Consider the following 112199-nt stretch of genomic DNA (forward strand, 5'->3'; position numbering starts at 1 on the left):
GCCAGCCATGATTGGCGCCGCCCAGGCTGTCGAAAGGACGAAGTTCGATCATCTTGTGTCTCCTGCGGGCGGTGCATCCATGATGGGGCCGCCCTGTCGAAGACCCAATTAGCGCTTGAACGCATTTCCGTTCAGATGGATAAAATCCATCGAAACGTTCCAGGAAATCGAACAGTGAACAATCCCGGCACCCCGACCTTCGACCAGCTGCGCATCTTCCTCACCATCGTCGACACTGGCAGCTTCGCCGCCGCCGGGCGCAAGCTCAATCGCGCCGTGTCGGTCATCAGCTATGGCATCGCCAATCTGGAGGCGCAGCTGGGCGTGCTGCTGTTCGAGCGTGAAGGCACGCGCAAGCCGCAGCTCACCGTCGCCGGCCGCGCGCTGCTGGCCGAGGCGCGCAGCATCGCCCATGGCATGGACGGGCTGCGCGCCAAGGTGAAGGGCCTGCTCGACGGGCTGGAGGCGGAGGTCAATCTGGCCGTCGACGTGATGTTGCCGGCCGAGCGGCTGGGCAAGGTGCTCCGCGCCTTTGCCAAGGAATTTCCCACGGTGCAGCTGCGCCTCCATGCCGAGGCGCTGGGCGCGATCGTGGCGATGGTGCTGGACCGGGGCGCGGTGATCGGCATTTCCGGGCCGCTGTCGGCCGGGGTCGAGGGGATTGAGAGCATGTCCGCCGGACTGGTGCCGATGGTCCCGGTGGCCGCGCCCGACCATCCGCTCGGCCGGATGGAGGCGATCGCGCCGGGTGCCGGTCGCGACTATACCCAGTTGGTGCTGACCGACCGGTCGCGCTTTACCGAAGGCCGCGATTTCTCGGTCGCCAGCCCCAAGACCTGGCGCCTTGCCGATCTGGGCGCGAAGCATGCGCTGCTGCGCGAAGGCATTGGCTGGGGCAATATGCCGCTGCCGATGATCGAGGCGGATCTGGTCGCGGGCACATTGGTGCGGCTCGCCATGCCCGATCATCCCGGCGGCACCTATCGCTTCTCGGGCATCTGGCGCCGCGACACCCCGCCCGGCCCGGCCGCATCCTGGCTGATCGAGCAGTTCGTCGCGCTGGGCGCCGACGATCGCGAAGCGGCCGGGATGAGCGACGTCTAGGCGTCCGCCAAAGACCGCGTCATCCCGACGATACGACGCTTCCCCTTGATGAATCATGTTTTTCTGGCACACCCCAAGGAGATTGCGGCGGGGTCCGACAAGATGGCGACCATGTATCGCCGACCGGGCTCACGCCGACAATGACAGGTGGGGGACAATAGAGTGAGTGCGGGTCGCGCATGAACAAGGTCAAGGAGGCGCCTGCCACGGTCGGCGCGCGCCAATATCGTGCTTTTCTGAGCTACAGCCATGCCGACGAGCGCGCGGCGGGAAAACTGCATCATTGGCTGGAAACCTACCGGATGCCCAGGCGACTGGTCGGCATACAGGCCGGCCGGGCGGCGGTCCCGCGCCGGCTGACCCCGATCTTTCGCGATCGCGCCGAATTGCCGGCCGCTTCCAGCCTCGACGAACAGGTGCGCCTGGCCCTGTCCCAGTCGGACGCCCTGCTGGTGCTATGCTCGCCAGCGGCGAAGGCCTCGCGCTGGGTCAATGCGGAAATCGCGCTGTTCCGCGAACTTCATCCCGACCGGCCGATCATCGCCGCGCTGGTCGCGGGTGAGCCGGCCGACAGCTTTCCCGCCGCGCTGATCGCGCGCGATGCCGATGGCATAGAGCGTGAACCGATCGCCGCCGATTTTCGCGCCGACAGCGACGGCCCCAAACTGGCCCGGTTGAAGATCGTCGCCGGCCTGACCGGCGTACCGCTTGACCAGATCATCCAGCGCGACGCCCAGCGCCAGTTGCGCCGTGTGATAGCCGTCACATTTGTTGCGCTTTTTCTTGTCCTATTGATGGCGGCAATGCTGGTCTTTGTCGCGCGGGCAAGGAGCGAGGCAGAAAGCCAGCGCCAGCAGGCAGAGGGACTGATCGAATTCATGCTGACCGATCTGCGGGAAAAGCTGGAGGGCGTTGGCCGGCTCGACGTGCTGCAGACGGTGAACAAGCGTGCGCTCGCTTATTATGCCGACCAGCCCGACCTGGAAACATTGCCGGGCGATTCGCTCGAACGGCGCGCCCGTATCCTGCAGGCCATGGGCGAGGATGATTTCAAACGCGGCGACACGCCCGAAGCCATCGCCCAGTTTCGCGAGGCCTATCGCGTCACTTCAACCCTGCTGGCCGCCGCACCGAACGATCCGCAACGCCTGTTCGCCCATGCCCAGAGCGAATTCTGGCTCGGCTATGTCGATTTTATCCGCGATCGGAACGACGCCGCCCTGACACGCTTCCAATCCTATCAGGCGCTGGCCGAAAGGCTGGTGCAGTTGCGTCCGGCGAACGACGCCTATTGGCGGGAACTGGGCTATGCGCAGGGCAATATCTGCACCATCGCCCTCGCCAGGAAGAATCCCGACAGAACATTGCAAAGCTGCAAGGGCGCGCTCGACACCATGATGCGGGTCCAGCGCCTGGCGCCCGGCGATCCGGCGATCGCCGCGGACCTCGCCAATCGCCATGCCTGGATGGCGGACGCGCTGCGCCTGCAGGGGGATGACCGGGCGGCACTGGTGCAGCGCGAAAAGCAGGACGCGATCCTGCGGTCGCTGCTCCGGCGCGATCCGAAAAATGCCGGTTATCTGCAGGACTGGATGCTCGCGCGCTATTCCATGTCGAACCTGCTCTATGATCTGGGTGAAACCGATCGCGCCAAGGCGTTGCGCGCCGAGGCCCGCGCCGACGTCGCCGACCTGGTGGCGCGCGATCCGGCGAACAAGGACTGGCAGGTCTGGCAGGGCAAGCTGGCCAAACCATTGACGAAGGGGAGCAAATAAGATGTCGACGCTGAATTATACCCAATATGGCCTGGCGCCATTGATCGAGGTCGAACTGGAAGATGGCGTCGCGCCGCTGCAGTTCAACGTCGCGCTAAGGGGTGAGAAGGGTTGGGTTTCGCTGCGCTATGAACAGCCCGGCGTCACCGATCATGACTATATCGCCATCACCGAAAATTCGATCGTGGAAATCAACCTGATCGGCGATCAGCTGTTCTTCTCGAAAAATTACGACGCCATCACGACCGAGGAGCCGCTCTCTTCCTTTTACGGCGGCTTGATCTATGATGATTATCACGCCGATCAGGACCGCTACAAGACCGTCCGGTTCCAGGCACGCTACAACCAGGGCGGCAAATATGGCACGCGGCACGGCTTCAACATCAATATCGACCTGCTGCAAAATCCCAGTGCCACCGAACCCAAATGGATCCCGCTGTCGATCGACCCTGACATCAAGAATCCACCGCCCAAGGAAGACTGAGCGCGGCGACGGGGTGGTGGCGACATGATCCTTCCGATCCTTGCGCAGATCCGCAGGGTCGCACGCAGCGGCGACACCGTTCGCGCCTGGACAATGTTCGGCGCGGCGGGCTTGCTGCCGTCACGCGACAGGGATGCGCTGACCCTCAAGGGCCGGCTGCTCAAGGATCGGGCGCTGCGCAGCGAGGGCGCCGAACGCGCCGCGCTGCTGGACGAGGCGCGACAGGCCTATCTCCAGGCGGCCAGCGACTGCCGCGCCACCTATCCGCTCATCAATGCCGCCACCCTCGCCTTTCTGAACGATCACCCCGCCGACGCGGCCGACCTCGCCCGCCAGGTGCTGACACTGCTCGACAGCGGCGATCATGTGCAGGAGACGCGCTACTGGCTGGCGGCGACAGCGGCCGAAGCCCATCTGCTGCTGGGTGACGAGGCCGCAGCGCAGGCCGCCCTGACACAGGCCATGACGGCCGCGCCGGATGCCTGGGAAGATCATGCCGCAACCCTGCGGCAATTCCACGAGATATTGACCAGGCAGGGGCGCTCGACCGCAATCCTCGATCCGCTGCGCCCGCCACCCAGCCTCTATTTCAGCGGCATCATCGGCCTGCCGGACAATGAGGAGGAAGCGCGCGGCAAGATCGAGGCGGCACTCGACCAGATTGCGCCGGGTGCCGCCTTCGGGGCGCTCGCCGCGGGCGCCGATATCCTGATCGCCGAATGCGCCCTTTTCCGGGGCATCCAGTTGCACATCGTCCTGCCGACAAGTCTCGACGTCTTTCGGCAAAGCTCGGTCGGCCGGTTCGGTGACCATTGGCTCGCCCGCTTCGATCGGCTGATCGACATGGCCGACAGCCTGGACGCGCCCGACGCCATCACCAGCCTGTCCAACGCGGCGATCGACAAGGGGTGCGAGATCGCCATGGGACTGGCGCTGCGCCGTGCCGACGCCTTTGCGACACAGGCCATCGCACTGCATATCGGTCGCGCCTCGGATCAGCCTGCCCCTGCCTATCGGCTGTGGCAGTCACGCACATTGCCCGTGCGCAAGATCATCCTCGAACAATCAATGCCTCCCTCTGGCGATGCGCTGCCCATGGCCGCCAACAAGGCTGTGCTGGCATCGACGACGCGCCTCGCGCCAACCATGCGCGAAAGCGCCAATGGCCTGCATTTCGAGGCATTCGACGATATGGCCACCGCCATGCTCCAGGCCAGCCTGATCCTGAAGGACTGGCCGGACCATGGGCTGGCGCTGGAATATCAAACGGTCATGCCGAACGATCCGATCGATGGCGAGGACTGCCTGGCGCTGCTCCTGGCGCCAGCCGCACCGGCCGGTAGCATCTGCATGCCCTGGCCACAGGCCGCCGCCATGGCGCTGCAAGGCCCCGGATATCGGTTCGAGATTGCCGGTGAAGTGATGACCCGCCAGGGCGATTGCCCGGTCGGCCATTATTATCCGCCGTCCAGCTGACGGCGCGCGCCTTCAGACGACCATGTCCGCCAGCATGCGCGGCGCATGGATCTGCATCTGACCATCTTCCCGACTGACGATGCCGCGCCGAATCAGCACGGCGATCGCGCGGGACGCGGTCTCGCGGGTCGTATTCGCGCTCAGCGCCAGGGTGGTGACCTGCGGCGCGGGCACGATATGATCGCGACCATCGGCCAGCGCGAGCAATTCGCTATAGACCCGCCCGGCCGCGCTATAGGTGGACCGGGTCGCCATTCTATCCAGCGCCCGATCGAGCTGGCGCGCCAGCAGCCAGGCCATGCCCGCGCCGATCTGCGCATCGCCCGCCACCAGCGCGGCCAGCGATTGTGCCTCCGCGCGCAACAGGCGGCTTTCGACCAGCACCTCTATCTCGGCCCGGTGCGTCGTGGGCGCTGGATAGGCGCCGAAAAACTCCCCCGGCCCATGACGCGCCAATTGCTGGCGCTGGCCGTCGATGCCAAAGGTCTGCACCGCCACGCAGCCGTCGACGATCAGCCAGCAATGGTGCGACGCTTCCCCTTGCCGGGCCAATATCTGCTTGGCGCCGACCTGCTGCGGAACCAGCACGCGGCGCAGCAGCTCCGCCGCCTTCCGATCACATCGGAAAACCGCTGCCAGCACCTCGACCTGTTCCTCGACCTGCAATCCTTCACTCCTCGGTGACGATCGATCGTTCCGTTACCGGCATAGCCTATGCGCTCCGGATGAACAGGAGGGCAGGATGATTCTCGGAAAATATGTGATCTGCATCACGGCCATGCCGAGGAGATTTCCCTATGGAATCAGCGCGACCCGAAGGAGGCCCCGGTGGGGCAACCTTTTCTTGGCCCGGAGCTTCATATGGCTTCGGGCCTTTTTTTTCGCAATCTCCATGCGGTTCGGCCATCAACCACAAGAGGGGGCGCCGCGCGTGGAAACCAAATGCCGGTGCGTGAACCGATCGGCAATATATGCTGCTGGATGGTCCCTGACAGGGAAAGGTTCGCTCTCAGAGCGATGCACCACCTTGTCATGAAGGTGGTGACCCCTACGGGAATCGAACCCGTGTTTCAGCCGTGAAAGGGCCGCGTCCTAACCGCTAGACGAAGGGGCCGTTCGTTGTCGCCGCCGTGGCAGCGCTGCGAAGCGAAGGCGCAATTAGGCGGGACCGGCGAAAGGGTCAACCCCCTAACGCCAAGAAAATTGCAATCTTTCTCAATCTGCCCACGCGGCGTCCTCCAGATGCAGCTCTGCGGCGGGTCGGCTGCCCCAGTCATCGATCTTCGCACGGCCCGCGACCCACAGGCGACGGTCACGCGGCGCACCCAGAATCGCCTGACCCAGTTCCGACTCGGCCTGACGGAAGGCGATCGTCTTGATCGACCGCCCATCATCGCCCGCCATGATCGCCCGCAAATGGCCATTGCCGACCACATCGGCGCGAATCACGCGCATCGGCCCGGCAGCAATCAACGGAGCGGGCCAGCCTGCGCCATAGGGGCCGCCCGCCTCGATCGCGGCGACGAAGTCGGGATTGACCCCGGCCGGCGCCAGCACCGCGTCGATCAGCAGCGCCCGTTCGTCCCGCGCACGCGCGACGGCGGCCGACAGGCGATCGTCCAGGAACTCGGCCAGCGCATCGACCTTGTCGGCCATCACGGTCAGCCCCGCCGCCATCGCATGGCCGCCGCCCGCGACCAGCAGGCCGCTATCCTTGGCCGCCAGCACCGCCGCGCCCAGATCGACGCCGGAAATGGAGCGGCCCGACCCCTTGCCCACGCCATCCTCGTCCAGCGCGACGACGATGGCGGGACGGCCGGCCCGTTCCTTGAGCCGCCCGGCGACGATGCCGATGACGCCGGGATGCCAGCCGGGCCCGGCGACCAGCGCCACGGCGCGATTGTCCTGCGTGGCCAGTAATTCCTCCGCCTGTTCCTGCACGATCGATTCGATCGCGCGCCGCTCCTCGTTCAACCGATCCAGTTCGGCGGCGATTCGTGCGGCCTCGGCCGGATCTTCGGTGGTGAGCAGTCGCACCCCCAGATCCGCCTTGCCGACGCGCCCGCCGGCATTGATGCGCGGCCCGAGCGCGAAGCCCAGATCATGGCAGAGCGGCGCACGATTGAGACGGCTGGCGTCCATCAGCGCGGCAAGGCCGATATTGCGCCGCTTGGCCATGACCTTGAGCCCCTGCGCCACGAAGGCGCGGTTGAGCCCCTTGAGCTGCGCGACGTCGGCGACGGTGCCGAGCGCGACGATGTCGAGCAATTCCATGATCGCCGGTTCCGGCCGGGTCGCGAACCAGCCGCGCGCGCGCAGCGTCCGCAGCAAGGCCGCGCCCAGCAGGAAGGCCATGCCGACGGCGGCGAGATGGCCATGGACGGCCGCGGCATCATTTTCGTCCAGCCGGTTGGGATTGACCAGGGCCAGCGCCACCGGCAGCGCCGCCGCGCATTTATGATGGTCGACGACGACGACATCGACCCCGGCGGCCTTCGCCATGTCGAGCGCCTCGAACGCCTGCGCGCCGCAATCGACGGTGACGATCAGTTGCGCGCCGTCCCCCGCAAGCCGCACCAGCGCCTCACCCGACGGGCCATAGCCCTCCATCAGCCGGTCGGGGATATAAGGCCGGGCATCCAGGCCAATGTCACGCAGCAACCGGATTAGCAGCGCCGCGCTGGTCGCGCCGTCGACGTCATAATCGCCGAAGATGCGCACATCCTCGCCGCGCTGGACCGCATCGGCCAGTCGCTCGGCCGCCGCATCCATGTCGCGGAACAGGCTGGGGTCGGGCATGAAATGGCGGATGGTGGGATTGCGATGCGCCTCCACCCCGTCGGGCGGACAGCCGCGCGCCAGCAGCAGCTGCGCCACCAGATCGTCGGGCTGATAGCCGGGCGAACGCGCGTCCGCTCCCAGGCCGCGCCAGCGCCAGGGCTGGCCAGTGATCGAACGAGTGATGTTGAGCGCAAATGTCATGATGCGGCTCTAGACCGGCGGGGGCACCGATGGAAGCGCCGCGCCGCCGGGCGAAATCGTCACGCAGGCGGAACCGTTGCAAGTCATTGGGCGTATTGCCTGTTTGCCGGACATATGGGATGCCCGGTGCGAAAGGGGCATCGCAGACAGATGAAGAAGCGGCAGGCGAGATATGTTCGGCATGCGCTGGGCATGATCATGGCAGCCGCCTCTCCCCTGCCCCTGATGGCGCAGACGGTTCCGGCCAGCGCCCCCAGCACCACAGCGCCCGCCGACGAAGAACCGATCCTGCCCGACGACGAGTTCAACGCGCGCCTGCCCGGCGCCGGCAGCGTCGATAACAAGGCCAGCAATAGCGGGACCGACAGCAAGGCCCCCTTGCCCTCGATCGACGACTGGCTGGACCAGCAGATGCCGGCGCAGGGCAGTGCCCAGGGCAGCGCGCCGGCCAGTGGCACGGCGCCCGCGACCGGCGCGGAACTGCCCCCCGCCACCGAGCCGCCGGTCGAAACCGAACTGGCCCAGCCGCTGCCCGCGCTCGACAGCGTGACCGTGCCCGAAAATGTCGCCGATGATGACAGCGACGAAAAGACGCCCGAGGTCCGCTACGCGACCCAGCTCGACGGTTTCGGCAAGACCGGTCTGGAGGATGAATTCCGCGCCGCATCCGCCCTGGTCGACGGCAAGGGCAAGGCCGAGACCGCATCGATGGTGCAGCAGCGCGCCCAGGCCGACGAGCAACTGGCGGTGCGGCTGTTCCATTCGGAGGGCTATTATGATGCCACCGCCCTGGCCTCGCTCGACCAGCAGCAGGATGGCACGCTGAAGGCGATCCTGTCGGTAACGCCGGGCAAGCGCTACAAGATCAACGAGATCGTCATCCATGCGCCCGAGACCATCCCGCCCGGCCTGATCCGCGACAGCCTGACGTTGAAGACCGGCGACTATATCGTCGCCACCGCGGTCGAGGCGGCGGAGGCCAATGTCGCGCTCAAGCTGCCGGAGCATGGTTATGCCTTCGCCAGGATCGGCGACCGCGACATCTTGCTCGATCCCGCGACCGTGACCGGCGACTATACGCTGCCGGTCGAGCCGGGCCCGCGCGGCACATTCCGTACCATCACCACCAGCGGCGAGAAGCAGGCGTTCGGCGCCGATCATATGGCGGTGATCGCTCGCTTCGACAAAGGCGACCTCTATGACAGCCGCAAGGTCGACGATCTGCGCAAGGCGCTGGTCGCGACCGGCCTGTTCGCCAGCGTCGCCGTCGATCCGGTCCAGACCGGCGAGCCCGGCCCGGATGGCACCGAATATGTCGACCTGCATGTCGATCAGGAAGCCGGCCCGGCCCGGCGGCTGGCCGGCGAACTGGGCTATGGCACCGGACAGGGTTTCCGCGCCGAAGGCAGCTGGACCCATCGCAACCTGTTCCCGCCCGAAGGCGCCCTGATCGCCAGCGTCATCGCCGGCACCCAGGAACAGGGCGTATCGGGCACCTTCCGCCGGTCCAATGCGGGCAAGCGCGACAAGACCTTCCAGGCCGGCGCCGGCGTCAACCATCAGAAATATGATGCCTATGAAGCCTTTACTCTGGGCCTCAACGCCAGCTGGTCGCGCCAGTCGACACCGATCTTCCAGAAGCGCTGGACCTATACCTATGGCGGCGAAATCCTGCTTTCGAACGAAAATACCACGATCGACGAAAGCGGCGAAAACAAGCGGCTGACCTATTTCATCGGCGCGCTGCCGGTGCAGGTCGGCTATGACCGCTCCAACGACCTGCTCAACCCCACCAGCGGCTTCCGCGCCAATCTGCGCATATCGCCCGAAGCGTCCCTGCAGGGCAATGTCTCGCCCTATGTCCGCGCCAGCTTCGACCTGGCCGGCTATTATCCGATTTCCGACAGTTTCGTGCTGGCGGCGCGGACCAAGATCGGCACGATCAACGGCGTCGCCCGCGACGATGTCGCCCCTTCGCGGCGCATCTATGCCGGCGGTGGCGGGTCGGTGCGCGGCTATGGCTATCAGGAACTGGGGCCAAAGGACGCGAACAATGATCCGATCGGCGGCCGATCGGTCAATGAATTTGCGGTCGAGGGCCGCTATCGCTTCGGCAATTACGGCGTCGTCGCCTTCGTCGATGCGGGCCAGGTCTATGAAAGCCAGATCCCGCAATTTTCGGACATCCGCTATGGCGTGGGCCTGGGCGGACGTTTCTACACCAATTTCGGACCCTTCCGCGCAGATATAGCCATGCCGATCAACCGCCAGCCCGGCGAATCCAAATTCGCCCTCTACATCGGTATCGGACAGGCCTTCTGATGGCGGAAAATACCCCTCCCCCCGCGCCCGAAGCGACCGAGACCGTGGTGATCCGCCAGGGCCGCCCGCTGTGGCAGAAGATCGCCATCGGGCTTGCCGGCCTGATCGTCGGGCTGGTGGTGCTGGTCGCGGGCCTGCTGCTGTTCCTCGATACCCAGCCGGGCAAGAGTTTCCTCATCAAGCAGATCGCCGCGCTCAAGATGGAATCGGGCATGGGGATCGAGGTCGGCCGGATCGAGGGATCGATCTATAGCGACATGACCATCCATGACCTGATCCTGCGCGACCCCAAGGGCGTGTTCGCGGTCAGCCCCAGGGTGCATGTCGTCTGGCGCCCGTTCCGTTACCTCCAGAACCATATCTCGGTCCAGAATCTGGAAAGCCCGCTGGTGGTGCTGGCGCGCAGCCCGCAATTCAACCAGACCCCGACCGATCCCAATGCGCCGATCCTGCCCGACCTCGACATCGACGTCGACCGGATGCGGCTCGACCGTTTCTTGCTCGCCAAGCCAGTGATCGGCCAGAAGCGCGAGATCGCGATCGAAAGCGTCGTCCATGTCGCCGATGGCCGTGCCCAGCTGTCCGCCAATGCGGTGGTCGACAGCGGCGACCGGCTGCAGGCGAAGCTGGACGCGGTGCCGTCACAGAATCGCCTGGCGATGAGCGGCACGCTGACCGCACCCAAGGGCGGCGTGATCGCGACGATGAGCGGCCTGCCCGACGGCATGACCGCCTCGCTCGACGGCAAGGGCACCTGGCAGACCTGGAACGGCAGGCTGATCGCCACCACGCCCAGGGGCGAACTGGCCAATATCGCGCTTGCCGCCCGCGACGGCAGCTTCACCGCCAAGGGGCCGCTGCGCCCCGGCCTCGTCTATGGCGACATTGCCGACCGGCTGACGCGGCCGCAGCTCGACGTCGATCTGTTCGCCGGCCTCAACGAACGGCGCGTCAACCTCAAGGGATCGCTGCGCTCCCCCGCCATGTCGGCCGATGCGCAGGGTCTGGTGGACCTGGGCAAAAGCACATTCAGCGCGCTCAAGATCAATGCCGCGCTGCTGCAGCCGGGCGCCTTCATGGACAAGGTGAAGGGCAAGGATGTCCGCGCCTCGATCATCCTCGACGGGCCGATGGCGACGCCGTTCATCGATTATGACATCAGCGCCACATCCCTCGCCTTCGACGCCACCGGCATCGAGAATCTGAAGGCCAGCGGCCGCGCCGTGATCGATGCCGATCGCATCCGCATCCCGGTCAATGCGACGGCCAAGCGCGTCACCGGCCTCAATGCCGCCGCCGGCGGGCTGATGACCAATTTGCGGGTGAAGGGTGACTTTGCCTATGCCGGCGGCAAGCTGATCAGCGACAATCTCAAGCTCGACAGTGACAAGATCGACGCCACCGCCATCATCCTCGCCGATCTCGACAACGCCATCTATCGCGGCGCGCTCAAGGGCCGGGTCAATGATTATCGGATCGACGGCGTCGGCATCGTCAACCTCAACACCGACGTCAAGCTGATCCCCGGTCCCAAGGGCGGCTTCGGCCTGTCGGGCATGTTCGGCGTGCGCACCGCGCGCTGGGAAAATGCCTCGGTCCGCGACTTCCTGGGCGGCAATGCGGTGATGTCCGGCCGGATCGGCATGACGCCGGAGGGCAGGTTCACCCTGGCGGGGCTCAAGGGCGCCGCGCCCAATTTCCAGATCAAGTCCGGTTCGGGCAGCTATGACACCAACGGCCAACTCGCCTTCGACACCGAAGCCTATTCGAAACAATATGGCCCGCTGTTCCTGACCGTGCGCGGCACGGCGGACCGGCCGCAGGCGGTGCTGCGCGCGCCGCGTCCCAATGTCGGGGTGCAGCTGACCGATGTCGTCGCCAAGCTGAATGGCGAACCGGCCGGCTATCGCCTCGATGCCACCGGCGGATCGCCCTATGGCCCCTTCTTCGCCAATGTCCTGATCCGCACCGCGCAAGGCCCGCTGACGATCGACGTGACCAAGGCGCGCTTCGCCGGGGTCGACATGAACGGCCGCATCCAGCAGTCCAATGCTGGCCCCTTCACCGGCCAGCTGGCGATGAACGGGTCGGGCATCACCGGCGCGGTGAAGCTCAATGCCGTGGGCAAGCTGCAGGGCGTCGACGTCAACGCCACCGCCAGCAATGCCAAGCTGCCGGGCGAGGCCGACATCGTCATCGGCCGCGCGGTCGTCACCGCCTCCATGCTGCTGAGCGACCAGCCCAAGGCGATCGCCGACGTGCAGATGGCCAACGCCGCCTATGGCGACTATGTCGTGCGCAAGGCGCGGGCGAAGCTTGATTATCAGGGCGGGCGGGGCAAGGCCCAGCTGGTCGCCGACGGCTCCAGCGGCGTGCCCTTCTCGGTCGCGGTCAATGCCGCGCTGCGCCCCGACCTCTATGCCGTCGCGTTGCAGGGCAAGGCCAGCAATGTCGATTTCCGCCTGAACCAGCCGGCAATCATCCGCGCGGAAAAGACCGGCTATCGGCTTGAACCGGTCAGCCTGGTGCTGCCGCAGGGCAAGGTCGATCTGGCCGGCCATTTCGGCACGGACACGGCGCTGCAGGCCCGATTCAAGGATTTCGACCTCGCCATCGCCAATGTCGCCAATCCGGGCCTGGGCATCGGCGGCAAGGCGACGGGCATGGTCGATTACAGCCAGAGCGGCACCGCCTTCCCGACCGCGACCACGCGCCTGGCGATCAGCGATTTCCGCCGGTCGAGCCTGGCCGCCGTGTCCGACGCGGTGTCGATGAATGTCGAGGGCAAGCTGTCCGCCGCCGGCGGCGACATGCGCGGTCTCATCCGCAAGGGCAACAGCACGATCGGCCGCTTCGTCGCCACCATGGCTCCGCCGGGACCGGGCGCCAACTGGTCGGAACAGCTGATGGCTGCACCGCTGGGCGGCGGCATCCGCTATGCCGGCCCGGCCGACGTGCTCTTCTCCTTCGCCGGCCTTGCCGATCAGCGGCTGAGCGGCGGCATCGCGGTCGCGGCCGATTTCGGCGGCCGGCTGACCGCGCCGCAGCTCAACGGCCTGGTCCGCGCCAATGCGCTGACCTATGACAATACGAGCTTCGGCACCCGCGTCACCCAGATGAAGCTCGACGGCCGCTTCACCAACGACCGACTCGACATTCGCGACTTTTCCGGCCGCGCCGGCAACGGCACGGTCCAGGCCAGCGGCACCGTGGGCCTGGCCGCCGACAGCGGCTTCCCGATGAACATCGCGGTCAAGATGGATCATGCCCGCCTCGCCCGCAGCGAAGCGATCACCAGCGTGGTCAGCGGCACCCTCGCTATCACCAACAGCGCGGAAAATGGCGGCCTGATCAAGGGCGACCTGTCGCTGCCCGAGACCCGCTATCGCGTCGCCTGGCAGGGCGGCACCGAGATTCGCGAATTGCAGGGCGTCCGCCGCAAGGGTGAGGGCCAGGATGTGCTGGCGCAGCGCATCGCCGACCGCAAGGCCGCCGCGGCATCGCCGACCAACTGGAAACTCGACATCCGCCTGCGCGCCGACAACCAGATCTATGTGACCGGCATGGGCCTCGATTCCGAATGGAAGACCGACATGCGCGTCACCGGCACCGCGACCAAGCCGCGCGTCAGCGGCAAGATCGAGGTGATCCGCGGCCGCTACAGCTTCTCGGGTCATCAGTTCGACCTGGATCAGGGCGTCATCACCTTCAATGGCGACATGATGAACCCGACGCTGGCGATCAAGGCGCTGACCGAGATTGACGATGTCAGCGCCGGCATCGCCGTCGCCGGCACCGCGCAGCAGCCGGACATCACATTCGTGTCGACGCCGACGCTGCCGCAGGACGAGATTCTCTCGCGCATCCTGTTCGGTGAAAATGTCGCCAATCTGTCCGCCACCCAGGCGATCCAACTGGCAGCGGCGCTCAACGGCCTGCGCGGCGGCAGTGGCGGGCTCAACCCGATGGGCAAGCTGCAGGGCGCATCGGGCCTCGACCGGATCGGCATCGTCGGCGGTGACGAGGATACCGGGCGCGGCACGTCGCTCGCCGTCGGCCAGCATATCTCCAACAATATCTATGTGGAGGTGGTGACGGACTCGAAGGGCTTCACCGCCACCCAGCTGGAAGTCGCCCTGTCGAAGACGCTAAGCATCCTGTCGAAGACCGGCACCAATGCGGGATCTTCCGCCGCACTTCGTTATTCCAGGGACTATTGATCCGGCGCCAGGGTGGCGCCGCCATAACAGGAGAATATGTGCCCTTCGCCCCGTCGCTCTGCCGCCCGATCATCTGTGCCGTCGTCCTCTCCGCAGCGCCGGCCGCGCTGGCGGAAACCCCGCGCGAGCTGCTGACCACGGCGGCCTTCCAGACCAGCGACAAGGCGCGGGCGCTGAGCCTCATCGGCCAGGCCATCAGCGCCGCCGACCGCATATTGATGACCGCCCCCAATGATCATGAGGCGGTGCTGCAACGCGCGGTCGCGATCGGCTATCGCGCCAAGCTGACCCGCAGCCGAGCCGATGCACGCAGCTCGCTTTCCGCGTTCGAGGCGCTGGCCGCGCGCAACCCGCGCGATGCCGAGGCACAGATGGTGATCGCCGGCTGGCATCTCGACGCGATCGACCAGCTTGGCAGCTTCATCGCCCGCACCGTGCTGGGCGCCAAGGAACAGGTGGGTGAGGCAGCCCTCGGCAAGGCGGTCGCCTTGGGCGGCAACCGCGCCTTCTACTCGGGCCTGGCCGCATTGATGCGCATCCGCGCCGATCATAATGATGTCGCCGGCGCGCTGGCGCTGGCCGAACGGGCGACCAATGCCCCTGCCCCCGCCCCGCTCGACCAGTTGATGAAGCGCAATGCCGCCGCCATCCTGCCCGCGCTGCGCGCCGGCAATGGCAAGGCCGCCGCCGCCCAGGCACGCAAGCTGCTGCCGTTCGGCAAGCTGCCGGAATAGCGCGACAGCGGCCTGCAGCATCGGCAGGATGACATCTTGCCGAATCTCTCCTGAAGGATGGCCATGCGTCTCGCGATCGAAGCGACCCTCGACTATGAATTTTCCGGGCCGACCGACGTATTGATGGCCGTCGAGGCCGCCGCCATGGCCGACCAGCGCATCGTCGAACAATCGCACATCATCGACAATGCCGGGCCGCTGACCAATTTGATGGGCGGCAGCGCGATCGGCCGACGCACCTGGACACGCAGCGGCACCGGCCGGATGCTGAGCCGCTACAAGGCGCTGGTCGATGTCGATCGGCCCGCGCCCGATCTTTTCTCGCTCGCCCGCTCGCCCTTGCCCAGCCTGCCGCAGGATGTGCTGCCCTTCATCTGGCCCAGCCGCTATTGCGAGGCGGACCGGTTCGTCAGCTTCGTCTGCGGCCATTTCGAGGGGCTGGACGGCGGCCCGCTGGTGCAGGCGCTGGTCGGCTGGGTGCATGACAATCTGCAATATGTACCGGGCAGTTCGGACATCACCACCACCGCTGCCGATACCTTCGTCGCCCAGCGTGGCGTGTGCCGCGACTTCGCGCACCTCACCGCCGCGCTGATCCGCGCGCGCGACATTCCTGCCCGGCTGGTGTCGGTCTATGCCGCCGATCTCGACCCGCCCGATTTCCATGCGGTGGTGGAGGTATGGCTGGACGGCGCCTGGCATATGGTCGACGCCACCGGTCTCGCCCCGATCGAGGGCATGGTCCGCATCGCCGTCGGCCGCGACGCCACCGACATCGCCTTCATGACCATCTTCGGCAGCGCCCAGATGAACGAACAGGCGATCCATGTGACGCGGGTGGAAAAACCCGGGGACGTTACGGCCCCTTGACCCCGGCCCTGCCGCCCGCCTAGCCTATACTCAGACAAATTGAGGAAGGGGATGGCATGGGTGTGCAGCTTTCGGGACGGGCTTGGATGCGGACGCGGCGGGCGCTGCTGGCGGCGACGGCGGGCCTGCTCGCCGGCCTTGCCGGCGCATCGGCCCCGGCGGCTGCGCCCGGCAACGGCGCCGTCCTGACCGTCGACACCGGCAAGACCGGCGCCACCATCGATCCCAATATCTATGGCCAGTTCGTCGAGCATCTGGGCCGTGGCGTCTATGAAGGCATATGGGTCGGGCCGGACAGCCCCATCCCCAATGTGCGCGGCATCCGCAGCGACGTGGTCGCCGCGCTGCGCCAGGTGAAGGTGCCGGTGATCCGCTGGCCGGGCGGCTGCTTTGCCGATGGCTATCATTGGCGCGACGGCATCGGCCCGGCCGCGCAGCGCCCCGCCGGCATCAACGCCGCCTGGGACAAGTCGGCCGAAACCAATGCGTTCGGCACGCATGAATATATGGATTTCCTGGACCAGATCGGCGCCAAGGCCTTCGTGTCGGTCAATGTCGGTTCGGGCAGCGTGCGCGAGGCGGACGACTGGATGCGCTACATGACCGCGCCGGCCGACAGCCAGCCGGGCAAGGAACGCGCCGCCAATGGCCATGCCGCGCCCTGGGCCGTGCCCTTCATCGGCGTCGGCAATGAAAGCTGGGGCTGTGGCGGCAACATGACCGCCGACACCTATGCCACCGCCTTCCGCCATTATGCCGCCTTCCTGCGCGCCTATTCGGGCGAGCGGGCGAAGCTGATCGCGGTGGGCGCGGATACCGACGATTATGAATGGACCGAAAAGGTCATGGCGCAGGCGATGAAATGGCGCCCCAATCCCACGCCGCTCGCCTACAATACCGAACGCCCGCTGATGTGGGGCCTGTCGCTCCATTTCTACAGCTTCGCCGGCAATGACTGGCGCAACAAGGGGCGCAATATCGGCTTTGGCACCGACCAATGGGCCTCCGCGCTGGCCCGCGCCCATCTGACCGACGAACTGATCCGCCGCCATGCCGCGATCATGGACCGCTATGATCCCAAGAAGCAGGTGGCGATCGCCGTCGACGAATGGGGCGCCTGGTTCGACAGCGAGAAGGACGCGCCTTCGCAGCTCTACCTCGAAAGCACGCTGCGCGACGCGGTGATCGCGGGGATGAGCCTCAACATCTTCAACAATCATGCCGACCGGGTGCGCATGGCCAATGTCGCGCAGATGGTGAATGTGATCCAGTCGCTGGTGCTGACCCAGGGCGCCAAGATGGTGGTGACGCCGACCTGGCATGTGTTCGACCTCTACAAGGTCCATCAGAATGCGACGATGATCCCGGTCGATGTGCAGGCGCCCGACTATGTCGAGGGCGCGGTGCGGCTGCCGGGGCTCAGCGTGTCGGCGTCGAAGGATGCGGCGGGCGCGCTGCACCTCAGCATCGTCAATCTCGACCCCGCCGCCGCCCGGCCGGTGCGCATCGACCTGAAAGGGGGCGCCTGGCGCAAGGCCAGCGCCCGGACGCTGACCGCCGCGACCATCGACACCCGCATCCGCTTTGAGGGCGCCGATCCCTTCGTGCCAGGCCCGCTGCCGGCACGGCTGACGCAGGGGCAGGTGGCGCTGACCCTGCCGTCCAAGTCGGTGACATTGGTGACGGTGGAGTAAGGGCGCCTAGCCCCTTACTCCACCTCCGGAGCCTTACCCCTCCGCTGCCTTCAACCGTGCGGCCGCATCGTCGAACGCCGCCCAGCTGATCTGGGCCAGGCTGGCGCCGATGCTGCAACGGCGCACGCCCAGCGCCGCCAGCGCGGCGATGCCGGCCGCGTCATAGTCATGGATGACGACATTGACCGGCCTGGGCGCGACCGCCGCGACCAGTTCGGCGACGGCGCCATGGTCCAGCAGAAAGGGCACGAACAGGCAGTCGGCGCCCGCCTCCGCATAGGCGACGGCGCGGGCGATGCTCTCGCTCGGCGCCATGCCGGGCACGCGGAAATTCTCGCTGCGCCCGACCAGCATCAGCGCCGGATCGATCCGGTCGATCGCCTCGCGCGCGGCCGCGATCCGCTCCACCGCCAGCGGCAGGTCATAGAGCGCGCTGCCCGACCAGTCCTCGATCGACAGGGCCGCAATGCCGGTCTGCGCCGCCAGCGTCACATTGGCGGCGACATCCTCGGGCACATCGGCAAAACCATTCTCGAAATCGGCATTGACCGGCAGGTCGGTCGCCGCGACCAGCATCTCCAGATGCGCCAGCACCGCGTCGCGGCCCAATTCGCCATCATCCTTGCCCGCCGCCCAGGCCGCGCCGGCACTGGTCGAAGCGATCGCGCGAAAACCCTTCTTCGCCAGCCGCACCGCGCTGCCCGCGTCCCAGGCATTGGGCAGCAGGAAAAAGCCATCCTGGTGCAGGGCACGGAAATCGGCGCGTTTGCGGGCGGTGTCGGTCATCGGGAAATCCTTCTTTGTCCTCTGGATTGGCAAGCGGATTGACTCGGGCAGCCAATGAAGTGAAATAAGAACATATCAGGAACAAATGCAATGAGCGAGTCGATCAAAAGTCTCGCCGCGCTGAAGCGGCATATCGCGGCGCTGGACCGGACGCCAGCGCCGACGGCCGGCTGTGCCCGGCTTGCGACCGGCCATGCCGGGCTGGACGCGGCGCTCGACGGCGGCCTCCTGCGCGGACGCGTGCATGAACTGTTCGGCGCGGCGGAGGAGGAAGGGGCGGCGGCCGGCCTGGCGCTGATCCTCGCCCGGCTGGCGGCGGATGACGCACCTCTGCTCTGGCTGCGCACCACGGCATCGGCCAGGGCGGGCGGATCGCCCTATGGCCCCGGCCTCGCCGCGCTGGGGCTAAACCCGGCCCGGCTGCTGATCGGGCTGATGGCCGATGAGGCGATGCTGCTGCGCGCCGCGGTGGAGGGGCTGCGTTGCCCCGCCCTCGGCGCGCTGCTGATCGAATTGCGCGGGCGCGCCCCGCTGCTGGACCTCACCGCCAGTCGACGACTGGCGCTGGCGGCCGAACAATCGGGCGTCACCGCCTTCCTGCTGCGGGTCGGCGGCAATCCGGTGCCCAGCGCCGCGGAAACCCGCTGGCAGGTGGCGGCCGCCCCATCCGATCCGCTGCCCGGCAATGCGCCGGGGCACAGCGCCTTCGCCCTCAGCCTGCTGCGGCGACGGGCGGGGCCGGACGGGCTGGCCTGGCGGCTGATATGGGATGGCGAAAAGGGGGCTTTTGGAGACGGACGGCATGAACGCCATGAGCATGGACAGGACGGACAGCAGGGCGGCGCGCCGCTATCTGGCGCTCTGGTTCCCCTTCCTGCCGATCGATCGGCTGCGGATCGCGCGGCCTGACCTCTGGGCCGCGCAGGGCGATGCGCCCGCGGTGGTGGTGGAAAATGTCCGCGGCGCGATGCGGCTCGCGACGCTGGATGCCGATGCGCTGGCGGCGGGCCTCGCCCCCGGCATGACGCTGGCCGATGCGCGCGCCCGCGAGCCGGAGCTGCGCGTGTTCGAGGCCGATCCCCATGGCGACCAGGACTGGCTGGAGCGCCTGTGCGACGGTTGCGCCCGCTACACCCCCAATGCCGCGCTCGATTCCGGCCATGGCCTGATGCTCGACATCAGCGGTTGCGCCCATCTGTGGGATGGCGAGGCGGAACTGGCGCAGGCTGCGACCGACCGGCTGGAACGGCATGGCATGCGCGTGCGCCACGCCATCGCCGCATCGCCCGAGGCCGCCCATGCACTCGCCCGCTTCCCCGCCGCCCCAGCACCGGACGAGGATGCGGCGGTGCGCCGCCTGCCGGTCGAGGCGCTGGAGCTGGAGGCGGAAAGCGCGGTGGCGCTGCGCCGGGCGGGACTGCGCACCGTCGGCGATCTCGCCGCGCGCCCGGCCGCCGCGCTTGCCGCCCGCTTCGGCGAGGAGGCTGTCGATGCGCTCCATGCGCTGCTGGGCCTGGGCCATCGCCCACTTGCCCCGCGCCGTCCGCGCCCCGCGATCCGGGTCGAACGGCGCTTTGCCGAACCGATGGGCAGCAGCGCCCATGCGATCAAGGTCGTGGCGGAGATGGCGGCGGAAGCGGGCGAACAATTGGCCGAGCGCGGCCAGGGCGGTCGCCGGTTCGAGGCGGTCTTCTTCCGCAGCGATGGCCTCGCCTTCCCGATCCGGGTCGAAACCAGCCTGCCGATCCGCGACGCGCCGGCGATCATGCGGCTGTTCCAGGAACGGATCGACAGCCTGTCCGACCCGCTCGACCCTGGCTTCGGCTTCGACATGCTGCGCCTCACCGTGCCACGCGCCGATCCGATGGCGCCGACCCAGCTCGCGCTCGAAGGGGGCGAGGCCCGCAAGAGCGAGGGGGTGGAGGCGCTGGTCGATCGCCTGTCGATCCGTGCCGGGCGCGCCCGCATCCAGCGGCTGGAGCCGCGCGACAGCCATATTCCCGAACAGGCGCAGCTGGCACTGCCGGCGGTCGAGCATCGCGCACCCGAAGGCTGGGCGCCGGTCGGCGAGCCCGACGACCCGCCGATGCGCCCGCTCCATCTGTTCGATCCGCCCCAGCCGATCGATGTGATCGCGGAAGTACCCGACGGCCCGCCCCATCGTTTCCGCTGGCGCCGCACCCTGCACGAAATCACCCGGTTTGAGGGGCCGGAACGGATCGCGCCGCAATGGTGGCAGGCCAGGGACGGCGCGATCGAGGGCGAAAGCACCGGCCGCACCCGCGACTATTACCGGGTCGAGGATGCGCGCGGCCGCCGCTACTGGATCTTCCGCCACGGCCTCTATGGCGCAGAGACGGTCCATCCCGGCTGGTATATCCACGGCCTGTTCGCATGAGCGGCCGGCGCCAACCGCCCGATCCCGCCAAACCCCGATCGATCGACCGGCGCGAATTGAACGCGATCGAAGCAGCCCGAGAAAAAACCAAACCCGCCCCGCCGCGCCCGGCACCGGCCGAGCCCCCCTTCGCCGAGCTGGTCGCTGCCACCAATTTCTCCTTCCTGCGCGGCGCCTCCCACGCCAGCGACATGGTGGAACGCGCCATGGAATTGGGCCTCACCGGCATCGGCATTGCCGACCGCAACAGCGTCGCCGGCGTGGTCCGCGCCCATGTCGCCCTCAAAAAGGCCCCGGAAAAGGCGCGCGCCGCCCTGATGAAGGCCAGGGAAGAGGCCGGTCTGCCGCTCATGCTCAGCCCGGAAGAGGAACAGGGCTGCGAGAGCGACCTGCGCCTGGTGGTCGGCGCCCGGCTGGTGTTCGTCGACGGCACGCCCGACATCGTCGCCTATCCGCGTACCCGGCGCGGCTGGGGCGAACTCACCAAATTGCTGACGGTCGGCAATCTCCGCTCGATCAAGGGCGACTGCATCCTGCGCTATGAGGATCTGACCGGTCATCTCGACGAATTGCAGCTGATCGTCCTGCCCTATGCCAGCGCGACCGAGCAGCAGGCCCATTCCCATCCGGTCGACTATGAATTTGCCGATCGGCCGCCCGGCGAGGCGATCCGCCAGAAGCATCTGAGCCTGGTGCCGCCGCCGCGCCCGACCGAACTGGAAGCCCTGTTGCTGCGCCTCCATCGCCTGGCCCCTGGTCGCATCTGGCTGGGCGCCGCGCTGCGCCGCGACGGGCGCGATGCGCGGCGGCTGGCCGGTTTCACCGATCTGGCGGCGCGGACCGGCGTTCCGCTGCTGGCAACGATGGATGCGCTTTACGCCAGTCCCGAACAGCGGCCGCTGCAGGATGTGCTGAGCTGCATTCGCGAGGGCACGACTATCGCCAGGGCGGGCAGGAAGCTGGAGGCCAATGCCGAGCGCCATATCCATGCCCCGGCCGAGATCGCCCATCTGTTCCGCACCTGTCCGCAGGCGGTGGCCGAAACGATCCGCTTCCTCTCCACCATCCGCTTCACCCTGGACCAGCTGCGCTACGAATATCCGCACGAGCCGGTGCCGGAGGGCTGGAGCGCGCAGCAATGGCTGGAGGAACTGACCGTCAGCGCCGCCCATGCCCGCTACGGCCCGGTCATCCCCCACAAGGTGCGCACGCTGATGGACGAGGAGTTCAAGCTGATCAGCGAGCGCAACTATGCCTATTATTTCCTGACCGTACACGACATCGTCGCCTTCGCGCGCAGCAAGGGCATATTGTGCCAGGGGCGCGGGTCGGCGGCCAATTCGATGGTCTGCTTCCTGCTGGGCGTGACCTCGGTCGACCCGCAACAGCATGACCTGCTCTTTTCCCGCTTCGTGTCGGAGGAGCGGGACGAGCCACCCGACATCGACGTCGATTTCGAACATGAGCGGCGCGAGGAAGTGATGCAATATATCTATGAGCGCTATGGCCGCCATCGCGCGGGCATCGCCGCGACCGTCATCCATTATCGCTCGCGCAGCGCCGTGCGCGAAGTGGCCAAGGTGCTGGGCCTCAGCGAAGATGTCGCGACCCGCCTCTCCAGCACCGTCTGGGGCAGCTATTCGGGCGATGTCGGCGACCAGCGCATCGTCGAGGCCGGCTTCGCGCTCGACAACCCGCAAATCATGCAGCTCCGTGCGCTGATCGGCCAGTTGCTGGACGCCCCCTTCCCCCGTCACCTGTCCCAGCATGTCGGCGGCTTCGTGCTGACCCAGAATCGGCTCGACGAGACGGTGCCGCTCCATCATGCGGCGATGGCCGACCGCAGCTTCATCGAATGGGACAAGGATGACATCGACGCGCTCGGCCTGATGAAGGTCGACATATTGGCGCTCGGGATGCTGACCTGCATTCGCAAGGCGTTCGATCTGATGCGCGACCAGGGGCTGGGCGACCATCGCCTGACCGTAGACCTCAATTCCAGCGATCCGGCCGTCTATGACATGCTCTGCAAGGGCGAGAGCATCGGCGTGTTCCAGGTCGAAAGCCGGGCGCAGATCAACATGCTGCCGCGCCTCAGGCCGCGCACCCTCTATGACCTGACCGTGCAGGTGGCGATCGTGCGGCCCGGCCCGATCGAGGGCGACATGGTCCATCCCTATCTGCGCCGCCGCTGTGGCGAGGAAAAGGTGACCTATCCCTCGCCCAGCCCGCAACATGGCCCGGCGGATGAACTCAAGAGCCTGCTCGGCAAGACCTATGGCGTCCCCCTGTTCCAGGAACAGGCGATGAAACTCGCCATTACGGCCGCCGAATTTGAACCTTCCGAAGCCAACCAGCTGCGTCGCGCGATGGCGACCTTTCGCAATGTCGGCACCATCCATCATTTCCGCGAGAAGATGATCAACGGCATGACCGCGCGCGGTTATGAGGCGGAGTTCGCCGCGCGCTGCTTCAAGCAGATCGAAGGGTTCGGCAGCTATGGCTTTCCCGAAAGCCATGCCCTGTCCTTCGCCCGGCTGGTCTATGTCTCGGCCTGGATCAAATGCCACCAGCCCGCCATCTTCGCCTGCGCCCTGCTCAATTCCCAGCCGATGGGCTTCTATGCCCCGGCCCAGCTGGTCCGCGACGCGCGCGAGCATGGCGTCGCCATCCATGATGTCGACGTCAATATGAGCGGCTGGGACAATGGCCTGGAACCGCTGTTGCGCAGCCGCCGCGCGGACAAGGGCGAAGGCACCGGCCGGGCGCTGGCGCTGCGCCTTGGCCTGCGCCAGGTCGACGGTTTCCGTGAACAATGGGCAGCGCAGATGGTGGCGGCACGGGCGGAGAGCGGCCTCTTCACCAGTATCGAGGATATGGCCCGGCGCGCCGGCCTGCCCGCGCGGGCGCTGCGGCTGCTGGCCGATGCCGATGCCTGCCGCTCGCTGGGGCAGGACCGGCGCACCGCTTTATGGGAGGCGCGGCGCACCCCGTCGGACGAACTGCCGCTGTTCGCCGCCGCCCGCCGGCATGATCGCGCCGCGCGTGAACTGGGGGAGGAGGCGGATGCGATGCTGCCCGCCATGCCGCTCGCCGAACAGGTGATGGACGATTATGCGGTGACCCGCCTCTCGCTCAAGGGCCATCCGATGCAGTTCCTGCGCCCGGTGTTCGCGGCCGAAGGCGTGCTGAGCTGCGCCCAGACCAGCGCGGCGAAGAATGGCGCGCGCGTCCGCACCGCCGGCGTGGTGCTGGTGCGCCAGCGGCCGGGCAAGGGCAATGCCGTCTTCATCACCATCGAGGATGAGACCGGCATCACCAATATCCTGCTCTGGGCGCGCCTGTTCGAGCTGCAGCGCCGCCCGGTCATGGCCAGCCGGCTGATGCTGGTCGAGGGCGAGGTGCAGCGCAGCAAGGAGGGCGTCGTTCATCTGATGGCCAGCCGCATCCATGACCGCACCGCCGACCTCAACCGATTGTCGCAATCCGAACCGCCGATACAGGCCGCCCCTGCCGCCCGTCACCCCCGCGACGTGCGCATCCTGCCCAAATCGCGCGACTTCCATTGAGATTGCAGGGACGGCTAGCGGCCATTCACTGTCGTCGGCTTGCTCGATCGTCGGTCAGAAAAGCGGACCTCGCCGGTTCCGTCATCCCGGACTTGATCCGGGATCCATTCAGCGCTCCCCATCCGCCATAGCGCAGAATGGATCCTGACTTTCGTCAGGATGACCCCGGCTAGAACTTGCAAGAAACGACCAGTTGCGGACATTCCGTCGATCTGAAAAATTTTAAGAAGTGCTAGGCAGTATCGCTGACGCGCTGCTCGGCTGTGAGAAGCGTCAGAAAGGTCGACATGCAGGTTCTTAGGATTTTAGGCGTTTGGTTGGTCGCACTGAGCCTTACGAGTATCGTATTTGGCGGTGCCAAAGGATTTCTCTTCGTTTTCCTAATCTACGGCATGTTTATGACTCTGCCAGCCTTCGCAGTTCTTGCGATAACCCTGACGATTGAAGGCGTCCTTGTTCGCCGGAATCACCCGTTGATGGCTATGGCGCTAGGACCGGTCATCGGGCTTGTCATTCCGATTGTGCTTTTCGTAATTGCTCCGAATAAGAACAACGCGCTTTCAGCCGCAAGTATGCTTGTTTGGATCACCTTGGGCACCGGGCTATTGTGGACCTTAAGCTATCTATGGGTTTCTCGTCGCTCTCGATTTCGGCAGGCGGAAGAAAAGTCCGATTGACGACGGCTCCACGGCACATGCGCGCCCAAAGCTGACGGTCCCCTTCCCACCCATACTACACCACCGGGGTCAGCAGCGCCTCTCCGGCAAACCAGGCGTCCAGATTGGCGACCACCAGGTCGGCCATCGCCTTGCGGGTGTGGACGGTGGCGCTGCCCTGATGGGGTTGCAGCACGACATGGTCCATCGCGAACAGCGCTTCGGGCACATGCGGTTCGTGCGCGAACACGTCCAGCCCCGCGCCGGCGATGCGCCGGTCGGCCAGCCGGTCGACCATCGCCGCCTCGTCGATCACGCCGCCCCGGCTGATATTGACGATCACGCCGTCCGGCCCGAGCGCGTCCAGCATCGCGCCGTCGACCAGCTTGGCCGCTTCCGGCCCGCCCGACGTGGCGACGATGATCACATCGCTCTGGCGCGCAAAGTCGATCGCGTCGGCGACATAGCGATAGGCGGTGTCGGCCGCCGGCTTGCGGTTATGATAGAGGATCTCGCCCGCCACCGGCTCCAGCCGCTTTGCGATCGCCCGGCCGATCCGGCCGAGCCCCAATATGCCGATGGTCGCGCCGGTCACCCGACCCGCCAGCGCCGGCTTCTCGCCCCGCGCCCAGCCGCCCGATCGCACCAGCTGGTCATTGGCCGCGATGTTGCGCACCGTCGCATAGAGAAGGCCGACGGCCAGGTCCGCGACATCGTCGGTCAGCACATCGGGCGTGTTGGTGACGCGGACGCCCTTGGCGCGGGCATGGTCGACATCGACCTTGTCATAACCGACCGAGAATAGCCCGATCATCTCCAGCTTCGGCAGCGCGTCCATGATGGTGGCGGGCGCCCCGACCGATCCGAAGCTGACCAGCGCGCGCGCCTCCAGCACCTCGGCCGGCAGCGCGGACATATCCGCGTCCGCCGTCACATTATGGACGGTGAAGCGCTGCTCCAGCTGGTCGGTCAGATAGGGATAGAGCGGGCCATAGGCGACGATGGTCGGACGGGTCTGATCGGTCATGCCCTCCATCTAGGCACGGAGCAGGCCGATCGCCACCCCGCCCCGCCAATTGACAGCCTCTTTCCCTCGTCTTAGCCCGATGTCATGGCCAGCGTTTCCCCTGACACACGTTTCGGCCTGCGCCGCCAGGCCCGCCTTCCCGGCCCGCTGCCGCTGTCGAGCGGCGCCAGCCTGTCCCCGGTCGACATCGCCTATGAAAGCTATGGGCAGATGAATGCGGACAAATCCAACGTCATCCTGATCTGCCACGCGCTGACCGGCGACCAATATGTCGCGTCGGATCATCCGGTCACCGGCAAGCCCGGCTGGTGGTGGCGGATGGTGGGCGAGGGCAAGCCGGTCGATCCGGCGCGCCATTTCATCATCTGCTCCAACGTCATCGGCAGCTGCATGGGATCGTCCGGCCCCGCCAGCATCGATCCGGCGCTGGGCGATCCCTATGCGATGCGCTTCCCGGTGCTGACCATCGCCGACATGGTGCGGGCGCAGGCCATGCTGCTCGACCATCTGGGCGTCGATCGGCTGGCGGCGGTGATCGGCGGGTCGATGGGCGGCATGCAGGCGCTGACCTGGCCCACCCTCTTCCCCGACCGGGTCGAACGCTGCGTCGTCATCGCCTCGACCGCGCGGCACAGCGCGCAGAATATCGCCTTTCACGAAGTCGGGCGCCAGGCGATCATGGCCGATCCGCTCTGGCGCGGCGGCGACTATTATGCCGATGGCAAGGTGCCGAGCGCCGGCCTCGCCGTCGCCCGCATGGCGGCGCATATCACCTATCTCTCCGAAGCGGGCCTGACCGAGAAATTCGGCCGCCGGCTACAGGGCCGTGACGCCAAGACCTTCGGCTTCGACGCGGACTTCCAGGTGGAGTCCTATCTGCGGCATCAGGGATTGAGCTTCGTCGAACGGTTCGACGCCAATAGCTATCTCTACATCACCCGCGCCATGGACTATTATGACATAGCCGAGGATCATGGCGGATCGCTGGCCAAAGCATTCACCGCGACGCGGGCGCGCTTCTGCCTCGTCAGCTTCGACACCGACTGGCTCTATCCCACCGCCGAATCCCGCGCGATCGTCCATGCGCTCAACGCCTCGGGCGCGCAGGCCAGCTTCGTCGAACTGTCCAGCCCCTTCGGCCACGACGCCTTCCTGCTCGAAAGCCCGGAATTGAACCGGGTGGTCGACGGCTTCCTGCGCGGTGGCCGGGCATGAGCGATCTCCTCCGCCCCGATCTTGCGCTGATCGCCCGCACCGTGCGGCCGGGCACGCGGGTGCTGGACGTCGGCTGTGGCGACGGCGCACTGATGGCGGCGCTGCGCGACACCAGCCAGGTCGATGCCCGCGGGCTGGAGATTGACGGCTCCAATGTCGCCGCTGCGGTCGGCCGTGGCCTGTCGGTGGTGCAGGGCGACGCCGACACCGACCTTGCCTATTATCCCGACGCCAGTTTCGACTATGCGATCCTCAGCCAGACGCTGCAGACGACCCGGCGTCCCGACCTGGTGGTGGAGGAATTGCTGCGCATCGGCCGTCAGGCCTTCGTCTCCTTCCCCAATTTCGCCCATTGGCGCGGCCGCCTGTCGCTGCTGTGGGGCGGGCGCATGCCGGTGACGCGGCTATTGCCCGACACCTGGTATGACACGCTCAACATCCATCATGTGACGGTGGATGATTTCCGCGCGCTGGTGAAGGATCGCGGCTGGACCATCGATGGCCAGTGGTTCCTGAAAGGCGACCGGGAAACCACCCATGCGAACGCCAATCTGTTCGCCGAACATGCAGTGTTCCTGCTGCGCAGATAGCCGATCGTCAGGCCGGCACCGCTTCCACGAAGGGCGCGATCACAGCCCGCGCCCGTGCGACATAATCAGCCTTCTCGCCCACCGGCGCGACATAATGGAGCGCCGCTTCCGCATCCGCCATCGATCCGCCCCGCGCGATCATCCAGGCCGCCAGATAGGGCGCCGACAGGCAGCCGCCCGCCGTCGCGACATTCTCATGCGCAATGAAGGGCGCGTCGATCACCCGCACCCCCGCCTCCACCACCCAGGGCTTGGTGGTCAGGTCGGTGCAGGCCGGCAGGTCGCCGACCAGGCCCAGCTTCGCCAGCAGCAGCGTCCCCGAACATTGCGCCCCGATCAGCTGGCGCGCCGGGTCGAGCGCGATCCGGCCCAGCATCGCGGCATCGGTCGCAATCTCGCGCGTGCGGATGCCGCTGCCGATCAGCACCGCGTCCGCTTGCGCCGCAAAGTCCAGCGGCCGCTGCCGCTGCACCCTCACCCCGTTCATCGACGTCACCGTCTCGTCGGGCGCGGTGATATAGGCGGCCCAGCCCTGCGGCTTCATCCGGTTGAGGATGGCGGCGGCGATGAAACTGTCCAGTTCGTTGAATCCCTCGAACGTCAGTATCGCAATCTGCATGGGCCATCCTCCTGTGCCGTCACCCGCCTGCCATAGCCCCTTGCCCGCCCGCGCCCATGACCAGTTTGCAGGCCATGGCCCGGCCAGATATCGCCACCGCGCCCGCCCCGCCCCTTTACGCCGCCGCCCCCGCCGGGCCATGGTCCGCGCACAAGAGGAGAGGCGATGGACCGGGATTATGGCCGCTGGGATTATATCATCCTGGGCGCGGGCAGCGCGGGATGCGTGCTGGCCAACCGGCTGAGCGCCGATCCGCGCAACCGCGTGCTGCTGCTGGAGGCCGGCGGCAAGGACGACTGGCTGTGGATAAAGATCCCGGTCGGCTATCTTTATTGCATGGGCAATCCGCGCACCGACTGGTGCCTGAAGACCGAGGCGGAGGCCGGCCTTGGCGCCCGCGCCATCGCCTATCCGCGCGGCCGGGTGATCGGCGGCAGCAGTTCGATCAACGGCATGATCTACATGCGCGGCCAGGCGGCCGATTATGATGGCTGGCGCCAGGCCGGCAATATCGGCTGGGGCTGGGACGATGTCCTGCCCTATTTCCTGCGGGCGGAGGATCATCAGGACGGGGCGAGCGCGACCCATGGCGCGGGCGGCGAGATTCGGGTCGAGCGGCAAAGGCTGCGCTGGGATCTGCTCGACCGCTTCCGCCAGGCCGCCAGCCAATATGGCGTGCCCGAAACCGCCGACTTCACCGGCGGCGACAATCTGGGATCGGGCTATTTTCAGGTGACGCAGCGGCGCGGCCGGCGCTGGAGCGCGGCCGACGCCTTCCTGCGCCCGGCGATGAACCGCCCCAATCTGCGCATCGTCACCGGCGCGACGATCGACCGGGTGACGATCGCGCAGGGCCGCGCCACCGGCGTGCGCTTCCTGCTGGATGGCGACGCCTGCACCGCGCAGGCCGATGGCGAAGTCATCCTGTCGGCCGGGTCGATCGGCAGCCCCGCCATCCTCCAGCGATCGGGCATCGGCGACGGCGCCCGACTGGCCGCACTCGGCATCGACGTGCTGGCCGACCGGCCGGGCGTCGGCGAAAATCTGCAGGATCATCTCCAGATACGCTGCGCCTATCGGGTGAACGGCATCGCCACCCTCAACGGCCGAGCCGGATCATGGCTGGGCAAGGCGTGGATGGGCCTGCACTATCTCGCCAGCCGCTCCGGGCCACTGTCGATGGCGCCCAGCCAGCTCGGCATGTTCGTCAAATCCGATCCGCGCCATGCCACCGCCAATCTCGAATATCATGTCCAGCCCTTGAGCCTGGCCGCGTTCGGCGGTGCGCTCGACGCCTTTCCCGCCTTCACCGCCAGCGTCTGCAACCTGCGCCCGCACAGCCGGGGCGATGTGTGGATCCATTCCGCCGATCCGCTCGCCCCGCCCGCCATACGGCCCAATTATCTGTCGGCGGCGGAAGACCGCCAGGTCGCGGTCGAGGCGGTGCGCGTCACCCGCGCGATCGTCGGCCAGCCGGCCCTCGCCCCCTATGCGCCGCAGGAGTTCCGCCCCGGCCCGGAGCGGCAGGATGACGCCGCCCTGCTCGAAGGGATCGGCGCGATCGCCAGCAGCATCTTCCATCCGGTCGGCACCGCCGCCATGGGCAGCGGTCCGCGCGCGGTGGTCGACCCGCAATTGCGCGTCCATGGCCTTGCCGGGCTGCGCGTCATCGACGCCTCGGTGATGCCGACGATCACGTCGGGCAACACCAATGCCCCGACCATGATGATCGCGGAAAAGGGGGCGGAGATGATCCTCGCCGCCGCCCGATCTTGAGTCAGCGCCCGGTCGCCGACGCGCCCGTGCGATAGCCCGGCTGGGCCGGCTCGCCGAACGCCGCCAGGATCGTGTCGAATCGGCGGGCCAGGTCGTCGCGATATTCGGGATGGGTGATGATATAGGGCTGGTCCTGCTCGACCGCGCGCACCACCGCCCGGCCCAGCCAGATCGGCTCCATCATGTTGGCGCGAATCTGCGCCAGCCGCGCCGGGTCCATCGCGCCCGGCCCGACCGTGTCGGATTGTGACATGCGGCTGCGGGTCAGGCCGGGAAACAAAGTGGAGACGCCGACGCCATGGGGCGCCAATTCCTGCCGCAGCGAATCCGACAGGCCCAGCACGCCGAACTTGCTGGCCGAATAGGCGGCGAACAGGCCGAAGGGGTTGAGCCCGTTCATCGACGATGTGTTGACGATATGCCCCGCGCCCCGGTCGACCATCGCCCGCGCGAAACAGGCGATACCATTATAGACCCCGGTCAGGTTGACCGCGACCAGCCGGTCGAAATCGGCCGGATCCATGTCGATCAGTGGCGCGAAGCCCGACGCGATTCCGGCATTGTTGCAGAGGATATCCACAGGCCCGAAGCGCGCTTCAGCCGCCGCTTTCGCCTGCGCCCAGCTGTCGCGGCTGGTGACGTCGATCGGCAGCGCCATGGCTTCGGTCCCCGCCGGCAGCTTCGCCGCCTCCGCCTCGGCAAAACCCGCATCGATATCGGCCAGGATGATGCGCCCGCCCTGCTCGGCAAAGGCCTGCGCCATCCCTGCGCCAATGCCGCCGCCACCCCCGGTGATGAATATCGTCCTGCCTGCGATCTGCATCCTGCTCTCCTTTTATATTTACGACAATAGTGTCGCAAATTAAGACCGGCAGGGAAAGGGGCTATTGGCCCCGGCTGCAACTGCGCGTTTCCCCTTCCGCCGCCAGCTTCTTGTCCAGCATCCCGACGGCGCGGTCGGCATAGCGACGGCAGGCGGTCGGATCGATGAAGGCATTGGGCACGCGCTTCGCCCGCAGGCGCGCCAGCTTCGCCGGGTCGGCCGGATCGGGATGAGCGGTGATCAACAGGTCGCAGTCCATAGCGCCCACTTTGGCAAAGGTCGCGCGAAAGGCATCGACCACCGGCCGGTGCGCCGGATCGGAAAACGCATAGCCGTCGGCCGCGATCGGATTGAGGCTGGAGCCGAAGATCATGGTCGCGCATTGCCGCCCCTCGCAGCTTTTCCAGCGCCAGCTCATGCTGCCCATCGTGTGGCCCGGTGTCGCGACGGCGGTGATGACCGTGTCGCCCAGCCGGATCTCCTCGCCATCCTTGACCGCGCGCAGCCGGCGGACGGCGGGGAAATGCTCCAGCCAGGCGGCCTGCGGATCGGCCGGATCGATGCCGCCCGTGCGCAGCACGGCCGCTGCCGGTGCGCTCGCCACCACCGTCGCGCCACTGTCGCGGGCCAGCGCGGCCAGCCCGCCGGCATGGTCGAAATGCGGTTCGGTGCTCAGGATCAGCTTCACGTCGCGGATCGAAAAGCCCAGCGCCCTGATGTTCGCCTCCACGTCGCGCACCGCCTGCGGCACCGCGCCGTCGATCAGGATCAGTCCGGCACTCGTCCTGATGAGCGCGACATTGAGGCCGCCGAACCCGACCAAATAGGTCTGGCCATGCAGCCGGATCGGTGCCTGCGGGGCCAGCCAGCGCTTGGACGAAGCGAGCGCGATCGGCCGCAGCAACGGATCATCCGCCGCCTTCGTCCAGGCCGGCCCGCCCAGAAACATCGCAGCCATGCTGATACCTACGCCCATCCAGTTGCGCATCGCCCTACCCCTATATGCTTGGTGATGGGCAGAGATTGCGGGAGATATGGGCTTGCGACAAAGCATCAATTCTCGACACAGTCATTAGCTGATCTTATGCATCAGCCATGGATCGCGCCCAATTGCCGCTCAATGCCCTGCGCGCCTTCGAGGCGGCCGCCCGGCATCTCAGCTTCACCCGTGCCGGCCTTGAACTCTGCGTCAGCCAGGGTGCGGTCAGCCAGCAGGTCGCGCAGCTTGAGGCGCGGATCGGCGCGCCGCTGTTCCGCCGCCTGCCACGCGGCCTCGCTCTGACCGACGAGGGGCTGGCGCTGCTCCCGGTGCTGGCCGATGCGTTCGACCGGGTCGGCGGCACGCTGGAGCGAATCGAGGGCGGTCGGCTGCATGAAGTGCTGACGCTGGGCGTGGTCGGCACCTTTGCCGGCGGCTGGCTGTTGCCGCGCCTCGCCGATTTCGCCCGTGCCTGCCCCCATGTCGACCTGCGGCTGATGACCAACAATAACCGGGTCGATCTGGCCGGCGAGGGGCTGGACCTGGCGATCCGCTTTGGCGAGGGCGCCTGGCACGGCACCCATGCCCAACCGATCCTGCGCGCGCCGCTTGCTCCGCTCTGCACGCCCGCCCTCGCCGCCCGCCTGGCCGATCCCGCCGCGCTCGCGCGCGAGCCGCTGCTGCGCTCCTACCGCGCCGACGAATGGCCGCGCTGGTTCGCCGCCGCCGGTGCGCCCTGCCCGCCGCTGCGCGGGCCGATGTTCGACACCTCGCTGCTGATGGTGGAGGCGGCGCGGGCCGGCCTTGGTGTTGCGCTCGCCCCGGTCGCGATGTTCGCCGCCGATCTGCAGGCCGGGCAGCTGGTCCAGCCTTTTCCTGAGAGCGTCGATGTCGGCGGCTATTGGCTTACCCGCCTGCTGTCCCGGCCCGACAGCCCCGCCATGGCTGCCTTCCGCGCCTGGCTGGCGGATGCTGTCCTACAGGGCTGATCGCCCCTATAATGGGGGCGGCCGGCGTAAGGATATTGCGGAGGTTGGAAATTCCATGTCAAAATGTGCGGGAAATATGGGAAGTTAAGCGATCGAAATCCTATTGCGGATAGCTGATCGCCATCACCTCATATTCCTTTTCCCCGGCAGGCAGATGCACCCGGCGCAGGTCGCCGATGGCCGCCCCGCGCAGCGCACGGGCGATCGGCGATCCCCAGCCGATCCGGCCGGCGTCCACATCGGTCTCGTCATTGCCGACGATCGTCACGGTGCGATGATGATCATCCTCGTCGGCGATGGTGACGGTCGCGCCGAAATAGACCCGGCCCTTGTCGGGCTGCTGGCGCGGGTCGACGACCTTGGCATCCTTCATCTTCTTCGACAGGCGCTTCAACTGGCCGTCAATCTCGCGCATCCGCTTGCGGCCATAGAGATAGTCGCCATTTTCGCTGCGGTCGCCATTGCCCGCGGCCCAGCTCACCACCTCGACGATGCGCGGCCGCTCGACGCCCAGCAGATGGTCATATTCCGCGCGCAGCTTCGCAAAGCCCTCGGGGCTGATATAATTGGGATAGGGACCGCTCATGCCGCCCCTTATCCACAGCCTTGGCCGACGCGCAAACCGGAAAGATCAGCCCGGTGTCTGCTTGCCCAGATAGCGGCTCAGCACCGCATTGCTGCCCTTGAACTTGGCGCGTTCCGGATTCATCGCTTCATAGACGACGGCATTTTCCAGCACCCGCTGCACATAGTTGCGCGTCTCGAAGATCGGGATCTGCTCGATCCAGCGCAGCATGTCGGCACCCGGCAGGCGCGGGTCGCCATTGGCCTTGACCCAGCGATTCACATTGCCCGGCCCGGCATTATAGGCGGCCACGGCCAGCGGATAGCTGCCGCCATAATAGTCCAGCATGCGCTGGAAATAGCCCGACCCCAGCATGATGTTGTAGCTGGGATCATTGAGCGAGCCTGCGTCATAGCTCAGGCCCAGCTTGCCCGCCTGCTCCCGCGCCGTCCCCGGCATCAGCTGCATCAGGCCGCGCGCGCCGGCATGGCTGACGATCTGCTTGTCGAACTGGCTTTCCTGTCGCGCGATCGCATGGACCATGGTCCAGTTATATTGCGCCGTCGGCGGCACCGGCACGCGCGGAAAGGCGCTGGCGCCATAGCCGGTCAGGCCGTTGGACACCGCCCGGCGGCCGACCATCACGCCCATGTCCGGGCGGCCCAGATTCTGCGCCAGCTCGGCGGCCAGGAAATGATCGCCATCGCTGTCCGCACCATTGGCAATGGCGCGGACGAATTTGCTCTGGTCCTCCCAATAGCCCATCTGGCCCAGCGCCTTGGCGGCACGCACCACCGACCGGTTGTTGAACTCGCTGCGTTCGGCGGCCGAGATCGAGACCACCCGTTCGGGCGGCGGCGGTACCGGCCGGCCCAGCCGCTCCAGCGCCAGCTGGCCATAATATTGGTCGGGGAATTGCGCCGACTGGTTGAAATAGCTGTTGGCGCTAGCGGCATCGCCCGCCTGCAGCGCCGCGCGCCCGGCCCAATAATAGCCCTTGGCCTGGACCTGGGGTGACTTGCCGCCGGTCGCATAGCGGCGGAACATCGCCACCGCATCGGTCGGCCGGTTGAGATTGTAGAAGGCGGTCGTGCCCGCCAGCCAGGCAAGGCTGGTATAATCGTCACGCTCGCCGATCGGCCGGGTCGATACGTCCGTGCCCGGCGCATAGGCGTCGTCCAGCTGGCTGGCGATGCCATAGGCAAAGCTCCACTGGCTGTCGTTCGCCGACGACCGTGCCTGGGTCAGCAGCGTCTCATACCATTTTTCGGCATTGCCCGGGCGGAAGGTCAGCGGCTGGCGATTGGCCAGATATTGGCGCCCGGCGATCCAGTTGCCGCTGTTGAGCAACCAGGTCGCCTTGTCGGCGATGAAGCCCGCATCGCTCGCCCCGCCGGCCGGCTCGGCCGTCTGCATCTTGATCGCGGCGTCCGGCGATTTCTGGCGAAAGGCGATGCGCGCATCATAGATCGCCCGCCGCGCCGGGCTGACATAGGCCAGCATCCGCATCGCGCCGATCGTGTCATTGCTCCACAGCAGTATGTCGGCGCGCTGGTCATGGTCGGCCACGGTAAAGCCCGATCCGAACAGCGACAAAAGCCGCGCCTCGTCGGTCGGGCTCAGCGTGCCGGTGATCCAGGCGGTGCGCGCGGCCACCCGCGCCTCGTCCATCCGGCCGGTCTGCATCAGCGCCACGGCATTGCGGGCATGGCCGGTCGCGGTGCGCGCCGGGAAGCGGGCGAAGAAGGCAATCACCTGGCGCGGATCAAAGCTGTCGGGATTGATCCCGGTCTCGGCCAGACGCCGCATCCGGTCCTCGCCCGGCCAGCCGGGATTGGCCATGATGAAGCTGGCATAGGTGGAAAAGCCCAGGCCATCGCTCTGCTGCAAGGCGCGCCACTGGCTGATCGTGCCGGCGATCGAGGGATCGGACGGCATGCCGACGCGGCTGGCCGCCTGGTTCCAGGCGCTGGGCTGAGTCGAGCCCGGCTGGCCCGGCAGGGGCTGCACCATCGCCTGGGCATAGACGGTGGGGGTTTCGGTCTGGGCGCCGGCACCGGCGGTTGCGAGCAATAAAGCAATGACAGGCATGCGGATCAGGTAACTTTCGACAGTTCCGGGCTTCGGCATGCTGGACATAATCGCTATTGCATCCTTATCAGGCCCTGAATGACGCGCTATAGCGCGCCGCTTGCCCGATCATGCCCCGGTCGCCCGGAGAATTGAAGGAGTTTAATGATGTTTTCCGGGTCGATTCCAGCCCTGGTGACCACTTTCCGCGACGGAGCGGTGGACGAGGCCGCCTTCCGCGCCCTGGTCGACTGGCAGATCGAGGAAGGGTCGAGCGCGCTGGTCCCCTGCGGCACCACCGGCGAAAGCGCGACCATGACGGTCGAAGAGCATAATCGCGTCATCGCCATCTGCGTCGACCAGGCGGCCGGCCGCGTGCCGGTGATCGCCGGCTGCGGATCGAACGACACCCGCATCGCGCTGGAACATATGTATGCAGCGCAGGCCGCCGGCGCCGACGCGGCGCTGGTCGTCGCGCCCTACTACAACAAGCCGAATCAGGACGGCGTCTACCAGCATTTCGCCTATCTGGCACAGCGCTGCGACCTGCCGATCGTCCTCTACAACGTCCCCACCCGCACCATCACCGACATCGGCGTGCCGGTGATGCACCGGCTGAGCCAGGAATATCAGTCGATCGTCGGGGTGAAGGACGCCACCGGGAATCTGGGGCGGGTCACCGCGCAGCGCCTCGCCTGCGGCCCGGACTTCTGCCAGCTTTCGGGAAATGACGAAACCGCACTCGGCTTCAACGCGATGGGCGGCCGGGGCTGTATTTCGGTCACCGCCAATGTCGCCCCGCGCCTGGTCGCCGATTTCCAGGCGGCCTGCGCCGCGCAGGATTGGGATGGTGCCCTGGCGCTGCAGGATCGTCTCTATCCCCTGCATGATGCCCTGTTCAGCGATTCTTCACCCGGCCCTGTCAAATATGCGCTTACCCGCGTGCGGCCCGACATGCCCGGCGAGCTTCGGCTGCCGATTACCTGGCCGTCGGAATCGAGCCGCGCCGCGGTCGATCGCGCGCTGGAGATCGCCGGTCTGGTTTGACGCGCCGGCGTCCCTATATGATGAATTGAGTTAAGTAGCAGACTATGGCCCGCCCCCGCCCCGCAACCTTCGACAAGAAGAAGATCGTCGCCGAGAACCGGCGCGCCCGTTTCGATTATTTCATCGAGGACGTGTTCGAAGCCGGCATCGCGCTGCAGGGCACGGAGGTGAAGGCCCTGCGCGGCGGCGAGGGCAATATCGCCGAAAGCTATGCCGAGGTGAAGGGCAGCCAGGTCTTCCTGGTGAACAGCAACATCCCCGAATATAGCCATGGCAACCGCGAAAATCACGAGCCCAAGCGGGTGCGCAAGCTGCTGCTGCACGAGCGTGAGATCGAGAAGATGCACAGCGCCGTGTCGCGCAAGGGCATGACGCTGGTGCCGCTGATGGTCTATTTCAACAGCCAGGGCCGGGCCAAGGTCGAACTGGCGCTGGCCAAGGGCAAGCAGAATCACGACAAGCGCGACACGATCAAGGAACGCGACTGGAAGCGCGACCAGCAGCGCATCATGAAGGCGCATAGCTGATCCATGGACAATCGCTTCTCCCGCTGGTGGCACGCCAACGCGCCAACCCGTGAATCGCTGGAGAAGAGCCGCGTCCTTGCCCCCGTCGCCCATCGCGTGCTGGAACCCTCGCTGTGGCGCTTCACCCGTCGGTCGGTGCCGCGCGGCGTCGCGCTCGGCCTGTTCGTCGGCATCTTCTTGCTGATCCCCGGCGTGCAGATCGCTGGCGCCGCGATCTTCGCCCTGCCCTTCCGCGCCAATATCCCGGTGGCGGCGGCGATGACCTTCCTGTCCAACCCGGCCACCACGCCGCTGATCCTGATGGCGTCGGTATGGCTCGGCAACTGGATGCTCGGCCGCAGCGCCGACGCCTCGGGCTTCATGGCGCTGGTCGATGGCCATGCCTCGATCGGCCAATGGTGCGCCTGGCTCTTTTCCGAAGCCGCCCCGGCCATGCTGCTCGGCCTGTTCCTCATCTCGCTCGCCAGCGCGGTGCTCGGCTATGTCGGCGCCGACTGGTTCTGGCGCCGCCGCATGGGCCGCAAGTGGCAGGCGCGCAAATTGAGGATTGGCAAGCGCAATGAAAGCAGCGCATTGGAAGAGATCGCTCGGATCTGATCCGTGGCATCATGGTTCCATTGTAAGGGCTTAAGGGGACGGCGCCGATGGTCGCGCGGGTAAACAGGGATGATGAGGCGTGGATGGGACAAGCCCCGTCGCGCAGCTTCGTGCCCCTGCTCGCGCTCGCCGCAGCCGCTTCCGCCGCGATCGTCCTCTATGCCATTGGCGACTGGGCGCTGGCCGCCGGCTTCGCCGCCACGGTCATCACCATCGCCGCGCTGCTCGCCTGGTATCGCCGCCTCTATCCCCCGCCGCTGTCCGCCAGTGATGCCGTGCCCGACTGGACCGTGGCGCGCGCCGCTGCCGACGCCTCCAGCATGGCGATCGCCGTCACCGACCGCGCCGGCCGGCTGGTCTGCGCCAGCGACCTGTTCGGCGAATGGTTCCCCGGCTATCCCTCGCCTCCGGCCGTCAATGCCGATGCCTCGCTGATCGAGAGCCTGACCGCCGCCGCCCGCGCCGCCTGGCGCGATGGCGAGGCCAAGGTGGAGGCGATCGCCCATGCGACCCTGCGCCTCGACGTCGACATCACCCGCACCGGCCGGTCGGAGGATTATCTGCTCTGGCGCTTCACCCCGATGCGCCAGCCCAGCGCGCTCGACGATGTCCATCGCGTCCTGACGGGCGAGGCCGGGCGGCAACTGGGCGAAGCCGGCATCATGGCGGTGATGATCGGCGGCGAGGGCCGCATCCGCGCCGCCAACGGTGCCTTCCTGCTGCGCGCCGCCGGGCGGATCGACGCCAATATCACCGGCCGCGACTTCGCCGCCCATATGCGGGTCGATGACAAGGGCCGGCTGTTCCTGGCGCGGGAGGAAAGCGGCGGCCTGCCGCTGCGCCTGCTGCAGGTGCCGCTGCGCCGCGCCACCCAGCCGGGCGGCATCCAGAATGGGGCGCAGGACGGCCCGATGCTGCTGCTGCTGATCGACGAACCGGTCGGCGGCGGCGGCACCTCAGCCCTTTCCTATATCGAAACCCTGCTCTCGCTGCTGCCCTTCGGCCTCGCCATGGCCGATCGCGACGGCCGGGTGCTGTTCGTCAACAAGGCGTTCGCCCGCGCCGCCGGCATCAAGGATGCCGAAACGCCCAGCTATCCCGGCGACCTTGTCGTGCGCGAGGATCAGGCGGCGGTGGCCGACGCGGTGCGCCGCTTTGCCGTCGGCCCGCAAATGTCGGGCGACATCGCCGTGCGCATGCGCGAACAGCCCGAGGAACCGATCGCGCTCAGCCTTGCCGGCGTGCGCGGCCTGGGCGAGGCCGCCGTGCTGCTCAGCCTCAAGGACAATAGCGAGGAATCGAAGCTCAAGCGCCAGGTCGCGCAGGCGACCAAGATGCAGGCGATCGGCCAGCTGGCGGGCGGCGTCGCCCATGACTTCAACAATATCCTGACCGCCATCATCGGCCATTGCGACCTGATGCTGATGCGCCATACGCCGGGCGACAGCGACTATGACGACATCACCCAGATCAAGTCGAACAGCAATCGCGCCGCCGGCCTCACCCGCCAGCTGCTCGCCTTCTCGCGCCAGCAGACACTGCGCCCGCAGATATTGCAGCTGCCCGACATCGTAGCCGACGTTTCCAACCTGCTGAAGCGCCTGCTCGGCGAGAATGTGAAGCTCGACGTCAGCCATGGCCGCAACCTCGGCGCGGTGCGCGCCGACCCCGGCCAGCTGGAACAGGTGATCGTCAACCTGGCAGTCAATGCCCGCGACGCCATGCCCGAAGGCGGCACGCTCAATATCCAGACCTATGGCGTGCCCGCCAACCGCGTGCGCGAGATGCGGCAGCAAATTCTGCCGATCAGCGACTATACCGCGCTGCGCGTATCCGACACGGGCCTGGGCATCCCGCCCGACATCTTGTCCAAGATCTTCGAACCCTTCTTCACCACCAAGGAATTGGGCAAGGGCACCGGTCTTGGTCTGTCCACCGTCTACGGCATCGTCAAACAGTCGGGCGGCTATATCTTCGCCGAATCCGAACTGGGCCGGGGCGCCAGTTTCGTCATCTATCTGCCGGTCTATGCCGGCGGCGACATCGAACAGGCCAAGCCCAAGACGCCGATCAAGCGCAGCGAAACCTGGGGCACCGGCACCGTGTTGCTGGTCGAGGATGAGGATATGGTCCGCGCCGTGGCCGAACGCGCCCTCACCCGCCAGGGCTACAAGGTGCTGACCGCCAGCGACGGCGAACAGGGGCTGGAAGTGCTGGGCGGCGGCGAGAAGATCGACCTGCTGATCTCCGACGTGGTGATGCCCAATATGGATGGCCCGGCGATGGTGGCGCAGGCGCGGCGCAGCTTCCCCGACCTCCCCGTGCTGTTCATGTCCGGCTATGCCGAGGAGCAACTACGCAAGTCGATCGACATCGCCAATGTAGCCTTCCTGCCCAAGCCCTTTTCCGTCAACCAGTTGGCCGAAGCGGCGCGCGACGCGCTGGCGATGCGACCGGCGGCGGAATGAACTTGCCCGCCGGCAAACGATTATGCTGGGCATCGCCTGCCCCTTTGGCTAGCGATGGGAAGCAAGAACAAGGGACAAGGGCGCATGGCTGACGGCAAGTCCATCCTCATCGTCGAGGATGAAGCAATGATCGGCATGATGCTGGAAGATTATCTCGACGCGCTCGGCTATCGCCTCCACGCGACCGCCGCGTCGGTGGACGAGGCGTGCGCCCTGGCGCGCGAGGGCGGGTTCGACGCCGCCCTGCTCGACTGCAATCTCCAGGGTGAAAAAAGCTGGCCGGTCGCCGACATATTGGCGCAGCAGTCGATTCCCTTCCTGTTCGCCACCGGCGGCATGGCGGATGATCTGCCGCAGGGCCATGCCGATCGGCCGACGCTGGCCAAGCCCTTCACCATCGGTGCCGTGGAGCGCGCGCTGGAGAAGATTCTCGCCGACTGAATAGGCAGGATAGGAAATTTCCGTTCCCCTCTTGTTCCACAGGAACAAACAGGATACATCATTGGCAGGCGCCGAGTGACTCGACGCGATCCGCTTGACAGGGGATAGGCCGATGACCGCTATGCTCTCACTCATCGATTCCAAGAAGACAGGCACAATGGACAGACAGAAAGCATTGGAGGCGGCGCTCGCCCAGATTGATCGCGCCTTCGGCAAGGGCAGCGCGATGAAGCTCGGCAGCCGCGAGAAGATCGAGATTGAATCGATCTCGACCGGCTCGCTCGGCCTCGACATCGCGCTCGGCATCGGCGGCCTGCCCAAGGGCCGCATCATCGAGATTTACGGCCCCGAAAGCTCGGGCAAGACCACGCTGACGCTGCATGCGATCGCCGAAGCCCAGAAGGCCGGCGGCACCGCCGCCTTCGTCGACGCGGAACATGCGCTCGACCCCATCTATGCCAAGAAGCTGGGCGTCGACATTGACGAACTGATCGTGTCGCAGCCCGACACCGGCGAACAGGCGCTGGAAATCGTCGACACGCTGGTCCGCTCCAACGCCATCGACATCCTCGTCGTCGATTCGGTCGCCGCGCTGGTGCCGCGCGCCGAGATCGAGGGCGAGATGGGCGACAGCCATGTCGGCCTGCAGGCGCGCCTCATGAGCCAGGCGCTGCGCAAGCTGACAGGGTCGATCGCCCGCTCCAAGTGCATGGTGATCTTCATCAACCAGGTGCGCATGAAGATCGGCGTGATGTACGGCAATCCGGAAACCACCACCGGCGGCAACGCGCTCAAATTCTACGCCTCGGTCCGTCTCGACATCCGTCGCACCGGACAGATCAAGGATCGCGACGATATCGTCGGCAACGCGACCCGCGTGAAGGTGGTGAAGAACAAGGTCGCCCCGCCCTTCAAGCAGGTCGAATTCGACATCATGTATGGCGAGGGCATTTCCAAGATCGGCGAGATGCTCGACATCGGCGTCAAGGCCGGGCTGGTCGAGAAGTCGGGCTCCTGGTTCTCCTATGACTCGGTCCGCATCGGCCAGGGGCGCGAAAACGCCAAGACCTTCCTCAAGGAAAATCCCGAAATGGCAGACCGCCTGGAAAAGGCGATCCGCGGCAAGACCGAGGAAGTCGCCGAAGGGATGATGGCCGGACCCGAAGCGGGGGATGACGACTAAGCAGGACGACCGCGCCCGACCGGATCAACCGGGCGCCTGATCCTGCCTTTCGTCCACCTCTGGCTTCACGCTCTGAAAAGGCCCGTTGCGCGAAGGCGCGGCGGGCCTTTTACCTGTCGTGCGCGCGACAGGGCTGTCGCCATACAGGCGCAACGGAGGGGAAGAGGGGAAAGACCGCTATTCGTGCGGCCGCAGGGCGCGGTTGAGCGAATCCAGCACTTCGGCGATCGGTTCGGTCACGGTGACGCTGCGGCCTTCGCCAAAGCGGATGCGGGTGCCGTCGGTCACGGATGAGACGAAGGTCACCTGGGTAGGGTTGACCGCGGTTTCGGTGCGATCGACGCCGACGAACATGACGAGCATGATCTTCTCTCCCATTTTCGGCCCGTGCCGGACCCATTGGGTGCAAGACTAGCTGCTTTTTGCGCCGTTACCAGAGGCTTTGTGCGGTTCAGCCTGCCTGGATCGCCTGCAGGAACCGGCTCGCCCGATCGTCCAGCCGGTGCGCGACCGTCGCCAATTGCCCGGCCGCGACGCCGATGTCATGGGCACCCGCCGCCGCCGCGCTTGCATTGTCGCTGATCTGGCGCGCGCTCTGGCGGATATGGTCGCTCGACGATCCGGCTTCCGACAGGCTCGCGGCGATCGATCGGCTGAAGGCACCATGACGCGCCACCGCCGAAAAGACCGATGCCGACACCTCGTTCGCGGTCGCCATCGCCGCGTCCATGTGCAGATGCCCCTGCGCCACCGTCTCCACCGCCAGCCGGACATGGCCGATACGCTCGCCGATCTCGGCCGCCGCCTCGCGCGTCTGGCTCGCCAGCGTCTTCACCTCGCGCGCCACCACGGCAAAGCCCTGTCCCGCCTCGCCCGCCCGTGCCGCCTCGATGCTGGCATTGAGCGCCAGCATGCTGGTCGCCCGCGCAATATCGTCGATCAGGGTGATGACCGCGCCGATCCCGTCCGCCTCGACCCGCAGCGCCGCCGTCTGCTCGGCGCCGACCTGCGTCTGCGCCACCGCCGCGCGGATCGCCTCGCCCGCCGCGCGCACCTGGCTTTCCATCGCCTGAAACAGCCCACCCAGTTCCTGCCCGCCGCTGGCGATGCCGTGCAGGCTGTCGGCCGTCTGTTCCGCCGCAACCGCCATGCCGGCCGCCGCCTCGCCATTGCCCGATGCCCGCTCCACCGCCTGCGCCGCCCGCGCCGACAGCATGTCGGCCATGCCGACCAGATCGGCGATCAGCGCCTCGACATCCGCGCGAAATGCGCCGCTCTCGCGCGTCACATGTTCCAGCCGCCGGGTGCGGGCCAGCGCATCGCGCGTATCCCGCTCCGCCGCCAGCCGCAGCAGCAGCGGACCGCCGACCACGCCGGCATAATGGCCGCCCTGCGTCACGATCAGCCCCTCGCAATCGCTCCCCTGCGCCGCATAAAGGTCGATCAGCCGTTCGATGCTGGCGCTCTGCTCCACCGTCGCACACGGCCGCACATGCTCGTCCAGCCGCCCGCCAAAGCTCGGATTGCGCAGCAGCGCATGCCCGAAGGGGTTGAACAGGATGCGTCGCATGTCGCGCTCATAAATGGCCCCCACCGGCCGATCGGCGGCGTCCACCACCGGCAGCAGCCGCAGCGCCGCATCATCCTGGAAACGGTCGACCGCCTGGCTGAGCGGCTGGCCCAGCCGGACTGCGGCGCAGCCTTGGGCAAAGGGCAAGGCGGTGCCGGCGGCAACATGCGGCTCCGGGTCGGGCCGATCAAGCATCTGGGGCGCGTACATGGCGCCCGGCCTAGAAGAAAAGGGTAAATGACCGCTTAGTATTTGATGACGATTTTGTTACAAATCATTGTTTTTGCGTAATTATTTTGCCGGCTTATAGCCAAATGCCTCCCGCGCCAGCTTGACCACCTCGGGATCGGGCGCCGGAAAATCCATCGGCACCAGTTTCTCCAGTCGCTCCGCGACATAGGTCAGCGCCGCGATTCGTCCGGCCTTGCGATTATTATTGTCGATCACCTTCCAGGGTGCCTGCTTGGTGTCGGTCTTCTCGAACATGTCGTGCATCGCATCCCAATATTCGGCCCGCCTGGCCCGGTTGCGATAATCGTCGGCACCGGTCTTCCACCGCTTCCACGGCGTATCCAGCCGCTGCGCCAGTTGCTCGTCCTGCGTCTCCTGGGTGATGTGGACGAACAGCTTGACGATGTTGGTGCCGGTCTCGATCTGCTGCGCCTCGAACGCGTTGATATCCTTGTAGCCGCGCTTCCATTCCGCCTTGGTGGCATATTTTTCCACCCGCTCGACCAACACCCGGCCGTACCAGCTGCGGTCGAACAGGCCGATATTCTGGCTGGCGGGCAGCCGAGTCCAGAAACGCCAGAGGAAATGATGGTCCAGTTCCTCGCGCGTCGGCGCGGCGATCGGGTGGACCTGATAATAACGCGGATCCCAGTCCGCGGTCATCCGCTTGATGATGCCGCCCTTGCCCGCGCCGTCCCAGCCTTCCAGCATGATGACGGTCCGGCGGCGATGCAGGATATGGGCGACCTGGATCTTCGACAGGCGATGCTGCAGCGCCAGCAGTTCGGCGGCATAATCGCCCTTATACTTCGCCCCGGTCTCATAGTCCGACAGATTGATCGTCATGCGCCGCTCTCCTGCAAGGGGACCGCCGATTAGATCGAAGCCCGGTCCGAAGGGCAAGAGCGGTTTCAGCGCAGCACGGCATCGGTGTCGACCAGCCGCACATCGTGCATCATGTCGAGATAGGCCTGGAGATAGAATTTGTGCGACGCGCCGACGATCACCAGCATGCGCTGTCCCGGCGCCGCCGCGAACACATCGCGGATATTGGCCGCCATGCGCAGGTTGCGCACCTCCCAATAGCCGGCATAGCCGCGCCCGAACCGCTCGGGCGAAGGCTCCTTGAGCGCCGCGCCGAAATCGCTGTCATAGATGGTCTGCGCCTGTTCCGGTGCATTATAGGCGCGATAGAGCGCCAGCACGCCCGCGCCCGTTTTGATGCCGGATTGCAACGCGGCGTCGGCCGCCTTGCGGCGCGCCGTCGCCGCGTTGTCCCACGCCTTCATGATTGCGGCGCCCGCCGCCTTTTCCTCCTCGGCATTGCGGTAGGGCCGGTCGGCGCTGTGGTCGTCCATCGGTTCCAGCCGCTCCAGCCCCAGTCGGGCAGCGAGCGGCGCGGCGATCAGAAATTCCTCATTGCGGCGCTGGCGCAGCGTTTCCAGCCGCGCCACCAGCACAGTATCCAGGCCATCACCCGCATGACGGTCTGCGCCGTCCAGTCGCAGCCATTGCACCAGCGCCGATCCCTGATCCTCCGCCGCCAGGAACAAGGCCGCCATATGGCGCCGGTCCGATGCCGTCGGCCGCTCCGGCCAGGCGGCCAGACGCCGCTCGACCTCGGCCGTGGCGGCCGGCACGTCCAGCCCGGTCGCCTGGCGCGCCGGCGTCGCGTCCCAGCAATAGGTTTCCACCGTCTCCGCATAGCGGAACGGCGCGCGGCGCAACGCATCGCATTGCAGGCCAGACAGGGACTCGACCGCGATTGATTGCGGCTTCCACGCCGCCAGCCGGTCGATCAGCGGCCCCAGCGCCTTTGCATCGAAATCCTTTGGCCAGCCCGACAGATGGGGCGTACCCAGCACCATCACCTCATTGGGCGGCCCGGCAACCGCCTTCAAAGCGCGCGGATCGAAACCGGGACCAGCCGCCTGCACCGCCACCGCCGCAAGCCCCGCTGCCACTATCGCCATGATCGTCCGCATCATCCGCCACGCTCCCTTGCCGCCACGTGTGTTATCATAACAATACAGCAAGGCAAGACGGCAAAGAAAAAGGCCCCCGCCAGATGGCGGGAGCCCTGTTCCTTCCAGCCGATGGAAAGGCTTATGCCTTCGCCTGCGGCTCCACCACGCGGACATGCAGTTCGCGCAGCTGCTTGAACTCGGCAGCGCTGGGCGCCCCCATCAGCAGGTCTTCGGCGCGCTGGTTCATCGGGAACAGCGTGATCTCGCGCAGATTCTGCGCGCCGCACAGCAGCATCACGATACGGTCGACACCGGCGGCCATGCCACCATGGGGCGGCGCGCCATATTGGAACGCGCGATAAAGACCACCGAAGCGCTCTTCCACGTCCGCCTGGCTGAGGCCCACCAGCTCGAACGCCTTGACCATCGCCTCAGGCGACTGGTTACGGATCGAGCCCGACGCGATCTCATAGCCGTTGCAGACCATGTCATACTGATAGGCCTTGAGGCTCAGCGGATCCTGGTTGTTGAGCGCGTCCAGCCCGCCCTGCGGCATCGAGAAGGGGTTGTGGGCGAAGTCGACCTTCTTCTCGTCCTCGTCATATTCATAGAAGGGGAAGTCGACGATCCAGCACAGGTCGAACCGGTCCTTGTCGATCAGGTCGAGCGTCTCGCCGACGCGGATGCGCGCCAGGCCCGCCAGCTTGGCTGCCTGCGACTCCTTGCCCGCGGCGAAGAACACGCCGTCGTTCGGGCCAAGACCCAGCGCCGCGATCAGCTTGGCGGTCGCTTCCTCGCCATGATTCTTGGCGATCGGGCCGCCGGGCACGCCATCCTTGATGTTGATATAGCCAAGGCCCGAATAGCCTTCGCCGCGCGCCCAGTTGTTCATGTCGTCGAAGAATTTGCGGCTGCCCGCGCCCGCGCCCGGTGCGGGGATCGCGCGGATGACATTGCCGCTCTCGACCAGGCTGGCGAAGATGCCGAAGCCCGAGCCGTGGAAATGCTCGGTCACGTCCTGGATGATGATCGGGTTGCGCAGGTCCGGCTTGTCGCTGCCATATTTCAGCATCGCTTCGGCGTGCGGAATGCGGGGGAAGCTGCCGGCCGGGGTGACCGGCTTGCCCTGGGCAAATTCCTCGAACACCGACGCGATGACCGGCTCCATCGTGTTCCAGACATCTTCCTGGGTGACGAAGCTCATTTCCAGGTCGAGCTGGTAGAATTCGCCCGGCAGGCGGTCGGCGCGCGGATCCTCGTCGCGGAAGCAGGGCGCGATCTGGAAATAGCGGTCGAAACCGGCAACCATCAGCAGCTGCTTATATTGCTGCGGCGCCTGCGGCAGGGCGTAGAACTTGCCGGCATGGATGCGGCTGGGCACCAGGAAGTCGCGCGCGCCTTCGGGCGAGGACGCGGTCAAGATCGGCGTCGAATATTCGGTGAAGCCGGCATCTTCCATGCGGCGACGCATGTCGCGGATGATCTTGGTGCGGGTGACGATATTGGCGTGCAGCGTCTCGCGGCGCAGATCCAGGAAGCGATAGCGCAGGCGGATATCCTCGGGATATTCCTGCTCGCCCGCCACCGGCAGCGGCAGTTCGGCCGCGGTCGACAGCACGGTCACCTTATCGGCCACGACCTCGATCGTGCCGGTCGCCATCTTGGGGTTGGTCGCTTCCGGGCCGCGCGCGACGACCGTGCCGTCGATCGTCACGACCGATTCCGCCCGCAGGCCGTCCAGAATGCGCAGCGGCTCGCTGTCCGCCTTGGCGACGATCTGGGTCAGGCCATAATGGTCGCGCAGGTCGATGAAGAGAACGCCGCCATGATCGCGCTTGCGATGCACCCAGCCGGACAGGCGCACATTCGCGCCGACATCGGCTTCACGAAGGGCGCCGCAATTGTGGGTGCGATAGGCGTGCATGGCGTTTCGATCTTTCAAATTCGTTTTACGGAAATGACAAATTGTTGCGGCCCGGCTATGGGCTTGCCTTGTCGACTATCGACCAGCCCGCAGGACGCGGGCCAGCCCATAATAAGATCGAAGACCATATGCAAATTCATCCGCTGATTACCGACAGCAAGACGCTTTCCGATTTCTGCGCCCGCATGGCCAAATCCCCCTATGTCGCGGTGGATACCGAGTTCATGCGCGAGAATAGCTACTGGCCCGAACTCTGCCTGGTCCAGGTCGCCGACTCCAACGAGGCTGCCGCGATCGATCCCAAGGCGCCGGGTATCGACCTTACGCCCCTGCTCGACCTGCTGGTCAATAATGAGGACGTACTCAAGGTCTTCCATGCCGGCGGCCAGGACATCGAGATCGTCCATAATCTGACCGGCAAGACGCCGCATCCGATGTTCGACACCCAGATCGCCGCCATGGCGCTCGGCCTTGGCGAACAGATTGGCTATGGCAACCTCGTCGACGCCTGGCTCGGCGTGCAGCTCGACAAGGGCGCGCGTTTCACCGACTGGGCGCGTCGCCCGCTCGACAAGCGCCAGATCGACTATGCGATCGGCGACGTCACCTATCTGATCGAAATCTTCCCCAAGATGCTGGAAGAACTGCGCAAGACCGGACGTGGCGACTGGCTCGACCAGGAAATGGAGCGGATCAGCGATCCGTCCAACTATGAGAATGATCCGTCCGAAGCCTGGAAGCGCGTCCGCATCGCCAGCCGCAAGGCCGATGTGCTGGGTCGCCTCAAGGCGCTGGCCGCCTGGCGCGAGAAGGAAGCGCAGGACAAGAATCTGCCGCGCGGCCGCATCGTCAAGGACGAGACGCTGGCCGACATCGCCAGCCACCCGCCGCGCGCGCAGGAGGACCTGGGCAAGGTGCGCGGCCTGTCCGCCACCTGGAAGAGCAACGACATTGGCGGCCGGCTGATGGCAGCGCTGGGCTCGCACAAGCCGCTCGGCAAGGATGAGATGCCCGAGCGCGATCCCAAGCGGCCGGGCCTGGGCAAGGATGGCGCGCTGGTCGCCGACCTGTTGAAGCTGTTGCTCAAGATTCGCTCGCGCGACATCAATGTCGCCCCGCGCCTGCTCGCCCGCACCGATGATATCGAGGCGCTGGCCGCCGGCGTGCGCGACGATCTCGCGATCCTGGAGGGCTGGCGCTATGACCAGTTCGGCCGGGACGCGGTGGACCTGGTCGAAGGACGCCTGGCCTTTGCGGTCAAGAATGGCCGGCTCAAGATGACGCGGACCGAATAAGGAGACGGACGATGCGGATGGCGATGCCCATGCCGATGATGGCGACGATGTTCCTGCCCCTGGCCGCCTGTGCCGCGACCGGCAGCGAAGGCCCCGACTCCGCATCGCCGCCAGCCATGGCGCAAGGGCCGTGCAGGAATGACGGGCTCGACCGCTTCACCGGCCAGAGGGCAACGGCCGATCTGGGGGCGGAACTGCTCAAGGCGTCTGGCGCGAAGACGCTGCGCTGGGGCGGCCCCAATATGGCCATGACCATGGACTTCCGCCCCGACCGGCTGACCGTCAGCTATGACGATCAGATGGTCGTCATCAGCGCCAGCTGCGGCTGACCTGCGCCCGCCTCATTCGGCGGCGCGCGGCAACTCCACCACTGTGCTCCCATCGAGCGCGGTGATCAGCACCACCGCCCCCTCCGCGCCATAGGCGCCGTGCAGGGCGACGATGGAGGCCTTCACCGCCACCGCCTCGCCGCGATTGCTCAGCAGCATGGTCTGCACGCATTGCGCGCCCTGCCCCTGCATCGCCCGCTCCAGCGCCTGGCGGAATGCCGCGCGGCCATGGGTCAGCACCAGGTCGGTCAGCTGCACGCCCATCACCCGTTCGCGCGGCAGGCTCAGCATATCGGTGAAGGGCACATCGACCGCGTCGATGGTGCCGCGCACCGACAGGCGGACATAGCCGACATCGCCATGGGCGGTCATCGCCTCGATGATCGCGGCCTTGGCATCGGCCAGCCGATGGCGGCGCACATCCTCGGTAATGTCGCGGAACATGATGACGGTTGACCTTCCAAGGGGAAAACTCTGCAGCCGCAGCCATGCGCCGTCGGCAAAGGGAGAGGGAATATCGGCTGCGCTCGGCTCGCCGCCGCTCACGGTGCGGCGCACATGCACTTCCATCAGGCTACCGCTGATCGACGGCAGGACGACGTCCAGCTTGGGGCCGACCATCTGTCCCACCGGCTTGCGACAGATGGCGCTGGCGACCCGGTTGACGAAGTCGACGCGCATGTCCTGGTCGCAGATGATCACCGCCTGATCGACCCAGTCGGCCAGCGCGAACAATTTCTCCTCGGCGCTTTCCTGACCGGCGCTGCCCGACTGGGCTTTCAGCGCCCGGAATTCGTTGACGCCCAGCAGCACATGAGTCGCCCGGCCATGATGGGTGATGTAAAGCGGCGTGCGTGTCGCCATGTCGCGACATTCGGAAAAGCCGCGGACCAGGTCGGCCGCGGTGACGACCGGACTTTCGGCCGGATAACCACCCTCTCCCTCCATTCCATCACTCCCTACTGGGTTCAGATGGCGCGTAACGCGCTGGGTCATGTCCCTTGATGCCATAATTATCGGCCCTCCATCAATCGGACAAAAACAGAAGCAACATGCCTTCCTCGGGACGGGACGGCTTCAAGAGGGAATGACGGGCATTTCCGCATCCTGTTTCCTTTGCTCAGGCCGGAAACGCGTGTTTCCGGTCCATCTGCGTGCCCATGGCCATCACGACCAGCACCGGCACCGCCCAGATTGTCGACATGGCGTAGAAGAATTTGGTGAGGTAGGCGGGCGACACGATCACTGCGACCTGAACCGCCGCCACATTCAGCTGGAAGGCGGCGACGATGATCGGCCAGCGCCGGCTGCTCAGCATCGAAATGATGATCTTGAACAGCAGCGAGGCGCATTCGATCGCCAGGATCGTACGGATCAGCACCGCCTCCGGCCGGATGGTCAGGACCGCCGTCTGGGCCAGGATGAACCCTGCCCAGACGCCGACGATGCTCCAGCGCCCGGTCGCGCCGCCATAACGCACCACGAAGATCGAGGTCGCGATCAGCGCGATCGTGTAGGCGAGGAAGATCTGCACGATCCTGCCTTCCGGTCCGGTCGCGTCAGGCGACCAGGCGCAGGGCGTCAGCCTGCTTTTCTTCCAGCGCGCTCCACGGGCTGTAGCAGCCGTCGGCGCGTTCGGCCTGGTTGGTCTTCATGCGGATCTTGGTCGCTTCCAGATGGGCGCCCAGCAGCTGCTCGCGGCTCTGCATCATCGTGTCGATGCAGCCATGGAAGCGCTTGAACAGCTTCTGTCCCTGTTCGGGGGCCAGGCCGATGGTGCGGGCGGTATCGATCATGTCGGCGCTCATCCGCAGCGTATGGGCCAGGACATCGTCCAGCTTCACATAGGCATCGCGGACCTGGCCGCTCAGGTTGAAGAAGGTGTCGTCCGACATGTGCATTTCGCTCTTGGCGGCGCGCTCGGCGCGGCGGGCATTGGACATGGCAAGGCTCCCTTTTCAGGCCAGCGCTCGCTGGCCCATCAGATGGTTGGATTGTTGGAGACCGTCAGCCGAACAGATGATTGAGCCAATATCCCATCGTGATCAGCGCGGCCAGGGAACCCCCTGCCCATAACGCGACCCGGAAGATGGTCGTCAGGATCTGCCATCGATTCAGCCCATGCGGTTCCCCTCCCATGGTTGCCAGAATCCGGTTACCCAATTGGCGCAAACGACCCTTTTCCTGCCGCTCTGCACCAGCCGGGATGTCGCCGGTCCGGGTCGGCCTGCTTGGTGCCGACGCCTCCTTCTCACCCGCCATCACCGGTTCAACAAGCGGCTCCGGCTTTAATTCAAATTGCTTGAATTGCGCGTTTTTCTCGGCCTCTACCAATATCCGGGCGGCTTCGCGCCGATCCTTGGCGCCCAGCGCCACGGTCGCGCGATAGACATATTGGTCGACCGTACCGGGGGTCAGCGATGTGCGCTGCGCGATCTGCTTGGAGGTATAGCCCTGTGCCACCAGCCGCAGGCATGCCCGCTGATTATCGTCCAGACTGGCAACCGCATTCGACATTCCAACCCCTCTGATCGCCCACAGGGAATCATGCCCCGGAACGGATGTAAACTTCTTCTATGATCAATTTTTTATGATGACGGCCAAGCCGTTGATTTATATCAGATACACTTCATCCATATCGGTGAGACGAAAAAGGCGACGCCTGCGGGCATCGCCTGTTTCCGTTACGGAATCCAGTCATGACATGACTCGATCCGCAATAGCTGCAATGGGGAACCCGGATAGCGCCCCGAAAGGCGCCGTCTACAGTTCCAGGCCGATCAGCGTGCCGCTGCCGATCCGGTCGACATAGCGCTTGCCATCGACCTCCAGCCAGTCCGGCGTCACTTCCAGCCGGCGCCCGTTGATCGTGGTACGCAGATGCTCGACCGCAAGCCGGTTGCGCGCAACGATACGCAAAACGCACAATCCGTCCCCCCGCGCCGCCATCATCGAATAGCGGTCGCCGCGCAACAGGAAATGCCAGCTGCCGTCATGCGGCTTCCATTCATTGCCATCGATCACCTGCATCGGCGTGCCGTCGGCCGCGCCCAGCCTGACGCTGATCCGCGTCGCCCCCATGGATCGGCGCGGCGGCGCGAAGATCAGGATCGGCTCGCCATCCAGGGTGATGGGAATCGGCGTATCGCGCAGCATCCGCGATCCACCGACGATGAGTTGTGGCAATTCGTTGGAGAAGGGCAGGCGATCGCGCGCGAAGTGGCGCTGGCGCACCACCGGATTGGCATGGAAGCTGTGGACCTGATTCGCGGTCAGCCGCCCTTCCTCCACCAGCCCGTGACAGGTCGGGCAGAGCAGCGTCGCCCCCGGCCCGTCTGGCAGCCCCAGATATCGATAGATGGTCACTCCGCAGCGCACGCAGGCAAAGCCGCAGGACTGCCGAATCTCGGCCCGCTGATCGGCCGTCAATTCCGGCAACAGCGGCATTACGCGCAAACCCACCATCAAGGCGCCCCCTTTTTCCCGCCGTCCGCCTGATGCGGATCGACGTTGCTTGTTCCTGGCGTCCTCGTGCGGGTGGAAAGCTCTGCCGGCCCCTGGGCTCCTATTGGTTAAAATAAATGCGCCCAAGTCAAGGGCCTAGACATTATGTTCGACAAGAAAATGGCGGATTTCGTGCGCTTTCCGTGCGCGCCACCCCTGCCCGACCGCTCAGCGCTGGGGCAGCAGGTCCAGGTTCCGGGCTGCCGCAATCGCCCGAATCCGTCCCGGTCGCGGCATGTTGCGGATCGCGATTTCCGCTACGTCACCGGCGCTGAACAGCTCGACATTGCCGACGTCGAACAGCCGCTGGCCGAAGGTCTGGGTGATGCGCACGCTGCGGATGCTGGACAGCGCCACCTCGGTCCGCTGCTTGGCCAGCAAGCCACGCTCCAGCAGAACCTCGCGCTCGCTCAGCGCCAGCCGCTCACCCTTGTGCATCACCCACCACACGCCGATCGCCAATATGCCGACCACCGAAACCAGCAGCAGCAGGAACAGGAAAGGATGCGCCCGGACCATCGCCGGATGCTCGTCATACAGCCATGCTTCGCTCACGCCGCCTCCTTCGTCTGGCTTCCGCGGTTTTTCACCATGCCCCCGGCGCGGCGTCAAGGCGCCGTCCGACGCCCCTTGCGCGACCACCATGGTTAACCAAAAATTTCCCAATATTTACTAGCGATAGCCCCCGATTGGGGATGAATCATGGCCTATAGCCTGCATGATATTGGTGACGAAGACCGGGACCGGTCGGACCATTGGCTGAATGACAAGCAGGATCAGCGCCGCGCCATCGTGCCGCTGCGCCTCATCCTCATCGCCCTGTTGATGGGGGCGCTGCTGCTGGTCCTGATGCGCCATGTGCTGCCCGCGTCGACGACGGCTTCGGCGCCATCCGTCGACGCGCCCGCCACCATATCCACCCGTTTTGCCGCATGTGACGATCTGGACGGCCAGGCCTGTGTCCTCGCCACCGACGCCTATGCCTATCAGGGCCGTCGCTACCATCTCGCCGACATCAGCGCGCCGCGACTCGAAGGCGCAGCCTGCCCGCAGGAAGCCGCCCTTGCCCGCGCCGGCCGCACCGCGTTGCAGGGCATGCTGAACGGCGGCAGCTTCGAAGCCCATGCCGATACCGCCGACAGTGATCCGACCGCCCGCATCCTGCTCCGTGACGGTGTCTCGCTGGGCCAGCTCCTCATTCTCAAACGCTATGCCCGCCCTTGGTCGGCCGAGCCGATTGACTGGTGCGCGGCCGGCTAAGACCGCTATCCCGCAAGGAGGCAAACGCGGGACGTTCCAGATTGGGATCGACAGCGCCCGTATCCGCCATTTGCGCATTGCGCGTTAACCAAGAAAATATCCCATTCGTTGCTCCATCATTGCTATGAAGCATCATGGTCGAAACGAAGCCGAAACGGACAAGGCTGACGGAGCTGGACGCGTTGCGCGGAATCGGCGCCTTGTGCGTGCTGGTCTTCCATTATTCGACCCGCTTCCATGAGCTGTTCCCGCAGGCCAGCCATGTGCCCTTCAGCTTCCCCGGCGGCAATTACCGCGTGCTGCTGTTCTTCACCATTTCGGGCTTTGCGATCTTCTTCACGCTGGACCGGATCGGCACGGTCGCCGACTTCATCGTCAACCGCTTCGCCCGCCTCTATCCCGCCTATCTGGTGGCGATGCTGGTGACGCTGTCGATCGAATATCTGGCCCAGGCGACCCAGTTGCTGGTCGGCCCCTTTGCGATTCTCGCCAATCTGACGATGCTCCAGGGCTTTGCCTTCATTCCCGAAGTGGACGGCGCCTATTGGACGCTGACGGTGGAGATCGCCTTCTATTTCTGCATGGTCTCGATCTGGAAATGGATCGGCCTGCGGCATCTGGAACCGACGCTGGTGGCCTGGCTGATCCTGCGCTGGGTGATGCAGCTCTGGCCCGACATCGTGCCCGAACGGGTCGTGATGCTGCTGGTGCTGCGCTACACGCCCTTCTTCATCATCGGCATGCTGGCCTACCGCATCTGGGCTGGGCAACGCAGCTGGCAGCAGCAGGCCCCCTATGCCGCGCTGGCCCTGCTATCGATCGCGACCATGGAAACATGGGATGTGGCGATTGTCGGCTTGGTGCTGATGGCGACCTTCGCAGCGCTGATCCGCAACCATCTGCGCTTCCTGGCGATCCGGCCGCTCGTCTGGATGGGCGGGATCAGCTACAGTTTCTACCTGATCCACCAGCATGTCGGCTTCGTCGTCATGCTGGAAATCGCCAGGGCCGGCTATAGTCCCTGGATCGGCTTTGCCGCTGCCTTCCTCGTCGCGCTGACGCTCGGCACGCTGATCAACCGCCTGGTCGAGCGACCGGCGGGAGAGATCATCCTGCGCTGGTGGAAGAAGCGGCGACGGGCGCCCGGTCCGCTTGCGGAGATTGCGCCGAGCGGATGAGGGCGCTGCCGCAGCGGCAACGCCCCCTTGCCATCAGGGCTGCGCGACCGGCGCGGCTGCCGCCGCATTTTCGGGCAGACCGCCCAGCTGCGTCACCAGTTTCGTATAGGCGTCGAGATAGGCGAGCACGATCACCTGACCGATCTCGGTATTCTGATAGCCGCCGCCGCCTGCACCGGCAAAACCGCCCCACCAGCTCGACCCGCCGCTCGCGTTGAAGCTCAGGTCCGACTTGCGGGCATAGCCTTCGGTCAACGCCTCTTCCTCGGTGGTGCGGGCATTGACGACCGAAAGGGTGACATTGGCCTCGCTCTTCTTGACGTTGATGCCACCGGCGATCCGGCCCCAGGTGCTGCCACCCATGAAGCCGCCGAGCACGCCGCCCAGCGAATTGCCGCCGCTGTTGCGGTTGGAGGAGACGATATCCGGCTCCAGGAAATAATCCGCCGCCTTCACCTGGCCACGGCCCAGATTGCTGTTCGCCTGCAATTCGCCATTGTCAGCCATGGCGCGTTCCATATTGCGGCTCGCCATCGACCGGCCTCGATTGACGAGGCCGAAGCAGCCCGACTGCTGCACGAAGATCTTCAGGATCGCCTCGGGGCTGCCCAGATTGAGTTCGCGCCACCACTGATTGTCGGGCTCGACGATTGCGACGGTGCCAAGGCGGCGGGTGCAGCGCGGGATTTCCGCCTGCTTTCGCGACTGTTCCTGACGGGCCGACGAACCCTTTTCGGCAGCCATCGCCATCGGCGCAGCCGAACCAAGGCAGACCGCAGCCGCAGTCAGCATCTTCAATACACGCATTTTCAAAAACCCCGTTTCCTGTCTGGTCGAGAGAAATTGGTGCGCCCCGGATATTTTTCCGGAACGTAACACAGGCGCAAGGGGCTTCCAAGCAAAGGGGGTTAATGACGATGCTTGTCATCGCACGGCAATTTCGCATGCCGTGCACAGCGTGATCCTGCTGACAGCGCCCGCAACTGCTGCTATCGGGCGCCGATGACCGACCTGTCCCATATCCGAAACTTTTCGATCATTGCGCATATCGACCATGGCAAGTCGACGCTGGCCGATCGCCTGATCCAGCGCACCGGCGGCCTGACGGACCGTGAGATGAGCGCGCAAGTCCTTGATAACATGGACATCGAGAAGGAGCGCGGGATCACCATCAAGGCGCAGACCGTGCGCCTCGACTATACGGCCAAGAATGGCGAGACCTATGAGCTCAACCTCATGGACACGCCGGGCCATGTCGACTTCGCCTATGAAGTGTCGCGGTCGCTGGCCGCGTGCGAGGGCGCGTTGCTGATCGTCGACGCCGCGCAGGGCGTGGAAGCACAGACGCTGGCCAACGTCTATCAGTCGATCGAGCATGATCATGAGATCGTGCCGGTGCTGAACAAGATCGACCTCCCCGCCGCCGAGCCGGAGAAGGTCCGCGCGGAAATCGAGGAAGTGATCGGCCTCGACGCGTCGGAAGCGGTGCTGGCCAGCGCCAAGTCGGGCATCGGCATCGACGATATCCTGGAAGCCATCGTCACCAAGATCCCGCCGCCCAAGGGCGATCGCAATGCGCCGCTGGAGGCGATGCTGGTCGATAGCTGGTATGACCCCTATCTGGGCGTCGTCATCCTGGTGCGCGTCGTCAACGGCGTCATCAAGAAGGGCCAGGCGATCAAGTTCATGATCGGCGGCACCGAACATCTGATCGACCGCGTCGGCTGCATGCGCCCCAAGATCGAGGCGCTGCCCGAACTGGCCGCCGGCGAGATCGGCTTCATCACCGCGCAGATCAAGGAAATCGCCCAGACCCGCGTCGGCGACACGATCACGACCGTGAAGAATGGCGCCGCCAAGCCGCTGCCGGGCTTCAAGGAAGTGCAGCCGGTGGTGTTCTGTGGCCTGTTCCCGGTCGATGCCAATGATTTCGAGAAATTGCGTGAGTCGATCTCGAAGCTGCGCCTCAATGACGCCAGCTTCTCGTTCGAGATGGAAACCTCGGCCGCGCTCGGCTTCGGCTTCCGCTGCGGCTTCCTGGGCCTCCTTCACCTGGAAATCATCCAGGAGCGGCTGAGCCGCGAATATGATCTGGACCTGATCACCACGGCGCCGTCGGTCGTCTATGACATGCACATGAAGGATGGTCGCACCCTTCACCTGCACAACCCGGCCGACATGCCCGATCCCAATCATATCGAGATGATCGAGGAGCCGTGGATCGAGGCGGTGATCTACTGCCCCGACGAATATCTGGGATCGATCCTGAAGCTTTGCCAGGACCGTCGCGGCATCCAGAAGAACCTCACCTATGTCGGCGGCCGCGCCCAGGTGACCTATGAACTGCCGCTCAACGAAGTGGTGTTCGACTTCTATGATCGCCTGAAGAGCATCAGCCGCGGCTATGCCAGCTTCGACTATCACCAGATCGGCACGCGCGAGGGCGACCTCGTCAAGATGAGCATCCTCGTCAACAACGAGCCGGTCGATGCGCTGTCGATGATCGTCCACCGTTCGGCGGCCGAAGCGCGCGGCCGCCATATGTGCGAGCGCCTCAAGGATCTGATCCCCCGCCACCTGTTCAAGATCCCGATCCAGGCGGCGATCGGCGGCAAGGTGATCGCGCGCGAGACGATCGCGGCGATGCGCAAGGACGTCACGGCGAAATGCTATGGCGGCGACATCACCCGCAAGAAGAAGCTGCTGGAGAAGCAGAAGGAAGGCAAGAAGCGGATGCGCGAATATGGCAGCGTCCAGATTCCGCAGGAAGCCTTCATCGCCGCCCTGCGCATGGGCGACGAGAATTAAGCATCATCCATCGGGGTGGAGGCCATCGGGCTTCCACCCCGATTTGCTATTGCCTGCCGGCGCAGTCGCGCTTCAGCCCTTGCTGTCGGCCGACCGCTTATACCCGTCGAGCTGCTCCACCAGCACCTTGTCGACGATCGGCGCAATCGGCGCCAGGCCACGGCGCATATAACCGCCCACCGAATAGGTCAGCGTCACCCGGCTACCGCCCGGCGCGGGCGCGATGGCGAAGTCCAGCACGCCGGTCACCGCTTCGCTCTGGAGCGGCCCCAGAGCCCCGCTCAGCCGCAATCGCTGGCCCGGCGCGGCATAGATGACCCGCGCATGTTCGATACTGCCAAAGGCCCCCTTTCCGTTCTTGTCAGGAAGGGTCTCGCAGAAGCAGCCTCCGGCCTTCGCCGCCAGCACCATGTTGCGCGCATCGCCGCTATACGTATGTGCGCTGTTCCACCAGCGCCCCGGCTCTGCCAGCAGAGCATAGGCCGCGTCGGGCGCCATAGCCACGTCCACGCTCGCCTGCACGACAAAGCCGGCATCGCTGCTGGCAACCACCCCACCCTGTCCGGGCGCGGCCGCCAGCGCCTGTCAGTATCGATCTGATTGGATAGGCCATGTCCCCTCCCCGCCTTGTCGTCGGGGAGGGAGAATAGCTCAGGCCGGAACGCCGTCCAAGATGGCGACGATCGCGCCGCTGACATCGTTCATGTCGGCCATGCCGTCGACGCGGCTGACGATGCCGCGCGCTTCGTAGATCGGCAGGATCGGTGCGGTCTTGGCGCGATACTCGGCCATGCGGGTACGCACGGTTTCCTCATTGTCGTCGGGACGACGCTTGAACTCATGCCCGCCGCACTTGTCGCACGTACCCTCGACCTTGGGCTGCTTGAAGACATCATGATAGCCTTCGCCGCAGGTCGCGCAGGTGAAGCGACCGGTAATGCGCTCGACCAGCGCATCCTCGTCCACTTCCAGCTCGATCACATGATCGAGCGTGCGGCCGCGATCGGCCAGGATGGTGTCGAGCGAATGGGCCTGGGCCTCGGTCCGCGGATAGCCGTCGAAGATCACGCCGGTATCGGCCGCCAGCGCATCAAGCGCTTCGCCGATGATGCCCGAGACGACCTCGTCCGGCACCAGCGAACCCGATTCCATCAGCGCCTTGGCCTGAAGGCCGACCGGAGTCCCCGCCTTCACCGCAGCCCGCAGCATGTCGCCGGTCGACAGCTGAACCATGCCACGGCTGTCGACGAGCCGCGTGGCCTGGGTGCCCTTGCCGGCACCCGGAGGACCAAGCAGAATGATATTCATTGCGCGCATTCTCCCCTTGTACTTGCGCTTGCCTGTCTGCGCCCCCTTAGCGCAGACGGCCCTTCAGCTTCGCCTTCTTGATCAGATCCCCATATTGATGGGCAAGCAGATGGCTCTGGATCTGGGTCACGGTATCGACCGTAACATTGACGACGATCAGCAGGCTAGTCCCACCAAGGTAGAAGGGAATTCCCGCCCGGGCGATGGCAAATTCCGGCACCAGACAGATGAAGGCCAGGTAGGCGGCGCCGATCACGGTGATCCGGGTCAGGACATAATCGAGATAATTCTCGGTATTCTTGCCCGGACGGATGCCCGGAATGAAGCCGCCATTGCGCTTCAGATTGTCGGCCGTCTCTTCCGGATTGAACACCACGGCGGTGTAGAAGAAGCAGAAGAAGACGATCCCCAGCCCATAAAGGCCCATGTAGAAGGGGCTGCCGTGCGACAGATACTGGTTGATCGTCAGCACGATGCTGCTCCAGCGGCTGTCATCGTCCGCCTTCACGCCCATGAACTGCGAGATGGTCAGCGGCAGCAGCAGCAGCGAGCTGGCGAAGATCGGCGGGATCACGCCCGCGGTGTTGACCTTCAGCGGCAGGTGGCTGCGATCGGCCTGCATCAGGCCCTGGCGCGTCTGGCGCTTGGGATACTGGATCAGCACCCGGCGCTGCGCCCGTTCCATGAAGCAGATGAAGGCAATCAGACCAAAGCCCAGCACGACGACCAGGAAGATGACCAGGCCCGAGATCGAGCCTTCGCTGCCCGACTTGAACAGGTTGCTCAGCGTCACCGGCAGCTGCGCGACGATACCGGCCATGATGATCAGGCTGGTGCCGTTGCCGATACCGCGCGAAGTGATCTGCTCACCCAGCCACAGCAGGAACATGGTGCCGCCGATCAGCGAGATGATCGCCGAGACGACGAACAGCATGCCGGGGTCCACGACCACGCCCTGCGCCTGCCAGTTGGCGGCGGCGGCATAGCCCTGCACGGCGGTCAGGCCGACGGTGCCATAGCGAGTATACTGGTTCAGCTTCTTGCGGCCGCTCTCGCCTTCCTTCTTGATCGCCGCGAGCTGCGGCGAGAGGGAGGCGGCCAACTGCACCACGATCGACGCGGTGATATAGGGCATGATGCCGAGCGTGATGAGGCTCGCGCGCGACAATGCACCACCCGAGAAGGTGTTGAAGATGTCGAGGATGCCACCGGCCGACTTCTGCGACCAGGCCGCGAGCGCGGTGGGATCGATACCCGGCAGCGGCACGAAGCTGAGGAAGCGGAAGACGATCAGCGCGCCGAGGGTAAACCACAGGCGCTTCTTGAGGTCGGTCGCCTGGCTGAACTTCGCGAGGCTGAGATTGGATGCGAGCTGGTCGGCTCTCGATGCCATTGTGGCTGCCCTTCAAATCATTCTTGCCGGAGCCGTCGGGCTCCGTGGCGGAATCGCTACCCCCTTAGCGGGGCGGGAAGACCATGTCGAACGGGAGTTGCCGCCGTTGCGACGAACATATGCTCCCCCCGATACACATAGCCCCGCCAACCCATATCGGGCAGCGGGGCCGTGCTTGCAAGTCTCGGGCGAGACTTAGGCCTTGGCGGCCTTCTTGGCGGCAAGGGCGGTGCCCTTCTTCGCCTTGGCCTTCTCGGCTGCCGGGACGACTTCGATCACGTCCAGCTTGCCACCGGCCTTGGCGACCGCTTCGACGGCGCTCTTCGAGGCACCGGCGACGAGGAAGCTGACCTTGGCGGTCAGTTCGCCCTTGGCGAGAACCCGGACGCCATCCTTGCCACCACGGGCCAGGTTGGCTGCCTTCAGCGCAGCATGGTCGATGACGGCAGCGGCGTCCAGCTTGCCGGCATCGATCGCGGCCTGCACTTCACCCAGGTTCACGATCGCATAATCGTTGGCGAAGATGTTGTTGAAGCCGCGCTTAGGGATGCGCATGTGGAGCGGCATCTGGCCACCCTCGAAGCCGTTGATGCTGACGCCCGAGCGTGCCTTGGCACCCTTCTGGCCGCGACCGGCGGTCTTGCCCTTGCCCGAGCCGATACCGCGGCCGACGCGCATACGACCCTTGCGGGCACCGGCATTGTCGTTGATTTCGTTCAGTTTCATGTTCGCACTCGCTTTCGCTTTTGTCGCGCTGATCCCGTGCGGGATCATCTAAAGGAAGCGCCCGTTAGCGCTTCCGCTAAAAAAACGAAAGAGGGGTTCCCCCCTCTTTCGCTTCATTTCGTCGGATCGAAAGGGCTTAGCCTTCGACCACTTCCACCATGTGGGGGAGCTTCTTGATCGCACCGCGGACTTCCGCCGTGTCTTGCAGCTCGACCACGCGGTGCATCTTGCCAAGGCCCAGGCCGATCAGAATCTTCTTCTGGCTTTCGGGGCGACGGATCGGCGAACCGATCTGCTTGATCTTGATCTTCGCCATGTCAGTTACTCCGCAATCGCTTCGGCATCAGCCTGCGCGACTTCGGCCGAGGCACCACCGCGACGCAGAAGGTCAGCGACCTTCTTACCACGACGCTGCGCCACCGACTTGGGGCTGGTCTGCTCGCCCAGCGCCGCGAAGGTCGCACGGATCATGTTGTAGGGGTTCGAGGTGCCGTTCGACTTGGTCACGACGTCAGCGACGCCGAGGCTTTCGAACACGGCGCGCATCGGACCGCCGGCGATGATGCCGGTACCGGCCGGAGCCGAACGGACAGTCACCTTGCCAGCACCGAAGTGGCCGAGGCCGTCATGGTGCAGGGTGCGGCCTTCCTTCAGCGGAACGCGAACCATGGCCTTCTTGGCCGAAGCGGTCGCCTTGCTGATGGCTTCAGGCACTTCGCGCGCCTTGCCATGACCGAAACCGGCGCGGCCCTTGCCGTCGCCGACGACGACCAGAGCAGCGAAACCGAAGCGCTTACCGCCCTTGACGGTCTTCGAGACGCGGTTGATGTGAACCAGCTTCTCGATCAGCTCTTCGCCCTGTTCCTCGTCACGGTTGCCGCCACGGCGGTCGTCGCGACGGCCACGGCCGCCACGCTCGCCACGGTTGCGGTCACCGCCACGGCCACGGCCACGGCCGGGACCACGACCTTCGGTCTGAGCCTCGGCACCCTCGACGGGCGCGACGACTTCGTTGGTGTTTTCGTCAGCCATGATCAGAACTCCAGCCCGCCTTCACGGGCGGCATCGGCCAGCGCCTTGACGCGGCCATGGAACAGGAAGCCACCGCGGTCGAACACGACCTTGGTGACGCCGGCCGCCGTAGCAGCGGCAGCGACGCGCTTGCCGACATCGGCAGCGGCTTCGGAAGAGGCGCCGGTCTTGCCCAGAGCCTTCGAGCCAACATCCTTGTCCAGGGTCGAAGCGGCGGCGACGGTGGTACCGGCGACGTCGTCGATGATCTGGGCGTAGATGTGACGGCCCGAACGATGGACGCTGAGGCGCGGGCGGGTGCCCGAAACAGCCTTGAGCGCGGTGCGAACGCGGCGACGACGCCGCGCGAAGAGGGAAAGCTTAGCCATCTTACTTCTTCTTCCCTTCCTTGCGGAAGATGAATTCGCCGGCGTACTTGATACCCTTGCCCTTATAGGGTTCGGGCTTGCGCCAGCGGCGGATCTCGGCGGCGACCTGGCCTACCTGCTGCTTGTCGATGCCGCTGATCTCGACCGTGGTGTTATCCGGGGTCTTGATCTCGATGCCTTCCGGGATCTCGAAATCGACGTCGTGGCTGTAGCCGAGCTGCAACTTCAGGGTCTTGCCCTGCGAGTTCGCACGGTAGCCGACACCGGTGATCAGCAGCTTCTTCGAGAAGCCCTGGGTCACGCCGGTGATCAGGTTCTGGATCAGGGTACGCTGCATGCCCCAGAAAGCGCGCGCGCGCTTGCCGTTGTTGGCGGGCTTTACAGCGATGCTGCCTTCTTCGACGGTGTAGGTCACTTCGTCGGCCAGCGGCATGGCGAGGGTGCCCTTGGGCCCCTTCACCGACAGCTGACCGTCAGCGATCGACGCGGTCACGCCCGCAGGCACGGTGACCGGCTTCTTGCCAGTGCGGCTCATCAGAACACCTCCGCCAGCACTTCGCCGCCGACATTCTGTTCACGCGCTTCGGCGTCGGACAGAACGCCCTTGGGCGTCGAGACAATGGTGATGCCCAGGCCGTTGCGGATCACCGGCAGTTCCTTGGAACCGGAATAGACGCGGCGACCAGGCTTGGACACGCGGGCAACATGCTTGATCGCAGGCTGGCCCTCGAAATACTTCAGCTCGATGCGCAGGCCGGGGTGATTGCCGAGGGTTTCCTCGGAATAACCACGGATATAGCCTTCGCGCTGCAGCACGTCGAGCACGCGGGCACGGAGCTTGCTGGCGGGGGACACAACGCTGTCCTTCTTCGCCTGCTGCCCGTTACGGATGCGGGTGAGCATATCACCCAGGGGATCGGTCAATGCCATCTCAAATGATCCTTACCAGCTCGACTTGGTGACGCCGGGGATCAGGCCCTTGTTGGCCAGATCACGCAGCTGCACGCGGCAGAGACGGAATTTGCGGTAGTAAGCGCGCGGGCGGCCCGTCAGTTCGCAGCGGTTGCGAATGCGGGTCGGGTTGCCGTTGCGGGGGACTTCCGCCATCTTCAGACGCGCAATCAGACGCTCGGTGTCGTCGAGAGCGGTATCGGCTGCGATCGCCTTGAGCTTCGCATAGCGGCCGGCATACTTCTTCACCAGCTTCTTGCGGCGCTCGTTCTTGTTGATCGAACTCAGTTTCGCCATGACTTAAGTTCTCTTCCTTAGCTTAAGCGTTGGGAGAGAAGCGGGGCCTGTTAGGCCGCCTGCTTCTCTTCAATCGGGAAGGGGAAGCCGAAGAGGCGCAGCAGTTCGCGCGCTTCGTCGTCAGTCTTCGCCGTGGTGGTCACGATGATGTCCATGCCACGCACCTTGTCGATGCGGTCATAGTTGATCTCGGGGAAGATGATCTGCTCCTTGATGCCGAAGGCATAGTTGCCACGGCCGTCGAAGCTCTTCGGGTTGAGACCACGGAAGTCGCGCACGCGCGGCAGGGCAATGTTGATCAGGCGATCAAGGAATTCATACATGCGCTCGCGGCGCAGCGTGACCTTGGCACCGATCGGCATGCCTTCACGCAGCTTGAACTGCGCGATCGACTTCTTCGCCTTGGTGATGACCGGCTTCTGGCCGGCGATCAGTTCCATTTCCTCGGCGGCCGAAGTGACCTTCTTCTTGTCCTGCGTGGCTTCACCGACGCCCATGTTGAGCGTGATCTTCTCGATCTTCGGGATTTCCATCACATTCTTGTAGCCGAACTTCTCGACCATCGCCTTCACGATGGCGTCGTCGTAGATCGACTTCGAGCGCGGAATATACTTGTCGGCCATTACAGCACCTCACCGGACTTGACGGCGACGCGGACCTTCTTGCCGTCGCGGTCCTCGAAACGGACGCGGGTCGGCTTGCCATCCTTGTCGGCGACAGCGACGTTCGAAATGTGCATCGGGGCCGGCTTGCGGTCGATGCCACCCTGCGGGTTCGACTGGTCGGGCTTGCGATGCTTCGCATGCACGTTGATGCCTTCGACCAGGACCTTGTCGTCCTTGGGCATCACCTGGAGGACGGCGCCGGTACGGCCCTTGTCCTTGCCAGCCAGGACGACGACCTTGTCGCCCTTCTTGATCTTAGCAGCGCTCATTACAGCACCTCGGGAGCGAGCGAGATGATCTTCATGTGCTTCTTGGCGCGCAGTTCGCGAACGACCGGGCCAAAGATACGGGTGCCGATCGGCTCCTCGTTCTTGTTGATAAGCACAGCGGCATTGCCGTCGAAGCGAATCACGCTGCCATCAGCGCGACGCACGTCCTTGGCGGTGCGCACGATGACGGCGCGATGCACGTCACCCTTCTTCACCTTACCGCGCGGAGCAGCTTCCTTGACGGAGACGACAATGATGTCGCCCACGCCGGCGAAACGCCGCTTCGAGCCGCCCAGCACCTTGATGCACTGGACGCGCTTGGCGCCGCTGTTGTCCGCGACGTCAAGATTGGATTGCATCTGGATCATGGATCCGGTTCCTTCTTATTTGGCCTACCGGGACTATCCCGGCGGTTCCGAATTTCGTGAGTCGACCCGGTGAATCGAAATGCACGAAGCGCGGGCCTGTACCTCCTCCCGAAGGAAAAGGCCAGCCCCGCGTCCGAACTTTTTCGACTCTAGAGTCGGTGACTGCCCTTAGGCCGCCGATTCCGGCGACTTGTGGGTGTCCACACGCTCGATGACCTTCCAGGTCTTGAGCTTGGAAATCGGAGCGGTCTCTTCGATACGGACCGTTTCGCCTTCCTTGTAGACATTGCCCTCGTCATGGGCATGGTACTTCTTCGACCGGCGGATGATCTTGCCGTAGAGCGCATGCTTAACCTTGCGCTCCACGCGAACCACCACCGTCTTGTCGGTCTTGTCGGAAACCACCGTTCCCGTCAGCACGCGCTTGGGCATCGTGTGTTTCCTTTACTTCGCGGCCGAGCGCGAACGCTCGGTCTGCAGGGTCTTGATCTGCGCGATCGAACGACGGACTTCACGAACGCGGCTGGGCTTTTCCAGCTGGTTGGTGGCCGCCTGGAAACGCAGATTGAACTGCTCGCGCTTCAGGTTGTTCAGCTCGGTCGACAGCTCGTCGTCCGACTTGGTCTTGAGGTCTGCAACGTTGGCCACAGCTTAACCCTCCAGGTGCGAGGTGTCGCCGAGGCGGGCAACGACCTTCGTCTTGATGGGCAGCTTCATCGCGGCGCGCGAGAAGGCCTCTGCTGCGAGCGGACCGGGAACGCCGTCCAGTTCGAACAGGATACGGCCGGGAGCGACGCGAGCCGCCCAATATTCGACCGAACCCTTGCCCTTGCCCTGGCGGACTTCAGCCGGCTTCTTGGTGACCGGAACGTCGGGGAACACGCGGATCCACAGACGACCCTGACGGCGCAGGTGGCGCTGGATCGCGCGGCGAGCCGCTTCGATCTGGCGCGCGGTGATCCGCTCGGGCTCCAGAGCCTTGAGACCATAGGCGCCGAAGTTCAGCGCAGTGCCGCCCTTCGCATCGCCCTTGATCCGACCCTTGAAGGTCTTGCGGAACTTCATCTTCTTCGGTTGCAGCATGACGCTATTACCTTCTTATTCTCAGCGCGCCGGGCGCACGCCGGAGGTCTGAGCCTCCAGCATCAGCCGGTCGGTAGCCATCGGATCATGGCCGAGGATCTCGCCCTTGAAGATCCAGACCTTGATGCCGCAAACGCCATAGGCGGTGTGCGCCGTGGCTTCGGCATAGTCGACGTTCGCACGCAGGGTGTGCAGCGGAACGCGGCCTTCACGATACCATTCGACACGCGCGATCTCCGCGCCGCCCAGACGGCCGCCGCAGGTGATCTTGATGCCTTCGGCGCCCAGACGGAGAGCCGACTGCACCGCACGCTTCATGGCGCGACGGAAGGCAACGCGGCGTTCCAGCTGGTCGGCGATGCCCTGTGCGACGAGCTTCGAATCGATTTCCGGCTTGCGGATCTCGACGATGTTCAGCGACACGTCCGACGAGGTGAAGGCACCCAGCTTCTTGCGAAGCTTTTCGATGTCTGCACCCTTCTTGCCGATGATGACACCGGGACGGGCAGCGTAGATCGACACGCGGCACAGCTTGGCCGGACGCTCGATCACGACCTTCGAGATCGCAGCCTGCGGCAGGTTCTTCATGATGTACTGGCGGATCTTGAGATCTTCCAGCAGCAGGCGACCATAGTCGGCGCCTTCGGCGAACCAGCGGCTGTCCCAGGTACGGTTGATCTGCAGACGCAGACCGATCGGGTTGCTCTTGTGACCCATGTGCTTACGCCTCCGCTTCTTCGCCAGCTTCACGCACGACGATGCGCACGCGGCTGAAGGGCTTGAGGATCCGGGTCGACTTGCCGCGGCCGCGAGCGTGGAAGCGCTTCAGGGTGAAGCTCTTGCCCACCGATGCTTCCGCGACGACCAGGGCGTCGACGTCCAGATTGTGGTTGTTTTCCGCATTGGCGATGGCCGAAGCCAGCACCTTGCGCACATCGACAGCCATCGCCTTCTTCGAGAAGGCGAGGATGTTGAGCGCGTCCTCGACCTTGCGGCCGCGGATCAGCGTGGCGACCAGGTTCAGCTTCTGGGCCGAACCACGGATCTGCGTGCCGACGGCGAGCGCTTCATTGTCGGCGACGCGACGGGGAGCCTTTTCCTTGCTCATTAGCGCTTGCCCTTCTTGTCGGCAGCGTGACCGGGGAAGAAGCGGGTCGGAGCGAATTCGCCCAGCTTGTGACCCACCATATCCTCGTTCACGAGAACCGGAACATGCTTGCGGCCGTTATAGACGTTGAACGTCAGGCCAACGAACTGCGGCAGGATGGTCGAACGGCGCGACCAGGTCTTGATCGGACCCGAGCGGCCATTGCTTTCCTGCGCGACTTCCGCCTTCTTCAGAAGGCTGAGGTCCACGAACGGACCTTTCCAGACGGAACGAGCCATCTCGCTTACCTCTTCTTCTTCGCGTGGCGGCTACGGATGATGAACTTGTCCGTTGCCTTGTTGTGACGGGTGCGCGCACCCTTGGTCGGCTTGCCCCACGGGGTGACCGGGTGACGGCCGCCCGAGGTCCGGCCTTCACCACCACCATGCGGGTGATCGACCGGGTTCTTCGCAACACCGCGCGTCAGAGGACGGATGCCGTTCCAACGGTTGCGGCCAGCCTTGGCAAGGTTGGTGTTGCCATTGTCGGGGTTCGACACGGCGCCAACGGTGCCCATGCAGTCCGAACGGATGTAGCGCTGCTCACCCGACGACAGACGCACCATGACCATGCCACGGTCGCGACCGACCAGCTGGGCATAGGTGCCTGCCGAACGGCAGAGCTGCGCGCCCTTGCCCGGCTTCATCTCGATGTTGTGGATGATCGTGCCGACCGGCATCTGACCCAGTTCCATCGCATTGCCCGGCTTCACGTCGGTCTTCTTGCCCGCGATGACCTTGTCACCGGGCGCCAGACGCTGCGGCGCAATGATGTACGCCTGCGTGCCGTCGGGATAGTTGACCAGCGCGATGAAGGCGGTGCGGTTGGGGTCATATTCCAGACGCTCGACCGTACCTTCAACGTCCCACAGGCGACGCTTGAAGTCGATGATACGATAGCGCTGCTTGTGACCGCCACCGATACCACGCGAAGTGACATGGCCCTTGTTGTTACGACCACCGGTCTTGCGCTTGCCTTCGGTCAGCGCCTTGACGGGCTTGCCCTTGTGCAGGCTCGACTTGTCGACGAGGATCAGGCCGCGCTGGGCCGGGCTCGTCGGATTATAGTGCTTGAGTGCCATCTATCTCGCCTCAAATACCGGTGGTGACGTCGATGGACTGACCTTCGGCCAGCGTGACGATCGCCTTCTTCACGTCGTTGCGCTTGTAGGGCTTGCCCTTCCAGCGCTTGACCTTGCCCTTCTGCACCAGCGTGTTGACCGCCTTGACGGTCACGCCGAACAGCGCCTCGACGGCAGCCTTGATTTCAGGCTTCGATGCGTCGTTGGCGACCTGGAAAACAACGGCGTTGTTTTCCGAGAGAAGGGTCGACTTCTCGGTGATGACCGGCGCGACAACGACGTCGAAGTGACGGTTGTCCACGGTCGCGGCTTCTTTCTTAGCCATTGAAACGGGCCTCCAGCTTTTCGACCGCGGCGCGGGTGAGCACCAGCGAGTCGGCCTTCAGGATGTCGTAGACGTTGGCACCAACGGCCGGCAGCAGGTTGACGCCGACGATGTTGGCCGAAGCCTTGGCGAAGCTGACGTTCACGGCGTCGCCGTCGATGAACAGAACCTTGTTCAGGTTCAGCTTGGCCAGGTTGGCGACCAGCGCCTTGGTCTTGCCTTCGGCAACGTCGAGATTGTCGAGAATGATCAGCGAACCATCCTTGACCTTCGACGACAGCGCCATCTTCAGACCCAGCGCGCGAACCTTCTTGTTCAGCGAGGGGTTGAAGTCGCGAACGCGGGCACCGTGAGCCTTACCACCGCCGATGAAGACGGGAGCGCGGCGATCGCCGTGACGAGCGGTACCGCCGCCCTTCTGGCGACCGAACTTCTTGCCGGTGCGGGCGACATCCGAACGCTCGCGCGTGCCGCGGGCAGTGCCACGACGCTTTTCGAGCTGCCAGGTGACGACGCGGTGCAGAATGTCGGCGCGGGGCTCGAGGCCGAAAACGGCATCGTTGAGCTCCAGCTCACCGGCAGCTGCGGCGTCGAGGGTCTGTACATTGACCTTCATGGTTTAGCCCTCCTGGCCTTCGGTCGCTTCGGGAGCGGCCGCTTCCGCGGGCGTCTCGGCCGGCGCGGCATTGCTGTTTGCAGCCTGCTTCAGGCTGGCGGGATAGGGCGCGTCGGCGTGACGGGGAACCTTCACGGCGTCGCTGACGGTCAGCCAGGTGCCCTTGGCGCCCGGAACCGAACCCTTGACGAACAGCAGACCACGCTCGACGTCCGTGCGGACGATCTCGAGATTCTGCTGGGTCCGCTCACGATCACCCATGTGACCGGCCATCTTCTTGTTCTTGAAGACGCGGCCCGGATCCTGACGGTTACCGGTCGAACCATGCGCACGGTGGCTGATCGACACGCCGTGGGTGGCGCGCATACCGCCGAAGCCCCAGCGCTTCATAGCACCGGCAAAGCCCTTACCCTGGGTGTGACCGGCAACGTCGACCAGCTGGCCAGCGACGAAGTGGTCAGCGGCGATTTCAGCGCCGACGTCGAGGAGCGCATCCTCGGCGACGCGGAATTCGACCAGACGCGCCTTGGGTTCAACTTCCGCCTTGGCGAAGTGACCGCGCTGCGGCTTGGCGACATTCTTGGCCTTGGCAACGCCAGCGCCCAGCTGAAGGGCGACATAACCGTCGCGCTCGACTTCCTTACGTGCGACGACCTGCGTACCCTCAAGGCTGAGGACCGTGACGGGGACGTGACGTCCGTCGTCCTGGAACAGGCGGGTCATCCCGACTTTCTTAGCGATCACGCCAGTGCGCATCACTGATTACTCCCATAGAGGCCCGCCATAGCAGCGGGCGTATCCAACGAAAAAACCGCTCAGCATCTCTGCTTCGCGGCCCAACCCAATGTATAGATCACCCCGTCCGGGTTGGATGCCGATCCCTCTCGGGAAAGGCGACGGGGGACCAGGACCACGCGCCTTGGCCGGTTCACCGGCGGGCCGTGCGGTATCCCTTGTGTCGTTTGAGCTTCCGCCTCTCCAGAGAAGAGGAACAGAATACCCGATACCCCGCCTACCTTGCGGAAGGCGGGGACTTGCCGACCTTAGGCCAGCTTGATTTCGACGTTCACGCCGGCAGCCAGGTCCAGCTTCATCAGCGCGTCGACCGTCTGCGGCGTCGGCTGCACAATGTCAAGCATACGCTTGTAGGTGCGGACTTCGAACTGCTCGCGCGACTTCTTGTCGATGTGCGGACCACGGTTGACCGTGAACTTTTCGATGCGCGTCGGAAGAGGAATCGGACCGCGAATGAGGGCGCCGGTGCGGCGGGCGGTTTCGGCGATGTCGCCGGTCGCCTGATCGAGCACGCGATGATCGAACGCCTTGAGGCGAATGCGGATGTTGCTGTCCATTGTTCCTGTACCGATGCGAAAGAGCCAATAACCAGCGCATTTTCATGAATCAGCCGGAGCAGCCGTTGATTTACAAAAACACGCCAACAAAAAAATATCCGCCCCGTTTTGCCCTTCTAGCTCATTCGAGCCGGAGAAAGGCGATCCGGGGCGGGTAAAAAACTTCAGCGGCGCGAATCGGGCGATTCGCGCCGCTGCGGTCCTATATTACTTCGAGATCGTGCCGACAACCCCTGCGCCGACGGTACGACCGCCTTCACGGATTGCGAAGCGCAGACCCGAGTCCATGGCGATCGGAGCGATCAGCTTGACGCCGAGCTTCACGTTGTCGCCAGGCATGACCATCTCGGTGCCCTCGGGGAGGATCACTTCGCCGGTCACGTCGGTGGTGCGGAAGTAGAACTGCGGACGATAGTTCGCGAAGAACGGGGTGTGACGGCCGCCTTCTTCCTTCGACAGCACGTAGACTTCGGCGTCGAATTCGGTGTGCGGGGTGACCGAGCCGGGCTTGGCCAGAACCTGACCACGCTCAACTTCTTCACGGCCCACGCCACGGATCAGCGCACCGATGTTGTCGCCGGCCTGGCCCTGGTCGAGCAGCTTGCGGAACATTTCGACGCCGGTGACGGTGGTCTTCTTGGTGGGCTTGATGCCGACGATTTCGACTTCTTCACCAACCTTGACGATGCCGGTTTCGACGCGGCCGGTCACGACGGTACCACGACCCGAGATCGAGAACACGTCTTCGATCGGCATCAGGAAGGGCTTGTCGACCGGACGGTCGGGCTGCGGGATCCAGCTGTCGACAGCAGCCATCAGCTTCAGAACGGCGTCGTGGCCGATTTCCGGGGTCTTGTCCTGCAGGGCAGCGACAGCCGAACCGGCGATGACGGGGATGTTGTCGCCGTCGAAGTCGTACGAGCTCAGCAGCTCGCGGATTTCCAGCTCGACCAGCTCGAGGATTTCGGCGTCGTCGACCAGGTCGACCTTGTTCATGAACACGACGAGCTGCGGCACGCCGACCTGCTTGGCGAGCAGGATGTGCTCACGGGTCTGCGGCATCGGGCCGTCGGTGGCCGAAACGACCAGGATCGCGCCGTCCATCTGGGCGGCACCGGTGATCATGTTCTTGACGTAGTCAGCGTGACCCGGGCAGTCGACGTGCGCGTAGTGACGGGCTTCGGTCTCATACTCGACGTGGGCGGTCGAGATGGTGATGCCGCGCTCGCGCTCTTCGGGAGCCTTGTCGATGTTGTCGTACGAGGTGAAGGTCGCACCGCCGGTTTCGGCGAGAACCTTGGTGATCGCCGCGGTCAGCGAGGTCTTACCATGGTCAACGTGACCGATGGTGCCGATGTTGCAGTGCGGCTTATTCCGCTCAAACTTAGCCTTAGCCATTTTATCCTACCTTCTAATCAAAATCAGCTTGGGTCTGACCGCTCGGCCGCGCCTCGCGAAGGCGCGTCCATAGCAGCATATTCACAGATTACCAGCCCCTATCCGAGCCGATTGCACGGCCCGGACAGGGAAACTCGTCAGGCCATCTTCGCCTTGACTTCGTCCGCAACATTCTGCGGCACTTCGTCATAGTGCGAGAAGATCATCGAGTAGTTCGCGCGGCCCTGGGTGAAGGAACGCAGCGAGTTCACATAGCCGAACATGTTGGCCAGCGGGACCATCGCCTCGACCACCTGCGCGTTGCCGCGCGTATCGGTGCCCTGGATCTGGCCACGACGGCTGTTCATGTCGCCGATGACGTCGCCCAGATATTCTTCCGGGGTCACGACTTCGACCTTCATGACCGGCTCGAGCAGGGTGATGCCCGACTTCTGCGCCGCTTCGCGCATCGCGGCGCGGCCGGTGATTTCGAACGCCAGCGCCGACGAGTCGACGTCATGGTACGCACCGTCATAGAGCAGCACTTCGAAGTCGATGATCGGGAAGCCGATCAGCGAACCGGTGGCAGCGGTTTCACGCATGCCCTTTTCGATCGCGGGGATATATTCCTTGGGAATGTTACCGCCCTTGATCTCGTCCTTGAAGACGAAGCCCGAACCACGCTCGCCGGGGGTCAGCTTGACCTTGATACGGCCGAACTGACCGGTACCGCCCGACTGCTTCTTGTGGGTGTAATCGACGTCGACGGCCTTCTTGAGATACTCGCGATAGGCCACCTGCGGCGCACCGACATTCGCCTCGACCTTGAACTCGCGCTTCATGCGGTCGACCAGGATTTCGAGGTGAAGTTCGCCCATGCCCTTGATGATGGTCTGGCCCGATTCGTGATCGGTCGAGACGCGGAACGAGGGATCTTCGGCGGCCAGGCGGTTGAGGGCAACGCCCATCTTTTCCTGGTCGGCCTTGGTCTTGGGTTCCACCGACAGTTCGATGACCGGCTCGGGGAATTCCATCCGCTCCAGGATGATCGGCTGGCGCTCGGCGCACAGCGTATCACCGGTGGTGGTTTCCTTCATGCCGGCCAGCGCGACGATGTCGCCGGCATAGGCGGTGTCGATGTCTTCACGGCTGTTCGCATGCATGAGGAGCATACGGCCGATCTTTTCCTTCTTGTCCTTCACCGAGTTCAGGTAGGTGCCCTTGGTCAGGGTACCCGAATAGATGCGCAGGAAGGTCAGCGAGCCGACGAACGGGTCGTTCATGATCTTGAACGCCAGGCCCGAGAAGGGCGCGTCGTCCGAGGTCGGACGGCTGTCGGGGGTTTCGCCGTCCATCTTGACGCCCTGGACGTCCTCGATGTCGAGCGGGCTCGGCAGATAGTCGACGACGGCGTCGAGCAGCGGCTGAACGCCCTTGTTCTTGAACGCCGAACCGCACAGCACCGGCACGAAGGCGTGACCCAGCGTACCCTTGCGGATCAGCTTCTTGAGGGTCGCGGTGTCGGGCAGATTGCCTTCCAGATAGGCTTCCATCGCGGCATCGTCCTGCTCGACGGCAAGTTCGATCAGCTTTTCGCGATATTCGGCAGCCTTGTCGGCGAGGTCGGCCGGAATTTCTTCATAGTAGAATTCGGCGCCCAGGCTCTCATCCTTCCAGATGATCGCGCGGTTTTCGACCAGGTCGACCAGGCCCTTGAAGTCCGACTCTGCGCCGATGGGCAGATACAGGACGGCCGGGGTCGCGCCCAGACGGTCGATGATCGTCTGCACGCAATAATAGAAGTCGGCACCGGTGCGGTCGAGCTTGTTGATGAAGCACATCCGCGGAACCTTGTACTTGTCCGCCTGGCGCCACACGGTTTCCGACTGCGGCTCAACGCCGGCAACGCCGTCGAACGCGGCAACCGCACCGTCGAGCACGCGCAGCGAGCGTTCGACTTCGATGGTGAAGTCGACGTGGCCGGGGGTGTCGATGATGTTCAGGCGGTGGTCGTTCCAGATGCAGGTCGTTGCAGCCGAGGTGATGGTGATACCACGCTCCTGCTCCTGCTCCATCCAGTCCATGGTCGCGGCGCCGTCATGGACTTCGCCGATCTTGTAGGACTTGCCGGTGTAGTAAAGGATACGCTCGGTCGTGGTGGTCTTGCCGGCGTCGATATGCGCCATGATACCGAAATTGCGATAGCGTTCGAGCGGATGGCTGCGGGCCATGATGCTTCTCCGTTGCCGGCGCGCCGGCGGTTGGGGATTCGTTAATTCTGCGCGTGGCCCCTAAACCAATCCGTTCGCCATGGGTAGCCACCCACGGCGAACGGACCGATTTTGGAAACCAAATAACAAGGCGGGCACATAAGCGCCCGCCCTGCTGTTACCAGCGGTAGTGCGAGAAGGCGCGGTTCGCTTCCGCCATGCGGTGCGTATCTTCGCGCTTCTTGACGGCATTGCCGCGGTTGTTGGCAGCATCCAGCAGCTCACCCGACAGACGGGCGGCCATGGTGGTTTCGCTGCGGTTGCGCGAAGCCGTGATCAGCCAGCGGATCGCCAGCGCCTGAGCGCGCTCGGGGCGCACTTCGACGGGGACCTGGTAGGTCGCACCGCCGACGCGGCGGCTGCGGACTTCGATGCCGGGCTTCACATTGTTCAGCGCGTCATGGAACATGCCGATCGGGTCCTTCTTGGACTTCGCTTCGACAGTGTCGAGCGCACCGTAAACGATGGACTCGGCGACGGCCTTCTTGCCGTCCTGCATGATGCTGTTCATGAACTTCGACAGCACGATATCACCGAACTTGGGATCCGGCAGGATAACGCGCTTTTCGGGGCGACGACGACGTGACATATTACTGTTCTCCCCTTACTTCGGACGCTTGGCGCCGTACTTCGAACGGCTCTGCTTGCGATCCTTGACGCCCTGGGTATCCAGAACGCCGCGAAGAACGTGATAGCGCACGCCCGGAAGATCTCGCACACGGCCGCCACGGATCAGCACGACGCTGTGTTCCTGGAGGTTGTGGCCTTCACCCGGGATGTAGGTGATGACTTCGCGCTGGTTGACCAGACGCACCTTCGCCACCTTACGGAGAGCCGAGTTCGGCTTCTTCGGGGTCGTCGTGTAGACGCGGGTGCAAACGCCACGCTTCTGCGGGTTCGCATCCATCGCAGGGACCTTGGACTTGGTCTTCTGCAGTTCGCGGCCCTTGCGGACCAGCTGGTTGATTGTTGGCATGAAGCCCTTCACCTTTTCAGTTACTTTACCAGACGCCACCTGCGTTCCCCGCCGCGTGGAACCAATGACTCCAAACAGCAAAGGCCCCGACGGAAACAATCCGCCCGGAGCCGCAAGGACAGCCGATAATGTTCAGCTCTAGTGCTTGCCCCGGCAAGCGCGGGAAGAACGAGTCTTCCAGACGCAGAACGCGGGGCAGCGGCCCTATAGCGATGGGGGACGGAAGGGTCAAGCGCAGGACCGGAACGGCCATGGCGACACACCTGCCCACATAGTGAATGACATTTTAGTATTTTGCTAACATGCTGCAGATTATGGGATCTTTCCCCGCAGCCCCCATATCCAGATGGACCAGTCGTGATTGCACTTTCCCGCATTAGCGGCGAATTCCACAGCCCGGAACGCGAGGCCGCCTTCCAGGCCGATCGACTGCCCGAATCGCGGCGCCACGCCCATCTGCTCTTCGCCTTGTCGGCGCTGCTCAACACCCTCTTCCTGCTGAGCGACTGGCGCTTTGCCGGCACGGCCCATTTCTGGGTCGCGGTGCCCGCCCGCCTGGTCGTGGTCTTCTGGTCGCTCGTCAGCCTGGGCCTGTGCCGCTACATGCACAGCTTCAAGGCGGTCGAACGCATCTGTTTCGTCTGGCAATGCATCACCGCCATCGGCGTCGCCTTCCTCGTCTCCTCGCGCAGCGACATCGCCATCTTCGTCCTGGTGATGCTGCCGCTCGTCTTCTATCTGGTGGTGCCGACCAGCTTCCGCGGCAATGTCGGCGGCGGCCTGGGCTGCGGCGTCGCGCTGCTGATCGGCTATCTGGCCCCCGCCCCTCTGTCGCCGACCATGCCCGGCATGATCATGGCGGTGCTGATGCTTCATTGCGGCATGTGGATCGCGATCGCCCGCACCAACCGGCTGCAGCGGCTGGAATGGACCGCCAGCCAGGATGCGCAGGCCGCCCGCGTCGCGCTCGCCGCCAATGGCGAAGCGCTCGAACGACTGTTCATGACCGTGCCCTTGCCGCTGATCGTCATCCGCGACGACGGCACGGTCCTGCGCATGAACGATTCCGCCACACGCAATCTGGGCACCGCGGACGATGTCGCGCGACTGGCGCTGATCGTCGACCATGCCCCGCCGCTGCGCCTGCTCGACCGGCTGACGCGGGGCGACAGCATCGACAATGACGAATGCTGCCTCGCCAATGACGAAGGCATCATCCGCGATGTCCTGCTGGGCGCCCGCCCGATCCTGCTCGCCGGCGAACAATGTATCCTCGCCAGCATCGTCGACATCACCGACCGCAAGCAGGCCGAACGCCATCTTGCCCATCTGGCGATGACCGACGCCCTCACCGGCCTCGCCAACCGATCCCATTTCATGGCCAGCCTGATGCAGGCGGCCCAGTCGACCGAACGATCCGGCGGCCAGATGGCGGTCGTGCTGATCGACGTCGACGAGTTCAAGCGGATCAACGACAGCGCCGGCCATGACGCCGGCGACGCCCTGCTGTGCGCCGTGGCCGAACGGCTGCGCGACTCGGTGCGCCCCGCCGACATGATCGCCCGCATGGGCGGCGACGAGTTCGCCGTTATCCTCACCCGCCTGCGCGGCCTGGCCGATCTCGACACCATCCTCAGCCGCATGATCGCGCGCCTGCACATGCCGCTGCGCCATGGCGGGCGGGACATTGATTGCCGCGTGAGCATGGGCGTGGCCCTCTACCCCGACCATGCCGGCGACATGATCGACCTGATGAAGCATGCCGACATCGCCCTGTATGAGGCGAAGAATAGCGGACGCGGTCGCGCCTGCCTGTTCGAGCCCGGCCTGCTGGAAAGCTGGCAGACCGAGGCGCGGATGCTGGAACGGGCACGCGATGCGCTCGCCCATGCCCAGCCCGTGCCCTGGTATCAGCCCAAGGTCGACCTGCAGGACGGCCGCGTCATCGGCTTCGAGGCGCTGCTGCGCTGCGTCCGTCCGGACGGCACGCTGATGATGCCCGACCAGATATTGGCCGCCTTCGAACATCCCGAGCTGGGCCGCAAGATCACCGAGCGGATGATCGATCAGGTGCTGGCCGATTGCCGGGCCTGGACCAGCGCCGGCATCGATTTCGGCCATGTCGCCGTCAATGTCCCCGGCGTCGAACTGCATGACCGCGCCTTCCCCGACCGGTTGCTCGCCCGCCTCGCCCATGCCGATGTCGAACCGCGCCGGATCGAGCTGGAAGTCACCGAATCCGTCTTCCTCGGCCGCAATGTCGATGTGGTGGAACGCAATCTTCAGCGCCTCAGCCAGGCGGGCATGGCCATCGCCCTCGACGATTTCGGCACCGGCTACGCCTCGCTGTCCCACCTCAAGCAGTTTCCGATCGACGTCATCAAGATCGACAAGGGCTTCGTGCGCGACCTGGAAACCGACCCGGATGATGCCGCCATCGTGCGCACCGTGCTCAACCTCGCCTACAGCCTGGGCGTGAAGACCGTCGCCGAAGGCGTCGAAACGATTGAACAACTGGAATATTTGCGATCAGGTGGTTGCCATTATGGCCAGGGCTATTATTGGAGCGCTGCCGTTCCGGCATCGCAATTACCCAGCTTTCTTGAGCCCTCCCGCTTCGCCCGTCGAAGCTGAAGCGCATCGCGAAAAATATTTTCAAAGCCAGGGAACCAAATGGGACGAAGATCATTTCGTCCCGGTTTAGCTTCGACTCGTCACGAGTCCGCGGCTGCGGATTCGCGCGTCCGATCTTCTTTTGCTACCGGCCCGACTCACCGAAATAAATAGTTACGGGGTCGCAATTGTCGCAGCGCAAGAAGAAGGGGGTCGCCACCCTCTGGGCCAGGCTCAGTGCCTTGTGCCCGGAGCGGGAAATCTTCCTGCGCTCGGGCGGCCAGGTAAAGTTCATCCGCATTTCCAAGCGCGCCCAGTTGCTGGCGCTCGGCATACTGTCGACCGGCCTGGTCGGCTGGGGCGCGGTTACCGTATCGATGCTCGCCAGCAGCGCCGCCGTCGCCCATGACCGCGCGATGCTGGACGCCAAGGGCGCGGCCGTGGCCAGCAAGGCACGCAAGGTCGACGGCTATCGCAAGTCGGTGAACGACCTCGCCCATGACCTGGAAGCGCGCCAGGATTTCATCGACGATCTCTACAAGACCCATTTCGGCGAGCCCGGCGACGCCGCGGCCAATGCCCCGGTCGGCAAGGCGGACGCCGCCACCGAAAAGGGCGGCCAGGGCAAGCTCGACGCCAAGATCAGCATGGCGCCCGAAGCCGCGCCGCTGATGCAGGTCGATGCCCGCCAGCGCCGTTTCGCCGCCCTGCTGACCAGCGCCGTCGAAGCCCGTACGCAGAAGGCCGCCGCCGCGATCCGCAGCTTCGGCCTCAATCCCGACGCGCTCGCTCGCAATGCGGCCCGCGCCCAGGGCGGCCCGTTCGTGCCCTGGCATGGCGATGAAGATGCGATGCCGGCCGAGCTGGAAAAGCTCGCCACCGCGCTTTCCCGCATGGAATTTCTGGAAACCAGCCTGCTGCGCATCCCGTCGGGCCAGCCGACCGGCACGCCGATGCTCAGCAGTTCCTATGGCTATCGCCGCGACCCGTTCAACGGCCACGCCGCCTTCCATGCCGGGCTCGACTTTCCCGGCCGCTATGGCCAGCCGATCCTGGCCGCCGCCCCCGGCAAGGTCAGCTATGTCGGCCAGCGCAGCGGCTATGGCAATGTCGTGGAAGTCACCCATGGCAATGGCATCATGACCCGCTACGCCCACCTGTCCGGCTTCAACGCCCGTGTCGGCCAGCAGGTCGCGCGCGGCGATCAGATCGCCCGTATGGGCTCCACCGGCCGCTCGACCGGCACGCATCTTCATTTCGAGGTGCGCGTCAACGGTGATCCCATCAATCCCCGCCGTTTCCTCGAGGCCCGCAAAGATGTTCTCCAAGTCCAGCAAATCGCCACGGCCCGTCTCGCCGATGTCGGCAACCGGGGCTAAGCACACCCCCTTCTCGCTGATCGGCAGCGACGTGACGATCACCGGCAATCTCGCCGCGACCGTCGACCTGCATGTCGATGGCGTGATCGACGGCGACATTCGTTGCGCCGCGCTGGTCCAGGGCCCCGACAGCCGCATCATCGGCCATGTCACCGCGCAGAGCGCGCGCCTTGCGGGCCTCGTCGACGGATCGATCAGCGCCGAGGAACTGGTGGTCGAAAGCACCGCCCGCATCACCGGCGACGTGACCTATGAGCGGATCACGATCGAGGCCGGTAGCCGGGTCGAGGGTCGCTTTGCGCACAAGGATAATGGCCCGGTCGCGGCCGCCGACCTCAAGCTCATCACCAGCGACAGCGCAGCCTGATCCTTGCTCGATCGATCCTGCTACTAGCTGGAGTTTCCACTACGCGTGGGAGGTGATCGAGACGCCGGAAGCACGACATGATATTTTACCCCAAGATGCAGTTGTCACACCTTCGAGAGATTGGATGGCGCCTGTGGGATCCTATTGGTTTGAAAAATCGCGACGGCACGTGGAATGATGCATGTGCCGACGAATATGACAGCTACTTGCTCCGTGCCGCCGGCATGATGTCGCAAGGCCATTCACGGGCCGAAGTCAGCGCATATCTTGTTCGGATCGCTTCAGATCATATGGGCCTTTCATATGTGAATGAGGCAACGGCAGTATCCGTATCGGACGCAATAGCGAACTACCTGCTCTCACTTCCTGACGGTCCGACGGTCATTGGCTAATTGACCGGCGCGCGCCGGCGATAGCTGAGCGCCTCGGCCACATGCACCCGGCCGACCTGCTCCGCACCGGCCAGGTCGGCGATCGTCCGCGCCACCCGCAACACCCGCGTATAGCCGCGCGCCGACAGCTTCATCGCGGCGGCGGCCTGCGCCAGCAATTGCCGCCCGGCCTCGTCCGGCCCGGCCACATCCTCCAGCCGCTCGCCATCCACCTCGGCATTGGTCCGCACCTTGCTGCCGGCATAGCGCCGGGTCTGCAGCGTGCGCGCCGCCGCGACGCGCGCTGCCACCTCCGCCGATCCCTCGGCTGGCGGCGGCAGCACCAGGTCGGCCGCCGTCACCGCCTGCACCTCGACATGCAGGTCGATGCGGTCGAGCAGCGGCCCGGATACCTTCGCCTGATAATCGCTGGCACAGCGCGGCGCGCGCGAACAGGCCAGCGCCGGATCGGACAAGTGGCCGCAGCGGCAGGGATTCATCGCTGCGATCAGCTGCACCCGCGCCGGGAAGGTCACATGGGCATTGGCGCGCGCCACGCTCACCTCCCCGCTCTCCAGCGGCTGGCGCAGCGAATCAAGCACAACGCGCTGGAATTCGGGCAGTTCGTCCAGGAACAGCACGCCCAGATGGGCCATGCTGACCTCGCCCGGCCGCGCCTTCAGGCCGCCACCGACCAGGGCCGCCATCGACGCGCTATGATGCGGATTGCGAAATGGCCGGGCGCGGCTGATCCGTCCGCCCTCCAGCGTGCCGGCGACACTGGCGACCATCGATGTTTCCAGCGCCTCGGTCGGCGTCAGCTCGGGCAATATGCCAGGCAAGCAACTCGCCATCAGCGACTTGCCCGCCCCCGGCGGCCCGACCATCAACAGATTGTGGCCGCCGGCAGCCGCGATCTCCAGCGCCCGCTTGGCGCTTTCCTGCCCCTTCACCTGGCGCAGGTCCGCCACCCGCAGCGGCGGCTCGACCGCGCCGGGCTGGGGCGGCGACAGTGCGGCCGTGCCCTTGAAATGATTGAGCAGGCTGAGGAGATCGGGTGTCGCCACCACCTCCACCTGCCCCGCCCAGGCCGCCTCGCTCCCCTGCGCGGCGGGACAGACCAGCCCCAGATCCTGCTCGCCGGCATGCAGCGCCGCCAGCAATACGCCGGGCGACGGCGCGGTGCGCCCATCCAACCCCAGTTCGCCGACAACAATGTAGCCCGCCAGCGTCTCGGCATCGATCACCCCCATCGCGCCGAGCAGCGCAATCGCGATCGGCAGGTCGAAATGCGACCCTTCCTTGGGCAGGTCGGCGGGCGAGAGATTGACGGTGATCCGCTTGGGCGGCAGCGACAGGCCGATCGCGGCGATCGCATTGCGCACCCGCTCGCGGCTTTCGGCCACCGCCTTGTCGGGCAGGCCGACGACGATGAAGGCGGGCAATCCCGGAACAAGCTGGCACTGCACTTCGACCGTGCGCGCCTCCAGGCCCAGATAGGCCACCGTCGAAACCGTCGCTACCAAAGGCCCGCCCCCTTCTTCCCCCGTGAAGGCGGCCGATCGCTTGTCCCTGTTACTCTTGCGCGTCCGGCCGTCCCTTGAATCCCTGCGCCACGACATACCATTCGACGCTGCCCTTGCGGCTCGCCGGCGGCTTGGCATGCTTGATCGTGGTGAAATGCTTCTTGAGCACCGCCAGCAGTTCCGCATCGGTGCCACCGGCAAAGACCTTGGCGACGAAGGTGCCACCCTTGCGCAGATTCTGCACCGCGAAATCGGCGGCCGCCTCGACCAGGCCCATGGTGCGCAGATGGTCGGTCTGGGCATGGCCCACCGTGTTGGCCGCCATGTCGGAAATCACCAGATCCGGCTCCTGCCCCAGCGCCTCGCGCAGCAGGTCGGGCGCCTTGTCGTCCATGAAGTCCATTTCGAACAGGGTGACGCCCGGAATCGGATCGACCGGCAGCAGGTCGATGCCGACCACGGCCGCCTTGGGCGCCATCTTGCGGATCACCTGTGCCCAGCCGCCCGGCGCCACGCCCAGGTCGACGACCGCGCGCGATCCCTTCACGAAATGGAATTTCTCGTCCAGCTCGATCAGCTTGAAGGCGGCCCGGCTGCGCCAGCCTTCCTGCTTGGCCTTGTGGACATAGGGATCGTTAAGGTGGCGCTCCAGCCAGCGCACCGACTGCGCGGTGCGCCCCTTGGCGGATTTAACCCGGACCTTGCCTGCGCCAGAACCCCTCACGTCGTTGCTCCATGGCGGTCCATCAGGCCGCGCAATATGCCCTCGCGAATGCCGCGGTCGGCGACGCCCAGTCGCTCGGCCGGCCAGATGTCGAGGATCGATTCCAAAATGGCACAGCCCGCGACCACCAGGTCGGCGCGCTCCGTGCCGATGCAGGGCAATCGCTGCCGATCCGCCAGCGCCATGGTCGACAGCCGTTCGGAAATCGCGCGCATCGAACTGCTCGGCACGATCAGCCCGTCGATCGCCTGCCTGTCATAGCGCGGCAGGTCAAGGTGCAGGCTGGCCAAAGTCGTCACCGTGCCCGACGTGCCCAGCAGCCTGATGCCGGCTTCCCCCTGCGGCAGGCGACGGGCGAGCGGCGCGAAAGCCTCGGCCACGCGCGCGCGCATCCGGCCATAGGCGGCCAGCCGCTCGGTCGGATTGGCATGGTCGAACAATTCACTCTCGGTCAGCGACACCACGCCCCAGGGCGCGCTCACCCAATCGACGATCCGCGGCGCGCCGTCGCAATGGGAATCGACCAGCACCAGTTCGGTCGATCCACCGCCAATATCGAAGATCAGCGCCGGGCCATTGCCCTCTTCCAGCAGCGCATGGCACCCCAGCACCGCCAGCCGCGCCTCTTCCTGCGCGCTGATGATGTCGAGCGCGATCCCGGTCTCGCGATAGACGCGCTGGATGAATTCGGCGCCGTTGCTCGCCCGCCGACAGGCCTCGGTCGCCACCGATCGCGCCAGCGTCACATGGCGCCGCCGCAGCTTGTCGGCACAGACCGACAGCGCAGCGATGGCCCGGTCGATCGCCGCATCGCTGATCCGCCCGGTGGCCGCCAGCCCCTCGCCCAGACGCACGATCCGGGAAAAGGCATCGACCACGATGAACCCGTCCGCTGACGGCTTGGCGATCAGCAGACGGCAATTATTGGTACCCAGATCGATTGCCGCATAGGATCGGCGGTCCCGCGCCGTGTAGGGATAAAGGCCCCGTTGCTTCGACGGGGGCGTAATGGCCGCAGCCTTGCTCCCATTACCCGAACCGGAACGGGCGGACTTGCCCGAAACGCGGCCAACCGGGCCGGAACTCTGCGGCGATGGGCGGCTATGCTGCACCAAGGCCGTACCTCACTTCATCAATCGCCGATCGCGCAAATCCGATCGGAACTTGCCTTCATGCTTAAGCGGAACCGCCCGCTTCCGCAAGTGGGCGGGAAACAAGCCGAAAATCCCCGGCATTTCTTCGACCCATAACATTTGCATAAATTACATAATCGATACCGTTAACATAGAAAACGGCATGACCGCCGGATCAGTCAATCAAGGCTGGATATTCATAACGCAAAGATAACATTGTGTCTTTTTGGATACATGACAGAAACTTTCATTTTTGGGTAATTGTCTTGCGCCTGATAGCTGCATAGCCTCGCCAACGGTCTTTGGGGAGTTAACATCATGCGCATTCGTAAGAATGGCGCGGGCCTGTTGGCACGCGCCGGTCGTTCTGCCCTTTTGGCATCGGCCGCTCTGTCCGCTCTGAGCATCGCACCGGCAGCCCATGCCGTCGTGCCGAACGACAATAATACGCCGGCGGACATCGTCGATGGCACCGATGTGAACGGCGTCGGCATCATGTATCGCGCCGACGGCTATGTCTGCACCGGCACGCTGATCAATCCGCGCACCGTCATTTTCGCCGCCCACTGCGTCAATGACTATGACCCCAGCACCTACAGCACGGTGAATGACGGCATTCCGGTCGCCTTCGCCTTCCAGAGCAACGCCCGCCCCGGCCTCGTCAACTGGATCAACAACGGCTATCGCACCAACACCGCGCTCAGCGTCTACAACGTCAACAATATCGCCTATAATCCGGACTCGCTCGATCCGCCGGCGCTCAGCTTCCTCTATGGCGACACGGCGATGGCCACGCTCGACACGCCGGCCAGCGACGTGCCGACCTGGGCGATGCTCTTTTCCGCCCTGCCCGCGCCGGAAAGCATCAGCGACACGACCGGCACCGGCTATCATGTGACGATCACCGGCTATGGCCGCAGCGGCAGCGGCACTACCGGCAACAGCTATGGCATCGATTATCGCCGCAAGGTGGCCGAGAATTTCCTCGGCATGCTCGGCTCGCTCGACGATATCGACATCTTCCTGTTCGGCGAAGGCGGTGGCTACACCCAGAATCTCTACCAGACCGACTTCGACGATCCGACCCGGACCAACGAATTCGACTTCAATGTCTTCAAGGACGATGCGCTTCCCAATGAAGGCAATACTGCCGGCGGCGATTCCGGCGGCCCGCTGATCCTCGACCAGACCTTTGACCAGAAGGTGGTGCTGGGCGTCCTGTCGGGCGGCAGCCGCTACTTCCTGGAACAGCCGCAAAGCTCCTATGGCGGCTCCGCCTTCTATCAGCCGCTCTATCTCTTCTGGGACTGGATCGCGCAGAATAATCCCTATCGCTATGCCACGGCCAAGGCCGGCGACGGCAAATGGAGCGACGCCAGCCACTGGGTGACGGCGCTCGACCCCAATTACATGATCATCGACAGCAACGGATCCTTGGTGAACGGCGTGCCGACCACGCCCGGCGCCGGCGCCTTTGGCGAGGATGATGCGCAAAAGTTCGGCCAGGTCTGCTACCAGCCCAATGATGGCTCGGACGACGCCTGTTACGATGTCGGCACCGACACGCTGCTAATCAATGGCGAGCCGGTCGAGGCGACCGACGCGACCACCACCAGCGGCAGCAAGACCGTCGCCAACAACAAGGGCAAGGTCGAGATTGCCGAACGCAGTCCGTCCGATGGTGCCGCCAGCCTGGCGGACGCGACCATCGTCGAGGCGCAGGCGGAAGGCGATGCCGTCCTGCCCGCCGCGACCCTGGCCAACGGCCTGCCCGGCGCCACCAATTTCGTGCCGAACAATATCGACCCGGTCGCCGCGCAGGGCGTCGTCGGTCGCTATTATGACGTCACGCTGAGCGCCGCCGGCAAGACCACGCTCGACATCGACGCCACTGTCGATCGCTTCACCATCTCGGGCACCGGCTCGACGCTCGACGTCACCAGCGCCGGGTCGCTGACCAGCCTGATGGACATCAATCATCTCGCCGGCGTGGTGAATGTCGATGGCGCGGTCGCAACACCGGGCGACTATCTGCTGCTCTCGGGCCTGCTCTCGGGCAAGGGCACGCTGCGCACCCCCTATTTCACCAACATCATGGGCGTGGTCGCGCCTGGCGGCATCGGCACGGTTGGCACGCTCACGGTCGAGGGTAATGCCATCCTCTCCTCGGGCAGCACGCTGCATGTCGACCTTGGCAGCAGCGGTTCCGATCTGCTCGCGGTCAAGGCCACCGATGATGTCGAAGGCATCGCGGCGGTCGATGGCAAGGTCGTCTTCGGCGCGGCGACCGGCGCCAAGCTGCGTTATGGCAGCCGCTACACCTTCCTGACTGCGGAAGGCGGCGTCGAAGGCACGTTCGACACACCGACCAACATCAGCGCGATCCTGAAGCCCGTCCTGACCTATGGCGCCAACAGTGTCAGCGTCACGATCGATGCCGGCACCTATGCCGGCGTCGTCAATGGCGGCTCGCAGGTGCAGACCAGCTTTGCCCGCCTGCTCGATCAGAACCGCGCCCTCTACGGCAATTATGCCACCCTCTATGGTGAGGCCGACCTGCTGAGCGTCGCCGCGATCCAGGCGTCGCTCGAAGCCATGGCGCCGCGCACCGAAGCGCTCCGCACCTCCATGTCCGAAGTGTTGAACGACAATATGGCCCGCTTCTATCGCGATCGCCTGGCACGCGTCAGCGGCGGCAGCATGGGCGGCACGCTGACCATGACCGGTCAGCCGCTCCAGCTCGCCGCGCTCAGCATGAACAATCTCAACCTGGGCATGGATCAAGGCGGCGGCAACGAAACCGTCACCCAGGAAAATGCCCTGCCCGATGACGTCAGCGCCTTCATCGCCGGCGGCTATATCGACGGAAAGAGCGATCCGATGCGGGGCGCCATCACCACCGGCCGCGACAAGTTCGACGGCTGGTATGGTGCGGCCGGCATCGAAAAGATGATCGGCGACGATGCCGTGATCGGCCTGGCCGCATCCTATAGCGAGCTCAAGGGCAATACCGGCATCGGCGACACCGCCCGCGCTCGCCTCTACCAGGCCACCGTCTATGGCAATTGGGATCTGGGCGGCGTGGTTCTGGATGGCGTCGGCAGCGCCGGCACGCTCACCAGCAAGACCAAGCGCGCCTTCGCGGTGGGCACCACCCCCTACACGCTGCGCGGCAGCGACCAGCAACTGGCCCTGTCGGGCGAGATCGGCATCGGCGCGCCGCTGGGTGGCGACGCCTTCACCATCACGCCGCGCGCCTCGCTGCGTGGCGCCTATATCAGCGGCGGCAACCTCGCTGAATATGGCGGCGACACCGCGCTGGTGATCCATCGCCATGCGATCCAGAGCGCGCAGGGCCGACTGGGGGCCACGGCGAAGATCGATGTCGGCGGGTTCAAGCCTTATCTGACCGCCAATTATGTCCATGAGTTCCGCGACCAGCCGGCCTATTTCCTGGCCAATTTCGTCGGCGGCACCGGATCGCTCGCGCCCTTCGCGCTGGGCGGGTCGGACAAGAATTGGGGCGAAGTGGGCGGCGGCCTGACCCTCAGCACCGGCAATGTCGACATCAGCCTGTCGGCCGACACCACCGCCTGGCGCGGCAACCTCAGCTATCAGAGCTATCGCGCCGCACTCAAATTCCGCTTCTGACAGCAGCTCCCCGGCAACAGAAGCATTGGGCCGTCCCGCATGGGGCGGCCCTTTTTTTTTGCGGGCAGCCTCCTCGGGCCAATTACCGATTGCCTCTGCGCCTCTCCGCTCGGACAAATGCAGCATGAAAGACCATGGCCCGCCCCTGTCCCGCCGGCACATGCTGTCGCTGACGGCGGGCGCCATCCCGGCCCTGTCCTGCGCGCCCGGCCTGGCCGTCGCGCCGCCTTCCGGGCTCGACGCCATCGCCCGCAGCCGGGGCCTGCGCTTTGGCACCGCCGTATCGCCCACCCATCTGGACGATCCGGCCTTTGCCCAGTTGATCGTCCGGGAATGTTCGGTGCTGACCGCCGAGAATAATTTCAAATGGAAATATCTCGAAGCCAAGGAGGGTCAGCGCAACCCGGCAAAGGCGCTGCGCGTCCTGCGCTTCGCCAGCCGCCATCGCATGTCGCCGCGGGGCCATACATTCGTCTGGAATCAGGATGATCGGGTACCCGGCTGGCTGATCACCAATGAGGCGGCGCTGGCGCAGAAGGGGGGCGCGCCGCTGATCGCCCTGATGAACGATCATGCCCGCTATCTTGCCACCACCTTCCCCCAGATCGAATCATGGGACTGCGTGAACGAGGCGTTCGTCGTCCAGAGCGGACAATTGAAGAACTCGATCTACACCCGCATCCTCGGCATGGGCTTCTTCGACCTCGCCTTTCAGCTGATGGCGCAATATGCCCCCCATGCGCAGCGCGTCTATAATGGCAATATGAGCTGGGAGCAGAATCCCGATCATCGCAACGCCGTGCTGCGCGTGCTGGAACAGGCGCTTAAGCGCGGCGTGCCGGTCAACGCCATCGGCATCCAGAGCCATCTGGGCAATACGCTGGGCCGTGGCCGCGACGAACGGGCCTGGAATCGCTTCCTCGCCGAACTGGACGCCATGGGCATGACGGTGCTGATCACCGAACTGGATTGCGCCGATCGCCATCTGAGCGATCGGGAACCGGCCAGGCGCGATGCCGAGATCGCCGCCTTCGTGAAGGGCTATCTCGACATCACGCTCAGCCATCGCAATGTCTCCCAGATCATCTGCTGGGGCCTCAGCGATCGCTATTCCAATCTCAATCGCGACAGCTATCCGACCAAGAGCCGCCGCCCGGATGGCCTGCCCATGCGCGGCAACCCCTTTGACGATGCGCTGCGGCCCAAACCCCTTTATGATGCGATCGCCGCCGCCATCGCCGCCTGTCCGGTGCGATGATCGGGCGGACCGCTGGACAGGATCGGCCACCCGATTAGGGTAGGGCGATCGACAGACAGGGGCCAGGCCGATGCATCCGGTGGAATTGTTCGAACTGCTGGTGGCCATGCTGCTGGCGATCATCGCGCTTCATTATGCCGCGCATCGGCTGGGCCTGCCGCCGGCGGTCGCCTTGCTGACCGGCGGCACCTTGCTCGCCTTCGTGCCCGGCCTGCCGGTCATCTCGCTCGATCCCGAACTGGTGCTGGTCATCTTCCTGCCGCCGCTGCTGATGGACGGCGCCTGGTTCATTGCACTGGGTCATCTGCGCCGCCACCTGATCGGCATCATGTCGCTGGCGATCGGCGCGGTGATCTTCACCACGCTCGTCGTGGCCGCGGTCGCCCATGCCCTGATGCCGTCCCTGCCCTGGGCCGCCTGCGCCGCGCTGGGCGCGATCGTCTCGCCGCCCGACGCCATTGCCGCCCGCGCCGTGCTGCAACGCGTCCATCTCCCGCGCCGCCTGTCGGTCCTGCTGGAGGGCGAAAGCCTGTTCAACGACGCCAGCGGCCTGGTCCTCTTCCGCTTCGCCATCGCCGCCGTCGCCACCGGCAGCTTCAGCGCGATCGCCGGCCTCGAAAGCTTCATCCTGCTCGCCGTCGGCGGGCTGGTGGTCGGCGGCGCGATCGGCGCCATCTGGGTGCTGCTGGTCCGGCGGCTGGGCGACGATTATCTGATGATCGCCTCCTCCATGCTGGTACCCTGGTCGGCCTATCTGCTGGGCGAAGCCTTCCATGTCTCCGGCGTCATCGCCACCGTCGCCGCCGGCCTCATCTGCGGCTGGTATCAGCATATCGTCTGGTCCGCCTCGGTGCGGATGCGCGGCACCGCCTTCTGGGCGGTGATGATCTTCCTCATGGAAGCGACCGTGTTCATGCTGATCGGCTCGTCGCTGCGCGGGGTGGTCGACCGGGTCGGCGGCTTTGCCGTCGTGCTCGACAATATGGCGGTGCCGGTCCTGCTCATCCTGCTCGCCCTCACCGCCGCCCGCTTCGTCTGGGTGTTCGGCTCGGACGCCATCATCATGTTGCTGCGCGCGATGGGCCTGCGCCGTTACAGCCCGGTCGGCCCGCGCGGCGCCACCGTGCTCGGCTGGGCCGGCATGCGCGGCGTGGTGACGCTGGCGGTCGCCCTCTCCGTACCGGAAGGCTTTCCGGGGCGCGACTTCCTGCTGGTCGCGGCCTTTGGCGTGATCCTGGGCACCGTCCTGATCCAGGGCACGACGCTCGGGCTGCTGATCCGCTGGGCGGGCCTCTCCGACCCGATTCATGATCGCCCCCGCCTCAGCATGAGCGATGCCGAAGCCGCCATCGCCAAGGTCCAGGCCGTGCGCGTCGAACAGCTCGCCTATGACGAGGCGGGCGAACTCATCCACCCGCAACTGCTCGAACGCTATCAGCGCCGCGCCGTCCTCTCGAAAAACTATGCCGGGCAGGAAGACCAGTTCGCCGACCGGCTCCACGCCCATTTCGACCTGGTGCTGGAGGCGATCGCCGCCGGCCGCGCCGAACTGCTGCGCCTGCACCGCGCCGGCGACATTGACGAACATGTGCTGCAGGAATTGGAGCGCGACCTCGACCTGGAGGAACTGACCGCCTGGTCGATGAAGTCGTAATCCGCATGGAAGCGCGGTTGCGCGACCTGCTGAACGCCGATCCCTGGCGCATGGCGATCCTGCATCTGCTTCGCTCGCTTGTCCTGCCCGATGGCTGGGTCGCCGCCGGCTTCGTGCGCGATGCGGTCTGGGACCATCTCCACGGCCACGCCCCGTCGATCCCCGTCGGCGATATCGACATCATCTGGTTCGATCCCGCCCGGACCGATCCTGCGCTCGACCGACAGATCGAGCAGCAACTGGCCGCGTTGCGCCCGGACATCGACTGGTCGGTCAAGAATCAGGCAAGGATGCACATGCGCAATCGGGACGCACCCTATGCGGATGCTGCCGACGCGATGCGCCACTGGACCGAGACGGCGACCGCCATCGGCGTCCGTCTGACGCCCGACGACCAGCTGGAGGTCAACGCCCCCTTCGGCCTTGATGATCTGTTCGGCTTGCGGCTGGTGCCCGGCCCGGCCTTTCTCGGCGCCAGGCGGGCGATCTTCGATGCGCGGGTGTGCGCCAAGCGGTGGTCGGCGCGCTATCCCCTACTACAGCCCGGCTGATCAGAGCGGCAGCAGCGCGCCCACGATCCAGCGTTCCTCGGCGCGCAGCACGCCCCAGGCACGGGCGGCGGCCCGGCTGTCCATCGCCTCGACGCCGATGCCGCGTGCTTCCAGTTCCCGCACGAAGGCGCGGGGCGGCTGTTGCAGCCCGCTGCCGGTGCCCAGCAGCAGGAATTCGGGCTTCAGTTCCAGATGGTCGAACAGGTCGCCCAGCGCCGCGATGCTCATCGCCGACACCGCCGGCGCCTGCATCCAGGCCAGTGCCCGGACGGGGCTGAGCAACAGCCCGTCCGGGAAGACATCGTCCTTCACCCGGAAGCCCCGGCCCTGGAAGCCGGTGACGATTGGACCCTGGCCGCTATCGTCGCGGCGCAGTTCGATTCCGGTTTGACGGTCGCTCAGGGCTGGGCTCCGTCGCGCGGACCCATGCGCTCGGCCTGGGCGGCGATGCCGCCCTTCTTCGCCTTCTTCTCGGACGTCTGCGGGCTCAGGCCCAGCGTGATCAGCAGCGAGGAGGAGACATAGACCGACGAATAGGTGCCGACGATGATGCCCAGCATCATGGCCGCGGTGAAGCCACGCAGCACATGGCCGCCCAGCAGCAGCAGCGCGCCCAGTGCCAGCAGGATGGTGACCGAGGTCATGACCGTGCGCGGCAGCGTCTCGTTGACCGACAGGTCGATCAGCGACTTCATGTCCATCTTGCGGTACTTGCGCATATTTTCGCGGATACGGTCGTCGATCACCATCTTGTCGTTGATCGAATAGCCCACGATGGTCAGCACGGCGGCGATGATGTTGAGGTCGAACTCCAGCTGCGTGACCGCGAAGAAGCCCAGCGTCATCAGCACGTCGTGGACGATCGCGACGAAGGTCGACACGCCGAACTGCCATTCGTAGCGGAACCAGGAGAAGATCGCGATGCCGATGATCGCCAGCACGACCGCCAGCACGCCATTCTGGATCAGTTCGCCGGACACCTTGCCCGACACCGTGTCATAGCGCGAGAAGGTGACGCCGGGGAACTGCGCCTCCATCGCCTTGCGGGTCTTTTCAACCACGGCGTTGGCGGCGCCGGCGCCGCCCTGCTCGGGCAGCGGTAGGCGGATCTGCACCGTCTTGGGGTCGCCGAACTGCTGCAGCGAGCTTTCGCCCACGCGCAGCCCCGCGATCGTGTCGCGGACCTTGTCGGTCTCGACCGCCTGCGGGAACTTCGCCTCGATCATCAGGCCGCCGACAAAGTCGACGCCCAGGTTCAGGCCCTTGTAGAAGGTCGCGCCGACCGCCAGCACGGTCAGCAGCAGCGTCAGGCCAAAGGCCCAGTGGCGCAGCTTGACGAAGCCGATATTGGTGTTGTCGGGGACGAGCTTGAGAAGTTTCATGGGTTGTTCCTCCCGCCCCTCTTAAATGTGGATGTCCGTGGGACGAGTGCGACGCACCCAGCCCGAGACGAGAACGCGCGTGAAGGTCACGGCGGTGAACACGCTGGTCGCGATACCGATCAGCAGCACGATGGCGAAGCCCTTGACCGGGCCGGAGCCCAGCGCGAGCATGATGCCACCGGCGATCGCGTGGGTCACGTTCGCTTCGAAGATGGTGCGGCTGGCTTCCTTGTAGCCGAACTCGATCGCCTGTACGACCCCGCGCCCGCGTCGCCGCTCTTCGCGGATACGCTCATAGATCAGCACGTTGGCGTCGACCGCGGTGCCGATGGTCAGCACGAAACCGGCAATGCCCGGCAGGGTCAGCGTCGCACCCAAAATGCCCATCACGCCCAGGATCACCAGCACGTTGATGGCCACGGCCAGGTTCGCATACATGCCGAACCGGCCATAGCTCACGAACATGAAGGCAGCGACGGCGACGACCGCGACGATCGACGCAACCAGGCCGGCGCGGATCGAATCGGCGCCCAGGCCCGGACCGACGGTGCGTTCCTCGACTACGACGAAGTTGACCGGCAGCTTGCCCGACCGCAGCGCGATCGCCAGCTGATTCGCACCCTCGACGGTGAAGCTGCCCGAAATCGTCGCCGACCCGCCCAGGATCGGCTCATTGATGTTCGGCGCCGACAGCACCTTGCCATCCAGGATGATGGCGAAGGGGCGGTTGACATTCTGCGACGTCACCTTGGCGAACTTGTTGCCGCCCGATCCGTTGAAGCGGATGGTGACATTGGGTTCGTTGGTCTGCTGGTCATAGGTCTGCTGCGCGTCGGTCAGTTCCTCGCCCGACACCATCACCTGGCGGTGGACGGCGATCATCGGCGGCCCGGCCGGATTGGTCGGATAGGGCAGGACTTCGCTACCCACCGGCGCGCGGCCCTGGGCCACCTCGCTCGGATTGGCGCTCATGTCGACCAGCTTGAATTCCAGCTTCGCGGTCTGGCCCAGCAAAGCCTTCAGCGCCTTGGGATCCTGCAGGCCCGGCACCTGCACGACGATGCGGTTGGCGCCCTGCTGCTGGATGGTCGGCTCGCGCGTGCCCATTTCGTCGATGCGCTTGCGGATGACTTCGGTCGCGACCTGCATCGCGCTCTTGACCGCATTGTCGATTCCCGCCTGGGTCGGCGTGATGACGATGGTGGAGCTGTTGACCACCTCGACATTGAAGTCGCGCTGGCCGGTCAGGCCCGCACCCTGGGTCAGCGGGCGGATGCGCTCGACGGCGGCATCCACTTCGCTGGGGTTGCGGACCATGAAGCTGAGCTTCCCGTCACGGCTGGAGATATCGCCGATCGCGATCTTCGTCTCGCCCCGGCGCAGCTCCGTGCGGACCTGCTCCTCCATATTGGCGAGCCGCTGCTTGGCCACATCCTGGGTCGACGCTTCCAGCAGCAGATGGCTGCCGCCGGCAAGGTCGAGGCCCAGATTGACCCGCGTCTGCATGAAGGGGGGCAGCTTCGCCACCGTCGAATCGGGCAGGAAGCTCGGGACGGCGCAGAAGATGCCGATGATCAGCGGCAACAGGATGCCGGCGATGGCCCAGCGCGAGAAGTTCAGCATCGTTGGATCAGTCGTTCGCGGGCTTGGCGGTGGTCGGGTCGATCACGTCGGCCAGGGTCGACTTGACCGCCTTGACCTTCATGTTCGGCGCCAGCTCGATATCGACATAGATGTCGTCGACGCGCGCGACCTTGCCGACCAGGCCACCGCCGGTCACGACCTGATCGCCCTTCTTCACGGCGTCGATCTTGCCCTTATGTTCCTTCATCTTCTTCTGCTGCGGACGGATCAGCAGGAAGTAGAAGACGACGAAGATGAGGACCAGCGGTGCCATCTGCACCAGGATACCGGCGCCGGAGGCTTGCCCGCCCGCGGTCTGGGCAAAGGCTGGAGTAATGAACATGGTGGGACTTTCGCCTTATTTTTCGGTCTCCCCAACCCGCAGGGCGCGGGCATGGGATCAAGCGCGGGCGGCTAACACAGATGCCCGGGGCAAGGCAACAAGCTTGGCTTTTCGCGCCCGGAATGGCGGGCTTTGAAAGCATCGGGCAACGGACGGGAAAGCCGGTCATTTGCACGCCTCGCAAAAAGCCTGCATCGAATCCCTTGCAACTTCCAATTCATCCCTCTATTGGGCGCCCTCCGGTCGGGACGTAGCGCAGCCTGGTAGCGCATCACACTGGGGGTGTGGGGGTCGGAGGTTCGAATCCTCTCGTCCCGACCAAAATACCAGCTTTTATAAGCACTTGACGGGCGGCGGAAGCTGCCCGTTTTGCTATGCGCTTGCCGTGTAAGAGGCATGTAAGAGCTGCCCTGAATCGCCGCGCTCAACCGCTTCACACAGCTATTGTTGCCAACTACTATAGCGACATGAGAGCATCAGAACGAATGGCCTTGCTGGAGAAGGTCGGTAGCGAACTGCAAAGCAGATATACCTACACCGACATTGATGCGTTCTTTGCCGCGCTAGACATATCAACGTCCAATGTTGATTCAGGCGGCAGCAACAGCAAGCGGGTTTACGCTAAGGCAGTGCTATCGCGAGTGCCTGAAGCGATCCTTCTGAAGGTCGCGGGCGAATTAGACATCGTCTCAGCAGGCTCGTCCTTCGCGCAGGTGACGCCACCCAGGAACTGGCAGGACACGAAGGCCTTCCGCCTATTCATTTCGCACATCAGCAAGGACAAGCTGATCGCTACGCGTCTCAAAGACGCGCTCGCCAAATATGACATTGCGGGCTTCGTCGCCCATGAGGACATTCATCCCACGCTGCCATGGCAAGATGAGATTGAACGGGGACTGCAAACCATGGACGCGCTGATCGCCGTTCACACGGTAGGGTTCTCTGCATCCATTTGGACGCAACAAGAAATTGGCTATGCGCTGGGACGCGGCACGAAGGTCATATCCTTCAAGATGGGCGAAGACCCGACCGGGTTCATAGGAAAGCACCAAGCCCTTCCCCGCCGCAACAGAACTGCTGAACAGATCGCGGAGGAAATTGACAAGCTACTCGCGGCTGATCCCCGGACGGCAGAAAGGCTCCAAGAAGCGAAAGATATCGCACGGGCCTTCTGAATTGAACGACCCAAACCGCATCTCTGCGATCTCTGCATTACGTGTGCAGCAAGCTCTTATAGGAAAGGGGGGGGTAACGCGCTCGCCAATTCAAAAGCCGGGGCGCTGCTAAGGATGCTGGTGTAGAGAGCATGCCCCCATGTCCCCGTCCGCTTCCCATGCACGGAGGGCAGCGACGACTGCCACCATATCGCGCCAGTCCAGCATGCCGGGCAGCACCTCGCGCTCGATCCAAGCGTCGAAGGAACCGAACAGGATCATTAAGGGCGACGGCTTCGGCTTCTCCGCTTCCTCTATCCGCTTGATGCGGCGTTGAAAGGCACGATACCGGACAATTAGCCCGCCGCCCCTGCCGCATCCTCCCTCTCCCCCGCCATCGCCAGCAGCAGGTCGATCTTGTCGTGCAGGCTGGCGATCTGCGCTTCCGATCGCAAATTGGTCTCATAGTCAAGCCGCGCCTCCAGCCGGTCCTTTGCCGCCTGGCGATTCTGGCTCATCATGATGATCGGCGCCTGCAATGCGGCCAGCATCGACAGCATCAGGTTCAAAAAGATGAAGGGAAAGGGATCGAAGGCGTGGCGCGCCAGCACCAGCGTGTTCAGCAGCGCCCAGAGGAGCAGGAACAGGCTGAAACCGATGATGAAGCGCCAGGAACCGCCGATAGCCGCGACGCGGTCGGCCAGTCGCTCGCCATAGCTCTGGCCGTCATCGAACAGGCGGTTGAGATCAGGGGCCTGGGGCCCGCGGCGCAGGGAGCCGACGAGAAAACGGATGGCTGCATTCATGGATCACCTCGTGCGACCGCGCCTTCGGGGCGGGCGGGTGATCCGAACCTGTCAGTTCGCCCCCATGCCCGAACGCGCGGTCTTTCGACTATGGTCGTTGTCGGACATGATTTCCTCGAAAGGATGGGCGGAATATTCCGGCTGGAACAGGATGGCCGCTAGACCCCGCACCGCGCCGGATCAATCCGCGCAATCATGAAATCTTGGTCATGTCGGGGTGTTTTTCCCGCCATTCCCCTCCCGCCTGCGGGAAGGGCAGCGAGACTTAAGCGCGAAGCGCATTAATCGCAGCGGGGTGGGCTTTCGCGACGTCCAATCCACCCCCTAACCCCCTCCCGTTTACGGGAGGGGGAACATCTCTCCTGCTCGCTTCGCGCCAGGCAGCTTTCCGCCCGGAAGCGGACCGAGCGCTATCCGGGCTGCGCCATGCTGGCCCCGCCCCGACATCCCCTTTCCTACGCTCTCTCTCCCTGCTCTACACTTGGTGGTGCGAGTGAATGCGCCCGCGCCAGTCGACCGGCGCGTGCCGCGTGCAAGCAAGGCGCGTGGGTGTCGCGTCCGGGGCGCGTGCCGGGCGCGGCGTTAACGCGGCACGATGGCCCAGCCCCTGTTGGACGGGACGCGTTCCAGTGCATGACCGACGCGCAGCGGAGGCGTTGCCGACGCGTTTCAAGCGCGAACGACCCCAGAAGCCCGTTTACACTATGAACTTCGACAGACGCGTCCATATAATTCAACCCTGTCCTACAGATAACCATATGGGATAAATGATTCGCCATCCACGAACCATGGAAGGGCCGATCATGACCATCGACACATTGCTGGACGAACTGATCGCGCGGGAGGGTGGCTATGTCGACCATCCGGCCGATCGCGGCGGGCCGACCAATATGGGCATCACGCTGAGCGTGGCACGGGCGAACGGCTTTACCGGCGACATGCGCCGCCTGCCGGCCGCCACTGCCCGCACCATCTATCGCCAGCTTTACTGGGATGGACCGGGCTATGCCGCGGTCGCGCAGCAGAGCATGGCGCTCGCCGCCGAACTGTTCGATACCGCCGTCAACATGGGGCCGGGCGTCGCCAGCACCTTTCTCCAGCGGGCGCTGAACGCCCTCAACCGCAACCAGCGCGACTATCCCGACCTCCAGGCCGATGGCGCGATCGGCGTCCGCACGCACGCTGCGCTGCGCGCCTTCCGCACCCTGCGCGGCGCAGCCGGCGACGCGGTGCTGATCAAGGCGATCGAGGCTTTGCAGGGCGAACGCTATCTGGCGCTGGCCGAAAGCCGCCCGGCCAACGAGGCCTTTCTCTATGGCTGGCTCGCCAACCGCATCGGCTGAAGGAAGACGCGATCATGTTGAAGACCGACGATATTCCCCTGCTCCCCGGCCCTCTCCCCACCGAGCCGACCGACCTGTGGACCCAGCGGTCGCGGCCGGCCTTTCTCTACGTCATCTATGCGCTGCTGCTCTGGTCGATCCCGATGGGGCTGATCTCGGGCTGGCAGCCAGAGGTGGCGGGCGCGATCATCGCGGGCATGCGCGCCTATCTCGACGCCCTGCCCGAGCCGCTCTACGCCCTCTTCGGCACCGCCTATCTCGGCTATACGGCGGCCCATGCCTGGGGCAAGGCGAGGGGCACGGAACGCTGACAGGAACGGGCGGGGCGCCAGCGCGCCCTGCCCCACTCAATTATTGACGTAGAAGTCGCGCAGTGCCCGCGCATCATGCAGGGCATTGTGCGGCACCCGGCTGTTGGCCGCCGCGCTGAAGCCGGCCGCATTGATCAGTTCCAGCCGCAGCCCATAGTCGACCGCCGCCATCTGCCCCGGCCCGGTGGTCAGCAGCGCGCAGAAATGGGCCAGATCCTCGGGCCAGTCGGCGATGATCACCGGGTCGGAATCGCCATCCAGATAGGCGGCGATATGGTCGGCCGCCTCGATCCGGCTGAGTTCATGGTCCAGCCCCGGCGGCACATGGCGCAGATAGGGGATGACATGGCGCTCGACCCAGGGTTCGATCACATCGGGCAGCGGCAGCGACGCATAGAAATCATCGTCGCCATGTTCGGGCACCAGCGCCACGCTGATCAGCGCGCCGCCAAAGCCGTTGAATTCGGTATCGAGAAAATAACGCATGATGGGGGTGCCGATAGACCCCTGCACCGCCGCTGGCCAGCCCATAGGCGGCGAACCGTCCGATGGGCCGCCATTGCGCAGCGGCCCGCGACCTGTCATGCGGCCGCTTTCCCCGCCCTGTTTGAGGACCATTGCCATGACACCGCGCGAATTGATGGGCACCGCCGCCGTTCCGGGCGGACAGGAACTGCGCCTCTATCGCCGCGGCGGCGACTTCATGATCGTGCTCGACCGCAACGAGCTGATGAGCAGCCGGATGAGCGGGTCGGAAAAGGCGCTCGCGCTGATGACGCTGGAGCGGCTGGGCAAGCGCGCCGGCCTCCACATGCTGATCGGCGGCTATGGCATGGGCTTCACGCTGCGCGCCGCGCTCGCGGAAATGGACGCAAAGGCGCAGATCACGCTGGCCGAACTGGTGCCCGAGATCATCGAATGGGCGCGCGGCCCGATGGTCGATTTGGCCGCCGGCTGCCTGGACGATCCGCGCGTGCGGCTTGTGATGGACGATGTCGCCCATGTGATCGCCGCCGGCCATGGCAGCTATGATGCGATCCTGCTGGATGTCGACAATGGCCCCGATGGCCTGACCGCCGACGCCAATGACCGGCTCTATACCAATGCGGGCCTCTCCAGCGCGATGCGCGCGCTCAAGCCCGGCGGCATATTGGCGATCTGGTCGGCGGGATCGGACGCCGCCTTCACCCGGCGATTGCAGAATGCAGGCTTCGCGGTGGAAGAAGTCGCGGTCAAGGCGCGCGACAATGGCAAGGGCCCCCGCCACGTCATCTGGTTCGCAACCCGCCGGCGTTGAGGGTCCGTTTCAGAAAGCCGGTTCCAGCCCGCTCCCCCGCCCAACCGCCCGATCGAGTGTCATCCTGTCGGGTGGTTGGGCGGGGGAGCGGGCCGGCACCGTACCGAGACATCGCCCTTTCACGATGTCTCAAAAAAAGGCGCCACACCCCGGACATGAGAGGGGCCGCCGGGACGCAATGCCCGACGGCCCATCATGTGCATGGTCAGCGGCCGGAAACCGCCCAGAAGGAAGACAAGTTCGCGCTAAAGCCCCTGGCGGAGACGGCCTGTATGTCGGCGCTCTTGGTCTCTACACCATGAAGGTTTTGTACCGACGCTCCGGCGTCGTCAGCGGCGCGTTTCCCGAATGGACTTGACCGACCCCATTGCTGAACCATGAGACATCGGATCACCTCCTTTCGCTAATTAAGCCCGCGTGACCGGCTTTGAGCTACCCCTCGATCGGCCACGAGACGGACTGTGAATCAGACGGATTGCAGGATCAAGACTTGTAATATTCTTTTTTGGAATCATACTCGACCGTCGGCCCGAAAAGCCTGGGCCGGCCGATTTTCAGCCCCGACATTCCTCGATCACGCGCGATATTTCGGCCCAGGCCGGCACGATCAGCGTCTCCTGCCCCTGCACCTCGAGCGCGAAACGGCCCCGGCTATAGGCAAGCTGGTCCAGCACCGCGTCGCTCGCGCCGCGCACGGCGGTCAGCTGCGGCACCTGCGTCCCCGCTATCACCGCCGGCCAGCTGCTCGCGCCATAGCTTGTCCGCACCGTGATCGCCCCCTGCCCGCCGCCGGCCCGGCCGAGGCTGATCCGCCGCGTCGCCCGGTCACAGCGCAGCGTCAAACGCGGGGCAGAAGCCGACTCGCCAAACAGCGCGACCGGCCCGGCCGGATCGGCGCGATAGGTCCAGTTGCCCGGCGTCGCAGGGCGATATTGCCATTCGACCGCCGCAGGCTGGGCCGGCTCGGCCGGCGGCACCGGTGCGGGCCGGGGCGCTGGCGCGGGGCGCGGCGCCGGCGCGGAGGGCGGCGCAACGCAGCCGGCCACCAACAGGGTCAGCGGCGCTGCAAGGGCCGGGGCGGACACAAGAAATCGGGTCAGACGCATCGCGCTTCCATGCCCGAGCCGGCCGGAGCGCTCAACCCGAAAAGGGGCAAGTCGACGGCAGAGGCGGATGGCCGGCCACGGCCATCGCCACCCGCATGGATGGAACACCCTCCGTTCATCGCACGGAGAGGCTCAAAAAAGCGCCGGATATTGACAGTTTTGGGGCGAATCGATAAAGGCCGCCGTTCCCTACACGCGTAACAGCGGCAGTGCTTCCTGCACTGGCCGTCTTTTTTGCGTCTCGGGAAGCAACATCATGGCCTGTTTTTCCTTGCCAGGAAAGAGGCCCGAACGCTTTGAGATGGGGCGGCGCCAACTGCCCCGTGGAGCAGGAGATTTAAGTACCATGGCACGTATTGCGGGTGTTAACATCCCGACCAACAAGCGCGTAATCATCGCGCTCACCTACATCCACGGCATCGGTCGCAAGACCGCCGTTGACCTCGCCGACAAGCTGGGCATCGACCATGCGCGCCGCGTTCAGGACCTGTCGGACGCCGAAGTCCTGCAGATCCGCGAAGCCATCGACGCCGACCTGACCGTCGAAGGCGATCTGCGTCGCGAAACCGCGATGAACATCAAGCGCCTGATGGATCTGGCCTGCTATCGCGGCCTGCGTCATCGCAAGGGCCTGCCGGTCCGCGGTCAGCGCACGCACACCAATGCGCGCACCCGCAAGGGCAAGGCGAAGCCGATCGCCGGCAAGAAGAAGTAATCGTCGAGGGTCATGCCCTCTGGACCGACCCTCCGGTGACTTCTGCTTTTGAACGATTTTTGTAGGATTAGAGCAAAATGGCACGCGAACCCCAGCGCATTAAGCGCCGCGAACGCAAGAATATCTCGGCCGGCGTCGCGCACGTCAACGCCAGCTTCAACAACACCATGGTGACCATCACCGACGCCCAGGGCAACGCGATCTCGTGGTCCTCGGCCGGCATGATGGGCTTCAAGGGCAGCCGCAAGTCGACCCCGTACGCCGCTCAGGTGTGCGCCGAAGACGCCGGCCGCAAGGCCGCCGAGCACGGCGTCCGCACCCTCGAAGTCGAAGTCAAGGGCCCCGGTTCGGGCCGTGAATCGGCTCTGCGCGCACTGCAGGCCGTCGGCTTCCACATCACCTCGATCCGCGACGTCACGCCGATCCCGCACAATGGTGTGCGTCCGTCGAAGCGCCGCCGCGTCTAATTAAGCTTCGCTAGAGGCTTGAAGGCGGGCGGCGGACGCGTCGCCCGCTTACCCGTTTGCATCGGCCGGAACGTCCTGATGGGTCCAGGATCTACCCGTTACGGCCACATCCCCAGGGGAAGTACATGACTGTCAACATGAAGAACTGGCAGGAATTGAAGAAGCCCAACGCCCTCGAGATCAAGCCAACCGGCGACGGCAAGCGCAAGGCGACCTTCGTTGCCGAACCGCTTGAGCGCGGTTTCGGCCTGACGCTCGGCAACGCGCTGCGCCGGGTTCTTCTCTCCTCGCTCCAGGGCGCGGCGGTCACCTCGATCAAGATCGAGAATGTCCTGCACGAATTCTCGTCGCTCGCCGGCGTGCGTGAGGACGTCACCGACATCGTCCTGAACATCAAGCAGGTCGCGCTGAAGATGGAAGGCGAAGGCCCCAAGCGTCTGCAGCTGTCCGCCACCGGCCCGGCCGTGGTGAAGGCAGGCGACATTGCCGTCGTCGGCGACATCGAAGTGATGAACCCCGATCTGGTGATCTGTCACCTCGATCAGGGCGCGACGCTGAACATGGAACTGACGGCTGACATCGGCAAGGGCTATGTCCCCGCCGTCGCCAACCGCCCGGCAGATGCACCGATCGGCCTGATCCCGGTCGACGCGCTCTACTCGCCGGTCCGCCAGGTCGCCTACAAGGTGGACAACACCCGCGTCGGCCAGGAACTGGACTATGACAAGCTGTCGCTGACGCTGGAAACCGACGGCACCGTGACGCCGGAAGATGCGATTGCCTATGCAGCCCGCATCCTGCAGGACCAGCTCCAGCTGTTCGTCCACTTCGAGGACGCGCTGCCCGCCGCTGCCCCGGCTGCCGGCCATGCCGCTGCCGCCGCGTCGGAAGGCGAAAGCGACACCAACCAGATCAACCGCTATCTGCTCAAGAAGGTGGACGAACTGGAACTGTCGGTCCGCTCGGCCAACTGCCTCAAGAACGACAACATCATCTATATCGGCGATCTGGTCCAGAAGACCGAAGCCGAGATGCTGCGCACCCCGAATTTCGGCCGCAAGTCGCTGAACGAAATCAAGGAAGTGCTGTCGTCCATGGGTCTGCGCCTGGGCATGGACATCCCCGGCTGGCCGCCGGAAAATATCGAGGAAATGGCCAAGAAGCTCGAACAGGAGCTGCTGGGCTAAGTCGGAGCGAGCCGCGCAGCGCAGCAGCGCGGCGGTTCGCAACGCGAACGCGAACGACCGGCCAGCGACGCGCAGCGTCGTCTGACGTCACGGGATTTACTCCCGTGACGGTCGCCGGACGGTCAATGGGGTATTAGGCGGTCCCCATGAAAACCGCCTGGTCTGGGGTACCTCATCCGGCCCCTTAACGAACGAAGGAATGAGACATGCGTCATAAAGTTGGTCATCGTAAGCTTCAGCGCAGCACCGGTCATCGTACCGCCCTGCTTCGCAACCTGGCTGCCTCGCTCATCAAGCATGAGCAGATCCTGACCACCACGCCGAAGGCGAAGGAACTGCGTCCCTACGTCGAGAAGCTGATCACCCTCGCCAAGAAGGGTGGCCTGTCCAACCGTCGTCTGGCCGACGCCCGCCTGAAGGACGATGCGCAGCTGACCAAGCTGTTCGAAGTCCTGGCCGAGCGTTACAAGGATCGCAACGGTGGCTACACCCGCGTGATCAAGGCCGGTTTCCGCGCTTCGGACGCCGCGCCGATCGCGATCATCGAGCTGGTCGACCGTGACGTCGATGCCAAGGGCCAGGACTCCGGTCCGGTCAACACCGTCGACGAAGACGAATTCGAAGCCGCCTGATCGCGGTTCCACCGGTAACGGTGGATAGACGATAGTCGAACAGGCCGCGGCTTCATCCGAAGCCGCGGCCTGTTTTCTTTTCAAGGACAATAGGGTCGAGAGGATGCGCGCGCTTCGTCGCCTGATCTGGCCGCTGCCGGCCCTGCTGGCAGTGATCGCCGCCGCGCCGGCCTCTGCTGTGGCGGCCGCCGCCTCAGGCGATGCCATCCCCGCCGCGATCGACGCGACGCCGCCGGACAACGGCCTTCATTACCCGCTCACCCGCCGCCAGGATCTGGTCGAGGATCATTTCGGCGTGAAGGTGGCCGATCCTTATCGCTGGCTGGAAAATGACGTCCGCACCGACCCCGCCGTGCGCGACTGGGTCGGCCGCGAAAATGACCTGACCCGCCGCTATATTGACGACCTGCCCGGCCGCGACGCGCTCAAGACGCGGATGCAGGCGCTTTTCGCCCATGGCCGCTTCACCGTGCCGCGCAAGGCCGGCACCCGCTATTTCTACGGCTATAACAAGGGGCTGCAGAACCAGACCCCGCTCTATGTCCGCGAAGGACTGGCCGGTGAGCAAAGGCTGCTGCTCGACCCCAATCGCTGGGCACGCGATGGCGCGAGCGCACTGGCCGAATGGACGCCTTCGCCCGACGGCCGCTTCCTCGCCTATGGCGTGCAGGATGCCGGCAGCGACTGGCGCACCCTGCGCGTGCTCGACGTCGACAGCGGCAAGATCCTCGACGACAAGGTCGAATGGGTCAAATTCTCGCAAACCGCCTGGGACGGCCGGGGCGAGGGCTTCTTCTACTCCCGCTATGCCGCCCCGGTCGACGGCGAAGCCTATCAGTCGACCAACAGCGACCAGCAGCTTTATTATCATCGCATCGGCACGCCCCAGGCGCAGGACCAGCTCATCTATGCGACGCCCGATCGCCCCGGCCTCAGCCACACCGCCCAGGTGACGAGCGATGGCCGCTGGCTGATCGTCAGCAGCTTTGCCGGCATGGACCCGCGCCGCGAATTGCATGTCGCCGCGCTCGACGGTGGCCCCGTCAAACTGCGGACGCTGGTCAAGGGCCTCGCCAATGACTGGCGCCTGATCGGCAGCCGGGGATCGACCCTCTATTTCGTCACCGACCGCAAGGCCGCTCACATGCGGCTGGTGACGCTCGACGCCCTGCGGCCGGGGCGCAGCGAAAAGCCGCTGGTGGCCGAACGCGCCGATACGCTGGCCGGCGGATCGCTGGTCGGCAACCGCTTCATCCTGGCCTATATGACCCAATCGGAAACCGTCGCCGAACTGGTCGAACTGGACGGGCGCAAGGTCGGCGACGTGCCGCTGCCGGGCATGGGCACCGCCGCCGGCTTTGGCGGGCGCGATGGCGACCCGGAAACCTTCTTCTCCTTCTCCGGCTTCGTGACGCCGGCCAGCATCTATCGCTTCGACACGGCGAGCCAGCAGGCCCAGCTCTTCGCCCAGCCCGACCTGCCCTTCAATCCCGCCGATTATGGCGTCGAACAGGTCAGCTACCCCTCGAAGGACGGCACGCTGATCCCGATGACGATCCTGCGCAAGAAAGTGCTGGCCGACCATGCGCAGGCGGTGCCGACCATCCTTTATGGCTATGGCGGCTTCAACATCGCGCTGACGCCGGGCTATTCGGCGACCCGCATGGCCTGGCTGGAACAGGGCGGCGCCTATGCCATCGCCAATCTGCGCGGCGGCGGCGAGTTCGGCAAGGCCTGGCACGACGCCGGGCGTGGCGCCAACAAGCAGAATGTGTTCGACGATTTCATCGCCGCCGCCGAATATCTCAAGGCGCAGGGCTATACCCCGAAGGATGGGCTGGCGATCGAGGGACGCTCCAATGGCGGCCTGCTGGTCGGCGCGGTGGTCAACCAGCGGCCCGGCCTGTTCGCCGCCGCCCTGCCCGCCGTCGGCGTCATGGACATGCTGCGCTTCGATCGCTTCACCGCCGGCCGCTATTGGGTCGACGATTATGGATCGCCCGACAATGAACGCGATTTCCCCCTGCTCTATGGCTATTCGCCCTATCACAACATCCTGAGCGGCAAGGAGTATCCCGCGATCCTGGTGACCACGGCGGATACCGACGACCGGGTCGTGCCGGCGCACAGCTTCAAATATGCCGCCGCGCTGCAGGCCGCGTCGATCGGCGACAAGCCGCATCTGCTGCGGGTGGACAATCGTGCCGGCCATGGCGCGGGCAAGCCGATCGACAAGCTGATCGAGGAATATGCCGACAGCTATGCCTTTGCCGCCCATTTCACCGGGCTCGACATCCAGCGCAAGCCGGACTGAGCCCATTCAGCCTCTGGACAGCCCGACGCGGCTATGGCTCTGTCCATCGCAGGAGACAGGCAGATGATCGGGAACAGGACGCGGTGGATGACGGGTGCGCTGGTCGGCGCAGGGCTGCTGCTGGGCAGCATCGCCCCGGCACAGGCCCGGCCCCGCTATGACGATCGCTACTGGCATCACCGCCATGATCGCGGCAATGGCTTCGGCTTTGGCGACGCGGTCGGCATTGCCGCGCTGCTCGGCGCCGCCGTGGTGGTCGCCAATTCCGTGTCGAAGGACCGCAAGGACGCACGCGGCGCCGATACCGACAACCGCCCCTATGCCGACAATGACGCCCCGCCCCCGGCCAGCGGCACCGATTATGGTGCGGATGCCCGCGACGCAGGGCCGCCGGCGCGCGCGGATGATTTTTCCGACGTCGCCGCCACCAACCAGAGCAATGACCAGTTGACCGATGCCTGCGCGCTGGCCGCGCGGGACGAGGCGCAGGGCCAGGCCGGCTATGCCGAAATCCGCCACATCGACGAGCCGCGCGCGACCGCCGACGGCTATAATATCGACGGCGAGGTCGAAACCCGCGCCAGCTATCGCGCCACCGAAGGCACCACCCGCCGCTTCACCTGCGCGATGAAGGACGGCCGCGTGGCAGAGGTCTATCTCAGCCGCGACGTGGCGATGCACTGACGCATAGCCACCGGATTGTCTCGCAACGCGAGACAGTCTGGTGCGCCGCCGCCGGCTTATCATGCCCGCCCATTTCCCTATTTCGAGCCCATCTCGAACAAATGGGAAAAGGGATAGACATGATGAGAAACATGATCGGCACCGCGGCAGCCATCGGCCTCGCCCTCGCCTGCGGCACCGCCCATGCCGAAAGCTTCCAGGGCCCCTATGTCGGCGTCCAGGCCGGCTGGAACCGCGACAGCATCGGCAGCGCCAACAGCGATGTCGGCCGTCTCGACCTGCGTGAATCGCGCGACGCCTTCTTCGGTGGCGGATTTGCCGGTTATGATCATCAGCTTACCGACAAGATCGTGGTCGGCGTGGAGGCCGGTTTCGACATCGCCGCCGATGACGCATCCCGCGTCGGCGGAGCGCTGATCGATCCCAATTACAGCTTCGATGTCGGCGCCCGCGCCGGCTATGTCGTCGGCGGCAACACCCTGCTCTATGTCCGGGGCAGCTACGAGAATATGCGCGCCCGTATCGCGCTCAGCGACGCCAGCGGCACCCTGTCGGGCCATGACAGTTTCGACGGCTGGGGCGTGGGTGCCGGCGTCGAGCGCTTCGTCGCCGACAAGGTGACCGCGCGTATCGAATATCGATACAGTGACCTTGGCGACGGCGGCAAGTTCGACCGGCACCAGACCCTGGTCGGCCTCGCCTATCATTTCTGATCGTCAGCCGGGGCGGGCAGGCGCAAGGTAGCCCTGCCCGTCCAGAGGCCAGAGCCATCCATTCCAGCGGATCAGCGCGCCGCCAGATAATCGCCGCTCGCGATCACCCGATGTCCGGTAACGGACAGGGCGTACAGATAGACCCAGGCCGTGACAGGCCCATCCGCCGTTTCCACGATGCAGTGTTCGCGGCGATATTCATTGGGCAGTGGATCGTCGGGCGTGCATTCCTCATAGGCGTCGAGCCGCGCCAGCAGCGCCTCCGCTTCGGGCAGCGCGAACAGGTCACCATATACGCGCCCCGCCTCCCCCGGCACGAAACCGGGATAATCCGCCACCTGATAGAGTTTCCCGCCGATCCAGCCGGCCCCGATCCATTCAGCGCGATCGGCCAGCCAGTGCACCATCGGCCCGTCAAAGCCCGGTCGCAGCGTGCCATAAACGAAAAGCAACGGCCTTTTCATTACCCACCTGCAACTTTCACCGATTGACGGCAAATTTTCCCAATCATCGGATTTTTTCGCATGACGAAAAAATCGGCAGCTGAGGAAAATCCACGGATTTCCGCCAAAAATCGAAACTGGCACGCCGCCTGCAATATCGTCTGGCATCAAGGCCGGACGGTCCGGCCAGGAAATATCTAGGGAGTGAGTATCATGTCCATCGCCAAGTTCCAGAGCGTCGCCCTTGCCTTTGGCGGCGCTGTCATCTTCGCCAGCCTGTTCGTCGGCGCGGCGGTTCCGGTTGCCCCGATCGCCTGATCGGGCAACCGCCCCTTTCCCATCACAGATATTATTGAAGGCCAGATCCATGAACAACAGCTTCACCCTCGACCGCCGCAACGCGAAGATCATGGGCGTGTGCGCCGGCATCGCCAACCGCACCGGGCTGGATGTCACGCTGATCCGCGTTGCCCTGGTGCTGCTGACCCTGTGCGCCCTGGGCCCGATCGGCGTCGTGGCCTATCTGCTCGCTGGCTGGCTGGCCGAGGGTTGATCCCCTCGCCGCCACCGGAAGGCAGGGTTTCCGGATACAAAAGCGCCGCCCCGGCATATGCCCTGGGCGGCCTTTTTATGCCCCGCATCGGCGGGACAAGGATGAGCGCGATCTGCGCTTAAGCGTACAGCACCGAGTAGAAGGTCAGCATCTGGACGCTGACCGCAACCACCAGCGCAGTCGCCTGAAAGGCCTGACGCATATTGGACTCCATCATTGGAACGACATCCCGGATCGGGATGGAGGGCCATATGATGATTTCACATCATTGTAACAATCGCAAAGCCTGACATGCCAATTGCATCAAACGCAATTATGTCACAGCTGTTGCTCCAGAGCCATGATGGTCGTACGCGCCGCCGCCGGGTTCCGGACCTTGGCGCCGCCGATGTAGAAGAGATAGGCGTCGCCCTGCGCCGCCTGCGCCTTTGCCCGATCGGCCCAGCCGGCGATGTCCGTCGCGGTATAGCCGGTCTCCTCGTCCTCCCGGCTGCGCATCAGCCGGCTGTAGGAAAAACCGACATCATGGCCGGTGATCGCCGGATAATCGTCATGATCGGCCAGCACCACCGCCGCGCCCGCGTCGCGTGCCAGAGCCAGGAAGGCCGGGTCATCGAAGCTCTCGTGCCGCACCTCCAGCGCATGGCGCAGCGCCACGCCAGCGACGCTGGCCGGCAACAATTGCAGGAAGGCGCCGAAATCATCGGGATCGAATCTCTTGGTCGGCATGAACTGCCACAGGATCGGCCCCAGTCGGTCGCCCAGTTCGACGATCCCCTGATGGACGAATTTCTGAATCGACTCGCCCGCCTCCGCCAGCACGCGTCTATTGGTGCAGAATCGCGACGCCTTGACCGCGAACTGGAAACCGTCGGGCACCGCCTGCGCCCAGCCGGCAAAGGTCGCCGGCTTCTGGCTGCTATAATAGGTGGCGTTGATCTCCGTCGCGGTCAGTTGCACGCCGACATAGGCCAGCTCATCCTTCTGGCGCATGCCGACGGGATAGAAGCTGCCGCGCCAGGGTTCATAGACCCATCCGCCGATGCCGACCCTGATCCGTCCCGTCATGAAGATCCTCCCTGCGCCATATTGATCGCCCGGAACGATCAGAGCCAGCGGGAAAAGCCATTGGCGATTATTGCGAACAATTCTTAATTATCGGCCAACAGCTTTCAAAGGGGTTCCGCCATGTCGCTCGATCTCATCAAGACCGCCACCTATTTGTCGATCCACCTGACCGTGGGCTTCACCGTCGCCTATCTGATGACCGGATCGGTCGCACTGGCCGGCGGCATCGCGCTGGTCGAACCGATGGTCAATGCGGTCGCCTTCTTCTTCCACGAACAGGCGTGGAAGCGCTTCACCGCCCGGCCGCCACGCGATGCCGGACGCGACTGGATGCGCGGTCAGGCGGCGATCGCCTGATCCTTCACTGCTTCGGCCGCGGCTTGGCGCGCGGGATCAGCCAGGGCTTCACCTTGCCGGTCGGCCGCGCCTTGCCGTCCAGCCTTCGCACATGCCGGATGGTGATCGGCTTGACGATCATCTGCCCGCGCATCGGCCCGGTGCCGCAACAGGTCGGCACCGCCAGGATGCGACGCACCACATCCATGCCGGCCACCACATGGCCAAAGGCGGCATAGCCGATGGAACTGCCCTGCGCGTCCATCCTCGGCGTCGGGCCTACCGTGATGAAGAAATTGCCTGATGCCGAATTGGGCCGGTCCGGCCGGGCCATCGACAGGGTCGCGTCGAGATGCCTGATCCCGGTCTGGCTGGTCGGCTCATGCCGGACCGGCGGCAAGGCCCGGCGCAGGTCGGTATCGATCCCGCCCTGGATCAGCCCGAACTTGGGATCGCTCTTGCGCCGCGCAGCGCGGTAGAAAACCGTGCCGTCGAGCCGCTGGTCGTCGGCATAGGCCAGGAAATTGGCGCTGGTCAGGGGAGCGCGACGCTGGTCGACCGCCACGATGATCGTACCGACCGACGTATCGATCGCCACCCGCGTGTAGCCGGGGGTCGGCCGATTGGCGGGTTGGGCGTTGGCCAGACCGGGTAACAGGGCGAACAGGAAAACGGCAAGACGGCAGGCAACAGAAGGCATCGACACGGGAACACTCGTCGGGAAGAGAGGATGCCGAGGCTATCGACCGCGCATCGCGGACGCAACCGAGCAACAGGGCACAGGGCACAGGGAACACTGCCCTTTGCCGATATGGCGCTTATGCTGTCCTACAGCATGTCATCACCCTATATTGCCCGGCCTCGGCGATCGAACAGCTTTGTAACGAAATTTCCCACATTTGAATGAAGATGACAAAATGTGCGGGAAATGTGCGAAGTTAAGCGCTTGCTTGCCCGGCTCGGGGTGGGGGCCTATAGCCCGCGGCCATGAGCAGCGAACCCTTCCGCACGCAACTCGCCGCGCTTGAATCGCGGGGGCGTCTGCGCCACCTGATCCCCCGCGCCGGGCGTGATTTTGCCTCCAACGACTATCTTGGCCTCGCGTCCGATCCGATGATTGGCCAGGCTGTTGCCGATGCCGTCGCGCGCGGCGTGCCGGTCGGCTCGGGCGGCTCGCGCCTGCTGCGCGGCAATGCCCCGGAACATGAAGGGCTGGAGGCCAAGGCCGCGGAATTTTTCCGCACCCAGGCGTCGCTGTTCCTGGCCAATGGCTTTCTCGCCAACATGGCGCTGTTCGCGACCCTGCCGCAGCGCGGCGACCTGATCGTCGCGGACGAACTGATCCATGCCAGCGTCCATGACGGCATCCGCCTGTCGAAGGCGACCGCGGTCTTCGCCCGTCACAATGACCTGCAAAGCTTCGCCGACCTCATCACCGCCTTCCGCGCCGAAGGGGGCAAGGGCCGGATCTGGATTGCGGTCGAGACGCTCTATTCGATGGACGGCGACATGGCGCCGCTCGGCGATCTCGCCAAGCTGGCCGCTACCCATGATGCGATGCTGTTGCTGGACGAAGCGCATGGCACCGGCGTCTTCGGCCCCGGCGGGCGTGGCCTGTCGGCCGGCCTCGACGGGCTGCACAATGTCATCACCCTCCACACCTGCGGCAAGGCGATGGGCGTGGAGGGCGCGCTGATCTGCGGCCCGCGCATCCATATCGACTATCTCATCAACCGCGCCCGGCCCTTCATCTTCTCGACCGCGCCTTCGCCGCTGATGGCGGTCGCTGCTTCCGCCGCGATCGACCGGATCGAGACCGCCGACAATCGCCGCGACCGGCTGGCCACATTGCGCCAGGATGCGGTCGAGGCGATCTGCGCGCCGCTCGGCCTGCCCCGTCCGCGCAGCCAGATCATCCCGCTGATCCTGGGCGAGGACGCGCGCACCATGGCCGCCGCCGCCGCCTTGCAGGAGGCCGGCTTCGACGTGCGCGGCATCCGCCCGCCGACCGTGCCCGCCGGCACCAGCCGCCTGCGCATCTCGCTCTCGCTCAATGTCGGGCGCGCCGACGTGATCGCGCTCGGCGATCTGCTGCGCCGGGTCGCCCGATGACCGCGCTGATCGTCACCGGCACCGATACCGACATCGGCAAGACCGTCTTCGCCGCCGGCCTCGCCGCGACGCTCGGCGCCTATTATTGGAAGCCGATCCAGGCGGGCGTCGATCCGCAGGGGGACAAGGAACGGGTTGCCACCCTGTCCGGCCTGCCGCCCGAACGCATCCTGCCCGAAGCCTATCGCCTCGCCACGCCCGCCTCGCCGCATCTTGCCGCGCGGATCGACGGCGTCGACATCTCGCTCGATCGCCTGGCCCTGCCCAGGGTCGATGGACCGCTGGTGGTCGAAGGCGCGGGCGGCGTGCTGGTGCCGGTCAGCGAAAGCCTGCTGATGGCGGACCTGTTCGCCTATTGGGGCCAGCCCGCGATCCTGTGCGCCCGCACCGGCCTTGGCACGATCAACCACAGCCTGCTCAGCATAGAGGCATTGCGCGCGCGCGGCGTTCATGTCGTCGGCATCGCCTTCATCGGGGATGCGCATGAGGAGAATGAGCGGATCATCCCCCACATCGCCGGCGTGCCCAGTCTGGGGCGCCTGCCGCTGCTCGATCCGCTCGACCGGGACAGTCTGGCTGCGGCCTTCAGGGCGCACATTCACCTTCCCGATAATTTCAACGGCCGATAATTTTCGACCAACGACATGGACATGCCGCTTTGACGGGCGTTGAACTGCCCGCCAGAACGGACCAGTTGAACGAAGTCCGATTTCGACGAAGCAAGGGA

General features: G+C 65.1%; 114 protein-coding genes and 2 tRNA genes (1 of these 116 running past the window's edge). 52 read left to right on the forward strand and 64 right to left on the reverse strand.

Translation table 11 applies throughout. The features are described from left to right. On the reverse strand, positions 1-52 hold the start of the coding sequence (locus U0025_RS16985; RefSeq protein ID WP_004208647.1) for a pirin family protein. It extends 647 nt beyond the left edge of the window; only the first 52 of its 699 coding nucleotides appear in the window; it begins with the start codon at positions 50-52; the stop codon falls past the left edge of the window. Between the two features lie 122 nt (positions 53-174). Between U0025_RS16985 and U0025_RS16990 the strand changes: the two genes are divergently transcribed. The 4 genes from U0025_RS16990 (at position 175) to U0025_RS17005 (ending at position 4839) form a co-directional block, all read left to right on the forward strand. Further along, a complete protein-coding gene (locus U0025_RS16990; protein WP_004208648.1) occupies positions 175-1104 on the forward strand; it encodes a LysR family transcriptional regulator in 930 nt (309 codons plus the stop codon). 179 nt (positions 1105-1283) lie between these two features. Further along, entirely contained in the window at positions 1284-2879 is a 1596-nt protein-coding gene (locus U0025_RS16995; RefSeq protein WP_004208649.1) for a toll/interleukin-1 receptor domain-containing protein, read from the forward strand. A gap of 1 nt (position 2880) precedes the next feature. Beyond that, positions 2881-3363, forward strand: a complete 483-nt coding sequence (locus U0025_RS17000) for a nucleotide synthetase (RefSeq protein WP_004208650.1) — start codon at positions 2881-2883, stop codon at positions 3361-3363. 24 nt (positions 3364-3387) lie between these two features. Beyond that, positions 3388-4839 carry a TRAFs-binding domain-containing protein gene (locus U0025_RS17005; protein ID WP_004208651.1) on the forward strand — a complete coding sequence of 484 codons (1452 nt, stop codon included), beginning with the start codon at positions 3388-3390 and terminating at the stop codon, positions 4837-4839. 12 nt (positions 4840-4851) lie between these two features. Here U0025_RS17005 and U0025_RS17010 read toward each other — a convergent pair whose 3' ends face one another. From U0025_RS17010 to recJ, 3 genes are all read right to left on the reverse strand, one after another. After that, positions 4852-5505: a Crp/Fnr family transcriptional regulator gene (locus U0025_RS17010; RefSeq protein ID WP_004208652.1), complete on the reverse strand. Its 654-nt coding sequence runs from the start codon at positions 5503-5505 to the stop codon at positions 4852-4854. A gap of 373 nt (positions 5506-5878) precedes the next feature. After that, a tRNA-Glu gene (locus U0025_RS17015) sits at positions 5879-5953 on the reverse strand. A 101-nt stretch (positions 5954-6054) separates the two neighbouring features. Further along, positions 6055-7821: a single-stranded-DNA-specific exonuclease RecJ gene (gene recJ / locus U0025_RS17020; protein ID WP_004208653.1), complete on the reverse strand. Its 1767-nt coding sequence runs from the start codon at positions 7819-7821 to the stop codon at positions 6055-6057. A gap of 150 nt (positions 7822-7971) precedes the next feature. Between recJ and U0025_RS17025 the strand changes: the two genes are divergently transcribed. The 5 genes from U0025_RS17025 (at position 7972) to U0025_RS17045 (ending at position 17661) form a co-directional block, all read left to right on the forward strand. After that, positions 7972-10143, forward strand: a complete 2172-nt coding sequence (locus tag U0025_RS17025) for an autotransporter assembly complex protein TamA (protein ID WP_004208654.1) — start codon at positions 7972-7974, stop codon at positions 10141-10143. Then, positions 10143-14363: a translocation/assembly module TamB domain-containing protein gene (locus U0025_RS17030; protein WP_004208655.1), complete on the forward strand. Its 4221-nt coding sequence runs from the start codon at positions 10143-10145 to the stop codon at positions 14361-14363. Before U0025_RS17025 ends, U0025_RS17030 begins: the two co-directional genes overlap by 1 nt. A 38-nt stretch (positions 14364-14401) precedes the next feature. Next, positions 14402-15097: a hypothetical protein gene (locus tag U0025_RS17035; RefSeq protein WP_004208656.1), complete on the forward strand. Its 696-nt coding sequence runs from the start codon at positions 14402-14404 to the stop codon at positions 15095-15097. A gap of 63 nt (positions 15098-15160) precedes the next feature. Continuing rightward, entirely contained in the window at positions 15161-15967 is an 807-nt protein-coding gene (locus tag U0025_RS17040) for a transglutaminase-like domain-containing protein (RefSeq protein WP_004208657.1), read from the forward strand. Between the two features lie 86 nt (positions 15968-16053). Next, positions 16054-17661 (forward strand): alpha-N-arabinofuranosidase, encoded by a 1608-nt coding sequence (locus tag U0025_RS17045; protein ID WP_254792331.1) that lies wholly within the window; start codon positions 16054-16056, stop codon positions 17659-17661. 33 nt (positions 17662-17694) lie between these two features. Here U0025_RS17045 and U0025_RS17050 read toward each other — a convergent pair whose 3' ends face one another. Next, on the reverse strand, positions 17695-18447 hold the full coding sequence (locus tag U0025_RS17050) for an isocitrate lyase/PEP mutase family protein (protein WP_004208659.1): 753 nt from the start codon (positions 18445-18447) through the stop codon (positions 17695-17697). A gap of 90 nt (positions 18448-18537) precedes the next feature. On the opposite strand from U0025_RS17050, the gene U0025_RS17055 reads away from it, so the two are divergent. The 4 genes from U0025_RS17055 (at position 18538) to U0025_RS17070 (ending at position 25091) form a co-directional block, all read left to right on the forward strand. Next, complete coding sequence (locus U0025_RS17055; protein ID WP_004208660.1) at positions 18538-19356, forward strand: ImuA family protein; 819 nt, start codon at positions 18538-18540, stop codon at positions 19354-19356. Continuing rightward, the gene (locus U0025_RS17060; protein WP_254792330.1) at positions 19250-20845 is read left to right on the forward strand and encodes a Y-family DNA polymerase; all 1596 of its coding nucleotides are present in this window, start codon (positions 19250-19252) and stop codon (positions 20843-20845) included. The genes U0025_RS17055 and U0025_RS17060 overlap by 107 nt, the downstream gene beginning before the upstream one ends. After that, positions 20842-24414: an error-prone DNA polymerase gene (locus U0025_RS17065; RefSeq protein ID WP_004208662.1), complete on the forward strand. Its 3573-nt coding sequence runs from the start codon at positions 20842-20844 to the stop codon at positions 24412-24414. Before U0025_RS17060 ends, U0025_RS17065 begins: the two co-directional genes overlap by 4 nt. A 287-nt stretch (positions 24415-24701) precedes the next feature. Then, positions 24702-25091 (forward strand): hypothetical protein, encoded by a 390-nt coding sequence (locus tag U0025_RS17070; RefSeq protein WP_037490553.1) that lies wholly within the window; start codon positions 24702-24704, stop codon positions 25089-25091. Between the two features lie 55 nt (positions 25092-25146). Here U0025_RS17070 and U0025_RS17075 read toward each other — a convergent pair whose 3' ends face one another. Next, complete coding sequence (locus U0025_RS17075) at positions 25147-26106, reverse strand: 2-hydroxyacid dehydrogenase (RefSeq protein ID WP_037490556.1); 960 nt, start codon at positions 26104-26106, stop codon at positions 25147-25149. A 75-nt stretch (positions 26107-26181) separates the two neighbouring features. Here U0025_RS17075 and metX point away from each other — a divergent pair, with 75 nt between their 5' ends. Then, the gene (metX, locus tag U0025_RS17080) at positions 26182-27312 is read left to right on the forward strand and encodes a homoserine O-acetyltransferase MetX (RefSeq protein ID WP_004208665.1); all 1131 of its coding nucleotides are present in this window, start codon (positions 26182-26184) and stop codon (positions 27310-27312) included. Then, positions 27309-27902: a methionine biosynthesis protein MetW gene (metW, locus tag U0025_RS17085; RefSeq protein WP_004208666.1), complete on the forward strand. Its 594-nt coding sequence runs from the start codon at positions 27309-27311 to the stop codon at positions 27900-27902. The genes metX and metW overlap by 4 nt, the downstream gene beginning before the upstream one ends. A gap of 7 nt (positions 27903-27909) precedes the next feature. Here the strand turns inward: metW and U0025_RS17090 are convergent, their stop codons facing one another. After that, complete coding sequence (locus U0025_RS17090; protein ID WP_004208667.1) at positions 27910-28521, reverse strand: DJ-1/PfpI family protein; 612 nt, start codon at positions 28519-28521, stop codon at positions 27910-27912. Positions 28522-28686: 165 nt separating this feature from the next. On the opposite strand from U0025_RS17090, the gene U0025_RS17095 reads away from it, so the two are divergent. After that, on the forward strand, positions 28687-30297 hold the full coding sequence (locus U0025_RS17095) for a GMC family oxidoreductase (RefSeq protein ID WP_004208668.1): 1611 nt from the start codon (positions 28687-28689) through the stop codon (positions 30295-30297). A 1-nt stretch (position 30298) separates the two neighbouring features. On the opposite strand, the gene U0025_RS17100 is transcribed toward U0025_RS17095, so the two are convergent. Further along, complete coding sequence (locus U0025_RS17100) at positions 30299-31120, reverse strand: SDR family oxidoreductase (RefSeq protein ID WP_004208669.1); 822 nt, start codon at positions 31118-31120, stop codon at positions 30299-30301. A 61-nt stretch (positions 31121-31181) separates the two neighbouring features. Next, positions 31182-32108 (reverse strand): subclass B3 metallo-beta-lactamase, encoded by a 927-nt coding sequence (bla, locus tag U0025_RS17105; RefSeq protein WP_004208670.1) that lies wholly within the window; start codon positions 32106-32108, stop codon positions 31182-31184. A 107-nt stretch (positions 32109-32215) separates the two neighbouring features. Here bla and U0025_RS17110 point away from each other — a divergent pair, with 107 nt between their 5' ends. Beyond that, on the forward strand, positions 32216-33088 hold the full coding sequence (locus tag U0025_RS17110; protein WP_004208671.1) for a LysR family transcriptional regulator: 873 nt from the start codon (positions 32216-32218) through the stop codon (positions 33086-33088). A 100-nt stretch (positions 33089-33188) separates the two neighbouring features. Here the strand turns inward: U0025_RS17110 and greB are convergent, their stop codons facing one another. Both greB and U0025_RS17120 read right to left on the reverse strand, forming a co-directional pair. Further along, positions 33189-33674, reverse strand: coding sequence for a transcription elongation factor GreB (gene greB, locus U0025_RS17115; protein WP_004208672.1), 486 nt, complete (start codon positions 33672-33674; stop codon positions 33189-33191). 45 nt (positions 33675-33719) lie between these two features. Next, positions 33720-35792, reverse strand: a complete 2073-nt coding sequence (locus U0025_RS17120; protein ID WP_004208673.1) for a lytic transglycosylase domain-containing protein — start codon at positions 35790-35792, stop codon at positions 33720-33722. A 99-nt stretch (positions 35793-35891) separates the two neighbouring features. On the opposite strand from U0025_RS17120, the gene dapA reads away from it, so the two are divergent. From dapA to recA, 6 genes are all read left to right on the forward strand, one after another. After that, positions 35892-36770 (forward strand): 4-hydroxy-tetrahydrodipicolinate synthase, encoded by an 879-nt coding sequence (gene dapA, locus U0025_RS17125; protein ID WP_004208674.1) that lies wholly within the window; start codon positions 35892-35894, stop codon positions 36768-36770. A gap of 44 nt (positions 36771-36814) precedes the next feature. After that, a complete protein-coding gene (gene smpB, locus U0025_RS17130) occupies positions 36815-37297 on the forward strand; it encodes an SsrA-binding protein SmpB (protein WP_004208675.1) in 483 nt (160 codons plus the stop codon). A gap of 3 nt (positions 37298-37300) precedes the next feature. Further along, positions 37301-37894, forward strand: a complete 594-nt coding sequence (locus tag U0025_RS17135) for a DUF2062 domain-containing protein (protein ID WP_004208676.1) — start codon at positions 37301-37303, stop codon at positions 37892-37894. Positions 37895-37977: 83 nt separating this feature from the next. Next, the gene (locus U0025_RS17140) at positions 37978-40362 is read left to right on the forward strand and encodes a hybrid sensor histidine kinase/response regulator (protein WP_004208677.1); all 2385 of its coding nucleotides are present in this window, start codon (positions 37978-37980) and stop codon (positions 40360-40362) included. 84 nt (positions 40363-40446) lie between these two features. Further along, positions 40447-40803 carry a response regulator gene (locus U0025_RS17145; protein WP_004208678.1) on the forward strand — a complete coding sequence of 119 codons (357 nt, stop codon included), beginning with the start codon at positions 40447-40449 and terminating at the stop codon, positions 40801-40803. A gap of 112 nt (positions 40804-40915) precedes the next feature. Then, positions 40916-41986 (forward strand): recombinase RecA, encoded by a 1071-nt coding sequence (recA, locus tag U0025_RS17150; protein WP_004208679.1) that lies wholly within the window; start codon positions 40916-40918, stop codon positions 41984-41986. Positions 41987-42163: 177 nt separating this feature from the next. On the opposite strand, the gene U0025_RS17155 is transcribed toward recA, so the two are convergent. The 5 genes from U0025_RS17155 to aspS form a co-directional block, all read right to left on the reverse strand. Continuing rightward, positions 42164-42349: a hypothetical protein gene (locus U0025_RS17155; protein ID WP_004208680.1), complete on the reverse strand. Its 186-nt coding sequence runs from the start codon at positions 42347-42349 to the stop codon at positions 42164-42166. Between the two features lie 88 nt (positions 42350-42437). Continuing rightward, positions 42438-43766, reverse strand: a complete 1329-nt coding sequence (locus U0025_RS17160; protein ID WP_004208681.1) for a methyl-accepting chemotaxis protein — start codon at positions 43764-43766, stop codon at positions 42438-42440. A gap of 81 nt (positions 43767-43847) precedes the next feature. Continuing rightward, a complete protein-coding gene (locus U0025_RS17165) occupies positions 43848-44633 on the reverse strand; it encodes a polyphosphate kinase 2 family protein (protein ID WP_004208682.1) in 786 nt (261 codons plus the stop codon). Between the two features lie 65 nt (positions 44634-44698). Beyond that, entirely contained in the window at positions 44699-45775 is a 1077-nt protein-coding gene (locus U0025_RS17170; RefSeq protein ID WP_004208683.1) for a DUF5694 domain-containing protein, read from the reverse strand. 118 nt (positions 45776-45893) lie between these two features. Then, complete coding sequence (gene aspS / locus U0025_RS17175) at positions 45894-47678, reverse strand: aspartate--tRNA ligase (RefSeq protein ID WP_004208684.1); 1785 nt, start codon at positions 47676-47678, stop codon at positions 45894-45896. A gap of 128 nt (positions 47679-47806) precedes the next feature. Here aspS and rnd point away from each other — a divergent pair, with 128 nt between their 5' ends. Together rnd and U0025_RS17185 are read left to right on the forward strand one after the other, a co-directional pair. Beyond that, a complete protein-coding gene (gene rnd, locus U0025_RS17180) occupies positions 47807-48973 on the forward strand; it encodes a ribonuclease D (RefSeq protein WP_037491762.1) in 1167 nt (388 codons plus the stop codon). Between the two features lie 11 nt (positions 48974-48984). Further along, a complete protein-coding gene (locus tag U0025_RS17185; RefSeq protein ID WP_004208686.1) occupies positions 48985-49302 on the forward strand; it encodes an I78 family peptidase inhibitor in 318 nt (105 codons plus the stop codon). 12 nt (positions 49303-49314) lie between these two features. Here the strand turns inward: U0025_RS17185 and U0025_RS17190 are convergent, their stop codons facing one another. The 6 genes from U0025_RS17190 to U0025_RS17215 all read right to left on the reverse strand — a co-directional run bounded on the left by U0025_RS17190 (position 49315) and on the right by U0025_RS17215 (position 53361). Then, the gene (locus U0025_RS17190) at positions 49315-50250 is read right to left on the reverse strand and encodes a PAS domain-containing protein (protein ID WP_010337303.1); all 936 of its coding nucleotides are present in this window, start codon (positions 50248-50250) and stop codon (positions 49315-49317) included. A 172-nt stretch (positions 50251-50422) separates the two neighbouring features. Beyond that, positions 50423-50836, reverse strand: coding sequence for a hypothetical protein (locus U0025_RS17195; protein ID WP_004208689.1), 414 nt, complete (start codon positions 50834-50836; stop codon positions 50423-50425). A gap of 25 nt (positions 50837-50861) precedes the next feature. After that, positions 50862-51245 carry a hypothetical protein gene (locus tag U0025_RS17200; RefSeq protein WP_004208690.1) on the reverse strand — a complete coding sequence of 128 codons (384 nt, stop codon included), beginning with the start codon at positions 51243-51245 and terminating at the stop codon, positions 50862-50864. Between the two features lie 64 nt (positions 51246-51309). Beyond that, on the reverse strand, positions 51310-51819 hold the full coding sequence (locus U0025_RS17205) for a helix-turn-helix domain-containing protein (RefSeq protein ID WP_004208691.1): 510 nt from the start codon (positions 51817-51819) through the stop codon (positions 51310-51312). Between the two features lie 246 nt (positions 51820-52065). Then, entirely contained in the window at positions 52066-52749 is a 684-nt protein-coding gene (locus U0025_RS17210) for a hypothetical protein (RefSeq protein WP_010337301.1), read from the reverse strand. Positions 52750-52974: 225 nt separating this feature from the next. Continuing rightward, positions 52975-53361, reverse strand: coding sequence for a PH domain-containing protein (locus U0025_RS17215; RefSeq protein ID WP_004208693.1), 387 nt, complete (start codon positions 53359-53361; stop codon positions 52975-52977). Between the two features lie 147 nt (positions 53362-53508). On the opposite strand from U0025_RS17215, the gene U0025_RS17220 reads away from it, so the two are divergent. Beyond that, complete coding sequence (locus U0025_RS17220; RefSeq protein WP_004208694.1) at positions 53509-54066, forward strand: hypothetical protein; 558 nt, start codon at positions 53509-53511, stop codon at positions 54064-54066. A 134-nt stretch (positions 54067-54200) separates the two neighbouring features. Continuing rightward, positions 54201-55244, forward strand: coding sequence for an acyltransferase family protein (locus U0025_RS17225; RefSeq protein WP_004208695.1), 1044 nt, complete (start codon positions 54201-54203; stop codon positions 55242-55244). A gap of 33 nt (positions 55245-55277) precedes the next feature. Here the strand turns inward: U0025_RS17225 and U0025_RS17230 are convergent, their stop codons facing one another. Next, positions 55278-56051, reverse strand: a complete 774-nt coding sequence (locus U0025_RS17230; RefSeq protein WP_017499622.1) for a CsgG/HfaB family protein — start codon at positions 56049-56051, stop codon at positions 55278-55280. Between the two features lie 195 nt (positions 56052-56246). Here U0025_RS17230 and lepA point away from each other — a divergent pair, with 195 nt between their 5' ends. Then, the gene (lepA, locus tag U0025_RS17235; RefSeq protein ID WP_004208697.1) at positions 56247-58052 is read left to right on the forward strand and encodes a translation elongation factor 4; all 1806 of its coding nucleotides are present in this window, start codon (positions 56247-56249) and stop codon (positions 58050-58052) included. A 72-nt stretch (positions 58053-58124) separates the two neighbouring features. Here the strand turns inward: lepA and U0025_RS17240 are convergent, their stop codons facing one another. The 28 genes from U0025_RS17240 to rpsL form a co-directional block, all read right to left on the reverse strand. Then, positions 58125-58604, reverse strand: coding sequence for an SRPBCC family protein (locus tag U0025_RS17240; RefSeq protein WP_004208698.1), 480 nt, complete (start codon positions 58602-58604; stop codon positions 58125-58127). 99 nt (positions 58605-58703) lie between these two features. After that, positions 58704-59360, reverse strand: coding sequence for an adenylate kinase (locus U0025_RS17245; protein WP_004208699.1), 657 nt, complete (start codon positions 59358-59360; stop codon positions 58704-58706). Between the two features lie 46 nt (positions 59361-59406). Next, positions 59407-60753: a preprotein translocase subunit SecY gene (gene secY, locus U0025_RS17250; protein WP_004208701.1), complete on the reverse strand. Its 1347-nt coding sequence runs from the start codon at positions 60751-60753 to the stop codon at positions 59407-59409. A 195-nt stretch (positions 60754-60948) separates the two neighbouring features. Next, positions 60949-61479, reverse strand: a complete 531-nt coding sequence (gene rplO / locus U0025_RS17255; protein ID WP_004208702.1) for a 50S ribosomal protein L15 — start codon at positions 61477-61479, stop codon at positions 60949-60951. A gap of 136 nt (positions 61480-61615) precedes the next feature. After that, a complete protein-coding gene (gene rpmD / locus U0025_RS17260; protein WP_004208703.1) occupies positions 61616-61795 on the reverse strand; it encodes a 50S ribosomal protein L30 in 180 nt (59 codons plus the stop codon). Between the two features lie 5 nt (positions 61796-61800). After that, complete coding sequence (gene rpsE / locus U0025_RS17265) at positions 61801-62511, reverse strand: 30S ribosomal protein S5 (RefSeq protein WP_004208704.1); 711 nt, start codon at positions 62509-62511, stop codon at positions 61801-61803. A gap of 2 nt (positions 62512-62513) precedes the next feature. Beyond that, positions 62514-62879 carry a 50S ribosomal protein L18 gene (gene rplR, locus U0025_RS17270; RefSeq protein ID WP_004208705.1) on the reverse strand — a complete coding sequence of 122 codons (366 nt, stop codon included), beginning with the start codon at positions 62877-62879 and terminating at the stop codon, positions 62514-62516. A gap of 1 nt (position 62880) precedes the next feature. Further along, positions 62881-63414 carry a 50S ribosomal protein L6 gene (rplF, locus tag U0025_RS17275; protein ID WP_004208706.1) on the reverse strand — a complete coding sequence of 178 codons (534 nt, stop codon included), beginning with the start codon at positions 63412-63414 and terminating at the stop codon, positions 62881-62883. Beyond that, the gene (gene rpsH / locus U0025_RS17280; RefSeq protein WP_004208707.1) at positions 63414-63809 is read right to left on the reverse strand and encodes a 30S ribosomal protein S8; all 396 of its coding nucleotides are present in this window, start codon (positions 63807-63809) and stop codon (positions 63414-63416) included. The genes rplF and rpsH overlap by 1 nt, the downstream gene beginning before the upstream one ends. A 12-nt stretch (positions 63810-63821) precedes the next feature. Beyond that, the gene (gene rpsN / locus U0025_RS17285; protein WP_004208708.1) at positions 63822-64127 is read right to left on the reverse strand and encodes a 30S ribosomal protein S14; all 306 of its coding nucleotides are present in this window, start codon (positions 64125-64127) and stop codon (positions 63822-63824) included. Between the two features lie 50 nt (positions 64128-64177). Then, entirely contained in the window at positions 64178-64750 is a 573-nt protein-coding gene (rplE, locus tag U0025_RS17290) for a 50S ribosomal protein L5 (protein ID WP_004208709.1), read from the reverse strand. After that, a complete protein-coding gene (gene rplX / locus U0025_RS17295; RefSeq protein WP_004208710.1) occupies positions 64750-65061 on the reverse strand; it encodes a 50S ribosomal protein L24 in 312 nt (103 codons plus the stop codon). Before rplX ends, rplE begins: the two co-directional genes overlap by 1 nt. Next, positions 65061-65429 (reverse strand): 50S ribosomal protein L14, encoded by a 369-nt coding sequence (gene rplN, locus U0025_RS17300; RefSeq protein ID WP_004208712.1) that lies wholly within the window; start codon positions 65427-65429, stop codon positions 65061-65063. The genes rplX and rplN overlap by 1 nt, the downstream gene beginning before the upstream one ends. Positions 65430-65597: 168 nt before the next feature. Further along, positions 65598-65861 carry a 30S ribosomal protein S17 gene (gene rpsQ, locus U0025_RS17305; RefSeq protein WP_004208713.1) on the reverse strand — a complete coding sequence of 88 codons (264 nt, stop codon included), beginning with the start codon at positions 65859-65861 and terminating at the stop codon, positions 65598-65600. Between the two features lie 12 nt (positions 65862-65873). Beyond that, positions 65874-66077, reverse strand: coding sequence for a 50S ribosomal protein L29 (rpmC, locus tag U0025_RS17310; protein WP_004208714.1), 204 nt, complete (start codon positions 66075-66077; stop codon positions 65874-65876). Positions 66078-66080: 3 nt separating this feature from the next. After that, positions 66081-66512, reverse strand: a complete 432-nt coding sequence (gene rplP, locus U0025_RS17315; RefSeq protein WP_004208715.1) for a 50S ribosomal protein L16 — start codon at positions 66510-66512, stop codon at positions 66081-66083. A 21-nt stretch (positions 66513-66533) separates the two neighbouring features. After that, positions 66534-67229 carry a 30S ribosomal protein S3 gene (gene rpsC, locus U0025_RS17320; protein ID WP_004208716.1) on the reverse strand — a complete coding sequence of 232 codons (696 nt, stop codon included), beginning with the start codon at positions 67227-67229 and terminating at the stop codon, positions 66534-66536. A gap of 4 nt (positions 67230-67233) precedes the next feature. After that, a complete protein-coding gene (rplV, locus tag U0025_RS17325) occupies positions 67234-67620 on the reverse strand; it encodes a 50S ribosomal protein L22 (protein ID WP_004208717.1) in 387 nt (128 codons plus the stop codon). Beyond that, complete coding sequence (rpsS, locus tag U0025_RS17330; protein ID WP_004208718.1) at positions 67620-67898, reverse strand: 30S ribosomal protein S19; 279 nt, start codon at positions 67896-67898, stop codon at positions 67620-67622. The genes rplV and rpsS overlap by 1 nt, the downstream gene beginning before the upstream one ends. A 5-nt stretch (positions 67899-67903) precedes the next feature. Then, positions 67904-68740 (reverse strand): 50S ribosomal protein L2, encoded by an 837-nt coding sequence (gene rplB, locus U0025_RS17335; RefSeq protein ID WP_004208720.1) that lies wholly within the window; start codon positions 68738-68740, stop codon positions 67904-67906. A 10-nt stretch (positions 68741-68750) separates the two neighbouring features. Further along, the gene (locus U0025_RS17340) at positions 68751-69065 is read right to left on the reverse strand and encodes a 50S ribosomal protein L23 (protein ID WP_004208721.1); all 315 of its coding nucleotides are present in this window, start codon (positions 69063-69065) and stop codon (positions 68751-68753) included. Continuing rightward, positions 69058-69681, reverse strand: a complete 624-nt coding sequence (rplD, locus tag U0025_RS17345; RefSeq protein WP_004208722.1) for a 50S ribosomal protein L4 — start codon at positions 69679-69681, stop codon at positions 69058-69060. Before rplD ends, U0025_RS17340 begins: the two co-directional genes overlap by 8 nt. A gap of 3 nt (positions 69682-69684) precedes the next feature. Then, positions 69685-70437 carry a 50S ribosomal protein L3 gene (gene rplC, locus U0025_RS17350; RefSeq protein ID WP_004208723.1) on the reverse strand — a complete coding sequence of 251 codons (753 nt, stop codon included), beginning with the start codon at positions 70435-70437 and terminating at the stop codon, positions 69685-69687. A 287-nt stretch (positions 70438-70724) separates the two neighbouring features. Next, entirely contained in the window at positions 70725-71033 is a 309-nt protein-coding gene (gene rpsJ, locus U0025_RS17355) for a 30S ribosomal protein S10 (RefSeq protein WP_004208724.1), read from the reverse strand. Between the two features lie 207 nt (positions 71034-71240). Further along, complete coding sequence (gene tuf / locus U0025_RS17360) at positions 71241-72431, reverse strand: elongation factor Tu (RefSeq protein WP_004208725.1); 1191 nt, start codon at positions 72429-72431, stop codon at positions 71241-71243. A 137-nt stretch (positions 72432-72568) separates the two neighbouring features. Beyond that, positions 72569-74641 carry an elongation factor G gene (gene fusA / locus U0025_RS17365; protein WP_004208726.1) on the reverse strand — a complete coding sequence of 691 codons (2073 nt, stop codon included), beginning with the start codon at positions 74639-74641 and terminating at the stop codon, positions 72569-72571. A 157-nt stretch (positions 74642-74798) separates the two neighbouring features. Beyond that, entirely contained in the window at positions 74799-75269 is a 471-nt protein-coding gene (rpsG, locus tag U0025_RS17370; protein ID WP_004208727.1) for a 30S ribosomal protein S7, read from the reverse strand. A gap of 15 nt (positions 75270-75284) precedes the next feature. Continuing rightward, positions 75285-75656, reverse strand: coding sequence for a 30S ribosomal protein S12 (rpsL, locus tag U0025_RS17375; RefSeq protein WP_004208728.1), 372 nt, complete (start codon positions 75654-75656; stop codon positions 75285-75287). A gap of 357 nt (positions 75657-76013) precedes the next feature. Between rpsL and U0025_RS17380 the strand changes: the two genes are divergently transcribed. The 4 genes from U0025_RS17380 (at position 76014) to U0025_RS17395 (ending at position 80407) form a co-directional block, all read left to right on the forward strand. Next, positions 76014-78290: a putative bifunctional diguanylate cyclase/phosphodiesterase gene (locus U0025_RS17380; RefSeq protein WP_004208729.1), complete on the forward strand. Its 2277-nt coding sequence runs from the start codon at positions 76014-76016 to the stop codon at positions 78288-78290. A 167-nt stretch (positions 78291-78457) separates the two neighbouring features. Next, positions 78458-79648, forward strand: coding sequence for a M23 family metallopeptidase (locus U0025_RS17385; protein ID WP_004208731.1), 1191 nt, complete (start codon positions 78458-78460; stop codon positions 79646-79648). Next, positions 79629-80015 carry a bactofilin family protein gene (locus U0025_RS17390; protein ID WP_010337288.1) on the forward strand — a complete coding sequence of 129 codons (387 nt, stop codon included), beginning with the start codon at positions 79629-79631 and terminating at the stop codon, positions 80013-80015. Before U0025_RS17385 ends, U0025_RS17390 begins: the two co-directional genes overlap by 20 nt. Positions 80016-80092: 77 nt before the next feature. Beyond that, entirely contained in the window at positions 80093-80407 is a 315-nt protein-coding gene (locus tag U0025_RS17395) for a hypothetical protein (RefSeq protein ID WP_072895235.1), read from the forward strand. Here the strand turns inward: U0025_RS17395 and U0025_RS17400 are convergent. Genes U0025_RS17400 through U0025_RS17410 form a run of 3 tightly spaced genes read right to left on the reverse strand, consistent with a single transcriptional unit; the run spans position 80404 to position 83751 of the window. Then, entirely contained in the window at positions 80404-81912 is a 1509-nt protein-coding gene (locus U0025_RS17400; protein ID WP_004208733.1) for a YifB family Mg chelatase-like AAA ATPase, read from the reverse strand. The two genes, U0025_RS17395 and U0025_RS17400, sit on opposite strands and share 4 nt — an antisense overlap. Positions 81913-81961: 49 nt before the next feature. Continuing rightward, on the reverse strand, positions 81962-82636 hold the full coding sequence (locus U0025_RS17405) for an RlmE family RNA methyltransferase (RefSeq protein ID WP_004208734.1): 675 nt from the start codon (positions 82634-82636) through the stop codon (positions 81962-81964). Continuing rightward, positions 82633-83751: a Ppx/GppA phosphatase family protein gene (locus U0025_RS17410; RefSeq protein ID WP_037490575.1), complete on the reverse strand. Its 1119-nt coding sequence runs from the start codon at positions 83749-83751 to the stop codon at positions 82633-82635. The genes U0025_RS17405 and U0025_RS17410 overlap by 4 nt, the downstream gene beginning before the upstream one ends. Before the next feature lie 336 nt (positions 83752-84087). Here U0025_RS17410 and U0025_RS17415 point away from each other — a divergent pair, with 336 nt between their 5' ends. The 4 genes from U0025_RS17415 (at position 84088) to U0025_RS17430 (ending at position 90883) form a co-directional block, all read left to right on the forward strand. Continuing rightward, positions 84088-87420, forward strand: a complete 3333-nt coding sequence (locus U0025_RS17415) for an autotransporter domain-containing protein (protein WP_004208736.1) — start codon at positions 84088-84090, stop codon at positions 87418-87420. Positions 87421-87544: 124 nt separating this feature from the next. Further along, positions 87545-88678 carry an endo-1,4-beta-xylanase gene (locus tag U0025_RS17420; protein WP_004208737.1) on the forward strand — a complete coding sequence of 378 codons (1134 nt, stop codon included), beginning with the start codon at positions 87545-87547 and terminating at the stop codon, positions 88676-88678. Positions 88679-88748: 70 nt separating this feature from the next. Beyond that, on the forward strand, positions 88749-90332 hold the full coding sequence (locus U0025_RS17425; protein ID WP_004208738.1) for a Na+/H+ antiporter: 1584 nt from the start codon (positions 88749-88751) through the stop codon (positions 90330-90332). Positions 90333-90337: 5 nt separating this feature from the next. After that, positions 90338-90883 (forward strand): nucleotidyltransferase family protein, encoded by a 546-nt coding sequence (locus tag U0025_RS17430; RefSeq protein ID WP_004208739.1) that lies wholly within the window; start codon positions 90338-90340, stop codon positions 90881-90883. Here U0025_RS17430 and U0025_RS17435 read toward each other — a convergent pair whose 3' ends face one another. The 4 genes from U0025_RS17435 to yajC form a co-directional block, all read right to left on the reverse strand. Continuing rightward, the gene (locus U0025_RS17435; RefSeq protein ID WP_004208740.1) at positions 90884-91195 is read right to left on the reverse strand and encodes an MTH938/NDUFAF3 family protein; all 312 of its coding nucleotides are present in this window, start codon (positions 91193-91195) and stop codon (positions 90884-90886) included. It lies immediately after the preceding gene. A gap of 86 nt (positions 91196-91281) precedes the next feature. Further along, positions 91282-92265: a protein translocase subunit SecF gene (gene secF / locus U0025_RS17440; protein ID WP_004208741.1), complete on the reverse strand. Its 984-nt coding sequence runs from the start codon at positions 92263-92265 to the stop codon at positions 91282-91284. 21 nt (positions 92266-92286) lie between these two features. Beyond that, a complete protein-coding gene (gene secD / locus U0025_RS17445) occupies positions 92287-93888 on the reverse strand; it encodes a protein translocase subunit SecD (RefSeq protein ID WP_004208742.1) in 1602 nt (533 codons plus the stop codon). Positions 93889-93895: 7 nt separating this feature from the next. Further along, entirely contained in the window at positions 93896-94231 is a 336-nt protein-coding gene (gene yajC / locus U0025_RS17450) for a preprotein translocase subunit YajC (protein WP_004208743.1), read from the reverse strand. Between the two features lie 244 nt (positions 94232-94475). Between yajC and U0025_RS17455 the strand changes: the two genes are divergently transcribed. Both U0025_RS17455 and U0025_RS17460 read left to right on the forward strand, forming a co-directional pair. Then, positions 94476-94552 (forward strand) — tRNA-Pro (locus U0025_RS17455). Positions 94553-94716: 164 nt separating this feature from the next. Next, on the forward strand, positions 94717-95406 hold the full coding sequence (locus tag U0025_RS17460; RefSeq protein ID WP_004208744.1) for a toll/interleukin-1 receptor domain-containing protein: 690 nt from the start codon (positions 94717-94719) through the stop codon (positions 95404-95406). Between the two features lie 335 nt (positions 95407-95741). Here the strand turns inward: U0025_RS17460 and U0025_RS17465 are convergent, their stop codons facing one another. Continuing rightward, entirely contained in the window at positions 95742-96191 is a 450-nt protein-coding gene (locus U0025_RS17465; RefSeq protein ID WP_004208745.1) for a DUF1003 domain-containing protein, read from the reverse strand. A gap of 803 nt (positions 96192-96994) precedes the next feature. On the opposite strand from U0025_RS17465, the gene U0025_RS17470 reads away from it, so the two are divergent. Beyond that, positions 96995-97534 (forward strand): glycoside hydrolase family 108 protein, encoded by a 540-nt coding sequence (locus tag U0025_RS17470; protein ID WP_004208746.1) that lies wholly within the window; start codon positions 96995-96997, stop codon positions 97532-97534. Positions 97535-97548: 14 nt separating this feature from the next. Next, positions 97549-97845, forward strand: coding sequence for a 3TM-type holin (locus U0025_RS17475; protein WP_004208747.1), 297 nt, complete (start codon positions 97549-97551; stop codon positions 97843-97845). 36 nt (positions 97846-97881) lie between these two features. On the opposite strand, the gene U0025_RS17480 is transcribed toward U0025_RS17475, so the two are convergent. Further along, positions 97882-98331 (reverse strand): hypothetical protein, encoded by a 450-nt coding sequence (locus tag U0025_RS17480; protein WP_026108855.1) that lies wholly within the window; start codon positions 98329-98331, stop codon positions 97882-97884. Between the two features lie 136 nt (positions 98332-98467). Here U0025_RS17480 and U0025_RS17485 point away from each other — a divergent pair, with 136 nt between their 5' ends. Further along, positions 98468-99142 carry a spermine/spermidine synthase domain-containing protein gene (locus tag U0025_RS17485; RefSeq protein ID WP_004208749.1) on the forward strand — a complete coding sequence of 225 codons (675 nt, stop codon included), beginning with the start codon at positions 98468-98470 and terminating at the stop codon, positions 99140-99142. Between the two features lie 554 nt (positions 99143-99696). Here the strand turns inward: U0025_RS17485 and U0025_RS17490 are convergent. Further along, entirely contained in the window at positions 99697-100248 is a 552-nt protein-coding gene (locus U0025_RS17490; protein ID WP_004208750.1) for a hypothetical protein, read from the reverse strand. Positions 100249-100594: 346 nt separating this feature from the next. Here U0025_RS17490 and rpsM point away from each other — a divergent pair, with 346 nt between their 5' ends. The 7 genes from rpsM to U0025_RS17525 all read left to right on the forward strand — a co-directional run bounded on the left by rpsM (position 100595) and on the right by U0025_RS17525 (position 106960). Beyond that, on the forward strand, positions 100595-100963 hold the full coding sequence (rpsM, locus tag U0025_RS17495) for a 30S ribosomal protein S13 (protein WP_004208751.1): 369 nt from the start codon (positions 100595-100597) through the stop codon (positions 100961-100963). 77 nt (positions 100964-101040) lie between these two features. Continuing rightward, on the forward strand, positions 101041-101430 hold the full coding sequence (gene rpsK / locus U0025_RS17500) for a 30S ribosomal protein S11 (protein WP_004208752.1): 390 nt from the start codon (positions 101041-101043) through the stop codon (positions 101428-101430). Positions 101431-101555: 125 nt separating this feature from the next. Next, positions 101556-102617 carry a DNA-directed RNA polymerase subunit alpha gene (locus tag U0025_RS17505; protein WP_004208753.1) on the forward strand — a complete coding sequence of 354 codons (1062 nt, stop codon included), beginning with the start codon at positions 101556-101558 and terminating at the stop codon, positions 102615-102617. 206 nt (positions 102618-102823) lie between these two features. Beyond that, complete coding sequence (gene rplQ / locus U0025_RS17510; RefSeq protein WP_004208754.1) at positions 102824-103249, forward strand: 50S ribosomal protein L17; 426 nt, start codon at positions 102824-102826, stop codon at positions 103247-103249. A 103-nt stretch (positions 103250-103352) separates the two neighbouring features. Next, positions 103353-105563, forward strand: coding sequence for a prolyl oligopeptidase family serine peptidase (locus U0025_RS17515; protein WP_004208755.1), 2211 nt, complete (start codon positions 103353-103355; stop codon positions 105561-105563). Positions 105564-105626: 63 nt separating this feature from the next. After that, the gene (locus tag U0025_RS17520; RefSeq protein WP_004208756.1) at positions 105627-106247 is read left to right on the forward strand and encodes a hypothetical protein; all 621 of its coding nucleotides are present in this window, start codon (positions 105627-105629) and stop codon (positions 106245-106247) included. 119 nt (positions 106248-106366) lie between these two features. Further along, a complete protein-coding gene (locus U0025_RS17525; RefSeq protein WP_004208757.1) occupies positions 106367-106960 on the forward strand; it encodes an outer membrane protein in 594 nt (197 codons plus the stop codon). 71 nt (positions 106961-107031) lie between these two features. On the opposite strand, the gene U0025_RS17530 is transcribed toward U0025_RS17525, so the two are convergent. Continuing rightward, positions 107032-107424, reverse strand: coding sequence for a gamma-glutamylcyclotransferase family protein (locus U0025_RS17530; RefSeq protein WP_004208758.1), 393 nt, complete (start codon positions 107422-107424; stop codon positions 107032-107034). Between the two features lie 346 nt (positions 107425-107770). Between U0025_RS17530 and U0025_RS17535 the strand changes: the two genes are divergently transcribed. Next, on the forward strand, positions 107771-107956 hold the full coding sequence (locus tag U0025_RS17535) for a PspC domain-containing protein (RefSeq protein ID WP_004208760.1): 186 nt from the start codon (positions 107771-107773) through the stop codon (positions 107954-107956). 318 nt (positions 107957-108274) lie between these two features. On the opposite strand, the gene U0025_RS17540 is transcribed toward U0025_RS17535, so the two are convergent. Further along, positions 108275-109024 carry a DUF72 domain-containing protein gene (locus U0025_RS17540; RefSeq protein ID WP_004208762.1) on the reverse strand — a complete coding sequence of 250 codons (750 nt, stop codon included), beginning with the start codon at positions 109022-109024 and terminating at the stop codon, positions 108275-108277. Positions 109025-109144: 120 nt separating this feature from the next. Here U0025_RS17540 and U0025_RS17545 point away from each other — a divergent pair, with 120 nt between their 5' ends. Continuing rightward, positions 109145-109381, forward strand: a complete 237-nt coding sequence (locus U0025_RS17545; RefSeq protein WP_004208763.1) for a DUF2061 domain-containing protein — start codon at positions 109145-109147, stop codon at positions 109379-109381. 4 nt (positions 109382-109385) lie between these two features. On the opposite strand, the gene U0025_RS17550 is transcribed toward U0025_RS17545, so the two are convergent. Further along, the gene (locus U0025_RS17550; protein WP_004208764.1) at positions 109386-110060 is read right to left on the reverse strand and encodes a peptidylprolyl isomerase; all 675 of its coding nucleotides are present in this window, start codon (positions 110058-110060) and stop codon (positions 109386-109388) included. 287 nt (positions 110061-110347) lie between these two features. Here U0025_RS17550 and U0025_RS17555 point away from each other — a divergent pair, with 287 nt between their 5' ends. Further along, positions 110348-111472, forward strand: a complete 1125-nt coding sequence (locus tag U0025_RS17555; RefSeq protein ID WP_004208765.1) for an 8-amino-7-oxononanoate synthase — start codon at positions 110348-110350, stop codon at positions 111470-111472. Beyond that, positions 111469-112101, forward strand: a complete 633-nt coding sequence (gene bioD, locus U0025_RS17560; protein WP_004208766.1) for a dethiobiotin synthase — start codon at positions 111469-111471, stop codon at positions 112099-112101. Before U0025_RS17555 ends, bioD begins: the two co-directional genes overlap by 4 nt. Positions 112102-112199 lie beyond the last annotated feature (98 nt).

Origin of the sequence: Sphingobium yanoikuyae, assembly GCF_034424525.1 — a bacterium.
Lineage (GTDB): Bacteria > Pseudomonadota > Alphaproteobacteria > Sphingomonadales > Sphingomonadaceae > Sphingobium > Sphingobium yanoikuyae.

Excerpts from the sequence above, each read along its gene's own strand:
- U0025_RS17145 (WP_004208678.1), top strand. The coding sequence starts at position 40,447 with ATGGCTGACGGCAAGTCCATCCTCATCGTCGAGGATGAAGCAATGATC.
- U0025_RS17060 (WP_254792330.1), top strand. The coding sequence starts at position 19,250 with ATGAACGCCATGAGCATGGACAGGACGGACAGCAGGGCGGCGCGCCGC.
- smpB (WP_004208675.1), top strand. The coding sequence starts at position 36,815 with ATGGCCCGCCCCCGCCCCGCAACCTTCGACAAGAAGAAGATCGTCGCC.
- U0025_RS17465 (WP_004208745.1), bottom strand. The coding sequence starts at position 96,191 with ATGAATGCAGCCATCCGTTTTCTCGTCGGCTCCCTGCGCCGCGGGCCC.
- rplF (WP_004208706.1), bottom strand. The coding sequence starts at position 63,414 with ATGAGCCGCACTGGCAAGAAGCCGGTCACCGTGCCTGCGGGCGTGACC.
- U0025_RS17555 (WP_004208765.1), top strand. The coding sequence starts at position 110,348 with ATGAGCAGCGAACCCTTCCGCACGCAACTCGCCGCGCTTGAATCGCGG.
- U0025_RS16995 (WP_004208649.1), top strand. The coding sequence starts at position 1,284 with ATGAACAAGGTCAAGGAGGCGCCTGCCACGGTCGGCGCGCGCCAATAT.
- rpsS (WP_004208718.1), bottom strand. The coding sequence starts at position 67,898 with ATGGCTCGTTCCGTCTGGAAAGGTCCGTTCGTGGACCTCAGCCTTCTG.
- U0025_RS17065 (WP_004208662.1), top strand. The coding sequence starts at position 20,842 with ATGAGCGGCCGGCGCCAACCGCCCGATCCCGCCAAACCCCGATCGATC.
- rpsQ (WP_004208713.1), bottom strand. The coding sequence starts at position 65,861 with ATGCCCAAGCGCGTGCTGACGGGAACGGTGGTTTCCGACAAGACCGAC.
- greB (WP_004208672.1), bottom strand. The coding sequence starts at position 33,674 with ATGAGCGGTCCCTATCCCAATTATATCAGCCCCGAGGGCTTTGCGAAG.
- U0025_RS17190 (WP_010337303.1), bottom strand. The coding sequence starts at position 50,250 with ATGGAGGGAGAGGGTGGTTATCCGGCCGAAAGTCCGGTCGTCACCGCG.
- rpsG (WP_004208727.1), bottom strand. The coding sequence starts at position 75,269 with ATGTCACGTCGTCGTCGCCCCGAAAAGCGCGTTATCCTGCCGGATCCC.
- dapA (WP_004208674.1), top strand. The coding sequence starts at position 35,892 with ATGTTTTCCGGGTCGATTCCAGCCCTGGTGACCACTTTCCGCGACGGA.
- U0025_RS17200 (WP_004208690.1), bottom strand. The coding sequence starts at position 51,245 with ATGTCCAATGCCCGCCGCGCCGAGCGCGCCGCCAAGAGCGAAATGCAC.
- U0025_RS17530 (WP_004208758.1), bottom strand. The coding sequence starts at position 107,424 with ATGAAAAGGCCGTTGCTTTTCGTTTATGGCACGCTGCGACCGGGCTTT.
- U0025_RS17515 (WP_004208755.1), top strand. The coding sequence starts at position 103,353 with ATGCGCGCGCTTCGTCGCCTGATCTGGCCGCTGCCGGCCCTGCTGGCA.
- rpsH (WP_004208707.1), bottom strand. The coding sequence starts at position 63,809 with ATGGCATTGACCGATCCCCTGGGTGATATGCTCACCCGCATCCGTAAC.
- U0025_RS17170 (WP_004208683.1), bottom strand. The coding sequence starts at position 45,775 with ATGATGCGGACGATCATGGCGATAGTGGCAGCGGGGCTTGCGGCGGTG.
- secD (WP_004208742.1), bottom strand. The coding sequence starts at position 93,888 with ATGCTGAACTTCTCGCGCTGGGCCATCGCCGGCATCCTGTTGCCGCTG.
- U0025_RS17505 (WP_004208753.1), top strand. The coding sequence starts at position 101,556 with ATGACTGTCAACATGAAGAACTGGCAGGAATTGAAGAAGCCCAACGCC.
- bla (WP_004208670.1), bottom strand. The coding sequence starts at position 32,108 with ATGCGCAACTGGATGGGCGTAGGTATCAGCATGGCTGCGATGTTTCTG.
- U0025_RS17005 (WP_004208651.1), top strand. The coding sequence starts at position 3,388 with ATGATCCTTCCGATCCTTGCGCAGATCCGCAGGGTCGCACGCAGCGGC.
- U0025_RS17525 (WP_004208757.1), top strand. The coding sequence starts at position 106,367 with ATGATGAGAAACATGATCGGCACCGCGGCAGCCATCGGCCTCGCCCTC.
- secF (WP_004208741.1), bottom strand. The coding sequence starts at position 92,265 with ATGAAACTTCTCAAGCTCGTCCCCGACAACACCAATATCGGCTTCGTC.
- U0025_RS17000 (WP_004208650.1), top strand. The coding sequence starts at position 2,881 with ATGTCGACGCTGAATTATACCCAATATGGCCTGGCGCCATTGATCGAG.
- bioD (WP_004208766.1), top strand. The coding sequence starts at position 111,469 with ATGACCGCGCTGATCGTCACCGGCACCGATACCGACATCGGCAAGACC.
- U0025_RS17540 (WP_004208762.1), bottom strand. The coding sequence starts at position 109,024 with ATGACGGGACGGATCAGGGTCGGCATCGGCGGATGGGTCTATGAACCC.
- rplV (WP_004208717.1), bottom strand. The coding sequence starts at position 67,620 with ATGAGCAAGGAAAAGGCTCCCCGTCGCGTCGCCGACAATGAAGCGCTC.
- rplX (WP_004208710.1), bottom strand. The coding sequence starts at position 65,061 with ATGAGCGCTGCTAAGATCAAGAAGGGCGACAAGGTCGTCGTCCTGGCT.
- rpmD (WP_004208703.1), bottom strand. The coding sequence starts at position 61,795 with ATGGCGAAGATCAAGATCAAGCAGATCGGTTCGCCGATCCGTCGCCCC.
- recJ (WP_004208653.1), bottom strand. The coding sequence starts at position 7,821 with ATGACATTTGCGCTCAACATCACTCGTTCGATCACTGGCCAGCCCTGG.
- U0025_RS17475 (WP_004208747.1), top strand. The coding sequence starts at position 97,549 with ATGTTGAAGACCGACGATATTCCCCTGCTCCCCGGCCCTCTCCCCACC.
- rplO (WP_004208702.1), bottom strand. The coding sequence starts at position 61,479 with ATGAAACTGAACGAAATCAACGACAATGCCGGTGCCCGCAAGGGTCGT.
- rpsE (WP_004208704.1), bottom strand. The coding sequence starts at position 62,511 with ATGGCTGACGAAAACACCAACGAAGTCGTCGCGCCCGTCGAGGGTGCC.
- U0025_RS17340 (WP_004208721.1), bottom strand. The coding sequence starts at position 69,065 with ATGGCTAAGAAAGAAGCCGCGACCGTGGACAACCGTCACTTCGACGTC.
- fusA (WP_004208726.1), bottom strand. The coding sequence starts at position 74,641 with ATGGCCCGCAGCCATCCGCTCGAACGCTATCGCAATTTCGGTATCATG.
- U0025_RS17025 (WP_004208654.1), top strand. The coding sequence starts at position 7,972 with ATGAAGAAGCGGCAGGCGAGATATGTTCGGCATGCGCTGGGCATGATC.
- U0025_RS17460 (WP_004208744.1), top strand. The coding sequence starts at position 94,717 with ATGGCCTTGCTGGAGAAGGTCGGTAGCGAACTGCAAAGCAGATATACC.
- rplB (WP_004208720.1), bottom strand. The coding sequence starts at position 68,740 with ATGGCACTCAAGCACTATAATCCGACGAGCCCGGCCCAGCGCGGCCTG.
- U0025_RS17090 (WP_004208667.1), bottom strand. The coding sequence starts at position 28,521 with ATGCAGATTGCGATACTGACGTTCGAGGGATTCAACGAACTGGACAGT.
- U0025_RS17245 (WP_004208699.1), bottom strand. The coding sequence starts at position 59,360 with ATGAATATCATTCTGCTTGGTCCTCCGGGTGCCGGCAAGGGCACCCAG.
- U0025_RS17055 (WP_004208660.1), top strand. The coding sequence starts at position 18,538 with ATGAGCGAGTCGATCAAAAGTCTCGCCGCGCTGAAGCGGCATATCGCG.
- U0025_RS17140 (WP_004208677.1), top strand. The coding sequence starts at position 37,978 with ATGGGACAAGCCCCGTCGCGCAGCTTCGTGCCCCTGCTCGCGCTCGCC.
- U0025_RS17230 (WP_017499622.1), bottom strand. The coding sequence starts at position 56,051 with ATGCGTGTATTGAAGATGCTGACTGCGGCTGCGGTCTGCCTTGGTTCG.
- rpsC (WP_004208716.1), bottom strand. The coding sequence starts at position 67,229 with ATGGGTCACAAGAGCAACCCGATCGGTCTGCGTCTGCAGATCAACCGT.
- U0025_RS17070 (WP_037490553.1), top strand. The coding sequence starts at position 24,702 with ATGCAGGTTCTTAGGATTTTAGGCGTTTGGTTGGTCGCACTGAGCCTT.
- U0025_RS17110 (WP_004208671.1), top strand. The coding sequence starts at position 32,216 with ATGGATCGCGCCCAATTGCCGCTCAATGCCCTGCGCGCCTTCGAGGCG.
- U0025_RS17030 (WP_004208655.1), top strand. The coding sequence starts at position 10,143 with ATGGCGGAAAATACCCCTCCCCCCGCGCCCGAAGCGACCGAGACCGTG.
- U0025_RS17425 (WP_004208738.1), top strand. The coding sequence starts at position 88,749 with ATGCATCCGGTGGAATTGTTCGAACTGCTGGTGGCCATGCTGCTGGCG.
- rpsM (WP_004208751.1), top strand. The coding sequence starts at position 100,595 with ATGGCACGTATTGCGGGTGTTAACATCCCGACCAACAAGCGCGTAATC.
- rplE (WP_004208709.1), bottom strand. The coding sequence starts at position 64,750 with ATGGCCGACAAGTATATTCCGCGCTCGAAGTCGATCTACGACGACGCC.
- rpsL (WP_004208728.1), bottom strand. The coding sequence starts at position 75,656 with ATGCCAACAATCAACCAGCTGGTCCGCAAGGGCCGCGAACTGCAGAAG.
- rnd (WP_037491762.1), top strand. The coding sequence starts at position 47,807 with ATGCAAATTCATCCGCTGATTACCGACAGCAAGACGCTTTCCGATTTC.
- metX (WP_004208665.1), top strand. The coding sequence starts at position 26,182 with ATGGCCAGCGTTTCCCCTGACACACGTTTCGGCCTGCGCCGCCAGGCC.
- U0025_RS17480 (WP_026108855.1), bottom strand. The coding sequence starts at position 98,331 with ATGCGTTATTTTCTCGATACCGAATTCAACGGCTTTGGCGGCGCGCTG.
- U0025_RS17205 (WP_004208691.1), bottom strand. The coding sequence starts at position 51,819 with ATGTCGAATGCGGTTGCCAGTCTGGACGATAATCAGCGGGCATGCCTG.
- U0025_RS17470 (WP_004208746.1), top strand. The coding sequence starts at position 96,995 with ATGACCATCGACACATTGCTGGACGAACTGATCGCGCGGGAGGGTGGC.
- rplR (WP_004208705.1), bottom strand. The coding sequence starts at position 62,879 with ATGGCTAAGCTTTCCCTCTTCGCGCGGCGTCGTCGCCGCGTTCGCACC.
- U0025_RS17185 (WP_004208686.1), top strand. The coding sequence starts at position 48,985 with ATGCGGATGGCGATGCCCATGCCGATGATGGCGACGATGTTCCTGCCC.
- rpsN (WP_004208708.1), bottom strand. The coding sequence starts at position 64,127 with ATGGCGAAACTGAGTTCGATCAACAAGAACGAGCGCCGCAAGAAGCTG.
- U0025_RS17155 (WP_004208680.1), bottom strand. The coding sequence starts at position 42,349 with ATGCTCGTCATGTTCGTCGGCGTCGATCGCACCGAAACCGCGGTCAAC.
- U0025_RS17095 (WP_004208668.1), top strand. The coding sequence starts at position 28,687 with ATGGACCGGGATTATGGCCGCTGGGATTATATCATCCTGGGCGCGGGC.
- U0025_RS17210 (WP_010337301.1), bottom strand. The coding sequence starts at position 52,749 with ATGCCGCTGTTGCCGGAATTGACGGCCGATCAGCGGGCCGAGATTCGG.
- U0025_RS17550 (WP_004208764.1), bottom strand. The coding sequence starts at position 110,060 with ATGCCTTCTGTTGCCTGCCGTCTTGCCGTTTTCCTGTTCGCCCTGTTA.
- U0025_RS17415 (WP_004208736.1), top strand. The coding sequence starts at position 84,088 with ATGCGCATTCGTAAGAATGGCGCGGGCCTGTTGGCACGCGCCGGTCGT.
- U0025_RS17045 (WP_254792331.1), top strand. The coding sequence starts at position 16,054 with ATGCGGACGCGGCGGGCGCTGCTGGCGGCGACGGCGGGCCTGCTCGCC.
- recA (WP_004208679.1), top strand. The coding sequence starts at position 40,916 with ATGACCGCTATGCTCTCACTCATCGATTCCAAGAAGACAGGCACAATG.
- rpsK (WP_004208752.1), top strand. The coding sequence starts at position 101,041 with ATGGCACGCGAACCCCAGCGCATTAAGCGCCGCGAACGCAAGAATATC.
- metW (WP_004208666.1), top strand. The coding sequence starts at position 27,309 with ATGAGCGATCTCCTCCGCCCCGATCTTGCGCTGATCGCCCGCACCGTG.
- rplQ (WP_004208754.1), top strand. The coding sequence starts at position 102,824 with ATGCGTCATAAAGTTGGTCATCGTAAGCTTCAGCGCAGCACCGGTCAT.
- U0025_RS17430 (WP_004208739.1), top strand. The coding sequence starts at position 90,338 with ATGGAAGCGCGGTTGCGCGACCTGCTGAACGCCGATCCCTGGCGCATG.
- lepA (WP_004208697.1), top strand. The coding sequence starts at position 56,247 with ATGACCGACCTGTCCCATATCCGAAACTTTTCGATCATTGCGCATATC.
- rplC (WP_004208723.1), bottom strand. The coding sequence starts at position 70,437 with ATGCGCACTGGCGTGATCGCTAAGAAAGTCGGGATGACCCGCCTGTTC.
- U0025_RS17165 (WP_004208682.1), bottom strand. The coding sequence starts at position 44,633 with ATGACGATCAATCTGTCGGACTATGAGACCGGGGCGAAGTATAAGGGC.
- U0025_RS17160 (WP_004208681.1), bottom strand. The coding sequence starts at position 43,766 with ATGTACGCGCCCCAGATGCTTGATCGGCCCGACCCGGAGCCGCATGTT.
- U0025_RS17520 (WP_004208756.1), top strand. The coding sequence starts at position 105,627 with ATGATCGGGAACAGGACGCGGTGGATGACGGGTGCGCTGGTCGGCGCA.
- yajC (WP_004208743.1), bottom strand. The coding sequence starts at position 94,231 with ATGTTCATTACTCCAGCCTTTGCCCAGACCGCGGGCGGGCAAGCCTCC.
- U0025_RS17040 (WP_004208657.1), top strand. The coding sequence starts at position 15,161 with ATGCGTCTCGCGATCGAAGCGACCCTCGACTATGAATTTTCCGGGCCG.
- U0025_RS17535 (WP_004208760.1), top strand. The coding sequence starts at position 107,771 with ATGAACAACAGCTTCACCCTCGACCGCCGCAACGCGAAGATCATGGGC.
- U0025_RS17395 (WP_072895235.1), top strand. The coding sequence starts at position 80,093 with ATGATATTTTACCCCAAGATGCAGTTGTCACACCTTCGAGAGATTGGA.
- rplN (WP_004208712.1), bottom strand. The coding sequence starts at position 65,429 with ATGATCCAGATGCAATCCAATCTTGACGTCGCGGACAACAGCGGCGCC.
- U0025_RS17100 (WP_004208669.1), bottom strand. The coding sequence starts at position 31,120 with ATGCAGATCGCAGGCAGGACGATATTCATCACCGGGGGTGGCGGCGGC.
- U0025_RS17485 (WP_004208749.1), top strand. The coding sequence starts at position 98,468 with ATGACACCGCGCGAATTGATGGGCACCGCCGCCGTTCCGGGCGGACAG.
- U0025_RS17545 (WP_004208763.1), top strand. The coding sequence starts at position 109,145 with ATGTCGCTCGATCTCATCAAGACCGCCACCTATTTGTCGATCCACCTG.
- U0025_RS17050 (WP_004208659.1), bottom strand. The coding sequence starts at position 18,447 with ATGACCGACACCGCCCGCAAACGCGCCGATTTCCGTGCCCTGCACCAG.
- tuf (WP_004208725.1), bottom strand. The coding sequence starts at position 72,431 with ATGGCTAAGGCTAAGTTTGAGCGGAATAAGCCGCACTGCAACATCGGC.
- U0025_RS17120 (WP_004208673.1), bottom strand. The coding sequence starts at position 35,792 with ATGTCCAGCATGCCGAAGCCCGGAACTGTCGAAAGTTACCTGATCCGC.
- U0025_RS17075 (WP_037490556.1), bottom strand. The coding sequence starts at position 26,106 with ATGGAGGGCATGACCGATCAGACCCGTCCGACCATCGTCGCCTATGGC.
- rplD (WP_004208722.1), bottom strand. The coding sequence starts at position 69,681 with ATGAAGGTCAATGTACAGACCCTCGACGCCGCAGCTGCCGGTGAGCTG.
- rplP (WP_004208715.1), bottom strand. The coding sequence starts at position 66,512 with ATGCTGCAACCGAAGAAGATGAAGTTCCGCAAGACCTTCAAGGGTCGG.
- U0025_RS17390 (WP_010337288.1), top strand. The coding sequence starts at position 79,629 with ATGTCGGCAACCGGGGCTAAGCACACCCCCTTCTCGCTGATCGGCAGC.
- U0025_RS17490 (WP_004208750.1), bottom strand. The coding sequence starts at position 100,248 with ATGCGTCTGACCCGATTTCTTGTGTCCGCCCCGGCCCTTGCAGCGCCG.
- U0025_RS17225 (WP_004208695.1), top strand. The coding sequence starts at position 54,201 with ATGGTCGAAACGAAGCCGAAACGGACAAGGCTGACGGAGCTGGACGCG.
- U0025_RS17220 (WP_004208694.1), top strand. The coding sequence starts at position 53,509 with ATGGCCTATAGCCTGCATGATATTGGTGACGAAGACCGGGACCGGTCG.
- U0025_RS17420 (WP_004208737.1), top strand. The coding sequence starts at position 87,545 with ATGAAAGACCATGGCCCGCCCCTGTCCCGCCGGCACATGCTGTCGCTG.
- aspS (WP_004208684.1), bottom strand. The coding sequence starts at position 47,678 with ATGCACGCCTATCGCACCCACAATTGCGGCGCCCTTCGTGAAGCCGAT.
- rpsJ (WP_004208724.1), bottom strand. The coding sequence starts at position 71,033 with ATGGACAGCAACATCCGCATTCGCCTCAAGGCGTTCGATCATCGCGTG.
- secY (WP_004208701.1), bottom strand. The coding sequence starts at position 60,753 with ATGGCATCGAGAGCCGACCAGCTCGCATCCAATCTCAGCCTCGCGAAG.
- U0025_RS17135 (WP_004208676.1), top strand. The coding sequence starts at position 37,301 with ATGGACAATCGCTTCTCCCGCTGGTGGCACGCCAACGCGCCAACCCGT.